Origin of the sequence: Roseobacter cerasinus, from assembly GCF_009811755.1 — a bacterium.
Taxonomy (GTDB): domain Bacteria; phylum Pseudomonadota; class Alphaproteobacteria; order Rhodobacterales; family Rhodobacteraceae; genus Roseobacter; species Roseobacter cerasinus.
Map to the genome: position 1 here is coordinate 112,465 of NZ_BLIV01000006.1, position 109,360 is coordinate 221,824.

Genomic DNA, 109,360 nt, shown 5'->3' on the forward strand with positions numbered 1-109,360 from the left:
CCGGCACCTTTGTGATCGGTGGCCCGGATGGCGACGCAGGCCTGACGGGACGCAAGATCATCGTCGACACATATGGCGGTGCGGCCCCCCATGGTGGCGGCGCGTTCTCGGGCAAGGACCCAACCAAGGTGGACCGCTCTGCGGCTTACGCGGCGCGCTATCTGGCCAAGAATGTTGTGGCCTCGGGCATGGCGTCGAAATGCACGATCCAGCTCAGCTACGCCATTGGGGTCAGCAAACCGCTGTCGATCTACTGTGACACCTTCGGCACCGGTGAGGTGGATGACGCGGCCATTGAGGCGGCGATCGGCAAGACCATGGATCTGACGCCACGCGGCATTCGTGAGCATCTGCAGCTGAACCGCCCGATCTACCAGCGCACAGCGGCTTATGGCCATTTCGGGCGCGCGCCCGAGGCGGATGGCGGCTTCAGCTGGGAAAAGACCGATCTGGTTGACGCGCTCAAGGGCGCTGTCTGACCGGCTGCCGTTGCACAGCCCGCGCGCGCGGGCTAAAGCGCCGCGCATGGAACGCCCCCGCAGAAACTTCTATGGCCGCCTCAAGGGCAAATCGCTGAAAGCCTCGCAAAAGGGCTATCTGGACGAGGACCTTGAGGCGCTTTCACCCGGTGCGGTCTCCTGGGAGGCCAACCCGGAGCGGACGCCGCTGGATCTGGATACCTTGTTTGATGGCAAGCCGGTCTGGCTGGAGATCGGTTTTGGCGGGGGCGAGCATCTAGTGCATCAGGCCGCCCACAACCCCGGCATCGGCATCATCGGGGCGGAGCCCTACATCAACGGTGTGGCGATGCTGCTGGGCAAGATCCGCCGCGCCGGGGTCAACAACCTTGCGGTGCATCCGGGCGATGCGCGCGATCTCTTTGATGTGCTGCCCGACGGGTCCATCAACCGGGCTTTCCTGCTCTATCCCGACCCCTGGCCCAAGATGCGCCACCACCGCCGCCGCTTTGTCACGCCGGAACATCTGGAGCCTCTGGCGCGCGTGTTGAAACCCGGCGCGATCTTCCGGGTCGCCACGGATATCGAGGATTATGTGCGCCAGACGCTGGAGCAGGTGCCGCGCCACGGGTTCGACTGGCTGGCCGAGCGCCCGGCGGACTGGCGGCAGCCGTGGGACGATTGGCTCTCCACCCGCTATGAGCAGAAGGCGCTGCGCGAAGGGCGAACACCGCACTACCTCACGTTCCGCAAGCGCTAACGGCCGGGTCCGCTTGGGGCTGGACCCCAACCCACACAGCCGCTAAGCCTGCGCCGACTTTGACCGATCCGAGAGCGCCCATGTCCAGCCACGGCACCCCCATCCCGATGACCTCCCGCCCCTGTGGCCCGCTCACAGGTGAGGCGCGGGTACCCGGCGACAAGTCGATCTCGCACCGCTCCCTGATCCTCGGCGCGCTCTGCGTCGGTGAGACCCAGATCGCCGGGCTGCTCGAAGGGCAGGACGTTCTGGACACGGCCAAGGCCATGCGCGCCTTCGGGGCCGAGGTGACGGATCACGGCGGTGGCAATTGGTCCGTGCACGGCGTGGGTGTGGGCGGCTTTGCCGAGCCAGACCAGGTGATCGACTGCGGCAACTCGGGCACCGGCGTGCGGCTGATCATGGGGGCGATGGCAACCTCGCCGATCACCGCGACCTTCACAGGTGATGCCTCATTGAATGGTCGCCCGATGGCGCGGGTGACCGACCCTCTGGCGCTCTTTGGGACGCAAGCGGTTGGGCGCGCGGGTGGACGGCTGCCCATGACACTGGTGGGCGCGGCGGACCCTGTGCCTGTTGAGTACACCGTGCCGGTGCCCTCGGCGCAGGTGAAATCCGCTGTGCTGTTCGCCGGCCTCAATGCGCCGGGCAAGACCGTGGTCATTGAGGCTGAAGCCACGCGCGACCACACAGAACGCATGCTGGAAGGCTTCGGCGCCGAAATCACTGTTGAAGAAACCGACAAGGGCCGGGTCATAACCCTGACCGGCCAGCCCGAGCTGACACCGCAAAAGATCGACGTGCCGCGTGACCCGTCCTCCGCCGCCTTCCCGGTCTGTGCCGCGCTGATCGTGCCAGGCTCGGACGTATTGGTGCCGGGTATCGGGCTGAACCCGACACGTGCCGGGCTTTATACCACGCTGCGCGAGATGGGGGCCGACCTCACCTATGAAAACGAGCGCACCGAAGGCGGCGAGCCCGTCGCAGATCTGCGGGCGCGCTTCTCGCCCGACCTTAAGGGCATCGAGGTGCCGCCCGAACGCGCGGCCAGCATGATCGATGAATACCCGGTCCTGTCCGTCGTGGCGAGCTTTGCCGACGGGCAGACCGTCATGCGCGGCGTGAAAGAGCTGCGCGTGAAGGAAAGCGACCGGATCGATGCGATGGCCGTGGGGTTGCGGGCCAATGGCCTCACCGTCGATGAAGGGCCGGATTGGTGGACGGTCACCGGCCTGGGCCATGGCAACGTGCCGGGCGGGGCGACCTGTGCCAGCCATCTGGATCACCGCATTGCCATGTCGTTCCTGATCCTCGGGATGGCGGCACAAAAGCCCGTGAGCGTGGATGACGGTGGCCCCATCGCCACCTCCTTCCCGATCTTTGAGCCGCTGATGAGCAATCTTGGCGCGCATCTGGTGCGTGCCAACGCATGAGCACACCCTTCACCATCGCCATCGATGGCCCGGCCGCTGCAGGCAAGGGCACGATTTCCAAGGCGGTGGCGGCGCATTTCGGTTTTGCACATCTGGATACCGGGCTGCTCTACCGCGCGGTGGGGGCCAAACTGCTCCTCGGGATGGAGCCGATTGAGGCGGCGCAGCGTCTCACGGCGGAGGATCTGCAGACCTATGGGTTGCGCAGCCCAGAAGTAGCCCAGGCCGCCAGCAAGGTCGCCGTGATCGCTGAGGTGCGTGCCGCATTGCTCGACTTTCAGCGCAGCTTTGCCCGCCGGGCGGGAGGCGCGGTGCTGGACGGGCGCGATATCGGCACGGTTATCTGCCCGGAGGCAGAGGCAAAGCTTTTTGTCACTGCTAGCGCCGAGGTGCGCGCCGACCGCCGCTTTGCCGAGCTGAGCGCGCAAGGGGCTGCGATCAGCCGTGCTCAAGTGCTCGCAGACGTGAAAGAGCGTGATGCGCGCGACCGCAACCGGGCCGAGGCACCGCTTTTGCCAGCTGATGATGCAGTGGAAATTGACACCTCCGATATGAGCATCGAGGCCGCAATCGCTGCGGCCATTGCCGCCATCGAAGCCCGCCGGGCCTGATTGTTGCAACGCTTCACCAAAGGGTGCTTGGCGTTTGAAGGCCCCTGCGGCTAGCCTGATGTCATAGTTTGGACGAAAGGGCATTCCCATGGCACGACTTATTCTGGCGTTGGCACTGATCTTTTTTGGCACATTGGGCGCCGCTCAGGACAGCGAGACACCCGCGCCCGAAACACAGACCGAGCCGCCGATGACCTTCGAGCGCCTGGCCAGCATTGTTCAGGTGATCGACGAGGACGCGCAACTGCGCGGGGCCACGATCCAGTTCACCGTTCAGGATATTCCGGTCATGGTTGTGGCTGACCCACGCGCCGACAGAATGCGCGCCATGGTCCCGATCCGCTCGGCCGATAGTCTGGAGCCTGAGGAATTGATGCGCCTGATGCAGGCCAATTTCGACTCCGCGCTTGATGCACGCTATGCGGTGGCGCAGGGTCGGCTGTGGGGCGTGTTCATTCACCCGCTCTCGCCGCTGGAGCAGGATCAGTTCCTTTCCGGTGTTGCACAGACAGTCAATGTCGCACGCACCTACGGACAGACCTATTCGGGCGGCGCGCAGGTCTTTGGTGGCGGCGACAGCAATGGCATCTATCAGGATCTGTTGGATGAGTTGCGCAAGGGGCAGGCGCTCTGATCAGTTGCGCTTATACCGCGGCCCTGTCGTTTTATTGGTAACCGGCCCCTAACCCGATCAAGATTGTGAGGCAGCGCAGGGTTTGTCCGGCTGTCGTCACATATCGGGACACGCCGGGTTTGCTCCCCAAGCCAGCCCGGCGGTGGACCTGCACACCCATCGGGCCGCCGCCTTTTTTTCTGTTTTTCGGCAGCGGATCCGGTCTTATGCATGGCTATTGGCCTGCGGTGGATACTTCGGTGGTGATGACGGGGCAGGTGCCTGCGCTGCGTTTTTGTCATTGATCAGCGTGGTTCTCCAAATGAAATATCTTATTACTTCAGCCCTCCTTTCAGCAGCCCTTTTCACCGGGGCCGCACCACTCACCGCGAAGTCCATCGACTTCAGTGGCGAGATTGAGCTTTACAACTACTTAGGCCCAGACTTGCCGTTTGGGGCTGAACCCGCCTTCATCGATGTCTCCATCGAGTTTGACGATGAGGAACCCCCTGCGATTCTTGAGGATGGTGGCGTGGCCCAGCTGGCGGTTTTCCAAAACGCTGTGCAGTCGCTTTCCTACGAAGTCTTTGACGAATTCGGTGCGGCATTGGGTCTTTGGTCGGCCTCAGACGTTCAGATCCAGATGCTCGATTTTATCCTGGGTGACGGTGTCCAGTTTTTCTCGACCGACATCGAAGGGCCGGACCCGTTCAATCGGATGCAATTGCTCTTTGAAGGGGCGCCGGGGGTGTGGTCTACCCTGACGCTTGACGAGATCACGGAGGATGTGTTGCGCAACATGACAACCGCCTGGATGGACATCAACTTCTTCATTGGCGAGGGGCCGTTTGGCGCGCGCTTCGCCATCGATACCGACAGTATTGTCGTGACCGATCCCAGCGGACCGCGCGTCTCACCGGTGCCTTTGCCGGCGGGCCTTCCCCTGCTGCTGGCCGGACTTGGTGCCTTTGGTGTGATAGGTCGTCTGCGCAAGGCCAACCCTTGCAACAGCGCTGACACCTGAGGCCATTTCGGTTGTCCACGAGGATCTGCGCCCTGTCGTTGCGAGACAACCCACGACGGGCGTGGATCATCCGGCGCGGGCGGGTTTCGACCCGTCCTGCCCCACTCTGGACTGCGGGTTTGAGAACCAGACCCCCGGGGTGGGGTGCTTAGTGGCGGTGCCGCAGACCGTCTGCGTTGGCCGCCAGAAAGACCACCAGATCGAAGGGGTCTACCGTTTTCAACTCCAGCCGATCTTCGGAGGTCTCCAGCAACTCGGCCAGAGACAGCTGGCCGTTGTCCACAAATCCCATCTGCCAGTCGGGCAGGGTCCGGTTGTCGCGCTGACCTTCTGCGAGGATCCGCATTCCGGAATGACGTTTATCTTGCCGTATCCTGTTGATGGTCTCATGCAAGGACGCTTTGGGGCCTTCAATGTACTGCAGGAAGAAACGGCCCTCGCGATGCAGAAAACCGGTCAGCCCCGCCGCACGGTTGTTTTCCTGAGAGCGCTGCAGAATGTCGTTGTGAACTGCCGGATCAACCGGCCCTTTGGCCTTGCTCTGATAGATCACGTAGTGCAGCATTTGCTCCTCCGGATGGTCTTCCATCACCGTCCTCTCGAAACCTAGGGGTGGTGAATTGAGAGTTCGTTAAAGCGCGCCGGTCCCGCCGCCCCTTCGATGCTTGCGTCCAGGGGGCAACTTGGGTATAGACGCGGCGTCGAAGCAGCGGTGACGGCTGTATGGCAAATGGCGAGCAGGGTCGGGTCCTTCACCGGCCCTTCGTTTTTTGTCTGGTCTCACCACAATGACCAACCCGAAAGACCGGCGGAGACAACCGCACGGCCAGACACATCAACGTTAGGAAACACGCGCCATATGGCAAACATGATGGAAGAGTTTGAAGCACTCCTTGAAGAAAGCTTCGAAATGGACACGCCCGAGGAAGGGTCTGTTGTCAAAGGCAAGGTGATCGCGATTGAAGCGGGCCAGGCCATTATCGACGTCGGCTACAAGATGGAAGGCCGTGTCGAGCTGAAAGAATTTGCAGATCCCGGTGAAGCACCCAAGATCGACGTCGGTGACGAGGTCGAGGTCTTCTTGCGCCAGGTGGAAAACACCCGTGGCGAAGCGGTCATCTCCCGCGAGATGGCGCGCCGCGAGGAGGCCTGGGATCGCCTCGAAAAAGCCTATGCGGATGAAGAGCGTGTCGAAGGCGCCATCTTCGGTCGCGTCAAAGGTGGCTTTACGGTTGATCTCGGCGGTGCCGTGGCCTTCCTGCCCGGCTCTCAAGTTGACGTGCGCCCCGTACGTGACGCGGGCCCCCTGATGGGTCTCAAGCAGCCGTTCCAGATCCTGAAGATGGACCGCCGCCGGGGCAACATCGTGGTGTCGCGTCGTGCGATCCTCGAAGAGAGCCGCGCCGAGCAGCGCGCCGAGGTCATCGGCAACCTCTCCGAAGGTCAGACCGTGGACGGCGTGGTCAAGAACATCACCGAATACGGCGCGTTCGTGGACCTTGGCGGTGTCGACGGCCTGCTGCACGTGACCGACATGGCATGGCGCCGGGTCAACCACCCGTCGGAAATCCTGTCGATCGGCGAGACCATCAAGGTGCAGGTCATCAAGATCAACAAAGAGACGCACCGCATCAGCCTCGGCATGAAGCAGCTGCAGGAAGATCCCTGGGATCTGGTGGCCGCGAAATACCCGCTCGATTCCGTGCACACCGGCCGCGTGACCAACATCACCGACTACGGTGCCTTTGTTGAGCTGGAAGCCGGTGTCGAAGGTCTTGTGCACGTCTCCGAGATGTCCTGGACCAAGAAGAACGTGCACCCCGGGAAGATCGTTTCCACAAGCCAAGAAGTCGAAGTCATGGTGCTGGAAATCGACGGTGCCAAGCGCCGCGTGTCTCTGGGCCTGAAACAGACCATGCGCAACCCCTGGGAAGTCTTTGCCGAGACACACCCCGAGGGCACAGAGGTCGAAGGCGAAGTCAAGAACATCACCGAGTTTGGCCTGTTCGTGGGCCTCGACGGCGACATCGACGGCATGGTGCACCTCTCCGACCTCAGCTGGGACCAGCGTGGCGAAGAGGCGATCCAGGACTACCGCAAGGGCGATGTTGTCCAGGCCGTGGTCTCCGAAGTGGACGTCGAGAAAGAGCGCATCTCGCTCTCGATCAAGGCCGTGGGTGGCGACAAGTTCGCCGAAGCGGTGGGCGGCGTGAAGCGCGGCTCCATCGTGACCGTGAATGTGACCGCCATCGAAGACGGTGGTGTCGAAGTGGAATACGAAGGCATGAAGTCCTTCATCCGCCGCTCCGACCTGTCGCGTGACCGTGCCGAGCAGCGCCCCGAGCGGTTCTCCGTTGGCGACAAGGTCGACGTGCGCATCACCAATATCGACAGCAAGTCGCGCCGTCTGGGTGTGTCGATCAAAGCACGCGAGATTGCCGAGGAGAAAGAGGCCGTCGAGCAGTATGGCTCGTCCGACTCCGGTGCTTCGCTGGGCGATATTCTGGGTGCCGCGCTCAACAAGGGCGACGACTGAGCCCGGCCCTTAAGATAATTCAGAAAAGCCCCGCAGCGTCATCTGCGGGGCTTTTTTTGACTTTGGCGTGCAGATCCTCGCACCGCGCGAGCGGGACGGGGCTAACGCCCGAATCATCGCCCCCACGCTGCGTCGCGGCACCGGCGCTGAGGCTGGCATGAAACAGCATCATTTCCGGGATCGCGCGAAAAAGCGCCAGAATACAGGGCCTTCGGCGGCAAAAAAGTTCACCCGCAGCCACAGGCTCACTTTCCGTGAGGGCGGTTTGTTTCTATAGTTCCTGAAATAGACGCAGCAAATGCGCCAAACACCAACAAGGGATGCTGTCATGATCCGGTCCGAGCTGATCCAGAAGATCGCCGATGAGAACCCCCATCTATATCAGCGCGACGTTGAGCGGATTGTGAACACGATTTTCGAAGAGGTCACGGGAGCCATGGCGCGCGGCGACCGGGTGGAGCTGCGCGGCTTTGGCGCGTTTTCGGTCAAAAAACGTGACGCCCGAGTGGGCCGCAATCCCCGCACCGGTGAGACGGTGCATGTGGAGGAAAAGCACGTGCCTTTCTTCAAGACCGGCAAACTGCTCCGTGATCGGCTGAACGGAAAGGCCTGATGCGCTATATTCGATACGCTTGTATTGCCCTGTTTGGCATTGCCCTGATCGCGGTGGCCATTGCCAATCGCGGCCTTGTGTCGCTGCAGCTGATCCCGTCGGAAGTGGCGGGCTGGTTCTCGGTGAACCCGCAGATTGAGCTGCCGCTGTTTCTGGTGATCTTCGGCGGCATTGTCGTGGGTCTTCTGGTGGGCTTTGTCTGGGAATGGGTGCGCGAGCATGGCCAGCGCGCCGACGCCGCGCGGCAAGCGCGCGAGATGCGCCGATTGGAGCGCGAGATCGCCAAGCTCAAGGACGAAAAGCACGCGGGCAAAGACGAAGTGCTTGCCCTGCTGGACGAGGCCAGTTGAGCCGTCTTGTGTCTGACTGCGTTGCGTGATCAAACGCGGCCATGGCTGAGAAGACTTCCGTAAAAATATGCGGGCTGAGGACCGTTGAAGAGGTCGCCGCAGTGGCGGCGGCGGGCGCGTCCTACTGCGGCTTCACCTTCTTTGAAAAATCTCCGCGCGCGGTTGATCTGACCACGGCGCGCGATTTGGCACTTGGGGCGCCTGTGGGCCTGGCCAAGGTGGCGCTGACGGTGAATGCGGATGACGCGTTTCTCGATGCGCTGACCGCACAGGTGCCGCTGGACATGCTGCAATTGCACGGGGCGGAAAGCCCGGCGCGTGTGGCCGAGGTCAAGGCGCGCTATGGCTTGCCGGTGATGAAAGCGGTCGGTGTGGCGGAGGCGTCTGATCTCGCAGCGCTAGAGAGCTATTTCCCGGTGGCCGATCAAATCCTCGTCGATGCTAAACCGCCAAAAGGCGGGGAGCTGCCCGGTGGCAACGGGCTGACCTTCGACTGGCGTCTGATCGCGGGTCGCCGTTGGCCGGTGCCGTGGATGCTGGCGGGCGGGCTCACACCCGACAATGTGGCCGAGGCCATTGCCATGACTGGTGCAAGGCAGGTCGACGTGGCCTCTGGTGTCGAGCGCGCACCCGGCGTCAAAGACCTGGCACGTGTGCAGAGCTTCGTGACATCCGCGCAAGGATGAGCGTTACGTTCCGCCCCGCGACCCGCGACGACGTGGCTGACGTTGTTGCGCTGCTGCAAGATGATGCGCTGGGAGCCACGCGGGAAGGGCTGGACCTGGCGGACTACCAACTCGCCTTTGACCGGATGTGCGCCGAAGCGGGCAATCACCTGCTGGTTGGTGTGCTGGCAGGTCGGATCATCGCAACCTACCAGATCAGCTTTATCTCTGGTCTGTCCTTGCGTGCGGCGCGGCGCGCCCAGATCGAAAGCGTGCGCGTGGCGAGAGATCTGCGCGGGCACGGGATCGGGCGCTTGATGATCGAGGATGCGGTCGCCCGGGCCAAAGCCGCCGGCTGCAGCCTTATCCAGCTGACCATGAACAAAAGTCGCACCGACAGTGCCCGTTTCTATCAGGCGCTTGGCTTTACCCCTTCGCACATCGGGTATAAACGCAGTCTGATCTGACAGGAGTGCGCGGGATGGCAAACGATCTTTTCAATTCCTTCATGACCGGCCCGGATGAAAACGGCAGGTTTGGTGATTTTGGCGGGCGCTTTGTCTCCGAGACCCTGATGCCACTCATCCTTGAGCTGGAAGCGCAATATGAGAAAGCCAAGACTGACGACAGCTTCTGGGCCGAGATGAACCATCTCTGGACCCATTATGTCGGCCGCCCCAGCCCGCTATATCTGGCCGAGCGGCTGACCGAGCATCTGGGCGGCGCCAAGGTCTACATGAAGCGCGACGAACTGAACCACACTGGCGCGCATAAGATCAACAATGTGTTGGGCCAGATCATCCTCGCCCGCCGCATGGGTAAGACCCGGATCATCGCCGAGACCGGTGCAGGCCAGCACGGCGTGGCCACCGCCACTGTCTGCGCCAAGTTCGGGCTGAAATGCGTGGTCTACATGGGCGCGCATGACGTGCAGCGTCAGGCCCCCAACGTGTTCCGCATGCGCCTCTTGGGCGCCGAGGTGGTGCCGGTGACCTCCGGGCGCGGCACGCTGAAGGACGCGATGAACGACGCGCTGCGCGATTGGGTCACCAACGTGCGCGACACCTTCTACTGCATCGGCACGGTCGCAGGCCCGCACCCGTATCCGGCCATGGTGCGTGATTTCCAGTCAATCATCGGCAAGGAAGTCCGCGAGCAGATGACAGCCGCCGAAGGCCGTTTGCCGGATACGGTCATTGCCGCGATTGGCGGTGGGTCGAACGCCATGGGCCTCTTCTACCCGTTCCTTGACGACAAGGAGGTCGGCATCATTGGCGTCGAAGCGGGTGGCAAGGGTGTGAATGCCAAGATGGAGCATTGCGCTTCGCTCACCGGCGGGCGCCCCGGGGTGCTGCACGGCAACCGCACGTATCTGTTGCAGGATGACGACGGGCAGATCCTCGAAGGCTTCTCGATCTCGGCTGGTCTCGACTATCCAGGGATCGGGCCGGAACACGCCTGGCTGCATGACATCGGACGCGCGGAGTATGTGGCAATCACCGACAAAGAGGCGCTGGAGGCCTTCCAGCTCTGCTGCGAGCTCGAAGGTATCATTCCAGCGCTGGAGCCTTCCCACGCGCTGGCCCATGTGATGAAGATCGCGCCGGATCTGCCATCCGATCACATCCTCTGCATGAACATGTGCGGGCGGGGCGACAAGGACATCTTCACTGTCGCCAAAGCGCTTGGCTTCGAGATGGGTGAGTTCGCCTGACGGCATCCTCGACCTCATGAAAGACGCCCGTCTGCTGAGCGCCTGATGGCAGCGTCAGACAAAAGGCGATCCTTTGCCAAGCGGCGTGCGCGTCAACAGGAAGAGGTGTTCAAACGCCCCGGACCCCTCTACGGTCAGACAACATTCGGCTGAGAAGGGTTTTGATGTGGCGGATTCCGTGATCGAAGAAGACTTGACCATCGAGGGCAATGTTGTCTCCAAGAAAGGCAACGTCGAGGTCAAGGGCAAGGTGGTGGGCGATGTCTCTGCTGACCGCCTGACCGTGCAACAAAGCGGGTCCATCGATGGGTCGCTGACAGCCAAGACGATCTCTATCGAAGGGCGCCACAAAGGCAGCCTGAAGTGCGATGATCTGAAGTTTGCTGCGTCCTCGCATGTTCAGGCGGATGTCACGGCGCAGACAATGACAACCGAAAGCGGCGCCAAGGTGATCGGCAAGGTAAATATCACCGGCGGCGCTTAAGACATCCGGCTTTCAACCCGAGACATCGGACAGCAATGCAAAAGTGCCGGTACGAGGGGGCGGCGCGACAATGTGCCTGCTGCGCGGGGTGGGTGTGTCTCAGGGCCTATTTACGACACACCCCGCATGTCGACGTTGTCCAAAGAACAGCTTCTGATTTCGGCCCGGCAAGGCAGAACCACCCTGTTTCGTGACATCGGCAAATGCGCGTGGTGACATTTCGCCGACAGTTTCATCACGCGCGGATGACGACATGCGCCGCCGGTCGGGCAGGGGGGTGTGCCTGGCCGTCAGGCTGGCAAGGCGTGTTCGGTCAGCACTTCTAGTGGGACGATATCAAGCGCGCGCTTGTGGGTCGCGGCCAGATGCACCTTGGGCGCGCAGCCCTCGTCATGAGCCTGCAGAAACCGGCCCGCACAGAGGCACCAGCTGTCTCCGGCTTTCAGGCCCTGAAATCCGAATTCAGGGCGCGGTGTGCTAAGATCGTTGCCTACGTATTTGGAATAGGCTAGGAACTCATCCGTCATCACGGCGCAGACCGTATGACTGCCCTGATCGGCGGCGCAGGTGTTGCACTGCCCGTCGCGGAAGAACCCGGTAATTGGATCAGTGCCGCAGACCGCCAGCGGCTCATTCAAAACATTGACGCTTTTGTCTTTCTCCATGCCGCCCTCCTTACGTTGCTCGCCAATTCATGATCTAGCGGGTTTGGCCTGATTTGCCACGTGGTCGATGCAGGCTCACGCCGCTTGCGCGCCGGACCAGCGGATCCAGCGACCGTGGAAGTCGGCCCGGCCGAGGGGCAGGGTCAGATCACCCGGCCAGAGGCGCAGTGTCAGGGCTGCGCCGATGCCGCCGGTGGTGTCGCCGTCGCTTTCCATGGACATCCAGGCGAGCGGGCGGTCAGGGGTGGTTCGCGCGCCCGCCGTCTCGATCAATTCCTTGCCCCGCGCCTGCACCTCCGCTGGAAAATATTGCCAGGCCACCGAGTGTTGAATGAGGTGCAGATGCCCTGCGGGGGCCGCCCCCAGCCGGTCGGCCAGCCAGTCAATCGCATCACCGCGATGCAAGGGCGCATCCATGACCGCCGCCGCCGCACGGGTCAGGGCCATCCGTTCCGGCTGGTCCGGCCAAAGATAGGCGGTCATGCGCAGCAGATCCTGAGGGTCGGCCGGGTCAAGCGGGTTCAGATCAGCGCCCGCGCGGTCCGTCACATGTGGCAGATGGCGCGGCGGCATTGGCCCTTCCCACGTGGGCGTCAGCATCAGTACAGGGGCGTCTGCTGTCAGTGCTCCCCCCGGCAACGACAGCGCGTAGCGGTCCCACATCAGGTTTAACCCACCGCTGGCGCCCAATTCTGACAGAAAGATCGGCAGATCAAAGTGTTCGGTCGCCACGGCGGCTCCGGCCATGAGCGCGGCAGAGCGGCGGACCTCGTTGGTCTGCGGCGGGCTCTCGATCCAGTCAAGCAGGAAGCTCTCGTGAACTACGAAGGCCGCGAGCGCGCCCGCCAACAGATCCGCGTCGGTGCGCTTTTCCGGAGGGTAGAGCGCTGCAAGCGCTGGAGCGCGCTCACTCAGCACCAGCGCGTGCAGCCCCCCCGCCACGCGCAGCGGCAGCGAATGCCCCGCTGGGCCGACGTCCCCCTCGAACTGTGCCAGCCGATGCGCCAGTGCGCCGTCTTCCGGCCAGTGGTCGGCCAGCAACCCCAGCAATTGCCCCATGAAATGCGAGCCCATGGTGGCGCAGCTGATGGATTGGTGGCGAAAGGCCTCCTGCAGCGTCATTTGAATTTCTCCATCAGCCGCTGCAGGGGAGAGCGTGTGTCAGGTTCCGGTTCCGGCACAGGGGCCGCTTGTGTCTTGGGCCCCTTCTTCCCGGTGCCCGAGCGCGGTGGGTTTACGCGCAAAGCCACCGCATTCGCGAATTTCGCCGCATCACCTGCCGCCAGATAGGGCGCGCCGTCGCTGACCCCGCGCAGCACATCATCAAGCCAATCCTCATCCGCTTTGGGGAAATCGCGCAGCACATAGCCCGGCACCGCGTCCTTATGGCCGGGGTGGCCAACCCCCAGACGCACCCGCGCATAGTCCGGCCCGATGTGGGCATGTACCGACCGCAACCCGTTGTGGCCCGCGTGGCCACCGCCCATCTTATGTTTCACCTTGCCGGGCGCGAGGTCGATCTCGTCATGCAGCACAACCACGTCAGCAGGCTCCAGCTTGTAAAACCGCATCGCTGCCTGCACCGACTGGCCGGAGTTGTTCATGAAGGTCTCGGGCTTCAGCAAGACCGCCCGGTCCGATCCGAAGCGTCCCTCGCTCAGGCTGCCCTGGTGCTTGCCTTTCCACGGGGCGAACCCGTGGTCCGCAGCGATCTGGTCGAGCGCCATAAAGCCGATGTTGTGCCGGTTCTTGGCGTATTTCGCGCCGGGATTGCCCAAGCCCACAATCAGTTTCATGGCGATGCTCCTTGATATTGCACTGCAGCATATCAAAGCGGTGCCCCAAACGAAATACGGGGCCGCAAAGGGCCCCGCATCGCACATCCTGAAAGGGATATCTCTTAGTCTTCAGTGGCCTCTGCGTCTGCCTCTGGTGTCTCTTCGGCATCAGCGCCATCTTCATCCTCATCATCAGAGGAGGCGAGACCCGCCGGGGCAGAGATCTGAGCGATCACGAAGTCACGGTCGATGGTCGGCTTGGCGCCCTCGGGCAGTTTGACCGAGGAGATGGTCACATTGTCGCCAATCTCCAGCTCCGACACGTCGATGGTGATGTGATCGGGGATATCGCCCGCCGTCACGATCAGTTCCACCTCGGGGCGGATCAGCGTCAGCACGCCGCCCTTCTTCAGGCCGGGCGAGACGTCTTCGCCGTCCACTTCCACAGCGATGAAGAGGTTGATCTTGGTGGTCCGGCGCAGGCGCATGAAGTCGATATGCGTGGGCAGGTCCTTGACCACGTGGCGCTGCACATCGCGGCAGATCACGCGCACATCGTCGTGGCCCTCCACCTTCATGTTGAAGAGGGTTGACTTGAACCGCCCTTCCTTCAGCTTCTTGAACAGCACGTTGAACGGAATGTTGATCGGCAGCGGGTCAACGTCGCCACCAAAAACGATCCCAGGAACCATGCCGTCGCGGCGGGCCTGACGAGCGGCGCCCTTGCCTGTCCCCGTCCGTTCCTGAGCCACAAGATCCGGAATTTCTCCAGCCATCTTAAGTCTCCAATATGTCTAAGGCGGGGCTCCTCCAAGGCTGTAGCCCCACGTGAAGCCGCGCGTATAGACCGGTTTGGCGAGCATGAAAAGAGGTTTTTCGCAGATACGGTCTTGCGCGCCTGCATGGCCCGTGTCACCGCTGGCGCAAGCGTTTGATGAGGCTTACCCATGCGTCTGATAAGTGACCTCTGGCTTTCCCGAAAATCCCTTGCAGGCTTCGTCATCGTTGGCGTGGCCTGGTCGAGCTATTTTGCCCAGATGCCAGCGATCAAGGCGGCAATTGGGGCCTCCGACGGGGTTTACGGTGCGGTCATGCTGCTTGCCTCATTGGGCGCTTTGGCGGCCATTTGGCTGGCTCCCTTGACCCACCGGCTTGCGGGGCGTTGGGCTTTGCCCTTCGGTGGGGTTGTCATGTCGCTCGGCATGTTGGGGGCAGGGCTGTCGGCAGAAATCATTGCCTTTGGCATCGCGATGACCGTGGCGTCGATAGGGGCAGGAGTGACGGATGTGCTGGCCAATGTGCGCGTGTCGGAGATTGAGTCGCGCAGCGGACGGCACCTGATGAACCTCAACCACGCCATGTTTTCCTTCACCTATGCGGGCTGCGCGCTGGCGACTGGCTTCATGCGCGAGGCGGGCTGGTCGCCCGCTCAGGTCTTTGCCGTCTTGGTCGTGCTCTCGTTGGTTGCAGGCTGGGTCATGCTGGAAAGCAGGACGCGGGCCCTGCCGGAAGAGGACACAACCCCCGACGCGCCGTTGCCGCACTTGCTGGTCTGGGGGATTGGGGTTCTGGTTCTGATTGCCTTCCTGACCGAAGCGGCGGCTGAAGGCTGGTCTGCGCTGCATCTGGAGCGTACGCTGGGCGGTGGCCCGGCCGAAGGCGCGCTGGGGCCAGCGCTGCTGGGGCTCAGCATGGGGATCGGGCGGCTGTCGGGACACTTTTTGTCAGACCGGTTGCCGACGCTGCCCTTCATCACTGTGGCGTCCGTTGTCGCGGCTGGCGGGCTGCTGCTTGTGGGCGCGGCGCCCACGCTGATGATGGCGTATCTGGGCTTCGCGCTCACCGGGCTGGGTATCTCTGTTGTGGCGCCCTTGGCGCTGGCGCTGATCGGGCGGATCGTGCCGCCAAAGGCGCGTTTGGCTGCGATCAGCCGCGCCTCTGCCCTGGGGTATGGCGCGTTTTTCATCAGCCCGCCGCTGATGGGTTTCACGTCCGAAGCTTTGGGTTTGCGGGCAGGGTTCTGGGTGGTGAGCGTGCTGCTGGTGCTCTGCGTTGCTGCTCTCGTGCCGGTGCTGGCTGCCCGCATAGCTGCGCGGCCTCAGACGTTTTGAAGCAACGTCCTTCTTTGTTCTGAAAGTCACGACATTCACGCAGCAGCGCCATTCCGAGCAGGCGGAACGGCGCGGCGCAACAGTGACTGTTGCGCGGGGGCTATGATCGAAGTGGGCGTGAGCCGAGCGGGAACGTGACCTACGCCTGCCAACGCCCCTCAAAATCCTGGGGGATCAGCAGGTTGTGCCGCCCCAGGTCACCCACTTTGGTCTCACCGCACAGCGCCATGGTCGTGTCCAGCTCCTTGTGGATCACCTCCAGGGCGCGGGTCACGCCCTGCTGGCCCATCGCGCCCAGACCATAGATGAAGGCGCGCCCGATGTAGGTGCCTTTGGCCCCCATCGCGAGCGCCTTCAGCACGTCCTGACCGGAGCGGATGCCGCCATCCATATGCACCTCGATCTGATCACCGACCGCCTCCAGAATAGACGGCAGCGCGCGGATCGAGCTGAGCGCGCCATCCAGCTGCCGCCCGCCATGGTTGCTCACGACGATCGCATCGGCCCCCACCTTCAGCGCCATCTTGGCGTCTTCAGCGTCAAGAATGCCCTTCAGGATCACCTTGCCGCCCCATTCCTCCTTGATCTGGGCAATCTTGGCCCAATCCAGCGTCGGATCGAAACTCTCTGCGGCCCAGACGCTCAGCGAGCTGGGGTCCGAGATGCCCTGCACATGCCCCACGATGTTCCCGAACTCGCGGCGCTTGGCGCTCATCATCTCGATGCCCCAGGCCCATTTCGTTGCCAGATTGGCCATGGTCTTCAGCGTCAGCTTTGGCGGTGTCGACAGCCCGTTCTTGATGTCCTTGTGCCGCTGCCCGAGGATCTGGAGATCCAGCGTGATCACCAGCGCGGAACACTTCGCATCCTTCGCGCGCTGGATCAGACGGCTGATGTAGTCGGTGTCCTTCATCATGTAGAGCTGGAACCAGAAGGGTTTCGACGTGAAACCCGCCACGTCCTCGATGGAGTTGATGGACATGGTGGAGAGCGTAAAGGGCACGCCGAACTTCTCTGCGGCCCGCGCGGCCTTCATCTCGCCATCGGCGTGCTGCATGCCTGTGATGCCGACGGGGGCGAGAGCCACGGGCATGGAGACATCCTCACCGATCATCTGACCTGCCGTGCTGCGCCCGGTCATATCCACCGCCACGCGCTGCCGCAGGCGGATCTTTTCGAAATCAGAGGTGTTCTCGCGGAAAGTCTGCTCTGTCCAGCTGCCGGATTCCGCGTAGTCAAAGAACATCCGGGGCACGCGCCGTTCGTGCAGGCGCTTGAGGTCCTGAATATTGGTGATGATTGGCATGGCTCCCCCAGTATTGGTCAGTTTTGGTTACCAATTCCCAGGGCGGAGATCAATTGCAGAAACGGTCGGAGTATGCTCCGGCTGACTGCGCAATAGGGAGGCTCGGGGCGTTCAGGCCTGATGCGCCCCGTCCGAAAGGGTTTTCACGAAGGCCAGCACATCCGCAACCGGCTCGCCCGCGCCGATCTTGCTCACGATGGCGGAGCCGATGACCACGCCGTCTGCCACCTCGGCAATCGCGCGGGATTTCTCAGGGGTGTTCACGCCGAAGCCCACGATGACCGGCAGATCGGTGGCCGCCTTGATCCGCGCGACCTCGGGGCCCACGTCGCTTGCCTGCGCTTCGGCGGCACCCGTGATGCCGGTGATCGAGACATAGTAGACAAAGCCGGAGGTGTTTTGCAGCACGCGGGGCAGACGCTTGTCATCGGTCGTGGGCGTGGCCAACCGGATGAAGTTCAGCCCGGCGGCCTGGGCGGGGATGCACAGCTCGCTGTCTTCCTCAGGGGGCAGGTCCACCACGATCAACCCGTCGATGCCAGCCGCCTTGGCATCCTGCAAGAACCGGTCCACACCCCGGCTGTAGATGGGATTGTAATAGCCCATCATAACAATCGGCGTGCTCTGATCGTCCTCGCGGAAGCGGCGCGCCAGTTCCAGCGTGCGTTCCAGCGTCATGCCGCCTTCCAGCGCGCGTTGCCCGGCAAGCTGGATTGTGGGGCCATCGGCCATCGGGTCGGTGAAGGGTAGGCCCAGCTCGATCACGTCCACACCCGCGCCGGGCAGGCCCTTGACCACCTCCAGCGAGGTGTCGAAATCCGGGTCACCCGCCATCACATAGGCCACAAAGGCTTTCTTCCCGGCCTGCGCCAGTTCTGCGAATTTTGCGTCGATGCGGCTCATACCCCGGCCCCTTGTTGTCCTTGCCCGCCCCGCAATGCCGAAAAGAGCGGCGGAAATCAATGCGGCAATGACCGGTGCGCAAGGGGGAAAGAAAGTTTTCCCTTCCCTCTCAATCCGCGCGTGTGGCCTCCTATATCGAAAGGCATGAATTATCTTCTCGCCATCCTGCTTCCGCCCTTGTCGATTCTGCTGACCGGCCGCCCGATCATCGCCATTCTGGTGTTTCTCATCTGGATCCCGGCGTTGATCTTTTCGGGCGGGCTGACGCATCCGATGTTCATCCTGCTGGCCTGGGCGCTGATCTTCCACGCGCGCGAAGACCGCCGCCAGCGCGGGGACTTGTCTTGACCCGTGAGAGGCCCTAGGACAGCGTCAATTCAGGAAAGGACGCTGACATGGGTTTCAAGATGGGCATCGTGGGTCTGCCGAATGTGGGCAAATCCACCCTTTTCAACGCGCTGACCCGCACGGCGGCGGCACAGGCGGCGAATTTTCCTTTCTGCACCATTGAGCCCAATGTGGGTGAGGTCGCTGTACCCGATGCGCGGCTGGACAAGCTGGCGGGCATTGCGAACTCCAAGCAGATCATCCCGACCCGCATGACTTTTGTGGACATTGCCGGGCTGGTGAAGGGCGCATCGAAGGGCGAGGGCTTGGGCAACCAGTTCCTCGCCAATATCCGTGAGGTCGATGCCATCGCCCATGTGCTGCGGTGTTTCGAGGATGGGGATGTGACCCATGTGGAAGGTCGTGTGGACCCGGTGGCCGATGCCGAGACCATTGAGACCGAGTTGATGCTGGCTGATATTGAGAGCATCGAGAAGCGTTTGCAGAACATCGTCCGCAAGGTGCGTGGCGGTGACAAGGAAGCGGTGCAGCAGGAGCGGCTGATGAAGGCGGCGCTGGCGGCCCTGGAAGAGGGCAAGCCTGCCCGTGTCGTCGAGGTGGACGAGGAAGACGCCAAGGCCTGGACCATGTTGCAACTGCTCACCACCAAGCCGGTGCTTTATGTCTGCAACGTCGGCGAGGCTGAGGCAGCAGAGGGCAATGCGCACTCCGCCAAGGTGGCCGAGATGGCCGCGGCGCAGGGCAACGCACATGTGATTATCTCCGCCCAGATCGAAGAAGAGATCAGCCAGCTGGAAGATGACGAAGCGGCAATGTTCCTTGAGGAAATGGGCTTGGCTGAGGCCGGGCTCGACCGGTTGATCCGCGCAGGTTATGACTTGCTACATCTTGAGACCTATTTCACCGTTGGCCCAAAAGAGGCGCGTGCTTGGACCATTCGTACGGGGACCTCTGCGCCCAAGGCTGCTGGCGTGATCCACGGGGATTTTGAGAAAGGCTTCATCCGCGCGGAGACCATCGCTTATGATGATTTCGTGGCTCTGGGTGGCGAGCAGGCGGCCAAGGAAGCGGGCAAGATGCGCGCCGAAGGCAAATCCTACGTCGTCAAGGATGGCGACGTGTTGCACTTTCTCTTCAACACCTGAGCGGTCCGGAGAGGGAAGGCCGGCCCAAGGCCCGGCCAACCGGCGTCCCCAAGATAAACTAATCGCCGTCGGGTTGGAGACGATCCGCCTTTTTGCGCACCAGCACTGCGCGCAGGTCGTGCATGGCCAGAAGCAGCGTGTCGGTGATCTCGTCCAACTGCTCCGGCGTTGCCTTTGATTGCGCCCATTGGGTTGTGAGGTTCAGGTGATCCACAGCGCGGTGGATGTCATCCATACTGCGGGCGGCGAGCAGGGCCTGCCGCTTTGCCATCCAGTCGTCGATGGCTGCACGGTCCTCCGCTGATAGCACGTGGTCGCCTTGCGGTTTCACCTCGCCATTGCGGATGTTCAGCACCGCGATCTGCTCCATCTCGATCCGGCGTTGGCGGTTTTCGGTGTCCACCCGAAAGACCGTCGCGCCGTTCTCGCGGATGCGGAAATAGTAGTCCGGCAGCGCGGTGCTCATGGCCTGCTCCTTGCCTAGGTCAACCCGGCGCAGAAGGTCTGGATGCGGGTGCAGGCCTCCGTCAAGGCCTCATCCGACGTCGCGTAGCTGACCCGGAAGTTCGGCGAGAGGCCAAAGGCCGCGCCAAAGACCACGGCCACCCCGGTCTCTTCCAGCAGGGCAGTGGCAAAAGTCTCGTCATCCACGATCTTGGTGCCAGCGGCGGAGGTCTTGCCGATGCACCCCGCAATTGACGGGTAGACATAGAAGGCCCCGTCGGGCACCGGGCAGCGGATGCCCTCGGCGGCGTTCAGCATGTCGACCACCAGATCGCGGCGGCGCATGAACATCTCGTTGTTAGGCGTGATGAAGTCTTGCGTGCCGTTGAGCGCCTCGACCGCTGCCCATTGGCTGACCGAGCAGGGGTTGGACGTCGACTGCGACTGCACCTTGCGCATCGCCTTGATCAGCTCTTCCGGCCCCGCCGCATAGCCGATGCGCCAGCCGGTCATCGCATAGGCCTTGCTGACCCCGTTCACGGTGAGTGTGCGGTCATAGAGGCGCGGCTCCACTTGTGCCGGTGTGCAGAACTTGAAATCGCCATAGACGAGATGTTCGTACATATCATCGGTCATCACCCAGACATGAGGGTGCCGCATCAGCACATCGGTGAGCTGTTTCAGTTCCTCCCAAGTGTATCCCGCACCCGTGGGGTTCGACGGTGAATTGAAGATCAGCCATTTGGTCTTGTCGGTGATCGCCGCCTCCAGTTGATCGGCGGTCAGCTTGAACCCGGTCTGCAGCGAGGCTTCGGCGATCACAGGCGTACCGCCCGCCAACAGCACCATATCCGGGTAGCTCACCCAGTAGGGCGCGGGGATCACCACCTCATCGCCCTCGTTCAGCGTCGCCATCAGCGCGTTGTAAAGGATTTGTTTACCACCCGTGCCCACACTGACCTGCGATGGTTCATAGCTCAGATCGTTGTCACGCTTCAGTTTATCGCAAATCGCGCGCTTCAGCTCTGGAATGCCGTCCACGGCGGTGTATTTGGTCTTTCCACCGGCGATGGCGGCCACGGCGGCGTCCTTGATGTTTTGTGGCGTGTCGAAATCCGGCTCACCTGCACCAAGGCCGATCACATCGCGGCCTGCGGCCTTGAGCTCGGCGGCCTTGGTGGTCACCGCGATGGTGGGGGACGGTTTGACGCGGGCAAGAGTCGCAGACAGGAATTCCATTTCGGCCTCGGTTTGATATGACGTGGGCCGAGTAGTAGGGGGCAGGTTGCCTCCGTTCAAGCGCGATCATCGCAAAGGAGATCACGATATGACCGACACGACAGACTGGTACGGCCCCGAAACTGCAACATTCGGTGATCGCGTGGCTGCGGCCCGCGAGATGGCCGAGATGACACAGGCCCAGCTTGCGCGGCGTCTGGGCGTGCGGGTGTCTACCTTGCGTGCGTGGGAAAACGATCTGTCTGAACCACGTGCCAACCGGCTGTCGATGATGGCGGGGCTGTTGAACGTCTCGATGATGTGGTTGATCAACGGGCAGGGGGAAGGGCTTGATGCCCCAACGGAAGAGGCAGGCCTTCCCGCGTCGGCGCAGGACATGCTGAACGAGATGCGCGATCTGCGTCTGGATATGATGGCCCGGGCGGAGCAGATGGCGCGGCTGGAGAAGAAACTGCGCACGGCGCTGAAAGAAGATCTGCATGAGCGAGCTGCGTGAACACCGCATCAAGCGGCTGAAAATGCGCTCCATGCGGCGCGGCATCAAGGAAATGGACGTGATCCTGCAACCTTTTGCAGAGGCCAACCTTGACGCTATGGAGGAGGCGGATCTGACCCTCTACGATACTCTGCTGAGCGAGAACGATCACGACCTTTATCAATGGGTTAGCGGCCAGATCGCGCCACCGCAGGCCTATGTAAAACTGATCGACCGCATCATCGGTGGACTGCCGCGGACAACGGGCTGAGCAGAACCGAACGCTTCGTTTTTGCGCTTTTAACGAATTATTGGCGTTTCTCGCGCAAATTCCGACTAAATTAGATAAGTCGGAGCGTGTAGATGAGTATTCAGGATCAGATTCCGTCAGAGACCTCGGCCTTGACTCGTAGCCAGGGTTTCATGGCGAGTTATCTTGAAGCGCTGTCTTTGGTAGAGCGGTTGCACCGGCTGTTGCTGGATGTCATCAAGGATGAATTCGAACGGGTTGGGGTGCTGGAGATCAATGCGGTCCAGGCACTGCTTCTGTTCAACATTGGTGACAATGAGGTCACTGCGGGCGAATTGAAAAGCCGTGGCTACTATCAGGGCAGCAACGTCAGCTACAATCTCAAGAAACTCGTGGATATGGGCTATATGCACCACAATCGTTGTGAGATTGACCGCCGCTCCGTCCGCGTCAGGCTGACTGAAAAGGGCCAAAAGATCCGCCATGTGGTGTCCGACCTGTTTTCGCGCCATGCGGACGGTCTGGAACACAAGGGCGTGCTTGGCCCGGACGGGATCGACGATATCACGCGGTCTCTCAAGCGGATGGAGCGCTACTGGTCGGATCAGATCCGCTACATCTATTGAGCGAAGCTGACCTCAAAGCCGTCGATCTCGCGCTTTAGTTTTGCCGTCATCGCAGCTGCGTAGTCTTCAAATCCTAGGGCCGTTTGCACAAATGCATCCGGCCCTGTGATCACATTGGCCCGGTAGTAAGACGACAGTTCGGCGATCTCGCTTTGACGCTGATCACCGCCCGCGGGGCTGTCTGCGCCAATCACCAAAGCGTTGATGGTTATGCCGCGCGCGCCAATGGCCTCTTTCACGTCGCGTGGGTGTGGCCCAAGGTTCGAAGGTCCGTCGCCCGAGATGTCCAATGTGCGTTTCCAGCAGTCCCGTTTCTGATCGAGATAGCGCGCCCCCGTCTCCATCGCGATGCCGAGGGCTGTGCCCGGTGTCGCGACACGGCGCTTTGTCCCTGCCAGGATCTTGCTGATATCATCGAGGGCCTGGCGGTCTGTCATCATTGTCCACGGCACAAGGACCACCTGATCTTCGCGGCCACTCCACTCAAACACCATCAGCGCAATCGGCGCATGCGGTACCGCGAGAAGGGCCTCGGCCACATCCGGATCATTTAGGGCTGAAATCAACCCGTCGAGCTGCAACCGATATTCTCTGAGATCAACAGATCCCGAGACATCAAGCCCCAAGGCCAAGGCTTGACGGCAAGCCGCATCGGCCAAATTGGTCATGGCAACGGTGAAGACACCAGCAAGACACAGGCTGCCAAAGCGGGTCATCCTTTTGGCCCCGCCGTGACCGCTCCGGGCAGCGCGCCAATGACGGGCGGCAACAACTCCCGTTCCAGCTTTCGCCGCATGGCGCGCTCGTAATCGTCAAAACCTTGCGCGACCTCCAGAAAAGCCCCGGGTCCACGCAGCACCTGACTTTGATAGAAAGCGATCAGGCCGGTTTCGGCCTCATAGTCTGCGCCGTTGACGACCAGCCCATTGACCGTCACGCCGTCAAAAGGGAACTCCGCATAGGCCAGAGCCGGGCCAAACCCTTCATTGTTCTGCCCATCCCCAGCCATGTCCAGAGTCTGATCGTGACAGTCCGGCGCGCGCTGCAAAAGCCGTGCGCCAAAGCCCAGTGCATAGCCCATTGCGGTCGGAAAATCATTGTGGCTGCGCGTGCTGCGGGCCAGCGTGTCGGCCGCCTGCAACAGCGCCGCCTGGTTGTCGATCAGTGTCCAGTCCAGCAGTAGCTCCTGGTTGTAGCGCCCGGACCATTCGTAGACGGCCAGCGCCACCGGGTCATCGCTGGCAAAGAATGCGGCCTGCACCTCCGGCGCAGTCAGGGCGGCCACCAGACCGCCCCGCTGCAAGGCATCCTCTGCCGCGTCGACCGAGCTTGACACGTCCAGCGCCAGGACCAGCGCCAAGCGACACTCTGCGACCGCTGGCCCTGCCAGCAGTCCAAACGCGCAGAGGGCGGCGCGGATCACCAGTGCCCTGTGTTTTCCATGCTCGCCCAAGGCTCCGCCGGGGCCAGATTGTCGCCTTCCTGCAATAGCTCGATTGAGATATTGTCGGGCGAGCGCACAAAGGCCATGTGGCCGTCCCGAGGTGGCCGGTTGATCGTGACCCCATTGTCCATCAGATGCCGGCAAACCTCGTAGATATTGCCCACCCGGTAAGCCAGATGCCCGAAGTGCCGGCTGTCACTCGGCAGCCCCTCATCACCATCCCAGTTATAGGTCAGCTCGACCGGGCACTCTTCCTGACCGGGCGGCGCCATGAACGCCAGCGTGAAGCGCCCGCCCTCACTGTCCATCCGCCTTGTTTCCTTGAGCCCCAACAGCTCATAGAACGCGATCGACTTTTCCAGATCCTTCACCCGAACCATTGTGTGCAAATACTTAAGGCTCATATTACCCCTCCATGACTGCTCTGGTTGCGCCAACACTAGCACGCGGACGCCGGGATGCCAGTCACATCACGCTGATAGGTGCCTGCTAAATCCATCGCGAAATTACAGCATATAGCTATTCCGTGACGCCTTGCGCCCAGATATAGTCGTGCTCGACTCACGCCCCCGAAAGGATGCCTCCATGCCGCTCTCCTCCGAGCACCAAGCCGAAATCGATGATCAACGCAGCCATCCCACGCCCACCCTGCGCGCCACCGCCCCTGGCATGGAAAAGCATCTCTACACAGCGCAGCCGGTGCTCGACCACGGGTTCGTGCGCGTCATCGACTACATGGGCGACGACGCGGCCATTTGCCAGGCGGCCCGTGTGTCTTATGGTCGTGGCACCAAATCCGTGCAGAATGACGAAGGGCTGATCCGCTATCTGATGCGCCACTGGCACTCGACCCCCTTCGAGATGTGCGAAGTCAAACTGCACGTGAAACTGCCCGTCTTCGTCGCACGCCAGTGGATCCGCCACCGCACCGCGAATGTGAACGAATACTCCGCCCGCTACTCGATCCTCGACCGTGAGTTCTACATTCCAGCGCCCGACGATCTCGCGGCCCAGTCGGTTGTGAACAATCAGGGCAGGGGCGCGGCGCTGACGGGAGAGGAGGCGCAGCGGGTTCTGCGCTACCTGCAGGATGACGCCATGCGCTGCTATGATCACTATGAAGAGATGATCAGCCAGGATGGCCAGCAGGGCCTCGCGCGCGAGCTGGCCCGCATGAACTTGCCCGCCAATATCTACACCCAATGGTACTGGAAGGTCGATTTGCACAACCTCTTCCACTTCCTGCGCCTGCGTGCTGATGCCCACGCGCAATACGAGATCCGTGTCTACGCAGACGCCATCTGCGCGATGGTCAAGGACTGGGTGCCCGCCGCTTACGGTGCCTTCGAGGACTATCGGTTGGGTGGGGCAACACTGTCGGGGCGCGCGCTGGAGTGCATCAAGAAGATGCTCGCCGGGGAAGAGGTCACACAGGAGACCTCCGGCATGTCCAAGGGCGAGTGGCGAGAGTTTCAGGGCGTGATCGGCTAAACGCCGTTGGCGGTTAGGTCAGTCCGGCTCCGGCTGTCGCCCTCTCCGAATTGTTCAAATCGGGCCCTTTTCGTGTATCACGCACCGGGGCGCTCTGCGCGTACTCTGCAGTTGGTGTTGTCTGAACCTACATAGGTGTTTGTACCGGGCTGACGCTGCAGTAGCACTGTGGTGGTGTTGCCATTGCTCCAGTTGATTTCGGCGGAGAGGCGGTCGCCGTCGAGGTTGGCCTTAACGTTGCCTGCGTGTCTGAAGTTGTTGAAATACCGCCCAACGAACACATTGGGTTGTACCTCGTCCAGTTCCGCGATGCCGCGAAAAAGAACTTCTTCACCCGGAGTTTCTGACAGGCATAGCGTCGAGACCTCCCAGTCTCCGGCGTTATTGCCGGGGCCCTGATTAGCGCAGGCGGAGACGAGAGCCGCGGCCGCGATGAGAGCTATTTTGCGCATAGGTCGCCTTTCAGAACCAGATGGTGCCCAGGGCGTTCATCGGGTGAATTTTTTGAATTTCATGCGCTTGGGTTCGATGTCTCCTAGCCTCCGTTTCTTGTCTTCCTCGTAGTCCTCGAAGTTGCCTTCGAACCATTCCACGTGGGCTTCACCTTCGAAGGCGAGGATGTGGGTGCAGATGCGGTCTAGGAAAAAGCGGTCGTGGCTGATGACCACGGCGCAGCCTGCGAAGTCGACGAGGGCGTCTTCCAAAGCTCGGAGGGTTTCGACGTCGAGGTCGTTGGTGGGCTCATCAAGCAGCAGCACGTTGCCACCCGATTTCAGCAGGCGCGCCATGTGCACGCGGTTGCGCTCGCCGCCTGAGAGGAGCCCGACCTTCTTCTGCTGGTCGCCACCCTTGAAGTTGAAGGACGAGCAATAGGCCCGTGAATTGACTTCGGCGTCGCCGAGCTGGATGAGTTCGGCGCCGCCTGAGATGGCCTCCCACACGGTCTCGTCGGCGCTGAGGTCGTCGCGGGATTGGTCGACGTAGGCGAGATCGACGGTGTCGCCGATCTCGATGGCGCCCGCGTCGGGCGCCTCCTGCCCGGTGAGCATCTTGAACAGCGTGGATTTACCCGCGCCGTTTGGGCCGATCACGCCGACGATGCCGCCGGGCGGCAGGGAAAAGTCCAGCCCTTCGACCAGCAGCTTGTCACCCATGGCTTTTTGCAGACTAGAGACGTCGATCACCTTGCTGCCCAGACGCTGGCCGGTGGGGATGACGATCTGCGCGCGGGAGAGCTTTTCGCGCTCGGACTGGTCGGCGAGCTCGTTATAGGCGTTGATCCGGGCCTTGGACTTGGCCTGCCGGGCCTTGGCCCCCTGGCGCATCCAGTCCAGCTCGCGTTCGAGGGTCTTCTGGCGGGATTTGTCCTCGCGCGCTTCCTGTTCGAGGCGTTTGGCTTTCTGTTCGAGCCAGGCGGAGTAGTTGCCCTCGTAGGGGATGCCGCGACCACGATCCAACTCCAGAATCCAGCCGGTGATGTCATCGAGGAAGTAGCGGTCGTGGGTAACGATCAGGATCGTGCCCTTGTAGTCGATGAGGTGCTGTTGCAGCCAGGCGATGGTCTCGGCATCCAGATGGTTGGTGGGCTCGTCGAGCAGCAGCATATCGGGCGCTTCGAGCAGCAGTTTGCACAGTGCCACGCGGCGCGCCTCACCGCCCGAGAGTTTCGTCACATCGGCGTCGTCGGGCGGGCAGCGCAGGGCCTCCATGGAGACGTCGATCTGGCTGTCCAGATCCCAGAGGTTCTGGGCGTCGATGTCATCCTGCAGCTTGGCCATCTCATCCGCCGTCTCGTCGGAGTAGTTCATGGCGAGTTCGTTGTAGCGGTCGAGGATGGCCTTCTTGTCGGCCACGGCGAGCATGACGTTTTCGCGGACTGACAGCGACGGATCAAGCTGCGGCTCCTGCGGCAGGTAGCCCACAGTGGCGCCTTCGGCTGACCACGCTTCACCGGAGAATTCCGTGTCGAGCCCCGCCATGATCTTCATCAGCGTGGATTTACCCGCGCCGTTTACGCCCACGACGCCGATCTTCACGCCGGGCAGGAAGTTCAGGTGGATGTTCTCGAAACACTTCTTGCCGCCCGGATAGGTCTTGGAGACGCCGGACATATGATAGACGTATTGATAGGCGGCCATGGGATGCTCCGAATATTTGCTGTGGAGAGGTATTCGGGGAGTGATAGCGAAGCCGCCGGTCAGGGGCAATGCGGGATACGGGCTGGCGACGTTTGCAAAGGGTGTAGACGGTCTTGGGGGACAAGAACACCAAATATACTTCAAAGGCAAAATATTTATACTTGAAACGAATATGGGAGGCGGTTAGCCTTGCTTTAGTTGACTGCGTCACAAACGGAGATCGCAATGCGCATCGCCTGTCTGGGCGGCGGACCTGCCGGCCTCTATTTTGCCATTTCCATGAAGCTGCGCGCGCCCGAGACCGAGGTTGTCGTGTTCGAGCGAAACCGGCCTGATGACACCTTCGGCTGGGGTGTTGTTTTATCCGATGAGACGCTCGACAACCTACAGGCCAATGATCCGGTTAGCGCTGACGAAATTCGCGCGAACTTCGCATATTGGGATGACATCGCGCTGCATCACAAGGGGCAGCGGCTGGTGTCCTCCGGCCATGGGTTTTGCGGCATCGGGCGCAAGAAGCTGTTGTTGATCCTGCAGGCGCGCGCACGCGAGCTGGGTGTCGACTTGCGCTTTCAGACCGAGGTGGGTGCTGCATCCGAGTATATGGGTGACTATGATCTTGTGGTGGCCAGTGACGGGCTGAATTCCAAGACCCGACTAGAGTTCAAAGACACGTTCGAGCCCGACATCGACCTGCGCAAATGCCAGTTTGTCTGGCTTGGCACCCATCAGAAATTCGACGATGCCTTCACCTTTATCTTCGAGAAGACGGACAAGGGCTGGCTCTGGGTGCATGCCTATCAATTCGATGCGGACACGGCGACCTTCATTGTCGAATGCAGTCAAGATACCTTTGACAACTACGGCTTTGGCGAGATGAGCCAGCAGGAGACCATCGCCATCTGCGAGGAGGTCTTCAAGGATCATCTGGGCGGTCACAGCCTGATGACCAACGCAAACCACATTCGTGGATCGGCCTGGCTGCGCTTCCCGCGGGTGCTGTGCAAGCGCTGGAGCCATGAGAATGTGGTGCTGATGGGCGACGCGGCGGCCACGGCGCATTTTTCCATCGGTTCGGGCAGCAAGCTTGCCATGGAAAGCGCGATTGCGCTGGCGGATGAGGTCATGGCCGCGCCGAATTTGCCGACTGCCTTTCAGAGTTATGAGGACAAGCGCCGCCTCGAAGTGCTGCGCCTGCAGTCGGCCGCGCGCAACTCGCTGGAATGGTTCGAGGATGTGGAGCGCTATATCGATCTCGACCCGGTGCAGCTGAATTACTCCATGTTGACCCGCTCGCAACGTATCAGCCACGAGAACCTGCGCGAGCGTGATGGCGGCTGGCTGCAATCGGCGGAGGCCTGGTTCATGGAGCAGGCCGGGGCCGGATCAAACGGCCCGGCGCGCCCGCCCATGTTTGCGCCGTTTCAGTTGCGCGATATGACCCTGACCAACCGCGTCGTGGTCTCGCCCATGGCGCAGTACAAGGCGGTTGATGGTTGCCCGACTGATTGGCACCTGATCCACTATGGCGAGCGGGCAAAGGGCGGCGCCGGGCTGGTCTATACCGAGATGACCTGTGTGTCGGCGGAGGGCCGGATCACGCCGGGGTGCCCGGGCCTTTATGCGCCCGAGCATGAAGCCGCCTGGACGCGGCTGAACCACTTCATCCATACGGAGACAGAGGCGAAGACCTGCTGCCAGATCGGCCATTCGGGGCGAAAGGGCTCGACCAATCTGGGGTGGGAGGGCATGGATATGCCGCTTGAAAACGGCAACTGGCCGCTGCTCTCCGCCTCCGCCATCCCGTGGTCTGAGGCCAACGCCACCCCCAAGGCCATGGACCGCGCTGATATGGACCAAGTCACGGCAGAGTTTGTGGCCGCGACGCAGATGGCGGATCGCGCAGGCTTCGATATGATCGAGCTGCATGCCGCGCATGGGTATCTGATCTCCTCCTTCATCTCGCCGCTCTCCAATATTCGTACGGATGAGTATGGTGGCAGTCTCGACAACCGCATGCGCTATCCTCTGGAAGTGTTTGCGGCGATGCGCGCCGCCTGGCCCGAAGGCAAGCCCATGTCCGTGCGCATTTCCGCCAGCGATTGGGCGGGCGATGATGGCGTGACGCCCGAGAAGGCGGTTGAGATTGCCGCGATGTTCGAGGCGGCCGGCGCCGATATCATCGACGTCTCGGCGGGTCAGACCTCGACACAGGCCAAGCCCGTCTATGGCCGCATGTTCCAGACGCCTTTCTCCGACCGCATCCGCAATGAGCGCCGTATCAAGACCATGGCCGTGGGCAATATCTACGAGGCTGATCACGTGAACTCGATCCTGATGGCGGGGCGGGCGGATCTCGTATGCCTCGCGCGCCCGCATCTGGCGGACCCGTATTGGACGTTGCACCGCGCGACGGAGCTTGGCGACCGGCACGCGCGCTGGCCTCTTCCTTACGAGGCGGGCCGCGATCAGGCCTGGCGGCTGGCGGATCGTGAGGCGCAGGCATGAGGCGCGTGTTGGTCACCGGTGGCGGCTCCGGCATCGGGCGGGCCATTGCGCGCGCCTTTGCCGCTGAGCGGGAGGAGGTGACCATCACAGGCCGACGCCTTGAGCCCCTGCAGGAGACCGACAGCGGGCGCGGCATAACCTGCGCGCAAGTGGATGTGACCGATGAGGCGGCTGTGGAAGCGCTTTTTGCGCAGCCCTTCGATGTGGTCATTGCCAATGCGGGCATGGGGCGCGCCGCGCCGCTGACGGAGGTGTCGCTGGAGGAGTGGACCCAGACCCTGACTGTCAACCTGACGGGTACTTTCCTGACCTTTCGGGCGGCGATGCGGAATATGCCAAAGGGCGGGCGCCTGATCGCCATCGCTTCGACCCAGGCGCTCAAGGGTGGTGGTCGGATCGCGGCTTATGCCGCCTCCAAACACGGCGTGCTGGGTCTTGTCCGCTCCGTCGCGCATGAGGTGGCGCGCAGGGAGATCACGTGCAACGCGATTTGCCCCGGTTTTGTCGAGACGCCCATGGCGGAGGCGGCGGTCAAAAGCGTGATGGCGAGCCGGGGGCTGGATGAAGCGGCGGCGCGCGACATGGTCGTCTCCAACAACCCGGTGGGCCGCATGATCCAACCGGATGAGGTGGCGGCGGCGGCGCTCTATCTGGCGTCACCGGGGGCGGCCATGGTGAACGGACACGCGCTCAGCGTGTCAGGAGGTGAGATTTGAAACAGGTCAGCCCAGACACCACGCCCAAAACAGGGCCTGCGTCAAAGGAACGGCTGCGGCTCTGGCTGCGCCTTCTGGGCGCCGCGCGCCAGGTCGAGGCGGAGCTGCGCGAGCGGTTGCGCACCGAGTTTGACACCACGCTGCCCCGGTTCGACGTGATGGCGGCCCTGTCGCGGCATGAACAGGGGCTGAAGATGAGCGAGCTTTCCGGTGTGCTGCGCGTGTCCAACGGCAACGTCACCGGCATCGTCGATCGTTTGACAGAAGACGGCTTGATGCTACGCATTGCGGTGCCCGGCGACCGGCGCGCCTCGCGCGTGCGGCTGACCCAGAAGGGGCAGGAGGAGTTCGCGCGGCAGGCTCAGGCCCATGAGGGATGGGTGAACGAGCTGCTTGGTGGGTTCTCGGTCGAAGAGGCCGTGGCCCTCAGCGCCCGGTTTGATGACTTGAAGAACGGCCCTGAGACATGAGCACCCGCACTGACACCACGCATTTCAACTGTCGCATCGAAGGCCGCATCGCGACGGTGCAGCTGGACCGGCCCGAGCGCAAGAACCCGCTGACCTTCGACAGCTATGCCGAGCTGCGCGACTGGTTTCGTGATCTGGTCTACGCGGATGATGTGGATGTGGTCGTCTTTGCGTCGAACGGTGGCAACTTCAGCTCCGGCGGCGATGTGCATGACATCATCGGCCCGCTGACCGAGACGAACATGAAAGACCTGCTGGCCTTCACGCGGATGACCGGCGATCTGGTCAAGGCCATGGTCAACTGCGGCAAACCGATCATCGCCGCTGTCGATGGCATTTGCGTCGGCGCAGGCGCCATCATCGCCATGGCGTCTGACATGCGGATCGCCACACCGCGGGCCAAATGCGCCTTCCTCTTCACCCGCGTCGGGCTGGCGGGCTGCGACATGGGTGCCTGTGCGATCCTGCCGCGGATTATCGGCCAGGGCCGCGCGGCGGAGCTGCTCTATACCGGGCGGTCGATGTCCGCCGAAGAAGGCGCCGCTTGGGGCTTCTACAACCAGATCGTCGATGACGTTGAGGCCGAGGCGCAGGCCCTGGCGCAGCGCATCGCCGCAGGCCCGAATTTTGCGCATATGATGACAAAGACCATGCTGGCGCAGGAGTGGTCCATGTCGATCGAACAGGCGATCGAGGCCGAGGCGCAGGCGCAGGCGATCTGCATGCAGACGGGGGATTTCGAGCGTGCCTACAAGGCGTTTGTCGCGAAGGAAAACCCCGTGTTCGAGGGCAACTGATGGCGGATCGCTCCTTTCTCACCTGGCCGTTCTTTGAGGATCATCACCGCGCGCTGGCCGAGGCGTTGGAGGAGTTTACCGCGCAGCTGTCAGTTGATCATTCTGATACGGATCAGGCCTGCCGTGATCTGGTCCAGCAGCTGGGGGCGGCGGGCTGGTTGCAGCATGCGGCGGTGGCGCCCGGCACGGATGATGCTTTGGATGTGCGCACCCTTTGCCTGATCCGCGAGACGCTGGCGCGGCATGACGGGTTGGCTGATTTTGCCTTTGCCATGCAGGGGTTGGGCAGCGGGGCGATATCGCTCTTTGGCACGGCAGACCAGCAGGAGGACTGGCTGCCCAAGGTGCGCAGTGGCGCGGCCATCGCAGGGTTTGCCCTGACGGAGCCGGCCTCCGGGTCCGACGTGGCCAATGCAACCATGACGGCGGTGCGCGACGGCGATAGCTATGTGCTGAACGGCGCAAAAACATGGATTTCCAACGGCGGGATTGCGGATCTCTATACCGTCTTTGCCCGCACGGGCGACGCGCCGGGGGCCAAGGGCCTGTCGGCCTTCATGGTGCCCGCCAGCACCCCGGGGCTGAGCGTTGCCGAGCGGCTGGAGACCATCGCGCCGCACCCCTTGGCGACGCTGTCCTTTGAGGGCTGCCGCATCCCTGCAAGCGCCCGGCTGGGTGACAGCGGCGCGGGCTTCAAGATCGCCATGTCGGTGCTCGATGTGTTCCGCCCCACTGTGGCGGCGGCGGCTCTGGGCTTTGCGCGCCGGGCGTTGGAGGAGGCGGTTGCCCGGGTCACCACGCGGCAGGTGCAGGGCGCACCACTCTTTGATTTGCAGATGGTCCAGGGGCATATCGCCGATATGGCGCTCGACGTGGATGCCAGCGCGCTGCTGATCTATCGCGCGGCCTGGGCCAAGGATTCCGGCGCGCCGCGTGTCACGCGCGAGGCGGCGATGGCCAAGCTCTTCTCCACCGATCAGGCACAGCAGGTCATCGACAAGGCCGTACAGTTGCATGGTGGGGATGGGGTGCGCGGCGGCACGGTGGTCGAACGGCTCTACCGCGAGATCCGGGCGCTGCGGATTTACGAGGGCGCCTCGGACGTGCAGCGCGTGATCATCGCCCGGCAAACTTTGGGAGGGTCCTGAGATGCTTGGCCCCACAGCCCACACCGACAGTTTCACGCGGGACAACCTGCCGCCGCCGGATCAATGGCCTGACTTCCGGCTGGAGGGCTTTGACTACCCAGACCGGCTGAATGTGGGCGTCGAGCTGACCGACCGGATGGTGACCGATGGCTTTGGCGACCACACGGCGCTGATCGGCAACGGGCGCATGCGCACCTACAAGGAGCTCAGCGACTGGACCAATCGCCTCGCCCATGCGCTGGTCGAGGATCTGGGCGTGAAGCCTGGCAACCGGGTGCTGATCCGCTCCGCCAACAACCCGGCGATGGTCGCCTGCTGGCTCGCCGCGACCAAGGCGGGAGCCGTGGTGGTCAACACCATGCCCATGCTGCGCGCAGGCGAGCTGGCGGCCATCGTCGACAAGGCCGAGATCAGCCATGCGCTGTGCGATACGCGCCTGATGGATGAGATGACCGCCTGCGCCAAAGACAGCGCGTTTCTGAAAACCGTGGTGGGCTTTGACGGCACGTCAAATCATGATGCGGAACTTGATCGGCTGGCGCTTGAGAAACCCGTGCAGTTCGACGCCGTCGAGACCGGGCGCGATGACGTGGCGCTGCTGGGCTTCACGTCAGGAACCACCGGCGCGCCCAAGGCCACGATGCACTTCCACCGTGATCTGCTGATCATCGCGGATGGTTATGCCCGCGAGGTGCTGGGCGTGGTGCCTGACGATGTCTTTGTGGGGTCGCCGCCGCTGGCCTTCACCTTCGGGCTTGGGGGGCTTGCAATCTTCCCCCTGCGTTTCGGGGCGACCGCCACGCTGCTGGAGACAGCCTCACCGCCCAATATGGTCGAGATCATCGAGCGGTACAAAGCCACCGTCTGCTTCACCGCCCCCACCGCCTATCGCGCCATGCTGGCGGCCATGGACGAGGGCGCGGATCTGTCGTCGCTGCGAGCGGCTGTTTCGGCTGGGGAGACCTTACCCGCTCCGGTTTATGAAGAGTGGATGGCGCGCACCGGCAAGCCAATGCTCGACGGCATTGGCGCGACGGAGCTTTTGCATATCTTCATCTCCAACCGGTTCGACGATCACCGGCCTGCCTGCACCGGGCGCCCGGTGACGGGCTATGAGGCGCGGGTGATTGGCCCGGACGGCACTGAGCTGCCGCGCGGAGAGGTCGGCCGTCTGGCGGTGCGAGGGCCAACCGGCTGCCGCTATCTCGCGGATGAGCGCCAGCGCGGTTATGTCCACGATGGCTGGAACATCACGGGCGACGCCTTCTCAATGGATGCGGATGGCTATTTGCATTTCGCCGCACGCAATGACGATATGATCGTGTCCTCGGGCTACAATATCGCGGGGCCTGAGGTGGAGGCCGCATTGTTGGCGCACCCAGAGGTCGCGGAGTGTGCCGTGGTTGGCGCGCCGGATGATGCGCGCGGCATGATTGTCGAGGCGCATGTGGTCTTGGCAGGCGGCGCGCCGGATGACGCCACAGCGGAGCGGCTACAGGATCATGTGAAAGCCACCATCGCCCCTTATAAATACCCGCGTCGCGTGGTTTTTGCGGACAGCTTGCCCAAGACCGCTACAGGAAAAATCCAACGCTTCCTGCTGAAGCACTAACGTCGGAGCATGCTCATGCCTGCAAACACCATACACCCGCCCGGTTGGGCGCCTGCCAAGGGCTACGCCAACGGGATGCTGGCGCGTGATGGCACGCTCTATGTGGGCGGGCAGATCGGCTGGACGGCGGATCAGACCTTTGAAAGCCATGACTTCATTGGCCAGATGGAACAGGCGTTGCGCAACATCGTGGCGGTGGTCGAAGAGGCGGGCGGGCAGGTGACCGACATCACGCGCCTGACGTGGTTTGTGCTCGACAAAAGCGAATATCTCGCCCGCCAGCGGGAGGTGGGCGAGGCTTACCGCCGCGTACTGGGCCGCCACTTTCCCGCCATGTCCGTGCTGGTTGTGGCGGGGCTGATTGAGAATGAGGCCCTGCTTGAGATCGAGGCGACCGCCTATCTTGGCCCGCGCGATTGAGAGCGTTTGCCCACTACCGGAACCGCGCGTTCCAGAGGACAGCCCGCTTCGCATCTCGTGCGTTGTAAGCTGCGACGGCGTCGGGCAAGCATTCCGGTCCAGACAGGGCGCGCCCTTCGGCCAATTCTGTAAGGCGCATGCTGTACCACGCGGTCACACCGCCCTCCGGCGGATTGGCAAACCTGGGAAAGGTCGGGGCGGCGGTGTCGCCCGAAAGCCAGGCCTTTGGAAGATCGGGCTGCAGCACCAGCGCGCGTGCCAGCCCGATCATATCCACACCGCGCGAAAGCGCGTCTTGCACCTGATCAAAACTCTTGAACCCGCCGGTCAGCATCAGAGGCCTGTCGGTCAAGGCTCGCGCTGATTGCGCGAACTCAAGAAAATACGGGCCCTTACCCGCCGCGTCCGAGGCGGATGGTGCCCCCGGGAAATAGGTGCCCCCGCTGATGTCGATCAAATCAATGCTGGTGCCATCAAGCGCCTCAACCACGGCCAATGCGTCCTCCTGCGACAGACCGCCTTCGAGCTGGTCTGTGGCGTTCAGCTTGATCCCGACGGGAAAGGCCGGACCCACCGCATCGCGAACGGCCTTCACCGCCTCAAGCGTCAGGCGCATGCGGTTTTCGATAGAGCCGCCGTAGTTGTCTGTCCGGGTGTTGAAAAGGGGAGACAGAAACTGGCTGAGCAGGAACCCGTGGGCCGCGTGCAACTCGACCCCGCCAAAGCCCAGGTCTTTGGCCAGCCGCGCTGTCTCGGCAAATTGCGACGGCAGTTGCAGGATTTCGGCCTGAGTCAGCGCCTCACAGGTCAGCCCCGGCAGATCAAGCGTGCTGGGGCCTTTGGGCACGCCAATCGGCGGATGTGTCATGGCGCCCGCATGGCCCAGTTGCAGCCACAGATGCGCCCCCCGGGCCGCCCCCGCCGCGGCGAGGTCACGGAACCCGTCGCCCACTGTGTCCTGCCATAGTACAAGATTGCCGGGTTTCTCGGCGGCCATGGGGTCGCCCTGAACCTCGCCAATGATGGACAACGCCAGCCCGCCTCTGGCCCAGGTTTCATAGAGGGTGATCTGGGCTTCCGTGGGGGCCCCTGTACCGTCGCCAAGTGAATCCGACATCGCGGATTTGGCGATGCGGTTTTTGAGGACCACGCCGCAGGGCAGGGTCAGCGGGTCGGTCAATTGTGTTGTGTGATTTTGGGTCATCTCTTCCCACTTAACATCATCAGAGCATTTGTCCTCTTCGAACTGCCGTGCTGTCTGAAAAAAAACACGCCGCTAAGATAGATGCGCCTTATGCCTGTTCACGGCCGGTACAAAGGCGACTTGGATAGCCAAGTGATCCCCCCTTGCGTCGCTGCGTTCAAGGCGGTTCTTTGGGACACACCGGTTGGGGCACAGGGAAGGGACGCGCATGTCAAAGCGGGATTGGGACGACGCATTTGCCAATATGGCCCATGTGGACGGGTCGGAGAAGCTGCCGGGCCTCTGGTCAGAGCGCGCCGCCGCGTACCGGCAGGGAAGCGTCCGCATCGATGAAAGCCTGGCCTATGGCACAGATGCCCGAGAGACCTTTGACTTGGTCTGGCCGGATGGCCCCCCGAAGGGACTCGCCGTGTTTGTGCATGGAGGCTACTGGATCCGGCTGGACAAATCCTATTGGACAGATCTGGCTGAGGGCGCGCGCCAGAATGGCTGGGCGGTGGCGCTGCCGCAGTATACACTGGCCCCGGCAGCGCGTTTGACGCAGATGACGCAGCAGATCGGTGCGGCGATTGCGCAGGCGGCGTCGATGGTTGCGGGGCCGATCCGGCTTGCCGGGCATTCGGCGGGCGGGCATCTGGTGTCGCGCATGGTCTGCGAAGACAGCCCTTTACCTGCCGAGGTACTGGCGCGGGTGGCGCAGTGTCTGTCAATCAGCGGCCTGCATGACCTGCGCCCGTTGATGTGGACCCAGATGAACGCAGACCTGCAGATCGACGAGGCGGAAGCCTTGCGCGAAAGCCCGGCGCTGCTGCGGCCCATAGCCGGGGCGAAGGTCACCGCCTGGGTTGGCCGTGCCGAGCGCCCCGAGTTCATTCGCCAGGCGCGCCTGCTTGCTTTGATCTGGGAGGGGCTGGAGGCGGACACAAAGCTGATGATTGAAGACGGGCATGATCATTTCTCGATCATTGAGGCGCTGAAACAGGCAGACAGCCCGATCACAGAGGCTTTTGCAAAATAATATATGATTTTTTATATCATGTGCTATAGTAGAGATAGCATGTGATTTAGGATCGACCTATGCCCCCCGCACAATCCAAGCCGGATCAGTTGCACAGGCACGTACGCGACGACATTCTGGCTCTGGCGTTTGAACCCGGACAGGCGCTGAGGCTGCCCAGCCTGTCGGAGGCCTATGGCGTTGGCTTGACCCCGCTGCGTGAGTGCCTCACCCGCCTCAAAGCGGAGCGGCTGGTGCAGGTGGAGCACAACAAAGGCTTTCGCGTCGCACCGCTGACGGCCGAAGACCTGCTGGACCTGGAGCACAGCCGAAACGCCATTGAAGGCTCGCTTTTTGTCCGGTCCGTCGCCCAAGGCGATGATATCTGGGAAAGCGGGGTCATCGGCACGTATCACCAGCTGGCCCGCACGCAGGTGCCGTCTGTCTTGCAATCACAAGACACGTTGGCGCTGTGGACAGATCGCCACGCGCGGTTCCATACGGCGCTCATTGCCGGTGCGCCTTCCACGTGGTTGCACAGCTTTCGCGATCAGGTGAACGACCAGCTCAGCCGCTATCAGCGCTACATTCAGCGCGGTCTGCGGCGGATGGCCAAAAGCCAGCCGGATGTGGCCGGGCGGGCGGCGGAGATCTTCGCGCGCGCCATGGCGCTGGAGCCACATACGGCGCTCTACGATGCCGCCCTGGCGCGAGATCCTGACGCGGCGCAGCGCTGCTTTGAGGCGCATGGTCAATTGTCGGTGTGCGCTTTTGAGGAGCTGGTGACCATGGTGCCAGTGGATGGCTCCGGTGCCAGTGCAACAGAGGAGACAGTATCATGAGCGCTTACGATCCAACCGCAGAGGGCGCCAAGATGTCCTTCGCCAAGGACATGTCCTACATCGACTATCTGGCGCTTGACCCCATTCTTGGGGCGCAAAACCGGCAGTCCGAAGCGCATGACGAGATGCTGTTTATCATTCAGCATCAAACCTCGGAGTTGTGGATGTGCCTTGCGCTGCACGAGCTGTCTGTCGCGCGCGAGAGGCTCACGAACGGCCAGTTCCCTCCGACCTTCAAGATGCTGACCCGCGTGGCGCGGATCTTTGAGCAGTTGAACGGTGCCTGGGATGTGCTGCGCACCATGACGCCAAGCGAATACACGGAATTTCGCGCTGATCTGGGGTCGTCCTCCGGGTTTCAATCGCATCAATACCGGCTGATCGAATTCATGCTTGGCAACCGCAATCGCGCCATGTTGAAGGTGCATGAGCACCGGCCCGAGCTGCATCACATGCTCACGCAAGAGCTCGGCACCAAGTCGCTCTATCATGTGGCGCTGGATCAGCTGTCCGAGCAGCTTGGCACGGGTTTTTCGGCGAAGGTCTACCGGATGGATGCGCCGCATGTCTCCGATCAGGCGGTCATGGAGGCCTGGGCAAAGGTCTATGATGATCCGGAGCGGTTCTGGTCGCTCTACGAGCTAGCGGAAAAGCTTGTGGATCTCGAAGACTATTTTCGGCGGTGGCGGTTCAACCACGTCACAACCGTCGAACGCATCATCGGCTTCAAACGCGGCACGGGCGGTACATCAGGCGTGAAATACCTGCGCCGCATGCTGGAAGTGGAGCTTTTTCCCGAACTTTGGCACGTCAGAGGGCAGCTATGAAAGACATCAGCGTAACACTTCCGATCAAGGACCGGTTCGAACTGCCGGAAGGTGTGATCTATCTCGATGGCAACTCGCTTGGTCCATTGCCCAAGGGGGTGCGGACGCGGGTTGCCGAGATGATGACACAGGAGTGGGGGCGGCACCTCATTCGCGGCTGGAATGCGGATGACTGGATGGGGCAGCCTTTGCGGGTGGGCAGTCGGGTCGGGCAGCTGATCGGTGCCCCCGAGGGCACGGTCGTGATGGGAGACACGCTGTCGATTAAGGTCTATCAGGCGTTGTCGGCGGCCCTGAAGCTGCGCCCGGGACGCAAAGTGATCCTGTCGGACAGCGGTAACTTCCCGTCAGACCTTTACATGGCGCAAGGGCTGATCGCACAGCTGGATCAGGGATATCAGCTGCGCGTTGTCGCGCCGGACGACGTGGCCCAAGCGCTGAATGACGAGGTCGCTGTCGCGATGCTGACACAGGTGGACTATCGCACCGGGCGGATGCACGACATGCAGATGATCACGGCCCAGGTGCAGGCGGCGGGGGCCGTCATGCTGTGGGACCTCGCCCACAGCGCCGGTGCCGTGCCAGTTGATGTTGCCGGTTGCGGGTGCGAATTCGCGGTGGGCTGTACCTATAAATACCTGAACGGTGGGCCGGGCGCCCCTGCGTTCATCTATGTGCGGCCCGACATCACGGAGCAGGTGCAGCCCGCACTTGCGGGATGGCTCGGCCATGATGCCCCCTTTGCCTTTGAGGCAACCTATCGTCCGGCGCAGGATATCGAGCGGATGCGGGTTGGCACGCCGCCGGTCATCCAGATGACCGCGCTGGAAGAGGCGCTGAAGGTCTGGGATGGCATCGACATGTCTGCTGTGCGGGCCAGAAGCATCGCGCTGTGTGAGTTGTTCATCGAGGAGGTTGAACGCCGGTGCCCCGACCTGCATCTCGCCAGCCCGCGCGATGCCTCGATGCGCGGCTCGCAGGTGTCCTTTGCTTTCGAGCATGGGTATGCGGCCATGCAGGCTCTGATCTCGCGAGGGGTGATCGGGGATTTTCGTGCACCCGACATCATGCGGTTTGGATTTACCCCTCTCTATGTGGATGAGCAGGATGTCCGCCGTGCTGTCGATATTTTGCACGAGGTGCTGGTCGGGCAGCTCTGGGACGCGCCCGAATTTAAGGCGACGGGCCGGGTCACCTGACCTCAAACCACCTGGTCGGAAATAAACATTGCAATGTAAATAATTTTAAGCCTAAAATTTCAGGGGTAAAATAGTTTGTTGGTGGGTTTGTCGCGGGCCGATCAAAGCTTTGGGGCGTTGCCGGGTATTGGGGCGCGTGCTTTGGTCATGTGGTCTGACGCAGCGGAGATCTGACGGGGAGAACAACATGGACGCAATGACACCGGGCATCGTGCGCTCAGGCAGCGGGTTTGAAGGGATCACCTGGAACATTCTTGGGCAGACCTATGTGCCCAAGGCCGTGACTGAGGATTGCTTTAGCTGGCATGCCACCTTGCCTCCCGGCACCTTCGTCCCACCCCATATTCACCCGGATCAGGACGAGTTTCTTTACATCCTCGAAGGCCGCTTTGATTTCCTGCTCGACGGGCAGGAGACGTTTGCCGAACCGGGTGATCTGGTCAAACTGCCCAAAGGCATCCCTCATGGGATCTTCAACAAATCCGATCAGACAATCAAAACCATGTTTTGGGTCACGCCGACCCAACGGCTCTATGATCTCTTCTGGGTGTTGCACAATCTGGGACCAGAGGCGGACCCGGCTGAGGTTGTGTCGATCTCAGCCGCCCATGCGATTGATTTCCTGCCACCGCCGGACGCCGAGAGCGATTGATGCGTAAGGTTGTCATAGCTGGCGCGGGCATTGGTGGGCTGACCACCGCGCTGATGCTGCATCAGCGTGGCATCGACGCGGTGATTGTCGAGCAGGCCTCAGACGTGCGGGAAGTGGGTGTGGGCATCAACACCCTGCCGCATGCGATTGCCGAATTGGTCGAGCTGGGCTTGTTGGAGCGTTTGGACGCGGTGGGCCTGCGCACGCGCGAGCTGCGCTATTTGACCCGAACCGGGCAGGAAATCTGGCGCGAACTGCGCGGCCTGCACGCCGGCCATGACCACCCGCAGTTTTCGATCCACCGCGGGCGGTTGCAGAAGCTGCTCTATGACGCCGTGATCGAGCGACTTGGGCCGGAGGCGGTGATCACCGGGTTCAGCCTCGGCGGCTTTGTTCAGGATGAGGGCGCGGTGACGTCTCATTTCCTTGATGCACGGGACGGGTCCGGTTCCATGTCGCTGCGCAGTGAGGTCCTGATCTGTGCGGATGGCATCCACAGCGTCGGGCGGCGGCGGTTTTACCCCAAGGAAGGACCACCCAGTTGGGCCGGTGTGGTCATGTGGCGTGGTGCCGTCGATTGGCCGGTCTGGGAAGACGGCGAGACCATGGCGATTGCAGGCGGGCTGGCGGGCAAGCTGGTGCTTTACCCCATAGCCCCCGCCAAAGACGGCAAGCAACTGATGAACTGGGTTGTAAACGTGCGCATCGCTGATGGCAGCGTCACACCACCCCCGCGCGACAGCTGGTCGAAACGCGCATCCCTGGCGCGTGTTCTGCCCTATGCCAAGCGGTTCTCGGTGCCAGGCATCGACATCGAGGCACTGGTCCGCGCCAGCGGCGACATCTTTGAATATCCGATGGCGGATCGCGATCCGCTGCCGCGCTGGACGAACGGGCGGGTGACCTTGCTGGGTGATGCGGCGCATCCGATGTATCCCGTCGGCTCGAACGGAGCGGCGCAGGCGATCCTGGATGCGCGCTGCCTTGCGGACCAGCTCGCGCAGGCCGCTCATCCGCGCGAGGCGCTGTACCGCTATGAGCAGGCGCGTCTGCCCAAGACAGCGGAGATCGTGCGCACCAACCGCATCGGCGGGCCGGAGCGGGTCATCGACGAGGTGGAAAAGCGCAGCCCCGCAGGCTTTGACGACATCAACGCGGTGATGAGCCTGGCGGAGCGGGAAGCCATCGTGCGCGGCTATGCCAAGATGGCCGGGTTCGCGGCCAAACTCGAGCGCAAGAGCCTCGCCTCGTGACGAACCCGGCAAAATGTGAAATGCAATAAAGGTATAAAACCAAATCAAAAGACGACAGGGAGTACCAATATGAAGACGACACTGACATCCACCGCGGGGGCGGCGCTGTTCTCGGCAATGATGAGCACAACGGCCATGGCCGAAGATCTCAAGATCGGGATGGTCGTGACACTGTCCGGCCCGCCCGCAGCCCTTGGCCAGCAGATCGTGGATGGGTTCCAGCTTGCCCTTGATCACAAGGATGGGCAGCTTGGCGGGCAGGCCGTTGAGCTGATCATTGAGGATGATGAACTCAAGCCCGATGTCGCCCTGCTCAAGGCCACATCGCTGGTGGAGCGTGAAGAGGTCGATTTTGTTGTCGGCACCGTATTTTCCAATATGCTTCAGGCGGTTTTTAAACCCATCGTCCAGTCCGAGACCTTTCTGATCAGCCCCAACGCGGGCCCGTCGACCTTTGCCGGACGCAACTGCAACCCATTCTTCTTTGCGACCTCCTACCAGAACAATCAGAACGCCGAGGTGAGCGGGATGATCGCGACCGAGGAAGGCTTTGAGAACGTCTTTGTCATGGCGCCGAACTACCAGGCCGGGCGCGACAATGTGGAAGGCTTCCGCCAGACGTTCAAAGGGTCGGTCACGGATGAGGTCTTTACGCCGCTGGGGCATCAGGACTTCTCAGCCGAGCTGGCGCGGGTCTCGACCTCCGGCTCTGACGCGATCTTCACATTCATGCCGGGGGGCATGGGTGTCCGGCTGGTCAATCAGTTCGAAGGGGCAGGGCTGTCGGACAGCATGAAATTCATGTCGGTTTTCACCACCGACGAGACCACTTTGCCGGGCCAGAAAGACGCGGCTGTGGGCTTCCTTGCGGCGGGCAGCTGGGCGCCAGACCTGCCGAATGACGACAACCTCGCCTTTGTGGCCGCCTTTGAGGAGAAGTACGGCTATATCCCCGGCTCCTACGCGATGCAGGCCTATGATACGGCAAACCTGATCGACAGTGCGGTGGCCGAAGTGGGTGGCGACTTGAGCGACAAGGACGCGGTGCGCGCAGCCCTGCGCAAGGCGGATTTCACCTCGCTGCGCGGGGATTTCTCGTTCAACAACAATCACTATCCGGTGCAGGACTTTCACGCGCTACAGGTGGTGAAGCGCGAGGACGGCAAATTCCACACGTCATTTGTGCGCACCGTGGCCGAGGACTATGCCGACAGCTTCCACGCTGACTGCAAGATGTAAGGTGGGAAGCCCCTCGGCTCTTGGGCCGAGGGGACCTGTCGCGAAACGGCTCGGTTTCTCATGTCATTGACCCTTTTTCTGATCCTGTGCCTGAATGGGTTGCAGTATGGTCTGTTGCTGTTTCTGATCGCGGCTGGCCTGACGCTGGTGTTTGGGGTGATGGGGTTCATCAATCTGGCCCATGGCGTGCAGTACATGGTGGGCGCCTATCTGATCTTTGCTTTCACCGGGCTGACCGGCCATTTTGGTTTGGCACTGGTACTGTCGCTGGTCACCGCCCTGCTGATCGGGCTTTTGCTGGAATATGTGGTCTTTCGGCATCTTTATGACCGCACGCACCTCGATCAGGTGCTGGCGACCTTCGGGATCATCATTTTCCTCAATGAGCTGGCCAAGGTGCTCTTTGGCCCCACAACCTTGTCGATTGCCACACCGGAGTTCCTGTCAGGCTCGATCCAACTGACGGAGCAGCTGCGCTATCCGGTCTACCGGCTGGTCACCATCGGGGTTGGTCTGGTTGTGGCGGCGGGGCTGTTTCTGACGATCAGCTACACGCGCACGGGCATGCTGATCCGCGCAGGCTCCACCACGCCCGAGATGGTTGCCGCGCTGGGTGTGAACATCAAACAGCTGTTTCGCATTGTCTTTGGTGTGGGCGCGATGCTCGCCGGGTTCGCCGGAGTGATCGCAGCCCCGATCTTTGCGATTGAGCCGGGCATGGGCGATAACATTCTGATCGTCGCTTTTGTCGTCATCATCATCGGAGGCGTCGGCTCCATCGGCGGAGCCTTTGTCGCGGCAATCCTGGTGGGGCTGATCGACACGCTGGGGCGCAGCTTGGCGACTGAGTTGCTGTCGTTTGTCTTCAACCCGTCGATGGCCAATCAGATCGGCCCCGCGCTGGCCTCTATGCTGATTTACATTCTCATGGCGGCGATCCTGGTGATCCGACCCAAAGGCCTGTTGCCCGCCAAGGGGGTGCATTGATGGACCGTAGTCTGGTGATCGGAGCACTGATCTTCGCGTGCCTCCTTGCGATGCCCGTGCTGTTGCCGCTGGTCGGTGCGGAGTATCTGACGGGTCTGTTGATCAAGGCCATGCTGTTGGCCATTGCCGCCATTTCGCTGGATCTGATCATCGGCCATGGCGGGATGGTTAGCCTCGGCCACGCAGCGTTTATCGGCGTGGGGGCCTATGCAGCGGCAATCGGGCTGGAAAGCGGGATCGAGAATATTCTGGTTCTGCTGCTGCTGACACTGGTGGTCACCGGCGGCATCGCCCTGATCACCGGTGCGCTGGCCCTGCGCACGACGGGCGTCTATTTCCTGATGATCACGCTGGCTTTCGGGCAGATGATCTATTTCACCCTGACCTCACTGGCAGCTTATGGCGGGGATGATGGCCTGACGCTTTGGTCACTGGCGACCTTTTTTGGCAGTGACATCGTGCAGAACCGCGGGGGCCTCTACTTTGTCATTCTGGCTGTGCTCTTTCTCAGCTGGTTCGGTGTTTACCGCATCAGCCAGTCGCGCTTTGGCCGCGTTCTGCGAGCGGCGCGCGACAACCCGCAACGGGCTGAGGTCATGGGCTACCCCATCGCGCGCTATCAACTGATCGCCTATGTGATCGCTGCGCTGATCGCAGGCATATCCGGGTTGCTGCTGGTGCAGCACGCCGAATTTGTCAGCCCCTCCATCGCAGCCTGGCAACGCTCCGGTGATCTGATCGTGGCCGTGGTGCTGGGCGGTCTGGGCACGCGCAACGGGGCGCTGCTGGGGGCGTTCTTCATCGTGATCGTGGAAGAGCTGCTCAGCTCGGTGATCCACGAATGGCGGCTGATCTACGGGCCGCTTCTTGTTCTGCTGGTGCTCTACGCCAAGGGCGGGCTGAACGATCTGCTGACGCCCGCCGCGCAGAAGGGGCGGTGACCATGCTTGAGATCGAGAACCTGCATAAGAGTTTCGGCGCGCTGACAGTCAGCCATGACATCTCGCTCAGCGTCGGGGCAGGCCAGTGTCATGCGGTGATCGGCCCAAACGGGGCGGGCAAGACCACGCTGATCCATCAAATCTCTGGCGTGCTCAGGCAGGACAAGGGGCGCGTCGCGCTCGATGGCAAGGATGTCTCAGCGCTGTCGGTTTGGGAGCGGGTGCAGGCCGGCTTGGGGCGCACGTTTCAGATCACGTCTGTGCTGCCGTCGTTTTCGGTTCTGGAAAATGTCGCTACTGCGGTGCAGGCAAAAAACGGGTCGAGCCTGCGGTTCCTGGCAGCGGCGGCCCGCGAAGCGGCGCTGAACGACATTGCGCAGGACATTCTGACCCGCGTGGGCCTTGGCGCGAGGTCCGGGCAACAGGCCGCAGATCTATCACATGGAGAGCTGCGCCTGCTGGAGCTGGCCATCGCCCTGGCCGGAGAACCCAAGTGCCTGCTGCTGGATGAGCCCATGGCGGGACTGGGCCGCACGGAAAGCGTCGCGCTCATCGACCTGTTGAGAACCCTGCGCGAGGAGCTCCCGATGTTGTTGGTGGAACATGACATGGATGCGGTGTTCCAGCTCGCCGATGACCTGTCGGTTCTGGTCGATGGTCAGATCGTTGCCCGGGGCACGCCGGATGAGGTGCGTCAGAACCCCAAGGCGCGCGCCGCCTACCTGGGGGAGGGCAGCGGATGACCCATCTGGCCCAGATCAAGGACCTGCACGCCGGATATGGGCGCGCCGAGGTGTTGTTTGGCCTTGATCTGGATGTGGTCGAAGGGGCCGTGACCACGCTGATCGGGCGTAATGGCATGGGCAAGACCACGACGATCCGCAGTCTGATGGGGCTATTGACCCCGCGCAGCGGATCTATCCACATCAAAGGGGCCGATCTGACCGGCGCACCCTCGTACCGCGTCGCACAAGCCGGAGTGGGGCTTGTGCCCGAGGGGCGACAGGTCTTTCCCTCCTTGAGTGTTGTAGAAAACCTCCGCGCCACGGCGCGGCCGCGCCCAGATGGTTGGTCCGAAGCGCGCATCTTCGAGGCTTTCCCTCGCCTGGCTGAACGGCGTGGCCATTTTGGCTTTCAGCTCTCTGGCGGCGAGCAGCAGATGCTGGCCATCGGACGCGCGCTCATGACCAACCCGGATCTGTTGGTTCTGGACGAGGCCACCGAGGGCCTCGCACCGCTGATCCGCGAAGAGATCTGGAGCATGCTGGATCGGTTGAAGCGCTCTGGCTTGTCGATCTTGCTGGTGGACAAGAATCTTGATGAGCTGTCGCGCATTTCCGACCACTACTATGTGATCGAGAAGGGCAGGATTGTGTGGCGTGGCAATGCCGCTGACTTTGGCGCCAACCGCAGTGAGGTTGAGCAATTCCTGCACATCTAAGGCCGTGCTGCCGTCACCTCAGAAAGTCGAGCAATGCGTCCATGGTTCCGCGCTCCATGTCCAGCGAGATGCCCTCATCCTCCAAGCGCCTGGCCACTCGGCCCCCTGCGTTTTCACCGGCACGTTGCCCGGCAACCTGACCGGTCTGGGCCAAGGTCAACATCAATTCCGGGGTCCGCTCGACCAAGGACTGCCCTGCCGGCGTGGCGTAGAACTCCGCGATTGTTGACAACTCATCGGGGGAGAACTCCGCCAGATAGAGTTTGCGGATCTCACCCCGCATCGTATCCGTGAACTCACCAACAAATTCGGCAAAGAAGATGTCCATAAATCGATCCATATCGCTGATCACGATGCCACGTTGACCAAATTGCTGGGTCAGCGCATCACGCACCAGCGGCCGCTGCGCCGTAAGCGCACCCAGAAACAGCTCGTCGGTCACGGTCTGCGCAACGATATAGTCGGCGTCTTTTTCTGGGTCGGCTGCGACAGGTGCGGCGAGGCTGAGCGCCAGAGCGGCAGTCATCAGAAAGGTCTTCATATGGGCAGGTCCTTTTCAAAGGTGTCGTTGGAGAGCCTAGTCCAAAAGCCAGACGATGCAACTCTGCGTCACTTTTGGCTGTCTCTCCCTACATTCCATCTCGTGATTTGATTTTCTCTCCGCGCATGTTAGCGCTCTGAGGAAGATGGGCAGAGGTGGGTGAGATATGTGGCGGATCATCACCGGAGCGGCGGTTCTGATGCTGCTGCTTGCCGGATGTGCGGTGCGCGACGTGGCGCTGGCGCCGCCGCCAAACCTCTATCTCGAAGGCCGGAACTACCCGGTGGAGCGTGTGCCACCTGTCCTGCGAAACGTGACGCCGCGGATGTTTTATGTGACGGATCGCGCACCAGAGGCGGTCGGCTCAGGGACGCTGGTCTATGGCACGGGGCGGTCGAACTCCATGGCGCTTGGGGTCGTTCAGGTCAGGTTCGGGGCAGAGGACTGGGACGATCTGGTGACCCGCACATCGGTGGACAGCGGACGACGCATGTCGCGGCTGGACGTGCAGCAGGCCGCTGAACTGGTACGTTTCGCCCCCGTGCCGCTGCCAACGCGCCGCACCGATGGCGCCCTGTCATTTGAACCGGAGGCCTTGCGCAGCTATGCCGCTGGCGGGCGCGCCTTTCAGGAGGTGATCCGTTCGGAGATCAGCCGCACGGGCAACCGCCGGGTGCTGATCTTCACTCATGGTGTGCGCAATGACTTTGATCGCGCCGTGGCGACGCTGGCAAACCTGTGGCACTTCGAGGGGCGCGACAGCATTCCCATTGCCTTCACCTGGCCCGCTGGCAACAGCGGCGTCTTGAGCTACTTTCGCGACCGTGAGGCCGGTGATTTCAGCGTCTATCATGCCAAGGAATTTCTGCGCCTGCTTGCCGAGATCCCCGAACTTGAGGACATCGACATCGTCGCCCACTCGCGAGGAACAGACGTGATGTCTACCGCCCTGCGGGAGAGCATCATCTATCACCGGGGTCGCGGTGTGCATCCGAAAACGGCGATGAAGACCGGCACGCTGATTCTGGCCGCCGCCGATCTCGATATTGGCGTGGTCGAGCAACGCCTGCAGGCCGAGCGTGTGTCGGAGGCGTTTGAGCAGATCAACGTCTACGTCAATCCGAGTGATGGTGCGCTGCGGCTCTCCTCCATTCTGGCGAACGCGCCGCGCCTGGGCTCGGTCACGCCTGATCAGGTATTCCGCGAGGATATCGAGCGACTGAAAAAATCCGAATTGGTGCATTTCATCCGGGTGGAGCAGGTGCGCGGGCGCGGCCATTCCTATTTCCGGGACAATCCTGCGGTGCTGTCCGATATCGTGTTGGCATTGCGCACGCGGGCGTTTCCGGGCGGCACGTTGCGCCCACTGGATCTGGCAGAAGACGGGTTCTGGCAATTGCACCCGAATTACCCGTTGGAGCGCCTGCCGGATCTCAGAGGGTTTGATCGTGAAGAACGCTGAGAGCGGGTTGAAGGCCCTGATCGCGCGCTATGCGCAGCCCGGGCGCTTGCAGGCGATTGCTCTGCGTCCGGCCAGACGCGCCGCTGTGACGATGGTGCCGGTGGCTCAGGTGGGCCTGCGTGGGATCGAAGGAGATCGCGGGTCATCGGACAAGCGCGCTGTCACGCTGGTGCAGGCCGAACACCTGGCTGTGATCGGCGCGATGCTGGGGCGCGGCCCGGTCTCAGCGAGGGATTTACGGCGCAACCTCCTCGTCGGGGGGCTGAACCTTGCCGCCCTCAAAGGGCGGCAGCTGGCCATTGGTGCCGCTGTTTTGGAGATCACGGGCCTCTGCGCTCCCTGCAGCCGTATGGAAGAGATGCTTGGCCCTGGTGGGTATTCCGCCGTGCGCGGCCATGGTGGTTGGTGCGCGCGCGTCATCGTTCCGGGCCGGATTGCGCAGGGAGATGCGGTTACCCCGCTCCCTGACCATTGACAAGCGCAGGCCCGCGCCGTTCAAGGAAGCGATGATGTCGAGCAGGGCAAAGCACTGATGCAACAGGGGTTTCCCATGGCGCGCGCCGGTGAGGTGATCGGCTTGCTGGGCGGATCTTTCGATCCAGCTCATGCAGGCCACGTGCATATCACTCATGAGGCGCTAAAGCGCTTTGGACTGGCGCGGATCTGGTGGCTGGTCAGCCCCGGCAACCCGATCAAGACACGCGGACCCGCACCGCTGGCCGATCGCATGCGCCGTGCCTGTGCGCTGATGCAACACAGCCGTGTCGAAGTCACCGATATCGAAGCGCGCCTCGGCACGCGGTATACTGCCCAGACACTGGCGCGGTTGCAGCAGCGTTATCCCGCCGTGCGGTTCGTTTGGCTGATGGGCGCGGACAATCTCGCGCAGTTTCATCGCTGGCAGGACTGGCGGCAGATCATGAAGTCCGTTCCCCTGGGGGTCTTGGCGCGCCCGGGTGATCGGATTTCCGCCCGCACAAGCCCGGCTGCGCGGGTCTTTGCCAGCGCACGGATTGCTGGCCCGGCGTCTGCGCTTCTTGGCCGGTCCGAGGCCCCCGCCTGGTGTTTCGTCAACGTGCCAATGGTCGCGCAGTCCTCCAGCGCGATCCGGGCTGCGGGTGGCTGGCAAAGCTGACTGCGATGGATCACAGAATTTTAAACTCTGAATTCTAACCTGCCGGTTGTTTCAATCTGCGGGCTGGGGTTTAGTCGCACCATGGTCAAACCATCTTCATCTCTCTTGTCGCGCCGCGGCTTCCTTGGTGCCGCGGTTGCGAGCCTCGCCCTGCCTGCGGTGGCCGAAGTACCCGCCGTGTCGATGCGGCCACGTCTGCGCAATGCGCAGAGGGTGCAAGCGAGCGCAGTGGACCGTTTGCTGGAGCGCTCCGGCGTCAGCGGGCAGGTGGTCTTTGCGGTGGCAGACGCAGACACCGGCGAGATGTTGGAAGGACGGCGCACACGTGTGGGCCTTGCCCCGGCAAGTGTGACCAAGGCCATCACAGCGCTTTACGCGCTGGATGTTCTGGGGCCTTCGCATCGTTTTGTGACCGAGGTGGTCGCCGCAGGCGAGATCAAGGATGGTATCCTGACCGGGGATCTGATCCTTGTGGGCGGGTGTGATCCGACGCTCGACACTCGCGCGCTGGCGGACCTTGCCGCACAGCTGAAAGCCGCGGGTTTGCGTGAGGTGCGTGGGCGTTTTCTGGTGTTTGAAAACGCGCTGCGCCCCCTGCATACGATTGACCCGGGGCAGCCGGACCATCTGGGCTATAGTCCGGCGATTTCGGGGTTGGCACTGAACTACAACCGGGTTCATTTTGAATGGAAACGCGGGGCCTCCGACACATACAACGTGACAATGGATGCACGCACGGCAGGCTATCGGCCCGAGGTCGACATGGCCCGCATGACGGTCGTGCAGCGCTCTCTGCCAGTCTATACGTATGAGGATGCGGGCACGCATGATAAATGGACAGTCGCGCGCGGTGCTTTGGGTCAGGAAGGCGCGCGCTGGTTGCCTGTGCGCCGCCCCGGGCTTTATGCAGGGGATGTATTTGCAACACTGGCGCGGGCCAACGGCATTGTGCTGAAGACCCCGCAGATGGTGGAGGCCTTACCGCAAAGCACGCGGCTCGCCTCGGTCAGCAGCGCACCGCTGCGGGATATTCTGCAGGGCATGTTGAAATACTCGAACAATCTGACAGCAGAGATGGTGGGGCAGGCGGCGAGCCTGCGGCGGGCCGGGCGCCCGCACACACTCGCGGCCTCCGCCCGGCAGATGAACCTCTGGGCGATTGAGACGCTGGGCATGCAGAACCCGGCCTTCGTGGATCATTCGGGCCTCGGCGGGCAGAGCCGCGTGAGCGCGCAGGATATGGTTCAGGCGCTTGTGGCCGCGCAGAAAAATGACACTCTGCGCCCGATCCTGAAGCCCGTGAAAATGCGGGATGCGCAAGGCCGCCCAACCAACGACCATCCGGTCAAGGCGGATGCCAAGACGGGTACACTCAATTTCGTCTCGGGGCTCGCGGGCTATGTGACTGCGCCCGGGGGGCGCGAGATGGCCTTTGCGATTTTCTCCGCCGATGAAGACATCCGCGCAACGATCACCCGCGAGAACCGTGAACGCCCTCCGGGCGCGCGGACCTGGGCCACGCGTGCCCGGCGTTTGCAAAGCAACCTGCTCGCGCGTTGGGGCACGGTCTTTGATGCGCAAGACACCGCCGCGCTTAAAAACTGACACCCGACTTCAGGGTACGCCAGCCATCCAGGTTTAGGCGTTGCGCTGCCAGCCGACGAGAGCCCGACGGCATGTCCATCCGGAGAGCCAATGGCAACAGGTGCGCAGGACACCCGGTTCAATCGCGAGGCTAAAGCGTCATGCGAAAAACCTGACTCACATAACGCTGCCTGAAATCATAGATTTCAACGCGTTACGTGATATGCGGCGTTTCAGGTATTTCGTCAGACGCTCTAGCCAATCGGTGCAGGGGCGGTGTGATACCGCCCTTTCGACTTGGGGCTGCCGCCATTTGGTGAGACGTGAACGTTGCTGGTATGGCCGTTGATTTCCGCGATGAAGTTGCGGGTGCACTCCCATTGCGACCCCCGGTCTTTCCACTTGATCGCGCTCTCTAGGTTGCCGGGGTTCTGAAACGAACCAAACACCACCATCCGCGCCTTTGTGCCGGTGTAAAGCCGCCACCAGATCGTGTGCGCTTGCATGATGTCGGCGGCGGGGTACTTCTTGTCCACAGTGGCGTCATTGCCGCTGCCCAATGTATGCGCGGCCAGTACCGCTTGCAGCACCTGCGCCACGCCGCCGCTGGTGTTGCGCGCAACCCAGTCAGTCAGCACGTCCTTGTCCTGATCGAAGCGCTGTCGAAGCTGGGTTGCCCGCTGTTGCTTGCGCTGGTCTTCTGCCTCCTGCTCCAGCCGGGTTTTCACGGCCCTGATGGTCGTCTCATAGCTGTTTTGAGCCCGGTTGCGCGCCTTTGTCTGAACCTCTTTCTGCCTTTTCGAGATCGAGCCTTTGGCCAGCTGATCCTTTGCGCCCTCAATGGTCCGCAGCAGTTTGATCAGCGTGTCGCGTTCGTCATCCGTCAGGTTTTGTTCCGCGATTCCCGCAACCTGCAGATCCTGACCAAGCTTGAGTTTGACCTCATGATCCTTGTCGACCGGGGCGGGTGGCGCTTTGGTCCTGGTGCCGAGCTCTTCAAGCGGCATCTCGCCTCGACCCACCATGCCGAGCTCGGTCATGGCCGCAATCCATTCGTCCAGCCAGTCGATCCCCTGCTGCAGATCGCCAACCTCAACCGCTGTGTCGAGGATCTCGTTGCGCTCTTCCTCTGTCATGCCCAGATGCTCACTTGCGCCAAGCAGATGTTTGTGCAGGGCAGGTCGGTCCGTAGGAGCGCGTTGCAGGACAGGTTGCATCCGGGCTGTCGCCATCTGCTGCCATGCGCGCAGTTGCATCACGGTTGGGCTGGTGTGCGCTGCGTCGCTGAGCCGATGCAAAGGCGCGGACCCCTCATGTGCGACGCCTTGGCGTGGGGCGGTCGCCTTGGGGGATGGGCTTTGTAGCTGCACGCTGCGCATCATCGGGGTATTTTTCGTTTGAGCACACGTATAGAGTGCACAAGCGATTTCTATCCTGCAACAGAAATCGCGCAGGCCCGCTGCCCAAAGCCAGCGGTCACCTCTTGCCAGCAGGTCTCAACCAGATCAAAAACTGATCCCGATCGACTGCTCAAGCGATGTATCTGATCACAGCAGGCCTCGGGCGCCACCTTCGGCGCCCAACAAGCCTGCGGACGCTCAGCTCAGGTGTCGCGCGCGCGCGCCGCGCTCGATGGCCGCGGCGTGCAGCCGGTCGATGTTGAGCTCATAGCGGATCTCTTCCAGCAGGCGCAGCTCGGCCTCTTCCAACGTGCCATCAGCGGCAGCGACGTCGCAGGCCAGGGCATAGCCCGTCTCGAACAACCGCTCCGGCAGGCCTTCACGGATGAGGCCAAAGAGCGCATCAAGCCCGTCTTCCTGCTCAAAGAGGTCAAAGACCGTCTGGCTCACGATTTTCAGGCGGTCTTCGTCGTAACCCGCAAAAATCGGAAGCATTTGCACGGCGGATTGGATTTTGACCAGTTCGGCGGTGCGGATGTCCTCATCGGAGGCGGAAACCGCCATCATCAAGGCCACAAGGCAATCCTGAGGGGAAAAGGAATGGGGGGCGTCGTCTTGCAAGGGGTGCTGCTCTTTCATGACAGGTGTTCGCGGGCCAGATTATTGACGCCAATGCTGCAACGCAATAGGGACGGGCGGACCCGGCGCATGGGGCGCGGGGATCAAGCATCTGGTGAGATATGTCCGAGATACGCGACGCGGCAATGACAAGCAAAGCCTGGCCCTTTGAAGAGGCGCGCCGCATTCTCAAACGCTATGAGAAAGCACCGCCCGAGAAGGGTTATGTTCTGTTTTCAACCGGCTATGGCCCCAGCGGGCTGCCGCATATCGGCACCTTTGGCGAGGTGCTGCGCACGACGATGGTGCGCCGCGCGTTTGAGCAGCTGTCGGACATTCCGACAAAGCTCATCTGTTTTTCGGATGATCTGGATGGCATGCGCAAGGTGCCCAGCAATGTGCCCCAGCAGGATATGCTGGCCGCGCATATGCACAAGCCGCTCACCGACGTGCCGGACCCGTTCGGCACGCATGAGAGCTTTGGGCATCACAACAACGCGATGCTGCGTCGGTTTCTGGACACCTTCGGGTTCGACTATGAATTCTATTCCGCACGCGCGTTCTATCGCTCGGGGCAGTTCGATGAGGTCCTGCGCCGCGCGGTCGAGCGCTATGACGATGTGATGAAGGTCATGCTGAAAAGCTTGCGCGAGGAGCGGCAGCAGACCTATTCGATTTTTTTGCCGATTCACCCCGAGACGGGGCGCGTGCTCTATGTGCCGATGAAGCATGTGGATGCAACGGAGCACACCGTCACGTTTGATGACGAGGACGGGCGCGAGTGGACGCTGCCCGTGACGGGCGGGAACGTGAAGCTGCAATGGAAGCCGGATTTTGGCGCGCGGTGGGCGGCGCTGGGCGTCGATTTCGAGATGTACGGCAAGGAGCACGCCACCAACACCGCCATCTACGACCGGATTTGCGAGATTCTGGGGGGCCGCAAGCCTGAGCATTTCAGCTATGAGCTGTTTCTTGATGAGAATGGTAAGAAGATCTCGAAGTCCTCCGGCAATGGCATCTCAATCGACGAATGGCTGAGCTATGCCAGCACCGAGAGCCTGTCGTATTTCATGTACCAAAAGCCCAAAACGGCCAAGCGGATGCATTTCGACGTGATCCCGAAGGCGGTGGATGAGTACCACCAGCAGCTGCGCGCCTATCAGACGCAAGATATAGTTCAACGGTTGAACAATCCGGTGTGGCACATCCATTCGGGTGATGTGCCGACCTCAAACCTTTTGGTGCCCTTCTCGATGCTGCTCAATCTGGCGAGCGTGTCGGCGGCGGAAGAAAAGGCGCAGCTTTGGGGATTCATCCAGCGTTATGCGCCGGAGACCTCGGCAGAAACGCACCCCGATATGGATGCGGCGGCGGGCTTTGCGGTGCGGTACTATAATGACTTCGTGAAGCCCAAGAAGGTGTACCGCCTGCCTTCCGATCTGGAGCGCGAGGCGCTGACGGATCTGCGTGATCAGCTCAAAGCTTACAACGGGCCGGTTGAGGACGAGGCGCTGCAATCCATCGTCTATGCCTGCGGGCGTGAGCGGTTCGAGCCGTTGCGGGCCTGGTTCACAGCGCTCTACGAGGTGCTGCTGGGTGCGAGCCAGGGGCCACGCTTTGGCGGGTTCATCGCGCTTTATGGTGTGCAGGAGACCGTTGCACTGATCGACAAGGCGCTCGGCGGAGAATTGGTCGGCAACGGCTGACGCCTTGCCCTCTGCCCGGCGCGCCTTACCCTTCTGAATGAGAGAAGAGGGAGGCGCGCCATGCGCAATATGATTTTTGGGCTGACATTCGCGCTGGGGGTGGCCACACACCTGCCCGCGCAGGAGGCCGATATTCAGGCGACGATCACCAGCCAGCTGGATGCCTTTCAGGCCGATGATTTTGTGGGCGCGTTCCAATTTGCCAGCCCGAACATCCAACGTCTCTTCGGCACGGCCGAGAATTTCGAACGTATGGTCACCCAAGGCTATCCGATGGTCTGGCGCCCCGGCCAGGTGCGGTATCTTGAGCTTGAGCAGCAAGGCGGCACCTATGCGCAGCGGGTCATGATCACCGACCAGCAGGGCCGCGTGCATGTTTTGGAGTACCGGATGCTGGAGACCGGGGCAGGCTGGCGCATTAACGGCGTGCAGATCCTCGACAGCTCAGAGCTTAACGCCTGATGGCTGGCACCGTCACGGTCGTCTGAGCCCTTCTTAACGCTTGATCGTTAGATCTGCCCCTCCCGCGATCCGCGCGAATGAGGTCAGATCATGAACAAGGCGATTACCGATGGGGCGCAGCTGATGCCGCCTTCTTTTGCCGATGCACCGGGCGCATTTGCAGACGGCAGTGGGCCACCCGATTGGCAGAGCGTCGGGGCCAGCGCAAAGCTCATCACGGATGATCCGGATTTCGGGGTCTGTCTGGAGTTCGATACCGCTGATCTGCAGCGGTTGCGGTACATGGGGGAGACGCCGCTTTTGCCGGGCTGCTATCTGCGCGTGTCGGCGCGCCTCAAGCTGATGCGGGGGCCTGCCCCCTCTGCGCGCATCGCCGGATTTGCGGGTGGTCCGGGGGGTCAACCCGTGGCGGATGCGCAGACGCTCGGACCAAAGATGCAGCTTGGCGCAGATGGTCAGATTACCGAAATATCTGCCATCGTCGGGCCGGGGACACGGCTGGGCGTGGATATGGTCTGGGGGCCCGATGCGCTCTTTGGGCATTTCGGCGTTGATCTGACCGGCTCTGACGCAGCGCGCGTCCGCCTTGATGGGCTGCGCATCGAAGATGTCAGCGCGACCTATGTTTCGCAGCAGATCGCTCAGGTCGATGTGCGCGATTTCGGCGCTTCCGGTGACGGCAAAAGTGACGACAGCGATGCCTTTGAGGCGGCGGATCAGGCTGCGCAGGGGCGGTCCGTGCTGGTGCCCGAAGGGCGATATCTTTTGGGGCGTGATCTGCGCCTGACCGCCCCGTTCCGGTTTGTCGGCTGTGTCGTCATGCCGGAGGACGCCAGCCTTGTCCTGACCCGGCAGTTTCACTTGCCGGGGTATTGCGACGCCTTCGGGGAGCCGGTTCTGGCCCTCACGAAAGCGCTGCAGGCGCTGATGCTGCCAGATGCGCCCACGACGCTGGACATGAAGGGCATGACAGTGCGCTTGTCTGAACCCCTCCGGCTCCGCGCACCTCAGGGGCGCGATGTAACGCGCGCGGCCAGAACACTTTGCAACGGGCGGATTCAGGCGGTGCCGGGAGCGGGCTGGCGGCATGACGAAGCCAGCTTGCAGGTGGATTGGGACAGTGGCGCACCCCTTGTCTTGAACCCTGCAGGGTCGGCGGAACGGGTCCGTGTGGGCGCGCGGGTCAGCGGCCCGGGTGTGGCTCCCGAAACCTACGTCAGAGCAAAGCATGCGCCTGATCGCGTGGTCACACTGAACAGGCCTCTGGGTGGCGGCAGCGGCGCGCGCGACCTGACTTTCACCCGGTTTCGCTATCTTCTGGATTTCAGCGATCTCCCGGAGCTGTGGCATTTCACCCTCTCCTCTCTGGAGATTTGCGGTGAGACGGTGGCCAGTGGCGTGATGCTGCCTGCCACGGGGGGGTACTTTCGTCTGCGGAACTGTACGATCCGAGACCCGCGAGACAGGGGTTTGACCTCCTGCGGTGAGGGTTGCAACGCGCTGCAGCTAAGCAATTGCAGTTTTCTCAGTGAGCGTCGGACGGCGCTGCCTCATCTGGCACTCAACGCGAACGCTCCGGGCGTTCGGATTGCCGATTGCCGATCAGAGGGGCCGCATGAATTTGGCCATATAACGGGTGGAAGTCTGCTGATGACTGGGTGCCATGTGACCAATACGACCGGCCACTCGCAGACCGGGCTGACGCTGGCAGGGCACGCCGCCTATCTGGTGACCGGCAATCATTTTGAGAACTGCACTATGGCTCTTGGCCCGGATTGGGGCACGATCGAGCCGGATACCAACCTCTTTTCGATCTGAGCCGAAGGCAGAAATCGCCTAGAACGTCCGCCAGATGCCGAGCTTGAACTGTGTCTCCCCGCCCCCGGCGACGGGTATCTCTGCGCTCAGCTGCAGGGTGGTTTGGCCTTTGCCGGGGATGACAAGCAGTGAAGGGGCGACTTTCACAAAGACGTCACCACCCTGATGCGTGGTGAACAGCTGCGCCATGCCCTTGACGTGATCAGTGAAGCCAAGCCCGATGGTTCCGTCGAGCTTGATCCGCGTTTCCAGATCCGAGCCGGGGATATTGACGCTGCTGTCGATCACCGCCCAGCCAAAGCGGTCGCCGATCTGGATGCCACGGCCCCAGGACAACCCGGCTTCAACCGCCGGTGTGATCACCATATTGCGTGACCGGGCCCCAAGCCCCGCGTGCCAGGCCCATTTATGGGTGGCATCGGGTTGGCTGAGCGGAAAGCGCAAGAACAGGATGCCTGATCCCGATTGTTGCAACGTCCGGTCGATCCCATAGAAGATATCCGCGCCCAAGGTGAGCCGGTCACGGAGCCCGTACTCGGCATATAGCGTGCCGGAGACGTCGTTTTCGGCGGTGATGCTGCCGGATGTGGCGACAAACCCGGTTCCCTTTTCGCGCAGCCATGGGCCCGCGCCCGCGATATGCGCGCTTGCCAGTAGAAGTGTCAGGGCCAGCGCGAGGTGACGCATCATCATACCAGTCTCCCGGCCCGGATCATGGTTAATGGTGCTTAAGAATTGGTAAACCTGGACCCTGGGGGTGTCAGGCTCCTGCACGCGCCTCGCACCTGCGGAACTGCTCCACCGGATCGGCGGCGCCTTCCAGCGGGATCTCCACATGCTGATCACCCAAGCTGGCGACAGCGGTGTCGTTCAAGGCCAGTCCGCGCAGCACGTTGCCAAACCCGCGATCCGTTACCGTGAGGGCGGTGCCGTCACCGCTCAGCTCATGCCGGTCTGTCGCGATGCCGAGCGGGGCCCCGCCCTGAAACTCCATCGAAAACACCGGTGCCCACGCCCAGGGGGTCGGGCGTGTAAGCGTGATGGAATAGAGCGGTTGCTTGGGATCATGGGTCAACTCCACCACGACCTCCGCCGTCTCATGGGTGAGTTGGCAGGGCAGGCCGGGTGTGAATTCCCAGGCATGCGATGTGGTGGCTGCGCAGATCAGCGCAGGGAGGCTCAGTTTCATGCAGGAGAGACTAGGCTGGCCACAGGACTTGACCACCCCCGGTCGATTTTCAGACCCGGCACCTGAAATTCGCGGCCTGCGCTCCTACATACCTCTCAACCGATCGGAACAAGAGGAGACCGCCCGATGAAATGCCCCGTGGATGGAACAACGCTGGTGATCACGGATCGCAGCGGGGTCGAAATCGACTACTGCCCAAGCTGCCGTGGGGTCTGGTTGGATCGGGGCGAGCTTGACAAGATCATCGACCGCAGCGCTGCCGCAGCCCCACCCCCGCCGCCGCAACAGCGCGGATATGACGACCGGGGCGGGTATCGCAAGAAAAAGCGCGGCGGCTTTCTGGACGAACTGTTTGATTTTTAGGCCAATCGGCTCATCAGGAGCATCGACAGCAGCGCACAGCCCAGGCCTGCATATTCCCGAGCCTGCAGGCTTTCCCCAAACCACACGGCACCAATGAGCGCGAGAGCGACGAGCGTGAGCATGGAATAGGCGACGCCTGCCTGCGCAAGCGTCACGTGCTGCATGGCGTAGAACCAGAAGAGCGCCGAGACCGCATAGAGCATGACGCCGATGGCGACATAGGCAGATGTGATCGCGTGGCCCGCGTCGGCCGCGGTCTTGATCGCGAAGTCGCCGAGGATGACGAGGAGCGCGGTGAAAAACGCAAAGGCATAGCCAAAAGCAAAATGGGTCATAAGAACTCGCATATCTAAAAGACTTGGTCCGAAACAGTGCGAGTATAACACAAGGGCTGCTCCGGCGCATCTGCGATGACGTGTTGCCGGAGTGCTCATCAAGCTGTGAACTATACGGGCTCTCCCGCTTCTCAGGGATCAACCGCGCGGCAACCACCCTGCACCTTGGAGCAGTGCAGGCTGATGTCTGCTGTGGTTCGCGGCCCACAGGCGCATCGCTTCAAGCCAACTGCGCAAAGCGATGCGGACCTGCCAAGATGAGAGGACGCCTTGCCGCAAGCCGCCATCGGTCTTTGACTTTTGGGTGGTTTGGGGGAGCGTAGCGCTCAGGCCCTGATGCGTCGAGAGACCATTTTTGATCCAATGGACACACACGTCATCCGAAGTTCGAAAACGGCCGACCATCGGATCGCCCGCTCTACCTCATATGCGACATTGCGATGCTAGAGCAGTTTCAGGTCGCTGGCCATTTGGCGACCATCGCGTCCTTCTGCCAGCTCGAAGCTGACCTTCTGGTCATCGGCCAGACCGGTCAAACCCGACCTTTCAACCGCCGAGATGTGCACAAAAACATCAGATCCGCCCCCTTCCGGAGCGATAAAGCCGTAGCCTTTTGTGGTGTTGAACCACTTCACGGTGCCAGTTGGCATGCCTTCCGTGCCTCCTTTTGCCTTTCCAGACCGCACCGGAACGCCCGGTGCGGGTATTGCGTGACGTTGATCGCGGCAAACCGCACCAACGTCTCTTTAAAAGATTGGCCTTCCTCTGTAAAAATCAAGAAAAACGGGAAGAAACCTGCTGATTTCGCCCCCGAATTTTAGCAATTGTGAGGAAATCATGCGACTGTATGGATTGAAGACCTGCGACACCTGCAGAAAGGCTTTGAAAGCTCTGCCGCAGGCCTCACTGGTGGACGTGCGGGCAGACGGCGTGCCGGATGAGCTTCTGGCGAAAGCGCTTGCCACATTTGGCGATGCTCTGATCAATACGCGCTCCACCACGTGGCGGGGGCTGGATGAGGTGGCACGTCAGGCGCCGCCTCTGGAGCTGTTGAAAGCGCATCCCAGCCTGATGAAACGCCCGCTCATCGTTACAGAGAACGAGCTGTTTCTGGGCTGGGGCAAAGAGACGCAAGCGGCCCTTGGTTCTGGCTGAGCGGGTTCAAGCCTCCGGCACGCGCCGTTTCAGAGCAGCATCAAAAGACAGGGGGCCTGCGCCCTTGATGACCAGTACCAGCAGAACAAAGATCCAGAAGGCGCGTTGGTCGAGGATCGCGCTGTCGGGAAAGCGGTCGAACCAGGCGCCAAAGGTCTCTTTGTGCTCCAGCCCACCGTGGCCGATCAGGTCGGTCAACGACTGCACGATCACGAATCCGATCATGCCAAGCGCCGAAAGACGTGTCAGCAGGCCGACGACAATGAGAGCGGGCAAGATGAACTCCGCCCAGGTTCCGGCCACCACAACGGCCCAATGAAAGATCGACAGCTGCGTGACGTCATAGGTCACGGCTTCCATCGCTTTGGGGAAGATCTGTGCGTAGGCGCCGACCGAGGGTTGGAACAGGCCCAACACACCCTCTCCCAATTTGGTCAGGCCGGAAACCCAGAAATACATCAGCAGCGTGGCCGCAAAGACAAAACGCGCCAGCGTGGCAAGCAGCCAGTCCGCCCGCGACAGGCGGTCCGTGAGCGAAGCGTAGAGAGAGATCATTTATGTGTCCTTTGTCGTGTCGGTCAACGCGCCGGTTTGCAGTGCAAGCGTCAGGGCCTGCGCCAGGTCGAAATCGGGGATGGCGGCGCGTGTGGCCTCGTGGGCCGCGCCGAAAGTCTTGCCTGTTGAGAGGTGTTCGAGCCACGTTGCAGCCCCGTCTGGCAGCAGGTGGGGATGGGGGTCAAATGCGGGCCGAGTGATCAGCACGTCCTGCGCCACAGCGCGGGGTTTTGGCGCGTCCGCCTCGAAATTCAGCCGCCAGATGTCATGCAGCGGCCATTGCGAGCGCAAAACGCGCGTTGCCGGGGCCAACGCAAAATTCATCTGCACAAGCCTTTCAGGGTCGGCTTGCAGCCGCTCTGGTGCGAGCGCGGGCGCATCGGTCGCGTGATAGGACGCGCGCAGAGCGAGATCGAGGCGGGCGCAGTCGGGCAGATAGCCGATATGCGCCAACGGTTCGAATTGCTCCAGAAACGCGGGCAGAGCTGCGCCGTAGTGCATCATCAAAGGCGAAGGTGGCGGATGTTGCCGCACGTAGATGGCCGCGAGCCGCGAGAAGGTTTCGCCGCCCAGCAGCTTGTAGACAAGCGGGAAGGCAACTTGCAGCGCTTCGGTCAAGGAGACGACCACGTTATTGCGGTAGACGGAAAATCGCTTGCCCGCAGGGGCGTTCGCGCCGTCGCGCAGCCCCTCCGGTACCGCCTGTGTCGGGTCCAGAATGGCCTTCCGGAATATGCTTTGGCTGACAGTCATGCCGCGGGCGCGAGCGCGCGCGCGGCCCGTTCGGCCTCACTGCGCAGGGTGGGCCAATCTGGCACATCCGTGTCCCATTCGACCAACACAGGCCGTGGGCCACATTTGGCCAGCGTGATGTCTAACAGGGCCCAAACGGGGTCCACGACGGGTTTGCCGTGGCTGTCGATAAGCAGGGGCGCGCCGTGGTCGTCTGCGTCTTCGTCATGACCGCCGACGTGAATCTCGCCAACGGCGTGCAGCGGAAAGGCGTCGATGTAGCCTTGGGCCGAGAGACCGAGGTTGGTGGCGGAGATGAAGACGTTGTTCACATCCAGCAGCAGGCCGCAGCCGGTGCGCTTGACCAGTTCGGCCAGAAAATCGGTTTCCGCCCAGGTGCTTTCCGCAAAGGCGAGGTAGCTGGAGGGGTTTTCCAGCAGCATCTGACAGCCCAGCGTGGATTGCACCTGATCAATGTGATCAGCCACGCGGGTCAGCGTGGCAGTCGTGTAGGGCAGGGGCAGCAGATCGTTCAAAAACTCCGCACCATGGGTCGACCAGGCCAGATGCTCCGAAAAGCTCGCAGGCCGTGCCCAGCCGACCAGTTTTTTCAGCCGCGCCAGATGATCGGCGTCCAGCGCGCCTTCGCCGCCTATGCTGAGGCCCACACCATGCACAGAGAGGGCAAACTGCTCGGACAATGCGCGCAGTTGCGCCAGCGGGCGACCGCCGTCTCCCATGTAGTTCTCCGCATGCACCTCGATCCAGGCAACGGGACCGGGCTCCGCACGCAGCTCTGTGAAGTGCTGCGGCTTGTAGCCCACACCGGGCGCGGCGGGCAGGTGATCGAAACGGGGGGCGTTATCCAGCATCTTGGACCTCCGACAGAATTGGGTCTCGGGCAGCGTCAGATGAGAGGTGTCCGGCGACACGAGGCCGCCGGACGCAATGTCTTTGAAGTCCGGCCTTATGCAGGCAGGTCGCGGTCCAGCTCTTCCAGCGAGCCCTGGCGCGGTGTGCCATCTGCCATCGCGGGCAGGTCAATCTCGGCGCAGGTGCCTGCATCGACCAGCGTCCAGGCGTTGCCCTGGTAGTCAACGGTCGATGTGCCGGCGCAAGTTGTGCCGGGGCCGGCGGCGCAATCATTGGCGCCTGCCAGCGACACGCCGTAGCATTTCTCTTTCGAAGCGGCTTCGACGGTGGTCATCTGAGCGGTCATCGCCGCGGCCACAGCACCGGCAAGTGCGACTGTTTTCATTGTGTTCGACATGGTGTCATTCCCTTGTTGAGAGCCATCCTGGCCAATGATGTCACATTATCTACGCGCTCAATCGTTGATAATCTACTCACGAGCCCGTGTCTCACGGAGCCGTCAGCAGATGTTGGCCGGGCGCAGGGGATTCCTGTCGAAGATTACAAAATGTTACAGAATTTCTGCCTCGCGCGTGCATTTTTACGGCGCGAGGCATAGAATTGTTACAGCAGATCAGGTGGGGTCGCGTCGTGACCAAGCGCCTCTGTTACAGCGCTCAGCGCTTCGACCTTGGTCTGCTTTTCGCCAAGCCGCCGGAGGGTCACGGTGCGCTCTTCCACTTCGCGCGCGCCGACGGCCAGGATCACGGGCACTTTGGCAACGGAATGTTCGCGCACCTTGTAGTTGATCTTTTCGTTGCGCACATCCGCTTCGGCGCGCACGTCTGCCGCTTGAAGTGCGGCCACGACCTCTTCCACATAGTCATTGGCGTCTGAAATGATCGAGGCCACAACCACCTGACGCGGTGCCAGCCAGAAGGGTAGTTTCCCGGCAGAGTTCTCGATGAGAATGCCGATGAACCGTTCGAAAGAACCCAGACAAGCCCGGTGCAGCATATAAGGCCGGTGCTTGGCCCCGTCTTCGCCGATGTAAGTGGCCCCCAGACGGTCTGGCAGGTTCGGGTCCACCTGAAAGGTGCCGCACTGCCAGACCCGTCCGATGGCATCGGTGAGGTAGAAGTCGAGCTTGGGGCCGTAAAACGCGCCATCACCCGGCTCCAGGGTGAACTCGCGCCCGGTCGCCTTGATCGCCGCTTCCAGCGCGCCTTCGACGTGATCCCAGCTCTCGTCGCTGCCCACACGCTTTTCAGGCCGGGTGGCGAATTTGATCTCGAAGGTCTCGAAGCCCAGATCGGCGTAGATATCGGCGAGGAAGTTGATGAACTTCGCGCATTCCGCCTCGATCTGATCCTCGGTGCAGAAAATATGCGCGTCGTCCTGGGTGAATCCACGCACGCGCATGATGCCGTGCAGCGCGCCCGAGGGCTCATAGCGGGTGCAGGCGCCAAATTCAGCCAGCCGCAAGGGCAGGTCGCGGTAGGATTTGAGGCCCTGGTTGAACACCTGCACGTGGCAGGGGCAGTTCATCGGCTTGAGGGCATTCACGGCCTTCTCTGCCGCGTGCTCTTCCTCCACCTCGACGATGAACATGTGCTCTTGGTACTTCTCCCAGTGGCCGGAGGCCTCCCAGAGTTTGCGGTTCACCACCTGCGGGGTGTTGATCTCCTGATATCCGCCCGCGCGTTGCTTGCGGCGCATGTAGTCCTGCAAGGTGGTGTAGATCGACCAGCCGTTGGGGTGCCAGAAGACCTGGCCGGGCGCTTCCTCCTGCATGTGATACAGATCCATCTCGCGGCCCAGCTTGCGGTGGTCGCGCTTGGCGGCCTCCTCCAGCATGTTGAGATGCGCGCGCAGCTTTTCCTTGCCAGTGAAGGCCACGCCGTAGATGCGTTGCAGCATCGCGCGGTCACTGTCGCCCCGCCAATAGGCGCCCGCGATGGACATCAGCTTGAAGGCGTCGCCTGGCACCTGACCGGTGTGTTGAAGGTGCGGTCCACGGCAGAGGTCCTGCCAGTCGCCGTGCCAGTACATGCGCAGCGGCTCGTCACCGGGGATGGCCTCGATCAGCTCGACTTTGTAGGGCTCGCCGTTGTCCTCGTAGTGCTTGATCGCGCGCGCACGGTCCCAGACTTCGGTGCGAACGGGGTCACGCTTGTTGATGATCTCCTTCATCTTTTTCTCGATGAGGCCGAGGTCTTCCGGGGTGAAGGGCTCTGCGCGATCAAAGTCATAGTACCAGCCGTTCTCGATCACCGGGCCGATGGTGACTTTTGTGTCAGGCCAGATGTCCTGCACCGCACGCGCCATGATGTGCGCAAGGTCATGGCGCACCAGCTCATTGGCCTGCGCTTCATCCGCCATGGTGTGGATTGCGATGGAGGCGTCCTGCTCGATTGGCCAGGCCAGATCGTAGTGCGCGCCGTTCACAGTCGCGGAGATGGCCTTCTTGCGCAGCGAGGTGGAGATACTGGCCGCCACATCGCCAGCGGTTACGCCAGCCTCATACTCGCGTGCATTGCCATCGGGAAAGGTGAGAGAAATCTGGGCCATCTTGGGCGCTCCTCGTCGGTTTGGCGCCTACGAGACGCCCGGTTGCGGGTTGTGTGCGGCGCTCTTGCGCCGTGCCTGCGGCGAAGTCAAGCCACCCTGCCAAAAGTATACTGAGGAATACGTTGACTGCGACGTCCCATGTGTTAAATCCGACATGTTTCCAATCGGAAACCAAGCGCCACTATGGGGGTCTTATGCCACGCTATAACAAGAGCTTTGAGTTGAGCATTCACGACGTCGATCTGATCGAGGAAGCGCTGCGCGCCCGTGGGCGCGAGCTCTGCAAGATGCGCCGCGCCTTGTCGGATGAAAACCCGGCAGATCTGCAGTCAATCACCGTGATTGAGGCGGACCAGCGCGAGACCGAAGAGCTGCTTGGCCGGTTGCACAATCAGAAAGTCTTTTATCGCCCCGGCGCGACCCCCTACGTCAGCGGGTAATCGCGCCAGAGCGGTGGGCTTAGGCGGTAAATGCGGCGTAGGCCATCAGCAGGCAACAGATCCAGCCACCGGTAAAGATCACGGGTCGCAGCGGGGACCGCGCACGACCTGAGATCATCCCGACGGCATGCGCAATGCGCAGCCAGAAAAACGTGATCGTCGTCCAATAGGTCAGGTCTGAATAACCTCCGAGCCGATCCACAATCAAGGTCAGGATGGCGAAAGGCAACAGCTGCTCCAGCAGGTTCAGATGCGCCCGATGTGCGCGGTGGACCCATTCTGGAAAGCCCGTCAACGCCGGGGGACGCGCGAAGTCATCCACCCCCTGCTGCGGATGCATATTCACCCCGACGATATAGGGAATCCATAGGGACGCCGCGAAAACCGAGAGCATGATAACAATGCCCAACTCGGTTGAAAGCATGGTCTCTGTCATCGCTCACCCCGCCATCTCGCCGTGCGCAAAGCGGACGCTCTGACCCGTTTCCAGCCATGTCTTCAGCCCGGCAATGGTGCGGTGCCAGCCCTCGGCCACACCTTCCTGACCTGCCGGGATGTCATAGTGTTCGACCGTGAGCATGCAGTTCTCGCCCTGCGGTTCGATCAAATAGATGAAGCGCGAGTGCTCCAGCGGCACATTCGGCCCGGCCCAATGCGGCTCAAACGTGCTTTCGATCCGGGTTTTGGGAGTCAGTTTCGTCTCCGTCAGGATCAGCATGGGTGAACCGTCTTCAAACTTCAGAATGAGTTTGTTGCCCTCGCGCACGCAACTGCCCGCCACAAAGTTATAGGCGGCATTGGCCTCCGGGTCGGTCAGCGCACGCCACAGCGCGTCCTGGGTGCAGTGAATATAGGTCTGCATCATGAAATCGGGTTTTGACATTTTCGATGTCCCTTCAAGTTGAGTTTTGAGATTGATCACCGCTCGCGCCGCCGGTTGTTCGAGCAGGGGCTCGACCCAGCGATCTATCGCTTCCTGCAAGGGCAGGGCGTTGAGGTAGTGGTATTTGAACCGGCCTTTCTTGTGCGTGACGATCAGCTTGGCTTCTTCCAGCACGCCAAGGTGTTTCATCACGCCAAACCGCGACATCTCCAGCTGACCTTGCAGCTCAGAGAGGCTTTGGCCCGGTTTGGCGCGCAGGCTGTCGAGCAATGCGCGCCGGGTCGGGTCGGCCAGGGCTTTGAAAAGCGAATCCATGAGGTCTCTTATAGGTTACTTATTAGTCACGTGACAATATGGTAACGTAATAAATTCATTCCAGCAGGTCTTGCGGCGCTGAACCGCTTGCGCGCATGATCGGCGCAAAAGGGATCCCTCAATGACGCAACCTGAATTTCTGGACGGCCCGGGCGGGCGTCGGTTGGCCTATCACCGCAGCCCAGGGCGGGGGCCATGGGTCGTGTTTCTTGGCGGTTTGAAATCAGACATGGAGGGCACCAAGGCGCTGCATCTGGAGGCTTGGTCGAAGGACCAAGGCCGCGCGTTTCTGCGGTTTGACTATTCCGGGCATGGGCAGTCCTCGGAGCGGTTTGAAGACGGGTGCATCGGCGATTGGGCTGCAGACACGCGGGCTGTTGTCGAGGCGTTGACAGACGGACCGATTCTGCCAGTCGGCTCCTCCATGGGCGGCTGGCAAGCGCTGCTGTTGGCGCGGGCTGTGCCCGACCGTCTGGCAGGGCTGGTGACCATCGCCGCCGCGCCTGACTTCACCGAAGACAGCTATTGGGCCGGGTTCTCCGAGGCGCAGCGCACGCAGATCATGCAAGAGGGCCGGGTCGAGCTGCCGTCCGACTATATGGAACCCTATGTAATCACCCGCCAGATGATCGAGGATGGACGCAAGAACCTCGTGCTGCGCGATCCGCTTGATCTGCCCTGCCCGGTGCGCTGCCTGCAGGGCACGGCAGATACGGCGGTCAGCACCGACACCGCGCTGCGCTTGCTGGATCACGCGACCTGCCCGAACATGCAGCTCACACTAGTGAAGGACGCTGACCACCGGTTTTCCGATGGGCCGTGCCTTGGTTTGATCGAAACGGCCGTGACCGAGGTACTGGCCTTGGCGGAGGAGACCTAATGGAGCACCGCATCAGCCTGATCACCCTCGGCGCGCGTGATGTCGATGCGCTCGCGGCCTTCTACGATGCGCTTGGCTGGGTGCGCACGCCATCGCCAGACGGGGTCATCGCCTATGATCTCATTGGTCAGACGCTGGGGCTTTATCCACTGGACAAGCTGGCGGAGGATATGGGGCTGTCGGTTTCGGATCTCGGCTATGGTGCCTGCACCTTTGGGTACAACGTACGAGACAAATCCGAGGTTGCACCGCTTTTGCAGCGGGCCGAGGCGGCGGGCGGGCGCATCCTCAAACCGGCGCAGGATGTCTTTTGGGGCGGGCACCACGGCTATTTCGCCGACCCAGAGGGCCACATCTGGGAGATTGCGCATAATCCGTTTTCCCCTCTGCGCGAGGAGGATGGCGCCTTTCGCTGGCTGGGCTACGGCGGCGACTGATGCGCAGCCCCAAATCCATGTGGAGCCTTGAGACGCTGGGCCGTGTGCGCCTGTCGAAACACTTCTACATGCGCGACTTTCTCTATTCCGAGATCGGCAACATGCACCGCGTCCGCAACGTGCCGCCTGACCCGGAGCTGACCATCGCCAACGGCCGCATGCTGTGTACGCAACTGCTCGACCCGCTGGAGGAGACATTCGGGCGGCTGGCGATCCGGTCGGGCTATCGCTCGCCCGAGCTGAATGGCTATGGCAATCGCAACAAGCTGAACTGCGCGGCTAACGACAATCCCATCGAATGCCACATCTGGGATATTGGGTGCGGCGACAAAGCGGTGGCGGGCACCTCACTCGCCATCCCCTGGTTCACCGATCGCTATGAGGCGGGGCGCGACTGGCGCGATCTGGCGTGGTGGATCCACGACCATTTGCCCTATTCCGAGATGTGGTTTTTTCCCAAGCTCGCCGCGTTCAATCTGGTCTGGCGTCCAAAGCCGCTGCGCACGATCTCCAGCTATATCGCACCTCGGGGCATGCTGCTGCGCGCAGGTGCAGAGCCGCAGGAACCTCTGGCCGCGCGGCGTGCGCGCTACGCCGATTTTCCATCCTTTCGCGGCATCAATCTGCCGTGATGGTGGAGACACCGGATGGCCCTTGCGATTGAGGCAGGCGGGGATAGTGTGGCGCGCAGGAATGGGTATCTGGGGCCTTCACATGATCGAACGGCGGTGGAAAAACGGGGGTCGGCATGGCTGAACCATTGGTGTTTCTGCCCGGGCTGATGTGTGACGCGCGGCTCTTTGGCCCGCAGATTGCCGAGATGTCGGCGGATATGGCCGTTACGGTGGCGCCCATCACCCGGGGTGAACGCGTCGAGGAAATCGCGTCCGGGCTGCTGGATCAACTGCCCAGGCGCTTTGCTCTGGCGGGGCTGAGCATGGGGGGCATTGTCGCGATGGAGATTCTGCGCCGCGCGCCGGATCGCATCACCCGCATTGCGCTGATGGACACGAACCCACTGGCCGAGACGCCGCAGGTCGCCGCCGCGCGCGAACCGCAGATCGTTGCGGCGCGCACGGGCCGCATGCTCGATGTGATGCGGGAAGAGATGAAACCCAACTACCTTGCCCCCGGCCCACAGCGGCAGGATGTGCTTGATCTGGTCATGGATATGGCGGGGACGCTGGGGCCGGAGGTCTTTGTGCGCCAGTCGCGGGCGCTGCAGCGCAGGCGTGATCAGCAGGAGGTGTTGCGCAGATGCAAGGTGCCCGCGCTGGTTTTGTGCGGGCGGCATGACGCGCTCTGCCCGGTCAAACGGCATGAGGCGATGGCCGAACTGATCCCCAATGCGCAACTGCGTATTCTGGAGGGGTCAGGGCATCTGCCAACGCTGGAGCAGCCGGCGGAAACCACTCAAGCCTTGCGAGCCTGGATGGCGCAGACCTAGCAAAGGTCAGGCAGCGGCGTTCTTGTTCGCCGCTTTGCGCTTCTTGTCAGGGGTACTGCTGTTGGCGTCGATGAAGTCCAGCACCAGCGGGCGGATATTGCGCCGCCAGCTTTTGCCCGCAAAAATCCCGTAGTGTCCGGCGCCGTCCTCAACATGGCTGGCCTTCTTATCATCGGGCAGGCCGGTGCAGAGATCCAGTGCCGCCACACATTGGCCGGGGGCAGAGATGTCATCCTTGGAGCCTTCGACGGTCTTGACGGCCACTGTGGTGATCTTGCCGATGTCGACCTGCTTGCCCGCGACTGTGAAGATGTTCTTGGCGATTTCACCGTTTTTGAAAATGCGTTCCACCGTGCTGAGGTAGAACTCGGCGGTCATATCCATCACCGCAAGATATTCGTCGTAGAACTTGTTGTGCTTGTCGTGATCCGCCGCTTCGCCACGGGCCACGCGCGCGATCTGGTCAGTGAAGGCTTTGGTGTGCGTCTCGGCATTCATCGAAATGAACGAGCTCAACTGCAGCAGCCCAGGGTAAACCAGCCGCCCGACCCCGGGATATTTGAAGCCCACACGCTGGATCATCAGCTCTTCGAGCTGACCCATCGTCATGCGGTGGCCAAAATCAGTCACGTCGGTGGGCGTCGCGTCCGGATCAATCGGCCCACCGATCAGGGTCAGGCTGCACGGCTGCGCCTTGGGGTCTTCCTCAGCCAGATAGGCAGTGGCGGCCAGCGTCAGCGGTGCAGGCTGACATACGGCGATCACATGCGTATCGGGGCCGAGCTCTTTCATGAAATCGACAAGATAGAGGGTATAATCCTCAACATCGAACTTGCCAGCACTGACAGGGATATCACGCGCGTTATGCCAATCGGTGATATAGAGATCCGCGTCCGGCAGCAGGCTGATCACGGTCGAGCGCAAAAGGGTCGCATAGTGGCCCGACATGGGCGCCACAAGCAGCACCTTTCGCGACTGGGCCTCGCGCCCCAGTACCTCGAAATGCACCAGATCGCCAAAGTCGCGTTCGACAATGATTTCGGTTGTCACGGGGTGGTCGCGCCCGTCATGGGTGGAGACCGGCGGGATGTTCCAATCGGGCTTCACAACCATGCGCTGAAACGTCCGCTCCGTCACCTCGCCCCACGCCCTCATCCAGGTAAAGCCCGGGTTTGGCATCATGGAAAAAGCGGGATAAGCTGCCATTGCGTGGGCGGTTGCACCCAACCATTGATTGGTGTTGCGCAGGGTCTCCATCAGGTCGTATGTCGCCATATAGCGCATAAGGGCTCTCCTTGTTACACTCCGGTCGCACCGGCACCTGCAGTCGCTTCGCCCCCTGAAAGCATACGACGTGATGCTGCAGGTGCGAACATACGAGGGAAAGATTAACATGACAACTTTTTCTGACGGCGATCTCGTTCCCTCGGGTGAAACCCTTGAGAAAATGACTGAAAACTTAAAGAAAGTTGAAGAGCTTTCCGAGCGGTTGCAGCGGGTTCTGACCCACCGGCAAACCCACAACCCCGCGCTCGATGGTCCGAATCAAGAGCTTTTTGGCCGTGCGGCACAGGCCTATTGGGCTGAGGCCGTGAACAATCCGGCCAAGGTGTTCGAACATCAGATGAGCTATTGGGCGGACACCATGAAACAGTTCGTTGCAGCGCAGCATGAACTGACCAAGGGCAAGCTGACCGCGCCGCCTGACCCCGGACCATCCGACCGCCGGTTCGCCAACCCGCTGTGGGACACGCACCCCTATTTCAACTACATCAAGAAGCAGTATCTCATCAACGCCGAGGCGCTGACCACGGCGGTTCAGGATGTGACCGATCTCGAGCCTGTGGAGAAGAGCCGCCTGCAGTATTTTGCGCGCCAGATTGTCGATATGATGTCGCCCACGAATTTCCTCGCCACCAACCCTGACGCGCTGGAAAAGGCGCTGGAGACGGAAGGGCAGAGCCTGGTGCAGGGGCTGGAAAACCTGATCAGCGATCTGGAGGCCAACAAGGGTGAGTTGGTCGTAAAACTCGCCGATGAGGGCGCGTTTGAGCTGGGCCGCAACATCGCCACGACCCCGGGCAAGGTCGTCTTCCGCAACCGGATGATGGAGCTGATCCAATACACCCCGACAACGGATGAGGTGCATAAAGTCCCGCTGATCATCTTCCCACCCTGGATCAACAAATACTATATTCTCGACCTCAAGGCGCAGAACAGCCTGGTGAAGTGGCTGGTCGATCAGGGCCACACGGTCTTTGTTGTCTCCTGGGTGAATCCGGACCCGTCTTACAGCGATGTCGGAATGGAAGACTATGTCGAAGGCGGATATCTGACGGCCATCGATGTGGTGAAATCCATCACCAAGGAGCGGCAGGTCAATGTGATCGGCTATTGTATTGCAGGCACGACGCTGGCGCTCACACTGTCGCTCTTGAAACAGCGGGGCGAGCGCTCGATCAAATCCGCGACCTTTTTTACTGCGCTGACCGATTTCTCCGATCAGGGAGAGTTCACGCCGTTTCTCACCGATGATTTTATCGATGGGATTGAGGAGGAAGTGGCCGACAAGGGCGTGCTGCCCTCGGTGATCATGGCGCGGACCTTCTCGTTCCTGCGGTCGAATGACCTGATCTATGGTCCCGCGATCAAGAGCTACATGATGGGTGAGACACCTCCGGCGTTTGACCTGCTCTATTGGAATGGCGATGGGGCCAACTTGCCTGCGAAGATGGCTATGCAGTATCTGCGTGGATTGTGCCAGCGGGACGAGCTGGCGAAGGGTGGGTTCGAGTTACTAGGCCACAAGTTGACTTTGGATGAGGTTGACGTGCCACTCTGCGCGATTGCCTGCGAGACCGACCACATCGCCGCCTGGAAGGACAGCTATCGCGGCATCCAGCAGATGGGATCGAAGGACAAGACCTTCATCATGACCCAGTCGGGGCATATCGCCGGCATCGTGAACCCGCCCACGCGCAACAAATACGGCCACTATACGAACCCGGATCTGACGCTGTCGCATCAAGACTGGCTGGCGCAGGCTGAGTTCCACGAAGGGTCGTGGTGGCCGCGTTGGGAAACCTGGCTGCAAAAGCGCGCAGGCAAGATGATTCCTGCACGTATTCCGGGAGACTCCAGCCACTCAGCGCTCTGCGATGCGCCCGGAACCTATGTGGCCAAGAAGGCAACGCTCTGATTTCGCATGTGCTTTTCCTAGCGTCAAGAAATATGCTGCGGTGCAGAAAAAATACTTGAAATGCCGCACTGCAGCATGTATATCCTTTTGCAGATGCAGAAAGCGGGGGCTGGCCCCGACAGCGACAAAAGGATTTGAAAGATGACCAAGACACCTGACCTGACCGCCATGCTCAAAGACGTCATGGGCGCTTTCCCGGTTGACACAGCCGCCATGGAAGACGCGTTCAAGACAACTGCTTCCCTGAACGAGAAACTGTCCGGCGTGGCGCTGACAGCTGCTGAGAAATCCACCGAGATCTCCAGCAAGTGGACACAAGACACGCTGGCCAAACTGGCCGAGATGTCGAAAGCCAAAGCAGAGCCCGTCGACTATGCAAAAGCGATGACCGATTTCGCCTCCGCATACTCCGAAACAGCGGCCGAGCACATGGCAGCCTTCGCCGAAGTTGCGAAGAAAGCACAAATGGACACAGTTGAGCTGATGATGGCTGCTGGCAAAGACATGAGCGAAGACGCTTCTGCCGCTGTCAAGAAAGCCACCAAAGAGGCAACTGCTGCGGTCAAGAAAGCAGCAACTGCAAAGTAACCAGTTGATCGTTCGCGCCTGTTTCCTCCCTGAATGGCGCACAATTGGAGAGCGGGCTTTTTAAAGCCCGCTCTTTCTTTTTGAAAAACCCTGTCCTAAGCTGCAGTGCAGCACTGGATCCGGGAGACGTGTCATGGCTGAAAAAGACAAACCACTGTTGATCAAGCGCTATGCCAGCCGACGCCTCTACAACACCGAGACCAGCGACTATGTGACCCTGGAGGATATCGCGACCCTCATCCGCGAAGGGCGTGAGGTTCAGATCGTTGATCTGAAGTCGGGCGATGACCTCACCCGGCAGTATCTTCTGCAGATCATCGCGGAGCATGAGAGCCGGGGCGAGAGCGTGCTGCCGGTGGACGTTCTGAACGATCTGGTGCGCAGCTACATGACCCCGGGCGCCAGCGTCGTGCCGCAGTTTCTGCAGGCGTCGTTCGAGATGCTGCGCGACGGTCAGAGCCAGATGATGGATAAGATGACTGCGATGAACCCGATGGCGAAGATGCCGGGGTTCGAACTGATGCAAGCGCAGCAAGAGGCGTTTATGAAGGCCATGACCGGCGGGCTGGCTGGCGGCAGCGGTTGGAGCGCGCCTGATGGCGACGAGGACGAGCCCGAAAAGGGCGAAGACCTCGACGCCATAAAGCAGCAGCTCGCAGATTTGCAGGACAAGCTGTCCAAGCTGAAATAGGCGTCAGGCGACGGCGGGCCGGGCCTCTTCGGTCACGCTGTCGATGGCGGTCAGTAGCACATCCACAACTGCATCCAGCTCTTCCATGCTAAGCCGTACGGGAAGCCGCACATCACAGGCGCGCATCAGCATCGCACGGGTGCGCGGCAACTCGGGCAGGTCTTCGATGAACTGCCAGTTCCAGAAGGCGCGTGCGTTGTCCGAGCTTTGACCAAAGACCTGAACCTTCACGCCCGCAGCATCCGCTGCCCGCGCGAAGGCTGCAACCGTGGCCTCATCCACATTGACGATATTGAACTGAATACTGTCAGGCGCGCGCTCTTCCCCGTCGAGCGGTGCAGGCACGTCGATGAAAGGCGAGTTATTCAACCGCTCAGCCACATAGTCGTGGTTCCGCCGCCCATCGCGGACCCGCTGTGGCAAAGCCTCCAACTGCGGGCGGATCAGCGCCGCTGAGAGGTTGTTCAGCCGCAGATTGTACAACGGCAGCCGGTTCTGATGACGCGCAAAGGCGTCGAGCAGCACGGGGTGTTTCTTCCAGTTGTGCTCATAGGCGCCCGACATGATGATCGCGCGGGCCACCAGATCGGCGTCATCTGTGATCAGAATGCCACCTTCGCCTGCGTTCACCATCTTGTAGGACTGGAAGGAGAAACAGCCGATCCTGCCCATCGTCCCAATCTTCTGGCCGCGCCACAGGGTGCCCAGCGAATGCGCCGCATCCTCGATCACGGGCACATCCGCTGCCTCACAGAGCGCCATGATCGCATCCATGTCCGAGGTATGCCCGCGCATATGGCTGATGATCACCGCCTGCGCCTGAGGCAGCTTGGCCGCGAAATCCGCGATATCGATGCGGTAGTTCTCACCCACTTCACAGAGCAGCGGCACACAATCCGCATGGATCACCGAAGACGGCACAGCCGCAAAGGTGAACCCGGGGATTAACACCCCTGCGCCGCGCGGCAGGTTCAGCGCTTTCAGCGAGAGAAACAGCGCCGCCGAACAGGATGACACCGCCAGCGCATATTTGCTGCCCATCATCGCCGCGAACTCCGCCTCCAACAAGGCAACCGGCGCGTCCGATGGGGCCGTATAGCGGAACAGATCGCCACTCTGCAGCAGCCGGTCAATCTCGGCCCGCGCGGCCTCGGGGATCGGCTCTGCCGCATGCATATCGGGCAATGTCATATTCGGATTTCCTTAATGTGACTTTCCGAAATACTAAAACAATCGCTGAGTGTGGCCAAGTGAATAGTTTGTGACGCCGCGTGCCGCTCAGACACCCAGCCGGTCGCGCAGCGCATACCAGCTCATCGCCAGCACCAGCAGCGGCGTGCGCAACGCCCCGCCACCGGGGAACGCGGGCGTCGGCACGCAGCCCATGGTGTCGAACCCATCGGTTTGCCCGGCGATGGCATCCGCCATCAGCTTGCCCGCATGGGTCGCTGTGCCCAACCCATGGCCGGAGTAGCCCGAGGCCGACAGCACAGTGGGCGCCACCCGCGCCAGATAGGGAAAGCGCTTCATTGTGATGCCCAGGGTCCCGCCCCAGGCATAGTCGATCCGGACGTCTTTCAAATGCGGGAAGACGATTTCCATCGGCTTGCGCACCGTGGCGGCGATGTTGCGGGGGAACCTGTAGCCATAGCTCTCGCCCCCGCCAAAGAGCAGCCGCCCATCGTGGCTCAGCCGGAAGTAGTTCACCACAAACCGGCTGTCCGCCACGGCCACATCGCGCGTCAGCACCCTGCGTGTGTCTTCCCCCAGCGGCTCGGTCGCCACGATGAAATTGTTGATCGGCATCACGCGCGCCGACACCTTCGGCGCCAGCGACGACAGATACCCGTTGCACGCCAGAATTACATGATCCGCGATGACCCGGCCCGTATCTGTGTGCACGACCGCAGGCGTGCCATGCTCTAGCCGCTGCACATGTGATCGCTCATAAATCTCAGCGCCCGCGTCTCGCGCGGCGCGCGCCAGCCCCAAAGCAAAAGCCAACGGGTGTAAATGCGCCGCCCCCATATCCAAAACCCCCCCCTTATAGTCTGGCGAGGGGCAGAGCGCATGACAGGCCTCCGCATCCAGCGTTTCAAGCTGCGAATATCCATAGGCGTCAGACAGGTGCCCGGCATAGTCGTGTAACGCATCGACGTCCGACGCATGGGATGCCGCATAGGCAACGCCCGGCTTCAGATGACAGTCAATGCCGTGCTCGCGAACCAGCGATTTCACCAACCCCTTAGCGTCCTCGGCCAGATCCCACAGGGCACGTGCCTGGGTCTCCCCGACCATACGCTCCAGTGTGTCCTGCTCGACGCGTTGGCCGCTGCCCAGTTGCCCGCCATTGCGCCCCGAGGCACCAAAACCGACCCGATGCGCCTCCAGAACCACCACGCGCCGCCCAGCCTGTGCCAGATGCAGCGCGGCGGAAAGCCCTGTGTATCCGGCACCAACCACACAGACATCGGCCCGCACGTCCCCTTGAAGACTGTCAAACGGCGGCAAGGCCGGGGTGCTCGCCGCATACCAGCTGCTCGGATACGCCCCGACCTGATCATTGGCATAAAGCAGGTTCAAAGGACCCCCTTCATTGTTCCCAAAATATGCAATCCCAAGCCAGCAACCTGCCTAGACATTGAGCAGCAAGTGCTCCCGCTCCCAAGGCGAGATCACCTGCAGGAACTCATCGTATTCCGCCCGTTTCACAATGGAATAGACGCGCGCAAACTCCGGGCCCAGCACCTCATGCAGCGCTGTTGCCTCTTCGAAAAGATCGAGGGCAGAGCCCAGAACCCGCGGAATATCCCCCTCCCCATGATAGGCATCGCCTTTGAACTCCGGGGCAGGATCTTTCTGCTCAACCAGCCCAAGATACCCGCAGGCAAGGCTCGTCGCGATGCCCAGATAAGGGTTGCAATCCATCCCGGTCAGACGGTTCTCCACGCGCCGGGCCTCGGGGCTCGAAAGTGGAATCCGAATGCCGGTGGTGCGATTGTCCCGCCCCCATTGCAGGTTGATCGGTGCTGCCTGATCCTTCACATACCGCCGGTAGCTGTTCACGTAAGGCGCAATGACCGCCATGGCCGCTGGCATATGTGTCTGCAGACCGGCGATCATATGCTGGAACGCGGGCGTCTCCTCCCCATCCGGGCCGGAAAAGATGTTGGCGCCACTCTCCGCATCCAGAACCGAGTGATGGATATGCATCGCACTGCCTGGTTCGTCAGCAATCGGTTTCGCCATGAAGGTGGCAAAGCAGTCATGCCGCAGCGCCGCCTCCCGGATCAGCCGTTTGAAATAAAACACTTCATCCGCCAGCTTGACCGGATCGCCATGACGCAGATTGATCTCCAACTGCCCCGCGCCCCCCTCTTGCGTGATCCCGTCGATCTCGAACCCCTGCGCCTCGGCGAAATCATAGATGTCGTCGATCACCGGGCCAAATTCGTCCACCGCTGTCATTGAATAGGCCTGCCGCGCTGCGGCCGGCCGGCCCGAGCGGCCCATCATCGGTTCGATCTCATGGGCGGGGTCGATGTTGCGCGCGACCAGAAAGAACTCCATCTCCGGTGCCACCACCGGTTTCCACCCCTTGTCGCGATAAAGCTGGCAGACCCGTTTCAACACATTGCGCGGACTGAAGGGCACCGGCAGGTCCGCCCGGTCATAGGCGTCGTGAATCACCTGCAGGGTCCAGTCACCCGTCCAGGGCGCCGCTGTTGCCGTACTCATGTCCGGTTTAAGGATCATGTCTTTCTCGATGAACCCATCCTCGCCTGCGGCTTCACCCCAGTCGCCCGTAATCGTCTGGTAGAAAATGCTGTCAGGCAGATGAAAATAGTCCTGCCGCGCGAATTTCGACGCGGGCACCGCCTTGCCGCGCGCAATGCCCGGCAGGTCAGAGATGATGCATTCCACCTCATCCAACCGGCGGCCTTCCAGATAGACCTGAGCCGCCGCAGGCAGGGTGTTTGTCCAGTCAGCCATCAGGCCCTCTCTTTCCTGTAAAACGCAGCCATCATGTCGGCCACCTGCATGCGGTCAGTTGGCTTATCCAGACGCGCGTTGGCCGCCTCCAGCAGCGCGTCGGGCACAACGCCCTTGCCCCGCGTGCGGATCAACCCGTTGATGAAATCCGAGCCGTATTCTGGATGCGGCTGAATGGTCCAGATCAGGTCTCCATAAAGCAACCCGGCGTTTTCGCAAAAGGCGTTGCTGGCAAAAACCTCTGCAGCCTCCGGTTTCTCCACCACCTGATCCTGGTGCCAGGCATTCACCGCCACGCGCCGCCCGCCCATGTCATATTCTGTCCGCCCCACAGCCCAGCCTCCGCTGAACTTCTCAACCCGGCCGCCCATCGCCTGCGCGATGATCTGATGGCCAAAACAGACACCGATCATCGGGCGCCTCGCCGCATGCGCTGCGCGGATGAACGCCTCCAGCGGCGGGATCCAGTCGTGCTCCTCATAGGCCCCGTGTTTCGAGCCGGTGATCAGCCAGCCGTCGGCCTCCCCAACGCTCTCCGGAAAATCGCCATCGCAGACCGACCACCCCTGGAACGTAAAGCTGTGACCCTCCAGCAACCGCGCGAAGTACTGATCATAGAGCCCTCCGTCCCGCATCGTGTCGGGTGGGTGTCCCGTGATCAGAATACCGATTTTCATAACTGCCTCACACCGTGTCCAGATAGATGGCAACCTGTTCTTCCGGAGAAAGCTCTTGCATGTAGTGCAACTCCTGCCGCTTTGTCAGAACAAGATTGCGGATCAGGTCCGGGGCGAAGATACGCGCAATCTCGGGGCTGCTATCAAACGCGTCAATGGCGCTGGCCCAGTCGCCGGGGATCTGCGGCAGATCTGCGGCATATGCATTCCCGGTGATCGGCGCAGGCGGCTCAGCTGCGTCCTCGATCCCCGACATGGCGGCGCCCAAAACGGCGGCCAACATGAGATACGGGTTGACGTCGCCACCGGCGGTCCGGTGCTCGATGCGCCGGGCCGCCGGCGCCCCCGACGGAATGCGGATGGCCGAGGTGCGGTTCTCATAGGCCCAGCTGATGCCCGTCGGCGCATGTGACCCGGGCACCATCCGATCAAAACTGTTGGCATGCGGCGCGAAAATCAGCGCAGAGCCCGGCATCGCCACAAGGCATCCCGCCACCGCGTGGCGCAGCGCGGCCGTGCCCTCCGGCCCACCGTTGTCGAAGATGTTGCAACCTTCCGCGTCCAGCACAGAGAAATGCACATGCAGGCCGGAGCCCGAGTAGTCCGGGTAAGGCTTCGCCATAAAGCTTGCCGCAAACCCGTGTTTGCGCGCCATGCCCTTGACCAGCATCTTGAACAGCCAGGCGTCATCCGCCGCACGCAGGGCATCCTCCCCATGCATCAGGTTGATCTCGAATTGTCCCAGCCCCGCCTCGGAAATGGCGGTGTCTGCGGGAATGTCCATCTCCTCGCATGCATCATAGAGATCGGTGAAAAACCCGTCGAACTGATCCAGCGCGCGCAAACTCAGGATCTCTCCCGCCACCCGGCGCTTGCCCGAGCGGGGGGAGGGCGGCACCTGGAGGTTGCGCCCGGAATCGTCGATCAGGAAGAACTCCAACTCAACCGCGCAGACCGGCGTAAGCCCGCGTTCGGTGTATCGATCTAGCACCGCGCGCAGCGCATGGCGCGGATCGCCGTCATAGGGTCGCCCATCTTCGTGAAACATCCAGATTGGCAACAGCGCCGTGGGGGCGTCCAGCCAGGGCATGGGCACAAAGCCGCGTTCAGTGGGCTTCAACACACCGTCCCGATCACCGCTCTCAAAGACCAGGGGGCTGTCGTCAATGTCTTCGCCCCAGATGTCGAGATTGAGCACCGACATGGGAAAGCGCGTCCCGCCCTCAATGGCCTTGTCGGCAAAACGGGCCGGAATGCGTTTGCCCCGCGCCTGCCCGTTGAGATCAGAGGCCGCCACGCGGATCGCGCGGACATGCGGGTTCTTGCGGAGCCAGTTCTTCATGTCTCACCGGTGGGTGGGCTGCCGCGCGGCCCAGGCCAGTGCCCGCCCCACGGATAATTTGATCAAATTCAGGGATACTATCGGATCAGGTTTGGGCGCAACCTTATTTTGCGTCGCATGGTCTGCGGCAAGTGCCGGTTCAACCGTTTGTTCACGAAACCGAAAACACCAATGACAACCAGCGTCAGAAGGATGAAGTAGAACGCCAGAATGGGGTAGGGCACGAAGGGGTTGAAGGTCTTGTCGGCGAAGTATTGTGCATAGTAGAGCGCGTCGCCCCGCTGCTGCCAGGCGGGAAACCCCGAGAAGAACACAAGAGCCGTGGCGTGGAACAGAAAGATCGCCTCATTGGTATAGGCGGGCCAGGCCAGCCGCAGCATCGTGGGCCAGATGATCCGCCGGAACCGGGCCCAGCCGGACAGCCCATAGGCATCCGCCGCCTCGGTGTCGCCCTTTGGGATCGATTGCAGCGCGCCATAGAAAATCTCGCCCGAATAGGCTGCCGTGTTAAAAAACAGCACAATCAGCGCGCCAAGCCAGGCAGCTGTGAACGGGTCGAAAATCGGTGAGACCGACTTGAGGTTGAGGAAGAGGAAATAGGCGAAAAAGAACTGAACAAAGAGCGGTGAGCCGCGGAACAGAAAGATGAACCACTCTGCCGGTTTGCGCAGCAGCGGGCGCGGCGAGGCCTTGCCCATCGCAAGGGCCGTGGCCAGAAAGAACCCCATCAACAGTGCGACAATCCCGAAATACACATTCCACAGCATGCCGGAGCCGATCAGCGTGAACTGCTGACAGAGCGTGAAATCTTCCCGTGGCAGCAGTCGCTCGCCGATGCCGATGGCCCGCAAGCCGTAGTCCTGAATGGTTTGCAGGCAGCTCACGCTGTGGCTGCCTTGCGCTGCGCTTCGCCCGCTGCCGTGGCCTGGCCCTTCGTCAGCCGCGCCATGATCCGGCTCAGCACAATCTCGGACAGCCGGGTGAAGAGCAGGTAGAACACCAGGAGCGCCAGAAAGTACCACATGCGCCAGTCCCCATGTGGATAATCGGTGAAACGGGGGGTCTTGGTGCCACCCAACTCACGCGCCCAATAGACGATATCTTCGATGCCCAGCAGAAAGAGCAGCGGCGTCGCCTTGATCAGCACCATCCACAGGTTGCTGAGCCCGGGCAGCGCGTAGACCCACATTTGCGGCACAAGTACGCGCCAGAACGTCTGGCGTTGCGACATGCCATAGGCTTCGGCGGTCTCCAGCTGCGCCCGCGGCACCGCGCGCATCGCGCCAAACAGAACATTGGCCGCAAAAGCGCCAAAGACGATGGCAAAGGTCAGCACCGCAAGTGCAAACCCATAGGTCTCATGCATCCATTGCGGCGCGCTGCCCAGCGGCATCTTCGCCGCCTGACAGACCACAAAGTCATTGCCCTGCCGGATGGGTTCAGACCATTCCGGGCACAGCGTCTTATGGCGTAGATATTCGATACCCTGATCCAGCGCGATCACGAAGAACAGGAAAAAGGCCACGTCAGGCACGCCCCGGACAATCGCAATGTAGCCTTTGCCGAACCACTGGAGCGGCAGGATATGAGAGCGTGATGCCAAAGCCCCGCCAAACCCGAAGGCCAAGGCAAGCGGCGCCGTGATGGCCAGCAGGATCAGCACGGTGAAGACCGAGTAGTAGATCGCCATGTGCTTACCGGTGGTCAGATAGCACGCCATCCATTGCCAATCGGGTAATACGCTGGGATCGACACAAAAATTGAACATAAAATGGCAGCCTGGCTTCGCCTGGGCGCGACACTCCTCCGCGCCCAGGCCTGATCTATGATATTGTGATCAGTAGGTTTGCGCGTCTTCGCCGAACCATTTGATAAGAAGTTCGTTGATCGAACCGTCTTCTTTCATAGAGGTGATCGCCGCGTCGAATGTGGCTTTCAGTTCACCATCCGACTCCCGGACGCCCAAACCAACACCGCCCCCGAGAAGGACGGGTTCGTCGACCCAGACAAGGTCGGGGTCTTCGGTCACGAGCGGCTCAAGGAAGGAGCCCTGGAAGAAGACCGCATCCGCTTCACCGTTTTTCACCGCGGCAACCAGCTCATCCGCTGTGGCGAACTCCAGCAAGGTGGCGTCGCTCTCGGCGATATAGCCCGCCTGGATTGTGTTTGTCTGCGTGGCGATCACGCCGTTGATATCGGCATCCTCAGACAGAGCCGCGTATCGCGATGCCTCTGGCGGAATGTAGTTTTGGGTAAAGTCGATGACCTCGTCACGTTCTGCTGTGATCGACATGCCGGCGATGATGGTGTCGTAGTTGCCGGATACGAGGTTGGGAATGATGCTGTCCCATTCGTTGGTGACCCATTCACAGGTCAATTCAGCGCGCGCGCAGAGTGCGTCACCCAATTCGCGCTCAAAGCCGTCCACTTCGCCCGCGTCATTGATGAAGTTGTAGGGGGGGTAGGCGCCCTCTGTGCCCATGCGGATGGTCTTGCCGTGGCCGTCGGCCATGGCCATGCCAGCGCAGAGCGCGAGGCTTGCAGTTGTCAGGATGAGATTTTTCATGATGGTTACTCCCTTGTTTTTATTTAGGTTACGCCGCGTGAGTCGCCGATAGAAACCCACGCAATCGTTCGGATTTGGGCGCGCCGAACAGCGTCTCGGGCGGCCCCTGTTCTTCGATCAGCCCCTGATGCAGGAAGACCACGTGGTCCGACACATCATGGGCCAGTTTCATGTCATGGGTCACGATGATCATCGTGCGCCCTTCGGCCGCCAGATCCTTGATGACCTTTACCACCTCCTGTTCCAGCTCGGGGTCAAGCGCGGAGGTCGGCTCGTCAAACAAAAGCGCTTCGGGCTCCATGCAGAGCCCCCGCGCGATGGCGGCGCGCTGTTGCTGTCCACCCGAGAGCTGTGCGGGGTAGACATCACATTTGTCGCCGATGCCCACCTTGTCGAGATAGGCGCGGGCGGCCTGTTCCACCTCGGCCCGGTCCCGTCGCAGAACCGTCAGCGGCGCTTCCATGACGTTTTGCAGGATCGTCATATGGGCCCACAGGTTGAACTGCTGGAACACCATGGACAGGTTGGTGCGGATGCGCAGCACCTGCGCAGGGTCCGCCGGGCGGCGGTTGTGGCCCTGGCCCTTCCACAGAACCGGCTCGCCCTTGAACCTGATGTCGCCCTGCTGGCTGTCTTCCAGTAGGTTGCAGCACCGCAGCAGTGTGGATTTGCCCGAGCCAGACGAGCCAATCAGCGAGATCACGTGACCTTTGGGGGCGGTGATGCTGACACCCTTGAGCACCTCAAGCGCGCCATAGGCCTTGTGCAGATTGGCGATTTCGATAACCGGTGGCGCGGCAGTCAAGACAAGGCCTCTCAATGATTCAAGGCGGTATAAGGGGTCAAAATCGCGCCTTTTGCAATGTGCAAAGCGGCAAAGACCGGGTTTCGCCAGGTCAGGGTGTGCATTTTTTGGCGGTGCACGGTGTTTCAGGCGGCGGCAGAGGCTCGTCCAGATAGGCGGCGGCGGGGATCTGCACGATGTCTTTCAGCAGAAGTGTGGCGCGATCAGCGGGCGCCAGCGCTGCAATTGCCGTCTTTATCGCTGTAAAGAGCGGTGTTGGGTCACGCCCAAGGGCGGTGATAAATGGCAAGCCCGGTGTGGGCCGCGTCGAGACCAGAACGCGCAGGTCAAGTGCTGCGGCCTCATTGTGCTGGATCAACCGCCAGGTGACCGCATCAATCGCGGCCAGGTCCGCGGCCCCTTCGCTGACGGCACGTGCCGCGTTCAGATGGCTTCCGGTGTCGCGGGTCCGACCGGCAAAGCTGAAGCCAAAGCCGCCCTCGGCCAGATGCGCTTCGATCGCCGCCCAGCCGGATTGCGAGCGTCGATCGTTGCGGGCCAGCTGCGCCCCGTCGAATTCGGCGAGGCTTTGGCGCGGGTCGGTTGCGCGCACAACAATGTGAGATCTGTAGTAGCCCGGCGGGCAGCCTTCGACGCCATAGTCCGGCGTCCCCACCAGGTGGACGCGACTGTGCAGGCCCGTACGAAAGGGCAACCCGCAGGTTTGCGACAGCACCAACCCAGGGTCCTCCCAGGTGACATGCGGGTCACTGTGCCGGTCCAGTGCCTCCGGCCCGGCACCATATCCGTTTCTGATCAATTGCCAAAGCCGATCATTGGCGGCACCTGTGCGCGCCGTGTCATACATCGGCAGGCTGGCCGTCACGCGCGCCCGTCAACCGCCTGTCGGGCCAGCGCGGAATCCCGGTCGCTGATGCCCAGGAAGTTCGCCGCCATGCGCACCAGGGCATCTTCCTCCTGCGCGCGGGCGCCATCGGCCAGCACCACCTGCCACAGCGCCTGAACCACACCGCAGCGCGCCTCGTAAGGAACGGCATCCTTGATCGCGCGGGTAAAGCGCACCGTATCCGGGGCTTCGGCCTCCAGCGCTTCGGCTTCTGTGCGCAGCGCCGAGGTGGCGCCTGGCCCAAGCTCATATCGCTGCGCAATGATCTGATCGATCCGAGCCTTTTCGCGCTCACTATAGTCGTTGTCGGATCGGGCGATGCGGACCAGCAATGCCGTCAGAGCCAGCCGCGCATCTTCGTCGGGCAAAGGCTCTGTGTCGGGTTGGGTCAACCGTTTTATGAAATCAGCAAACATCCGCGTCATATAGTCGGGAAGCTGCGCCGTGCCAATGTTAATGGCCCGCAAGCGCCTTTTGACGTGCGGCGGCAATGTCGGCATCTGTCAACCCAAGCGCGGTTTCGATGGCCAGCAGCTGAATCTCTTCGCCCGGGTCACGGTCACCATCCGCAAGGGCGACTGACCACATGGCATCCGCCAGGGCACGCCGCTGTGCGTAGTCAACCTCTTCGCGCAGGATATCCGCAAACTCCGGTGTACCCGGAGCATGCCGTTCCAGCGCCTCGCAGGTGGCGCGCAGCTTGGCCGCCTCCAGCGGTTTGAGGTCGAAGGTATCTGCCAGAATCCGGTCGATCTGGCCAACCTCTGCGGCTTGGTAGTTGCGATCGGCAAGCGCCACGCGCACCAGCAGAGCGCCGAGCGCCAGCTGCGGGTTGGGCTGAGGCGGCTGGTCTGGGCGGGCCTTGCGGCGGGGAAAGAGGCGTTCGAACATGTCTTGCTTTTGTGTCGTGGGCGGTCTGGTTCGCTGCGTCCTGCACAGCGATGTGCGGCAGTGTGGCACGCAAAACAGCCAATGCCCAGAGGGCACAGATCAGGGGTGTGCAAGCTGCTCGAACTGCTTGGCCAGTTGTGCTGCCGCTTCCTCAAGACCAAACGGAGGCCGGATCACGAATAGCCCTGAGCCGACCATGCCATGCCCCGGGCGGGTCGGCGGGAAGTGGACTTCGTGCCGGAACGCGCCCTCATGCGCGCTTTGCAATTGCTCCAGCATGGCCTGATGACTGCGGGAGGTCAGGATCGGATACCAAAGGCAGATGATACCAACGTTCCAAGCGCGGGTGATGCAGCGCATATGTCCGGGAATGTCCGCGTAGTCCGATTTCACCTCGTAGCTTGGATCAATCAGCATGAGGCCACGCCGCGGGGAGGGTGGCGTCAGCGCATGGGCCAGCGCAAAGCCGTCCTGGTGGTGGCAACGCGCGCCCGTCCCGACCATGGCTGCTTGCAGGGCGGCATGTTCCTGCGGGTGCATCTCAGCCAGATGCAGCGTGTCGGTTGCCCTCAACAGGGTGGCGGCAATCAGGGGGGAGCCGGGATAAGCCTGCGGCCCGTGACTGTGACGGATCTTGTCAATGGCGCGGGCCAGAGGATGTGTGGCGTCAAACCAAGGCTGCACACGTGTGATCCCTGACGCGGCCTCACCGGTCTTGAGCGCCGCCGGATCAGACAGGTCGTAAAGCCCACGACCCGCGTGGGTTTCGATGTAGCTGAGCGGTTTGTCTTTGCGCGTCAGATACGCCAGCATCCACGCCAGCAGCGCGTGTTTGTGGACGTCGGCAAGGTTTCCGGCGTGATAGCTATGCTGGTAGCTGAGCATGGGGTGAGGTGTACCTGAACTGAGACGCTGCGCAACACACGGGCGCCGATTGTTGGCATTTTGACCGGACGATGGGCCAATGCTTTTGGTCTGGGAGACGTGCAGATCTGTGGTCATGTTGATGCATGGAGAGGGAAAGATGAAAAGCACACCGTTTGGGGCAAGCTTGGCTGAGACGCCGCTGCCTCCAGTTTGTGGAGATAGTGTTGAAGACCTGGGCCTTTGAGGCTGGCCGGCCCTTTTTCCCCAAATCGTCTGACGGTTGGGCCTCCCCTTTCCGCGGCCGGACTTGTCCTGCGGGCTCTGTGACAGGTTTGCCAGGCGCGGCGTCGCGGTTCAGGACCTGCCGTTTGGCGACCTGGCGATTGACGTCGCGAACCATGAGGGATTGGCCGAGCCGCTTGAGACAGTTCATCTGGCTCTCGACACGGCTGCGGCAGTGGCAGTGGTATCCGCTCCATCGCTGCCAGATGGCACGCCGCAAATACTTCGAGGTGCGCAGTGTCGCGTCACGCACGAGGGCGTCTGGGGCTCGTCGGCGTCCGGGGCTTGGCGTTCTTCCATGGCGGGATGACAGCGTCAGCATTTTTGTGCAGCAATGGCCGCGTGGCACGTCCGGATGTCGTAAGCCCCGGCCGCGGTGACCGATGCGATGTCCTGATCCGTTCCGATGTGATCCAGCCGCTCCGGCGTCTGGGCGCGTCATCGATATTGCTGCCGGTGATCTCGACGGCTCTGACCTTCAGCGTTTTCTCGTCAACTCCGATGTGTCTCTTGCGCCAGACGCGCCGCTTGGAGATCGTGGGAATGACGCCGAATGGTTCCGAGACGCGTTGAAAGACAAAAGGGGTACGCGCCGTTCAGGGCTAATTTGATCCACTGGATCAAATCTGATCGCCCCTCACCCCCGGCCGGAAACAGCGCAAGAAACCTGTGAAGCCCGCCTCTTGTGACATTGCTGCGCAATGCACTGCCGGGCAATGGACAAGCGCCGGTACAAACGCCGCAACCGCATCGAGAGCATGTGCGGCAGGTTGAAGGACTGGCGGTGTGTGGCAATCCGATACGACAGATGTCCAAAGGTCTTCCTTTCAGCCATCGTCCTCGCGGCAGCCGCCATCTCTGGGCTATGAGGCCTGAGCCCAGGATCGCCGGGGGCATTGTTCGATTTATAGGCACTCCGCCAGCGTTTGGGCCATATTGCGAATGAGCTTCGGATAGAGCGGGGCACCGGGGTCGAGTGACGCCCCAAGCGGGTCTATGACCCCTGTTTTGGCTTCTGTCCCATCCAGGATCGCGGTGACAATGCCCAGGTTGAACTGCGGTTCTGCCAGAACGCAATCGATGCCTTCAGCACGGATAAGCCCTTGTATTTCCGCGATCCGCGCCGGGCTTGGGTCGGATGCATCGCCAAGCGAAATCGCTCCCGCAGCGGGGAAGTCGAAATCCTTTTCAAAATATTGATACGCGTCATGGAATACGATGAAACTGCCACCGCGCACAGGGTCCAGCATCGCGCCGACGTCGGCGGCAAGGGCTTCGATATCTGCGCGCGCGGCGGAAGCGTTGGCGAAATAGGTGCCCGCGTTGTCCGGATCCGCTGCCGACAGCTGTGCTGCGATCACATTCAACCAGGCGCTGGCGTTTCGTGGCGACAACCAGGCGTGGGGGTCATGCGCGCCATGGGCATGCCCATCATGGTTGTCGTGGTCCGCGTGGTCGTCGTGCTCATGCTCCTCGTGATCGGAGTGTTTGTCCTCATCGTGATCCTCATGCGCATGCGCGTCATGGCCATGGTCTTTGTCGTCCGTATGCTCTGCGCCGTGGTGATCGTCATGGTCATCATGATCGTCATGCGCCGCGCCGTGATCATGCGCTTCGAACAAGGCACCTTCTCGGACGTCGAGCAGAAGGGTGTCGTCTGTCTCCAGCAATGTGGTCACGGTCGCATCCGTTGCCAGCGTCTCCACCGCGTCTTCCATCCAGGGGGCCAGATCCTCGCCAATCCAGAAGACCAGATCGGCCTCTTGCAGGGCAGAGGCCTCCGAGGGCCGCAGGCTGTATTCATGCGGCGATGCCCCCGGCTGGACAATAAGCTTGGGTACACCAATCCCTTGCATGACCTGTGCGACAAGAGAATGCACCGGCGCAATATCGACGGCGACTTTGGGCGCATCGGCCAGCGCGGTGCCGCCCATGAGAAGAGTTGAAATGGAGAGAGAAAGAAGCGTTCTGGACATAGGATCGTTCATGTGATTTTATAACGTTACTTTCGCCATAGCCGATACGGACCCCTATGACAAGCGATCTCAAAGTCGAGCCTGCTCAGAGCCAAACGCTTGGTTTCCAAAAGCATGACCATCACCTCTGCGTGGGTCAGGCGCTTGAGGCGGCGGAAGCAAAATGTGCACAGAACGGCCTGCGTTTGACCCCGGTGCGGCGCAAAGTGCTGGAATTGCTGTTGCAGGAGCACCGGGCGCTTGGGGCTTATGCCATTCTGGACATGCTGCGCGAGGCGGGGTTTGGATCGCAACCGCCCGTCGCCTATCGCGCTCTCGATTTTTTGTCGGAGCACGGGTTTGTTCACAAGATCGAGCGCTTGAACGCCTTTGTCGCCTGCGCGCATCCCGGTGAAAACCATTCACCAGCCTTCATGATCTGCCGCTTGTGCGATGCCGTGGCCGAGGCGGACGCAGCAGCTTCTGGCGGCGCTTTGGGGCAGGCAGCGCGCTCTGCGGGGTTTCAAATAGAGAAGACCGTCGTGGAAGCTGAAGGCGTCTGCCCCGACTGTCTGGACAACGCTGACATATGAGCCTGATTACAGTGAAGAACCTCGCCGTGACCTACGGCGCCAACACCGTTCTCAGCAATGTGTCATTGACGCTGAACCCGGGCGAGATCGTGACCATTGTGGGCCCAAACGGGTCGGGCAAGACCAGCCTGTTTCGCGCGATCATCGGGGCCACAGATATCACCAAGGGTGAGATTTCACTAAAGCCGGGCTTGAAGATCGGCTATGTCCCGCAACGGCTGCATATTGACCAGACTTTGCCGATCACGGTCGCGCGCTTCATGCGGTTGACCAACCGGGTGCCACTGGCGCGGTGCAAGACCGCGCTGGAGGCGGCGGGCGTGCCTGACCTTCTCAAACGGCAGATGACTCAGCTTTCCGGCGGGCAGTTTCAACGCGTGTTGTTGGCGCGGGCGCTGATCAACCAGCCGGACGTCTTGCTGCTGGATGAGGCGACGCAGGGGCTGGACCAGCCCGGCTCTGCCGCGTTTTATCAGGAGATCGAGACCGTGTGCCGCAAAACCGGTTGCGCCGTTCTGATGATCAGCCACGAGTTGCATGTGGTGATGAGCGCGTCGGATCGGGTGATCTGCCTCAATGGGCATGTGTGTTGCGAGGGAACGCCTGCCGTCGTGGCCTCAGCGCCGGAGTACCGTGCGCTCTTTGGGTCGGGCACCGGCGGTGCGCTGGCGCTTTACCGTCATGACCACGATCATGATCACGACCATTGCCACGAGGCGGCTGAATAATGCTGGATGATTTCATGACCCGCGCGACCCTGGCCGGGGTCGGAACAGCCGTGGCCGCAGCCCCTTTGGGGTGTTTTGTGGTCTGGCGACGGATGGCCTATTTTGGGGATGCCACGGCCCACGCGGCGATTCTCGGGGTCGCGCTGTCACTGGCGTTTCAGATCTCGATCTTTCCGGGCGTTCTCGCTGTGGCGCTGATCATGGCGCTGACCGTCACAGTCTTGGCCGGACGCGGCTATGAGATGGACACGCTGCTGGGTGTGCTGGCCCATTCCGCTCTGGCCTTTGGGCTGGTCGCGGTCTCTTTCCTGTCGGGCATCCGGATTGACCTGATGGCCTATCTGTTTGGCGATATTCTCGCCGTGTCGCGGCTGGATCTGCTGGTGATCTGGGGTGGCGCGGTCCTTGTGGTGGCGCTGATCGCCTGGAGGTGGTCCGCCCTGCTGACCTCCACGCTCAACGCGGAGCTGGCCTATGCCAGTGGTCTGAACCCGAAACGGGAGCAATTGATCCTGACCCTGTCGCTGGCCATCACCGTGGCTGTGGCGATCAAGGTTGTTGGCGTGCTTCTGATCGCGGCGCTTCTGATCATACCAGCGGCGGCGGCGCGGGGGCTCGCACGCACGCCTGAGGCCATGGCCGTGACTGCGGCCGGGATCGGAGCGGTGTCAGCCGTGGCCGGATTGCAGGGCGCCTATGTGTTCGACACGCCTGCGGGTCCGTCCATCGTCTGCGTCGCGGCCATCCTTTTTGCCGGGTTGAACCTAGTGGGGTGGCGCAACAAAGCTGGCGCTTGATTGCCTCAACCCAAAGCAGCGAGCCGTGTCATCCAGCCCAGCGGCGGCTCTGGCGTTTCCGATTTGAACTCCGCGCCCAGAGGGGTCTGCCAGCCAAGCGATGCGACATGCGCAAAAATCGCGGCATAGTTCAGCTCGCCCTGATCCGGTGGCCCCCGGTCGGGGACCGATGCAAACTGGATGTGGCCGATGATCGGCAGCAGATCGGTCAGCCTTGTGATCACGTCACCCTCAGTTCGGCCCACATGATAGCAATCGAACATCAGCTTCAGGTTTGGCGCGCCCACGCTTTCGATGATCTCTCGCGCCTGATCGGTGGTGGTGAGGAAGTAGCCGGGCGCGTCGTGGCGGTTCAAAGGCTCAATCAGGATCGTGCGGTCGGTTTGTGACGCCGCGTGGCCTAGATTGCGCTCAAAGGCCTGTCGGGCTGCGGGGCCGGAGGCAAACCCGGCCATGACATGCACCGCGCCCGCATCCACAACATCGGCATAGGCAATCGCCTGATCGATGGCTGCGCGCGCCTCCGCCTCGCGGCCTTCAAGCGCGGCGAGGCCGTTCTCGCCGGGTTGGCCCCGCAAGGTGTTCAGGCCCAGCATCGGCAAACCGGTCGCATCGAGCGCCGTGCGCACGTCGGCGGCGGGGGTGTCATAGGGCCAATGGCATTCCACGGCGGCAAACCCTGCCGCATGCGCCGCGTGAATGGCGTCGGGCAGGGGGCGATCTGTCCAGAGAAAGCCGAGATTGGCTGAAAAGCGGATCATGTCTCCCACTCCACATCGAATTTGGTGACAACGGCGTTGATCTGGCCCGCGTCCAGCGCCTGCAGGGGCTGGCTGCGGAGCATCAGCGCCAGCCGCGCGGTGGCCTCAAGCTCTTCAATCGCATTGCAGGCGGCTTCGACGGTCTTGCCCGCAACCACGGGGCCATGATTGGCCAGCATGACTGCGGTGCGTTTCCCGGCCAGCCCGCGCACAGCCTCGCCCATGGCCGGATCGCCCGGCACGAAGAAGGGTAGCAGCTTGACCTTGCCCAGCTGCATGACGGCGTAGGGCGTCAGCGGCGGAAGAAAGCACTCCGTGTCGTTGTCAGGCAGCAGCGACAGGGCCACCGAATGGCACGAATGCAGATGCACCACGGCGCCTGCCGTGCTGCGTGTCTCGTAGAACGCGGCGTGCAACGGCATCTCCTTGGTGGGCGGGTCGCCGTCAATCATGCGACCGTCGGCGTCGAACCGGCTCAGGCGCGCAGGATCGAGACGGCCAAAGCTGGTGCCAGTGGGCGAGACCAGCAGACCCCCATCCTCCGTCCGCGACGAGATATTGCCGGTTGACCCATGCGTCAGACCCCGCTCAAAGAGCGATTGCGCCAGCAGGCACATCTGCTCACGCAGCTTGGTGTCACTCATGGGCCCAGCACTCCGGCCGCTTTTTCAAAGAAATCTTCCGCGCCAAAATTGCCGGATTTCAGCGCCAGCACGAGGTCCGGCTTGGCGCGCAGCGCGGGCACGCCGGGGTCGATCTCCGGGCCGATCTCAAGCGTGGTGAGGTCGAGCGCCTCGACGACAGCACCCGAGGTCTCGCCACCTGCTGTGATGATCCGGGTGACGCCTCTTGCCACAGCCAGACGCGCCAGATCGGCAAAGAAGGTCTCGATGGCCGAGGCGGCGCGCTCGCGTCCAAACTGGTCCTGCACGGCCTTGACCACCTCGGGATCCGCCGAGCTGTAGATCAGGGGCAGATCACCGGTAATCATCGCCCAGTCCAACACCGCGTCAGGTGTTTCACGACCATCAATGATGTCTTCGGCGCGCAGCTCCCGCGCGGGGTGGCGGGCCGCGTGGCGTGCCACCTGCGCGCGGGTCGCGGTGGAGCAGGAGCCGGAGAGGGCAAGGACGGGGCCGGACTGGCCTTCCCAGTCCGGCTTACCGGGTGTGCAACCGAAATTGCGCGGCAGCCCCAAGGCCACACCGGAGCCGCCTGTCACCAATTTGAGGTCTGCAGCCGCGCGCCCGATTTCCATCAGGTCTTCATCCCGGATGGCGTCGACCACGATGTGCCGTTTGCCCGCCGCATCTTCGCCGTTGAGACCCGCCAGGATGGCGTCCGCGCCGGCAAAGACGGTCTGTGCCGCCACATGCCCGATGTCATATTTGCTCTGCGGGGTCATCCACCGGCGCAGGTCGGCATCTGTCATCGGGGTCAAGGGGTGGTTTTCCATGCCCGATTGGTTCAGCAGCGCATCGTTGACAAAGAGATGCCCCTGATAGACCGAGCGCCCGGTGCCAGGGAAGGCGGGGCAGACGATGACCCGATCCGCCGCAAGCGCATCGGCCAGGGCATCCGCCACCGGCCCGATGTTGCCGTCGGGCGTCGAATCGAAGGTGGAGCAGTATTTGAAGAAAATCTGCGTGCAGCCCTGCGCGATCAGCCAATCGAGTGCGGCCAGCGATTGTGCCACTGCGTCCGCCGGCGCGATGGAGCGGGATTTGAGCGACACCACCCCCGCCTCGACGTCCTCAGAGGCCGGTTCGGATGGGATGCCCGAATACTGCACCACCCGCATGCCCTGTTTGGCCAATGTATTGGCCAGATCGCTTGAGCCGGTGAAATCATCCCCGATGCAGCCAAGTTTCATGAGTGTTTCTCCGGCAGGGTCAGGCCTGCATCCTTGGCATAGACCTTGGCGACCGCTGCGTCATCCTCGTGGCCCAGCCCCATGTCAACGGCGGCCCTGTATTGCGCCAGCGCAGTTTCGGTGATTGGCGCGTGAAAGCCCGAGGCTTTGGCGGCTTCCAGAACGATGCCCAGATCCTTCGGCCAGATGTTGACCTGGCTGTGCGGGGTGTAGTCACCTGCGACCACATGCGGTGCGCGGTTCTCAAGCATCCAGGAGCTGCCCGCGCATTTGCTGATCACCTCGACGAAGGTCTCCGGCGCGATCCCTTGGGTCATCCCGAAGGTCAGCGCTTCGGCCATGGTGGCAATATGCACTCCCGCAAGCAGCTGGTTCACGGCCTTCATGGCCGACCCGGCCCCTGCGGCATCACCCAGGCGGAAGACCGTCTCAGCTGTGGCCTCCAGAACGGGGCCTGCTGCCGAAAACGCAGCTTCCGTGCCTGACGCCATGATGCCAAGTCTGCCCTGCGCCGCCTTGACCGAGCCACCCGAGATGGGTGCGTCGAGGTAGTGCACGCCGGTGGCTATGCAGCGCTGCTCCATCTCCTTTGCAAACTCCGGCGGCACCGTGGCGCACGCCAGCACAACCGCACCGGCGCGCAGCTGGGCCACAACGCCAGCCTCACCAAACAGCACGCTTTCCAATTGGGCGGCGTTCAGGACCACCACCACAACGGCATCCAGGTCTGGCGCCACCTCCGCCACGGGTCCTGCCGCACCCCCGTCGGCGAGGAACCGCGCGACCTGCGCCTCCACCACATCAAAGCCATGCACCCTCATCCCGGCGCGCAGACAGGACTGCGCCATGCCATAGCCCATGGAGCCCAGGCCAAAGATGGCAACGTTCAAACTCATGACAGGGTCCTTTCCTGGTCTCTCAAAACATGGGCGGCATCACGACGCGTGCTCTCCACCCGGTATACTTTGTCGGAGGAGGTGATGAACATGGTCTGGCCCGACGCCCCTCCAAAGCAGATATTCGAGGTTTGTTGCGGCAGCCAGATCTTCCCGATCAGCGCGCCCTCGGGCGACAGGCAGTGGATGCCATCGAGCGCCGACGTCCAGATGTACCCCTCGTGGTCCACGCGGAACCCATCCGGCACGCCGGGGGCCACAACCGCAAAGACGCGGGGGTTGCAGAGCGTGACACCCTCCACGTCGAAGACCCGGATGTGGTGGGGCAGCTCATAGTCGATGCCGGGAAAGCTCGCCCCCCGGATCGCACCTGAATCGGCCACATAAAGGCGGCGCTCGTCGGGGGAGAACGCAAGCCCATTGGGCTTGTCGAAGTCGGTGGCCACCGCATGCAGCACACCATCGGTGTCTGCGCAAAAGACATAGCAGCCGCCAATCTCGCTGTCGGCGGGGTAGCCTTCGATGTCCGAATTGATCCCGTAGGGCGGGTCAGTGAACCACACGGAGCCATCGGAGCGCACGACCACATCGTTGGGGGAGTTCAGCCGCTTGCCCTCGAAACTGTCGGCGATGACCTCCACGGCTGATGCGTCCAACGGATCATGCCGCCGGATCACCCGGCGCCCGCCGTGTTCGCAAGAGATCATATGGCCCCCTAGGTCGCGCGTATTGCCATTTGCAAACTCGCTGTTGGCCAGCGCGACTTGTGCGCCTGTGCTCTCTCTCCACCGCATCATGCGCTTGTTCGGGATATCGTTGAAAAACAGCTGGTCGTCGTGCCAGACGGGGCCTTCCGTCCAGATACAGCCGTCTGCAATCTGCTCCGGCGGGCGGGAGGTGTCCACAAACGTCTCAAATCGCGGATCAACGGGGATGAAGCGGGGTTGGGTCACGCCACGGCTCCTTTTCTCAAGGTCTGGAACAGGAGCATCGCAAGGATGATGACCCCAAAGATAATATTGCGCCAGGCGTCGTCGATTTGCATCACCGAAAGGATCGAGGTCAGCAGGGTGATGAACAGCGCGCCGCCGATGGTGCCGAAGAGCCCACCGCGCCCCCCAAGGATCGAGGTGCCGCCGATGACCACTGCGGCGATGGTGGGCAACAGGAACGGGTCGCCCATGCTCTGGTAGGCCTGATTGGCATATCCCGCCAGCATGACCCCGCCAAGTGCTGAACACATGCCCGCAATCGCAAAGGCGACAAAGAGCACCGAGGGCGTTGAGACGCCTGACAGGAAGGTCGCTTTTTCATTGAAGCCGATGGAGCGCAGGTATCGCCCGAACGGTGTGCGGGTCAGGACATAGCCCAGGATCAGCGAAATCGCGATCCAGACCAGAAAGCTGATGGGCAGGCCCAGAATGTCACCCGAGGCCATGGCCACCATCAGCGGGCTGGACTGGCCCTTTGGGTTGAACCCGCCCGTATTCAGCACCGCAAGGCCCAGCAGCATGGAATTCACCGCCAGCGTCCAGACCATCGAGGGGATGCGCAGAATGGCCACACCCATGGCGTTGATCACCCCGATCAGAGCACCGAAAGCGAGCGCTGCGGGCACGGCAATCGCGCTCAGCACTGGGTTGCCAGTGCCGACCAGCGCGGTCGACAGGATCGCAGCTCCCGTCAAGACCCAAGGTACCGACAAATCGATATGCCCCAGCAGGATTACAATGGTGGCGCCGGTGGCCAGCAAGCCGAGAAAGGCCGCGATCTGAAGTTGCTGGGTCAGATAGCCTGCACTGAGCACCTGCGGGAAGAAGACGCTGCCCGCGAGGATCAGGACCACAACACCGAAAAACGGCATCAGACTGTCGAGTGTGATTGCGCTCCGCATCAGGAGTAGACCTCCAGCTTGTTGCGCGCGCGCAAGACGTCGGCGCCGCCGATGGCGATGGCCCCCGCGAGGATCAGCCCTTCGAAGAGGGGCTGCGCAAGTGACGGGATGCCAGAAAAGAACATGAGCGACGCTATCGTTTTCAGGATGAAGGCACCCGCCAGCGCGCCCACAAGCGAGCCGACCCCGCCGCGCAGCAGCACCCCGCCCAGAACCACCGCTGCAATGGAGTTCAGCGTGAACCCTGCCGCGATCCCCGCATCGCCTGTGGTGGTCACGAAGCTGTAAAACAGCCCCGCCAACCCGCCAAAAAGCCCGGCCAGCGTGAAGGCCGCCAGGCGGATGAACCGCGTGTCGATCCCCGATTGGAATGCCGCCTGTTCCGAGGACCCAAGCGCATAGAGGCCCAAGCCAAGGCCGGTGCGCCGGAACGGCAGCCAGAACCCGACGACGGCCACCGCCGTAATCACCAAAGCGGTGGGAATGCCAAGAAAGTCGAGTGTCATCGCGTCGGCCAGATCATAGTTCACCGCGCCACCGGGGGTGGGGCGCAGCAACAACGCGATGCCGATGAAGACCGAGGCAGTCGCCAGCGTCACCACGATCGGTTGGATGCGGCCAAAGACGATGATGACCCCGTTGAGCAGCCCACAGAGCGCGCCTGCCGCAACGACAGCCACCATCCCAAAGGCAATGCCGCTGGCGGACCCGTCCAGCAGATAAGAGGCGATGCAATTCGTCAGCGCCATGACCGCACCAACCGACAGGTCGATCCCGCGCACCACAACGGCGAAGAACTGGGCACAGGCGGCCAGACCAAGGATCAGGCACTGGTTCGCCCAGATCGTCATCACATAGGTCGAGGCCCCGCGCGGGTGGGTGCCCAGATAAGTCGCCAGGAGTGCGATCAGCACAAGGCCCGCGATCACCTCGCGCCGGTTCGATCTCATGTAGTCAAGCATGACGCGCAGCCTCGTTTGTCGCCACATTCAGGGTGGCTGCGATGATGTTCTGCGGGGTCAGCTCCGCGCCTTTGAGCGAGGCCACGATTGCCCCATCAAAGAAGACATGCGTCTCGTCGCAGAGCTGGATCAGCTCTTCGTAATCCGTGCTGAGAAGCAGGATCGCCGTGCCCTGATCTGCCAGTTGGCGCAGGATCGCATAGATCTGCGTCTTTGTTTTCACGTCGATGCCGCGCGTTGGGTCCGCCAGAAGCAGGCAGCGCGGCTTGAGCGCAAGCCATTTCGCCAGAACCACCTTTTGTTGATTGCCGCCCGACAGCGATGAGACAGGCAGGTCCAACCCGCCATGTTTCAAGGCCAACTGGTCGAGCGATCCGGAATAAAGCGCTGCGTCTCCCGCATCCAGATCGGTTCGGCCAAGCGCGGCCAGTTCGAGGTTTTCCTGAATGCTCTGATCGAGGATCAACCCTTCGGTTTTGCGGTCCTCAGGGACGTAGGCGAGTGCGATATCTTGGTGTTTGGCGACTTTTGGGCTCGTGATGTCGCTGGTCTGCCCGGCAATCGCTGTGGTGCCGTCCGCCTTGCGAAGCAAACCGAAGAGGCCCATGAGAAACGCGCCTTGTCCCTGACCATCGAGCCCGCCGAGGCCCACGATCTGACCACGGCGCACCGACAGGCTCACGTCTTTGACGCGGTCTTCCCAACTGAAACTGCGCACATCCAAAACGACCTCGGCGTTGCTCAGACCGGCTGGCTTTTGCGGGAACAGCTCTTCGATCTTTTGGCCCACCATCATGTCGATGATCTCGCCATAGTCATGCGCGCCTTTTAGGAAGGTCTCGACACGCTGGCCGTTGCGAAAGACCGAGACCCGGTCCGCCAAAGCTTCGACCTCGTGAAACCGGTGAGAGATGAAAAGCACGGCGGTGCCGCCATCCCGAGCTTCGCGGACAAGCTCGAACACCCGATCAACAACCGACGCGCTAAGCGCCGATGTGGCTTCATCGAGGATCAGAAGGCGCGGCTTTTTCATGATCGCCTTGGCAATTTCCACCTGCTGGCGTTGCGGCAATGTCAGGTCCGCGACACGCGCGCCCATCTTGATCTGGTCGCCGCCGATGCGGTTCAAAACATCCTGCGCGTCACTCAGCCCGGTTCCGCGCAACCAGCCAAGCCCGGCGCCCGGTGCGCCGAGCAGCAGGTTCTCCCGCACGGTCAGGTCCGGCACCAGAGACAGCTCCTGAAACATGCAGACCAGCCCGTGGCGCAGCGCATCCTGGGGTGTGTTCAGCGCCACATCCTGGCCGTCCACGCGCAATTGACCATGGGTGGGCTGCAGCACGCCCGCGATGAGCTTCATCAGCGTTGATTTGCCCGCGCCGTTTTCGCCGAGCACGGCATGCACCTCACCCGCCCGGCAGGCAAAGTCGACACCGTCGAGCGCTTTTGTGGCGCCGAAGTGTTTGGAGATGTTCTTCATCTCCAGAAGAGGAGGGCGGATGTCGGTCATAGCGGTCATTCCATGGCATGGGGTGGCGCGTGTAGGCCCGCGCCACCGCATAAGAGAAGCCGTCAGGCTCAGGTATTGTCAGGTGATTGACCCAACAGCTCTTCGGGTGTGAAGGGCGCGAAGCACTCGGCATAGCCCGTGCCTGTATTGAAGGACTTGGGCAAGTCGGGGAAATAGTTCACCCCAGCCTCCAGCGCCTCCGCCTGCACCTGCGGAATGGGCAGGAAGATCGTCTGTGGCAGCGTGTTGCCCTCCAAAAGCGCCACGGCCGCTTCCAGCGCCACGGCTGACATGGCCGGCGCCTGGCTGGCCGAGACGCCCGGAATGTCGAGTTCATCCATCAACATGCGCACGCCGTTTTCGCCATCGACGCCCATGGGCACAATCGGGTGCCCTGCGGCCTGCATCGCGTTGATCGACCCGGCTGAACCGTGCTGCGACACAACGGCGTCAAATTCGCCATGGGTGGCCAGCGCATCGGCCACAACCTTCTGGCTGGTGCCGGTGTCCCAATTGCCGACCACCTCGACGATCTCCAGCCCCTCGACCTGCTCCAGCACGCTCATCATCCCGAGGCGGCGGTCGCGATCCGTGGCGTTGCCGGGCAGGCCGTTGACCATCAGGATCTTGTCCGCCTCACCGCCCAGCGTGTCCATGACGGTCTGTGCCTTCAGCGCGCCCAGAGCCTTTTGGCTTTCGTTCACTTGGACAACCTTGTCGGTGTCCAGAACATTGTCGAAGGGCACCAGGATCGTGCCTGCGCGCTCGGCCCGGCGAATGACCGGTTCGAACGCTGTGGGGTTCACGGCGATGAAGGTGATGGCGTCATAGCCCGCCGCGATGAAGTTATCGATGGCGGCGATCTGTGCGGCGCTGTCATTGCCCACCGACACCACGGTGAACTCGTCGATCTTGCCCGCATTCTCGGGGCGGGCCGCCCAGGCTTTGGCGGATTGAATTGCCTGAATGCGCCAGTCGTTTCCGGCAAATCCGTTCACGAAGGCCAGCTTGTAGGGCCCGTCCTTCGCGTCATAGGAAATCTCTGATGTGCCCGGTGCCGGGGCAAAGCACTCCGGCCGGTATGTGTCGGCGAAGGCGGCGCCTGTGGCTGCCACGGCCAAGGCCGAGCTCAAAAGAAAATGTTTCATATATCCTCCCATGGCGGTCGCCCGCCTGCAGTGTGTTCCTTATCCTGTGGCACGTATGTTTACGTAAACACATTGCGCTTACAGTAGATGTTTACGTAAACATACGTCAAGCACACATGAGAGAGACACCCGGTAAAATGGCCCAACGCCGAGCTTCAAATTCGGGGAGATCGCAGCCCACAATGCATGATGTGGCACGAGTGGCGGGGGTCAGCCAGATGACGGTGTCGCGGGTCATGCGCGGCACAGGCTATATCTCGAAAGACGTGAGAAAACAGGTTGTTGGTGCAGCGCGTGAGATTGGTTACGTGCACAACAGGCTGGCAGGCGGCAACGCCACCTACGACAATCCGATTGTCGGCGTCGTGGTGCCGACGATGCAAAACCGGGTCTTCACGGAAGTCTTGTCGGGCATCAACACGGCGCTGGATGAAAGTGGGTTGAGGCCGGTGTTTGGCGTGTCGGAGTATTCGCTTGAGACCGAAGAAGACCTGGTCTTTGACCTGCTGTCCTGGCGCCCGAGGGGGTTGATTCTCCCCGGTCTTGAACACACGGACGCTCTGCGAAAGATCGTCACGCAGACCGGGGTGCGCGTGGCCGAGATCATGGACACCGATGGTGATCCGATCTCAGCCTGCTTCGGGGTGTCGCACATCAAGGCGGGTGAAGACATGGCCAGACATCTGATCGAGCGCGGTTACAGGACCTTTGCCTATGTGGGCAGCCTGGACGGTCTCGATCTGCGGGCCACAAAGCGGTTCGAGGCCTTTGCCCGAACGGTGCGGGCCGCCGGGGCGCAGATCGTCGATGTGGAAAGCGCCCATGGCGCCTCGTCGATGGAGGCGGGGCGGGCTGCCACGGCCAGGCTGATGCAAGAACGATCTCCGGCTCAGGCGATCTACTATGCAAATGATGATCTGGCCGCTGGCGGGCTCATGCATTGCCTGGCCGAAGGCCTTGCGCTGCCCGAGCAAGTCGCACTTGCGGGCTTCAACGGGCTTGGATTTCTCTCAGCTCTGCCGAAGCTGATCACCACGACGGTGACGCCGAGGTTCGAGATTGGCAAGGCCGCTGCGACCTGGCTGATGCAGCCTGACACAGACGCGGATGCCCATGCCGTGGAGCTGTCAGCCTATCTGCGGATTGGCGAGACGACCTAGCGCGGCAGATCGCGCGCGGCTGTGCCCCACGGGGTGGCAGGTTGGCAGCCTGCATACGACCGTCCTCCCGGATGGCCCCGACACGGGCGCACGATCATGGCCGGAATTGTGTCAAATTGTATGTCCAGACTGACGGTGCACTTATCGCCAAATTAACAAACTCCCTGCAAAACCATGCTCTGTGTGAGTATTGGTATCAATTGAGCCGTTCTATGCGTATCTGTTCCATCGACGATGACGAGATCATCCTTGGTGTCATCACTGCGGTTCTGGGAAAGCTGAGCAACTGCGAGGTGGAGGGCTACTCCGATCCCAGGGCGGCGCTGCGGCGGTGTGAAGAGGTCACATTCGATCTGGTTCTGCTCGACTACCGGATGGGCGATGTCGATGGGATAGAGTGCCTGCGCCTGCTGCGAGCGTCCCCCGAATACAGACATGTGCCCATTGTGATGCTGACCGCCGATCAGGAGCGGGATCTGCGGATCAAGGCGGTCAAGTTTGGGGCTACGGATTTTCTCAACAAGCCCTTTGATCCGGAAGAACTGCGCCTGCGGGCTGGAAATCTGGTGTCTCTGCGAGAGGCGCAGCTGGCGCTCGAAGACCGTGCAAGACATCTCGACCAGGAAATCAAGACGGCAACGCGCGCTCTTGTCAGACAGGAGGAAGAACTGATCTGGCGGCTGGCCCGCGCGATCGAGGTGCGGGATGGCAACACCGGCGAACACATCTCAAGGGTTGCCGAGGTCTCTGAAATCATCGCTCGTCACATGGGAATGGACAGCGACTATTGCCGGACCCTGTACCTCGCGGCTCCGCTGCATGACACCGGCAAGATCGGCATCCCGGATGCCATTCTGAACAAACCCGACCGTCTGACGGATCATGAGCGGGTCATCGTCGAAAAGCACACCGATATTGGCGGCCGCATTCTGGAAGATGGCGAGAGCGATCTCATCCGCATGGCAGAGGAGATCGCGCTGACCCATCATGAGAAATGGGATGGCACCGGCTATGGCCGTCGCCTGGCAGGTGACGACATACCGTTGTCTGGACGCATCGTTGCAATAGCAGATGTGCTGGACGCCCTGTGCACCCAACGCCCCTATAAAGACGCCTGGCCCTTCGAGGCCGCACGCGACGAGATCCACCGTCTCTCCGGTTCTCATTTCGATCCCGATGCGGTGTTTGCCTTCGAGGCCGGGATCGCAGAGATCGAACAGGTCTACCTCAGAACTCAGCCGTCCATGCAGACAGCTTAGCATCAATCGCAAAAGGAAATAGCAATGAAGGCCATCCTGACCCTGTGCCTGATCTTTCTCGCAAGTTTGCTTCACGCTGAGGCGTTGCCAGATCCGCAAGGCGATGTGATTCTGTCCGTCAGTGGCGATATCGCTGTGACCAACGGCGAGGGTGTCGCGCGGTTTGACCGCGCCATGCTGGAGGCGCTGGCACAACGGACGACCACAACAATGACGCCCTGGTACGAAACCAGCCGTGCCTTCTCCGGCCCGCTGGGTCAGGCGTTGCTGGAGGCGGTCGGCGCGCAGGGCCAGACCGTGCGTATTTTTGCCCTCAACGACTACAGCGCCGATGTCCCGGTAGAGGATTTCCAGTCCCATCCGGTTATCCTCGCCACGCATGCAGATGGCCAGCCGCTCAGCATTCGCGACAAGGGGCCGTTGTTCCTGATTTACCCCTTCGATGAAGCACCTGAGCTCTTCAACGAGGTCTATTTCGGCCGCTCGGTCTGGCAGATCGCACGTATCGAGGTGCTCGATTGACGTGAGGCGCTTCTTCTCACCGCTGATCAGAACGGGAAGCATTGGCAAGGTGACAATGCTGCTTGTCGTCTTGGGCGCGTTTCTGATCGCGGGAACGGCGTTTCTGTTTCTCAACCTGTACGAGCGGCAGCGTTCGATTGCTGAAAGCGTACGGGAAGATGCGATGTGGGCGGTGTTCCAGACCGACCGCGAGGCCTCTCGCCTGATTGAGGCCCTCTATGCCGCACAAGCGGACCCGCGCCCTGATATGTTGCAAAACGTCAGCTTGCGGTTCGATCTTGTCTATAGCCGCGCCAAACTCCTGAGCGAGGGTCGGTTTGCTGAGACGTTTTCCACCGCGCCCGATGTTCAGGCTGCAGCCCGGTCCGCGAAAAATGCCATTTTGGGCATGGCCGAGCGAATTGATCCCATGCTTGGCAATCAGATGCGGTTGCGCGCGGCTTTGCCGGATTTTCTGGAGCGTGCGAAGGGCATTCGGGCGGAAACAACGCAGCTTGTGATTTCCACCAACCGGGCCCTCGACGAGTTGCGTGTGTCGGAGCGCGCCCTGACATCCCGGAGCTACAGCCGTCTGGCCCTGGGTGTGGGCTTCACCGCTTTGGTGTTTGTGTCGATCATTGCTTTGCAGTTTGCGCAACTGGCGTTCATTTCAAAGACCAAGAGGAAGCATCGTCATTTGAGCCTGCGCAACGCCCGCAGCGCCAAGGCCGCGCGCGCGGCCAGTGATGCAAAGACCAGATTTCTGGCGACGATGAGTCATGAGATCCGGACGCCGCTGAACGGTATTATCGGTGCGGCGGATCTGTTGAAAGATACCGCCCTGTCGCCGGAGCAGAAGGGCCGGGTTGCGACCATAAGGAACTCGGGCAATTTGCTGCTGGATGTCATCACCGACATCCTCGACTATTCGAAACTCGAAGCAGACGTGATCACCTACAACTATGCGCCTGTGTCCCTTACGGATATTGCGACACTGCTGGACACGACCTTGCGCCCTCGTGCCGAAGAGGCCGGGCTGGGGTTCGAGATCAGATGCCCGCCCTGCGAGGTTGTAACGGACGCGGTGCGTTTGCGGCAGGTCATGGTCAATCTGATTGGAAATGCGATCAAATTCACCGAGCAGGGCCGGATCAGCATTTTAGCAGAGATCAAAGGCGGAGACACCCTGCGCCTCAGCGTGTCCGACACTGGAATCGGCATTTCTGCGGAGGATCAGGGCAAACTTTTTAAGGACTTCAGCCAGATTGACGGCTCCCTGTCCCGGCAATTTTCAGGCAGCGGGCTTGGGCTTGCCATTTCAAAGCGTATTGTCGTCGACATGGGGGGGCAGATCGGCGTGTCGAGCGCGGTGGGAGAGGGCAGCCTGTTCTGGATCGAGCTCCCCGTCCGCGCCGTCAGCTGGTGCCGGGATGCGCGCCCGGTCGAGGTGGCGACACCGTCGTTGATGCCCGCTCGCTTTGATGCGGAGGTGCTGCTGGTGGAAGACAATGAGGTCAACCGACGGGTGGCCTCGGCAATCCTGCAGCGGTTCGGCGTCGTGGTCGAGAGTGCGGAGAACGGGCAGGAGGCGCTCGATAAGCTGGCCGAGCGGAGCTTTGATCTGGTCTTCATGGACCTGCAGATGCCGGTTTTGGACGGGGTGGCAGCAACGACAGAGATCAGAAAGAGAGGGCTGACCCTGCCGATTGTGGGGGTGTCCGCCAACGCCTTTGAGGAAGATCGCAAAAAATGCCTGAAGGCTGGAATGAATGACTATGTCACCAAGCCGATCACGGCAGACCGGCTTCAGGTGGTGTTGGCCCGATTTGCGAAAGCGGTGGCGACGGACCCCGTGGCGCCGTCAGACAGGATGGATCTGGTCGACCCCGGGCAAATCTCCTCCATAGTGGATCACACCGGCAAGGACACGTTCCTGAAGATGCTCGCAAAGCTGCGCGCTGATGTAGAGAGGGCCGCCGAGGCGCTCTCAGATAAGGGAAGCGGATGGGCCAGCCAGGAGCGGGACGCTGCCTTTCACGCGATCAAAGGTGCAGCATTCACGCTTGGCCTCAAGTCACTGGGCGAGCTTGCCCAGGACATGCGCACCGGCCATCAGGCCATCCCGGACCCCGCAGCACAGCTCGTGTCGGTCGCGCGTGCAAGCATCGAGGCCGCGCGCGCGGTTGACTGACATGGACGGGTTGGCCGCGCGGTCCTTTGGCCCTCGGGCTCAGCCTGTCCGCAACAGCGTGATTTCGAACACACTGTGATCGACGCCATCTGATTTTTCAGCCACTTGCCGCACGTCGATGCTCTCTCCGGTCTCTTCTGCGAGGCCATGCAGCATGCCGATGACCATCGCATCGAGTCCGCTGCGTTGAGAGACATAATGCAGGTGGTAGATGTCCTCCGACTGGTGCTCCAGCGTGAAGGAGGGGGGCCGCAGGTCGGGCATCGCGTGTTTCACCTGCGCGTGCATGTCATCAAGCCCGCGCAGCTGGTCGAGAAAGCCCGGGCCCGCACGGGTCATCAACGGACCAAAGCGCGATCCACCGGCATAGTCGATCCAGTAGGATCCGAAAGCCGTCATCGCCTCGGTGTCCGACAGCTCCATCCGGTCAGAGATGGCGCCCACCAGCTCATAGGTGACGCTGTCGTCATACCGCTGCATATCTTGAAACTCTTTGTCGGGCAGAGCGGCGATCTGACAAATGTCGTCCCAGGTTTGCGCGCCGTGATGCGTCAGGACAAAGCTGCGGATGCCCTCGTTGACCATACCATACATACCGTTCACCTCTTGAATGCGTTACGCATGTGGCTCGCCAAGCCCGTCCGGCCGTGAGTTCGGCGGGCACTGCTTGACCTCACATGCATTTTTAAGGGCGCGGGATATGTGGGGGAAGCCGAAGGCGTGCAGGAGGTTTATGCGTGAATGCAGGCAAGGTGGGGCTGCGCTTGAGCCCGATCAAAGGGTGCCAGAGTTGCCCCGGATGAGGAGTAACAAAGAGTGTTTGAAACGGCTAAGCAAGAACGACTCCGCAGATGCTGCGCATCCGCTCTTTCGTCCGACGCAGGCGCAGTGCGCCTACTGGGCTGCGCCCGACCTCGGGCCGGAGGCTGTCTTGCAAAAGGTCCGGGGGACCTTTTGAAGCCGGAGGGGGGCGTGAGCCCCGGGGTGCACGTATGTGCGCCCTCCCCGTGGGGGCGGTCGGGCGCGGCCCGAGGCGGGGCCTCGGGCACGGAGAAATTATAAATGACGGCAGTTAGCTCTGCTTTTAGGTGCCGAGGCGATCATACTCAGTTGGGTCGGCCAATGGCAGTTTGGCAAAGAATTTCTTTTCTAGGCCGATGTTCGATAGGCCCAGATCTTTTCGCATAGCTCTTTGTATCTCCTCCAATGTATCGAAAAGCCCTCTGAGCGAATGGTCTGGCTGACCAAGCTTGGCCAGCGGTCTCAAAACGGCAGGCGAAGCCCAGAGTACCGCTTTGGTTCGGATTGATACCAATTCCTTCGCAATCTGATTGTGATCTATCTCACCTGTAGCTAGGTCTGGTTTTCCAGATAGAATTAACTTTTCAATCAACTGCATAAATTGAAGATAGATTTCCAGCTTTCTTTCACGATGAGCTGCTTCGATCTCCCGCCTTCGAGATACGCTTTGAGTATACAGAGTTGCCGTCAGACCCAAGACGGCAGTTAGAACTGTTACTGCCAGGGGAACGTATATCTCTGGCTCCAACTCACCCGCGCCTTCGACTATGTAGTCAAAGAGAGTAAGGGAATTCCACAAGATGTAGCCGGTAACTGCAGTGGCACCACAGATGATAACAAAGGCAAATAGGTTCGCGATCAGCTTCATTTGGGATGCACTAGCTCAAACATCCAACTCCTCCACGAACTTGGCGTTCTCCTGAATATACTGGAACCGCAGTTCGGGCTTTTTGCCCATGAGGCGCTCGACCAGATCGCCCGTTTCTCCCGGCATGTCTTCGTCGATGCTCACGCGGATGAGCTTGCGGGTTTTGGGGTCCATGGTGGTCTCTTTGAGGTCCTTGGCGTCCATCTCGCCGAGGCCCTTGAAGCGGCTGACGTCGATCTTGCCTTTGCCGCCCAAGCCCTTTTCGAGCCACATGTCCTTTTCGCCCTCGTCGAGGCAGTAGACGCGCCGCGCGCCTTGGGTCAGGCGGAAGAGGGGCGGGCAGGCGAGGTACAGATGCCCGGCGTCGATCAGCGGGCGCATCTGGGTGAAGAAGAAGGTCATCAGCAGCGAGGCGATATGGGCGCCGTCCACATCCGCGTCGGTCATGATGATGATCTTGTCATAGCGCAGATCGTCGAGGTTGAAACGGGTGCCCATACCGACGCCGAGGGCCTCGCAGAGATCGCTGATCTCGGCGTTGGAGCCGAGCTTGCTGGACGCGGCCCCCAGCACGTTCAGGATCTTGCCCTTGAGCGGCAGCAGGGCTTGCGTTTCGCGGTTGCGCGCGCCCTTGCCGGAGCCGCCCGCGCTGTCGCCCTCGACGATGAAAAGCTCGGTGCCTGCGCGGTCTTTCGAGGTGCAATCGGTCAGCTTGCCAGGCAGGCGGAGCTTCTTGGTCGCGGATTTGCGGGCCGTTTCCTTTTCCTGGCGGCGGCGCAGGCGCTCTTCGGCGCGCAGCACGAGGAAGTCGAGAATGGCACCTGCGGATTTCGTGTCGGCAGCGAGCCAGTTGTCGAAGTGGTCGCGCACGGCACCTTCGGTCATCTTTTGCGCGGCTTCGGTGGAGAGGCGGTCCTTGGTCTGGCCGACGAAGGCCGGATCGGCGATGAAGCAGCTCACCAGCGCGCAACCGCCGGAGATGAGGTCTTCGCGGGTGATCTGCGACGCCTTGCGGTTGTTCGCGAGCTCGCCATAGGCCTTGATGCCCTTGAGGATCGCGGCCCAGAAACCCGCCACATGGGTGCCGCCTTCGGGCGTGGGCACGGTGTTGCAGTAGGACTGGATGAAGCCGTCGCGGGACGGGGTCCAGTTGATCGCCCATTCGACCTTGCCCGCCTGGCCGAACTTTTCCTTGAAATCGACGGTGCCGGCGAAGGGTTTTTCGGCGTAGGTGGTGGATGCGCCTAGGGTTTCGCCGAGGTAGTCGGAGAGGCCACCGGGGAAGTGGAAGGTGGCCTCAGCGGGCGTTTCACCGTCGTCGATGGCGGATTTCCAGCGGATCTCGACGCCGGAGAAGAGGTAGGCCTTGGAGCGGATCGACTTGAAGAGGCGGCCGGGCTTGAAGCGGTGGGAGCCGAAGATCTCGGCGTCGGCATGGAAGGTGACGGTGGTGCCGCGGCGGTTGGGGGCGGCGCCCACCTGTTCGACGGGGCCAAGCGGCAGGCCGCGGGAGAAGCGCTGCTCGTAAAGCTGGCGGTCGCGGGCGACCTGCACGACCATCGAATCCGACAGCGCGTTGACAACCGAGGCGCCGACGCCGTGCAGACCACCGCTCGTCTCATAGGCCTTGCCGGAAAATTTACCGCCCGCGTGCAGGGTGCAGAGGATCACCTCCAGAGCGCTCTTGTCAGGGAACTTGGGGTGCGGGTCGATCGGGATGCCGCGGCCGTTGTCGCGGATGGTCACGGCGTAGTCGTCGCGCAGCTCGACCTCGATGCGGTTGGCGTGGCCTGCCACGGCCTCGTCCATCGAGTTGTCGAGCACCTCGGCCACGAGGTGGTGCAACGCCCGCTCGTCGGTGCCGCCGATATACATGCCGGGACGCTTGCGCACGGGCTCCAGCCCTTCGAGCACCTCGATGGAGGAGGCGTCATAGGCGGGCGCCGCAGTATTGGACAACAGATCGTTGGGCATCGGGCTCGAACCTCGTTTTATGATTGGCGGCAAGTATGGCAGAGCGGGCACGGTGGGGAAAGGGCGCATGGTGGTGTGACGCGGTTGTGGGCGGTGCAGCCCGAGGACCAGTTGCCGCTATTGCAGGCAATGCGAAGGCGATGCGCCCTGCCGCGTCATTGTCGGCTTGGCGGCGCGGATGTGGTGTGCAAATAGGGGATCAGATGAAGGAATGTCACAGCTATGACAGATATGCCCAAGCCCACCGAAGCCACACTGCGGGACCTGCCGGACTGGCGATATCTGCTGCAGGAGTTCTATGAGCTTTACCGGTTTCTGCCGTCGGGCGGCAGTGATCGCATCCGCAGCCACCAGCGCAACGTGCGCGAGGCGATCAGCCGGGTCTTGAAGGCAAAACCGGCGATTCGGCTGCAACCTCCTGCCTCCAAACCCGTGACGGCGCATCTCAAACGGGCGCTCGACGAAGGGCGGGCTGACCGCATGGGCAAGATGATACGGGCGCTGGAATCGGTGCAGTCGGACCTGTCTTGGCAGTACGGCTATGAGAAGGTGCCAAAGCCGCTGTTGGGCAGCTACGCCTATGCAGAAGTCACCGGGCCGCAAGGTCCCGTTGTCACCACCGATATCATTTTGGGCGTTGTGCTTTTTGCACCCGGGTGCACCTATCCGGCACATGCCCACAAAGGGATCACGGAAAGCTATGTCTGCCTCTCTGGCGCGGTTTCGGAAAACCATCAGGGCGTCTATGTGCCGGGGTCGCTCATTTTCAATCCGCCCGAGCATCTGCACCGGATCACCGTGGGGATCAATGAACCTGCGCTTTTGGCCTATGCCTGGATCGGCGCGCCTGCGGATTTGCAGGATCAGAAGATGGTCTTCAGCCGCAGCCGCCGGGCCGGTCAGGAGGGGCGTTGAGCGCTCATGGAGGGTACGAGATGAGCTGGA

The 109,360-nt window shown here is 61.7% G+C and carries 120 protein-coding genes and 2 pseudogenes (2 of these 122 running past the window's edge); 65 read left to right on the forward strand and 57 right to left on the reverse strand.

All coding sequences use genetic code 11. From position 1 onward, the window contains the following. From metK to So717_RS22345, 6 genes are all read left to right on the forward strand, one after another. Window positions 1-479: the final stretch of a methionine adenosyltransferase gene (gene metK / locus So717_RS15590; RefSeq protein WP_159978967.1), read on the forward strand. The gene continues 703 nt to the left of window position 1, outside the view; only the last 479 of its 1,182 coding nucleotides appear in the window; the start codon falls outside the window, past its left edge; it ends in the stop codon at window positions 477-479. Window positions 480-525: 46 nt separating this feature from the next. Continuing rightward, entirely contained in the window at window positions 526-1,218 is a 693-nt protein-coding gene (trmB, locus tag So717_RS15595; protein WP_174239054.1) for a tRNA (guanosine(46)-N7)-methyltransferase TrmB, read from the forward strand. Between the two features lie 80 nt (window positions 1,219-1,298). After that, a complete protein-coding gene (gene aroA, locus So717_RS15600) occupies window positions 1,299-2,651 on the forward strand; it encodes a 3-phosphoshikimate 1-carboxyvinyltransferase (protein WP_159978971.1) in 1,353 nt (450 codons plus the stop codon). After that, window positions 2,648-3,262, forward strand: coding sequence for a (d)CMP kinase (locus So717_RS15605; protein ID WP_159978973.1), 615 nt, complete (start codon window positions 2,648-2,650; stop codon window positions 3,260-3,262). Before aroA ends, So717_RS15605 begins: the two co-directional genes overlap by 4 nt. A gap of 88 nt (window positions 3,263-3,350) precedes the next feature. Beyond that, the gene (locus So717_RS15610) at window positions 3,351-3,896 is read left to right on the forward strand and encodes a polysaccharide deacetylase family protein (protein WP_159978975.1); all 546 of its coding nucleotides are present in this window, start codon (window positions 3,351-3,353) and stop codon (window positions 3,894-3,896) included. Between the two features lie 301 nt (window positions 3,897-4,197). Continuing rightward, window positions 4,198-4,899, forward strand: a complete 702-nt coding sequence (locus So717_RS22345) for a VPLPA-CTERM sorting domain-containing protein (RefSeq protein WP_238840984.1) — start codon at window positions 4,198-4,200, stop codon at window positions 4,897-4,899. 148 nt (window positions 4,900-5,047) lie between these two features. Here So717_RS22345 and So717_RS15620 read toward each other — a convergent pair whose 3' ends face one another. After that, window positions 5,048-5,488: a BLUF domain-containing protein gene (locus So717_RS15620; protein ID WP_238840986.1), complete on the reverse strand. Its 441-nt coding sequence runs from the start codon at window positions 5,486-5,488 to the stop codon at window positions 5,048-5,050. A 270-nt stretch (window positions 5,489-5,758) separates the two neighbouring features. Here So717_RS15620 and rpsA point away from each other — a divergent pair, with 270 nt between their 5' ends. From rpsA to So717_RS15655, 7 genes are all read left to right on the forward strand, one after another. Beyond that, window positions 5,759-7,435: a 30S ribosomal protein S1 gene (rpsA, locus tag So717_RS15625; protein WP_159978977.1), complete on the forward strand. Its 1,677-nt coding sequence runs from the start codon at window positions 5,759-5,761 to the stop codon at window positions 7,433-7,435. A gap of 328 nt (window positions 7,436-7,763) precedes the next feature. Continuing rightward, entirely contained in the window at window positions 7,764-8,048 is a 285-nt protein-coding gene (gene ihfB, locus So717_RS15630; protein WP_159978979.1) for an integration host factor subunit beta, read from the forward strand. After that, entirely contained in the window at window positions 8,048-8,398 is a 351-nt protein-coding gene (locus So717_RS15635; protein ID WP_159978981.1) for a lipopolysaccharide assembly protein LapA domain-containing protein, read from the forward strand. The genes ihfB and So717_RS15635 overlap by 1 nt, the downstream gene beginning before the upstream one ends. Before the next feature lie 41 nt (window positions 8,399-8,439). Then, a complete protein-coding gene (locus tag So717_RS15640) occupies window positions 8,440-9,084 on the forward strand; it encodes a phosphoribosylanthranilate isomerase (RefSeq protein WP_159978983.1) in 645 nt (214 codons plus the stop codon). Further along, on the forward strand, window positions 9,081-9,530 hold the full coding sequence (locus So717_RS15645) for a GNAT family N-acetyltransferase (RefSeq protein WP_159978985.1): 450 nt from the start codon (window positions 9,081-9,083) through the stop codon (window positions 9,528-9,530). Before So717_RS15640 ends, So717_RS15645 begins: the two co-directional genes overlap by 4 nt. 14 nt (window positions 9,531-9,544) lie before the next feature. Beyond that, entirely contained in the window at window positions 9,545-10,777 is a 1,233-nt protein-coding gene (gene trpB, locus So717_RS15650; protein WP_159978987.1) for a tryptophan synthase subunit beta, read from the forward strand. 166 nt (window positions 10,778-10,943) lie between these two features. Continuing rightward, window positions 10,944-11,261, forward strand: coding sequence for a bactofilin family protein (locus So717_RS15655; RefSeq protein WP_159978989.1), 318 nt, complete (start codon window positions 10,944-10,946; stop codon window positions 11,259-11,261). A gap of 290 nt (window positions 11,262-11,551) precedes the next feature. On the opposite strand, the gene So717_RS15660 is transcribed toward So717_RS15655, so the two are convergent. The 4 genes from So717_RS15660 to So717_RS15675 form a co-directional block, all read right to left on the reverse strand. After that, on the reverse strand, window positions 11,552-11,926 hold the full coding sequence (locus So717_RS15660; RefSeq protein ID WP_159978991.1) for a DUF2237 family protein: 375 nt from the start codon (window positions 11,924-11,926) through the stop codon (window positions 11,552-11,554). 75 nt (window positions 11,927-12,001) lie between these two features. Next, window positions 12,002-13,048: a DUF2332 domain-containing protein gene (locus tag So717_RS15665; protein ID WP_159978993.1), complete on the reverse strand. Its 1,047-nt coding sequence runs from the start codon at window positions 13,046-13,048 to the stop codon at window positions 12,002-12,004. Continuing rightward, window positions 13,045-13,722: an aminoacyl-tRNA hydrolase gene (pth, locus tag So717_RS15670; protein ID WP_159978995.1), complete on the reverse strand. Its 678-nt coding sequence runs from the start codon at window positions 13,720-13,722 to the stop codon at window positions 13,045-13,047. Before pth ends, So717_RS15665 begins: the two co-directional genes overlap by 4 nt. Before the next feature lie 104 nt (window positions 13,723-13,826). Next, on the reverse strand, window positions 13,827-14,480 hold the full coding sequence (locus So717_RS15675) for a 50S ribosomal protein L25/general stress protein Ctc (RefSeq protein WP_159978997.1): 654 nt from the start codon (window positions 14,478-14,480) through the stop codon (window positions 13,827-13,829). Window positions 14,481-14,651: 171 nt separating this feature from the next. Between So717_RS15675 and So717_RS15680 the strand changes: the two genes are divergently transcribed. Next, window positions 14,652-15,815 (forward strand): MFS transporter, encoded by a 1,164-nt coding sequence (locus So717_RS15680; protein ID WP_159978999.1) that lies wholly within the window; start codon window positions 14,652-14,654, stop codon window positions 15,813-15,815. Window positions 15,816-15,954: 139 nt separating this feature from the next. Here the strand turns inward: So717_RS15680 and So717_RS15685 are convergent, their stop codons facing one another. Together So717_RS15685 and trpA are read right to left on the reverse strand one after the other, a co-directional pair. Next, window positions 15,955-17,121 carry an alpha-hydroxy acid oxidase gene (locus So717_RS15685; protein WP_159979001.1) on the reverse strand — a complete coding sequence of 389 codons (1,167 nt, stop codon included), beginning with the start codon at window positions 17,119-17,121 and terminating at the stop codon, window positions 15,955-15,957. Between the two features lie 111 nt (window positions 17,122-17,232). Beyond that, window positions 17,233-18,024 (reverse strand): tryptophan synthase subunit alpha, encoded by a 792-nt coding sequence (gene trpA / locus So717_RS15690; protein ID WP_159979003.1) that lies wholly within the window; start codon window positions 18,022-18,024, stop codon window positions 17,233-17,235. Window positions 18,025-18,168: 144 nt separating this feature from the next. Here trpA and So717_RS15695 point away from each other — a divergent pair, with 144 nt between their 5' ends. Together So717_RS15695 and ychF are read left to right on the forward strand one after the other, a co-directional pair. Next, window positions 18,169-18,372: a hypothetical protein gene (locus tag So717_RS15695; protein WP_159979005.1), complete on the forward strand. Its 204-nt coding sequence runs from the start codon at window positions 18,169-18,171 to the stop codon at window positions 18,370-18,372. Window positions 18,373-18,419: 47 nt separating this feature from the next. Beyond that, complete coding sequence (ychF, locus tag So717_RS15700; RefSeq protein ID WP_159979007.1) at window positions 18,420-19,517, forward strand: redox-regulated ATPase YchF; 1,098 nt, start codon at window positions 18,420-18,422, stop codon at window positions 19,515-19,517. Window positions 19,518-19,575: 58 nt separating this feature from the next. Here ychF and So717_RS15705 read toward each other — a convergent pair whose 3' ends face one another. Together So717_RS15705 and So717_RS15710 are read right to left on the reverse strand one after the other, a co-directional pair. Then, complete coding sequence (locus tag So717_RS15705) at window positions 19,576-19,983, reverse strand: hypothetical protein (protein WP_159979009.1); 408 nt, start codon at window positions 19,981-19,983, stop codon at window positions 19,576-19,578. A gap of 14 nt (window positions 19,984-19,997) precedes the next feature. Next, window positions 19,998-21,200 (reverse strand): pyridoxal phosphate-dependent aminotransferase, encoded by a 1,203-nt coding sequence (locus So717_RS15710; protein WP_159979011.1) that lies wholly within the window; start codon window positions 21,198-21,200, stop codon window positions 19,998-20,000. A gap of 88 nt (window positions 21,201-21,288) precedes the next feature. Between So717_RS15710 and So717_RS15715 the strand changes: the two genes are divergently transcribed. From So717_RS15715 to So717_RS15725, 3 genes are all read left to right on the forward strand, one after another. Continuing rightward, window positions 21,289-21,696, forward strand: coding sequence for a helix-turn-helix domain-containing protein (locus tag So717_RS15715; RefSeq protein WP_159979013.1), 408 nt, complete (start codon window positions 21,289-21,291; stop codon window positions 21,694-21,696). Next, window positions 21,680-21,946 carry an FAD assembly factor SdhE gene (locus tag So717_RS15720; RefSeq protein WP_159979015.1) on the forward strand — a complete coding sequence of 89 codons (267 nt, stop codon included), beginning with the start codon at window positions 21,680-21,682 and terminating at the stop codon, window positions 21,944-21,946. The genes So717_RS15715 and So717_RS15720 overlap by 17 nt, the downstream gene beginning before the upstream one ends. Before the next feature lie 92 nt (window positions 21,947-22,038). Then, window positions 22,039-22,551: a MarR family winged helix-turn-helix transcriptional regulator gene (locus tag So717_RS15725; RefSeq protein WP_159979017.1), complete on the forward strand. Its 513-nt coding sequence runs from the start codon at window positions 22,039-22,041 to the stop codon at window positions 22,549-22,551. On the opposite strand, the gene So717_RS15730 is transcribed toward So717_RS15725, so the two are convergent. Genes So717_RS15730 through So717_RS15740 form a run of 3 tightly spaced genes read right to left on the reverse strand, consistent with a single transcriptional unit; the run spans window position 22,545 to window position 24,399 of the window. Then, window positions 22,545-23,267, reverse strand: a complete 723-nt coding sequence (locus So717_RS15730; RefSeq protein WP_159979019.1) for a DUF1194 domain-containing protein — start codon at window positions 23,265-23,267, stop codon at window positions 22,545-22,547. The genes So717_RS15725 and So717_RS15730 overlap by 7 nt on opposite strands. After that, a complete protein-coding gene (locus So717_RS15735) occupies window positions 23,264-23,974 on the reverse strand; it encodes a DUF1194 domain-containing protein (protein WP_238840988.1) in 711 nt (236 codons plus the stop codon). The genes So717_RS15730 and So717_RS15735 overlap by 4 nt, the downstream gene beginning before the upstream one ends. Further along, the gene (locus tag So717_RS15740; RefSeq protein WP_159979021.1) at window positions 23,971-24,399 is read right to left on the reverse strand and encodes a VOC family protein; all 429 of its coding nucleotides are present in this window, start codon (window positions 24,397-24,399) and stop codon (window positions 23,971-23,973) included. Before So717_RS15740 ends, So717_RS15735 begins: the two co-directional genes overlap by 4 nt. A 181-nt stretch (window positions 24,400-24,580) precedes the next feature. On the opposite strand from So717_RS15740, the gene thyX reads away from it, so the two are divergent. Next, window positions 24,581-25,486, forward strand: a complete 906-nt coding sequence (gene thyX, locus So717_RS15745; protein ID WP_159979023.1) for an FAD-dependent thymidylate synthase — start codon at window positions 24,581-24,583, stop codon at window positions 25,484-25,486. Window positions 25,487-25,563: 77 nt separating this feature from the next. Here the strand turns inward: thyX and So717_RS15750 are convergent, their stop codons facing one another. Together So717_RS15750 and ettA are read right to left on the reverse strand one after the other, a co-directional pair. Further along, on the reverse strand, window positions 25,564-25,938 hold the full coding sequence (locus tag So717_RS15750) for a hypothetical protein (protein ID WP_159979025.1): 375 nt from the start codon (window positions 25,936-25,938) through the stop codon (window positions 25,564-25,566). Between the two features lie 36 nt (window positions 25,939-25,974). Then, the gene (gene ettA, locus So717_RS15755; RefSeq protein ID WP_159979027.1) at window positions 25,975-27,624 is read right to left on the reverse strand and encodes an energy-dependent translational throttle protein EttA; all 1,650 of its coding nucleotides are present in this window, start codon (window positions 27,622-27,624) and stop codon (window positions 25,975-25,977) included. Between the two features lie 225 nt (window positions 27,625-27,849). Between ettA and So717_RS15760 the strand changes: the two genes are divergently transcribed. Genes So717_RS15760 through So717_RS15790 form a run of 7 tightly spaced genes read left to right on the forward strand, consistent with a single transcriptional unit; the run spans window position 27,850 to window position 35,295 of the window. Next, window positions 27,850-30,132: a bifunctional salicylyl-CoA 5-hydroxylase/oxidoreductase gene (locus tag So717_RS15760; protein WP_159979029.1), complete on the forward strand. Its 2,283-nt coding sequence runs from the start codon at window positions 27,850-27,852 to the stop codon at window positions 30,130-30,132. After that, window positions 30,129-30,848: an SDR family NAD(P)-dependent oxidoreductase gene (locus So717_RS15765; protein ID WP_159979031.1), complete on the forward strand. Its 720-nt coding sequence runs from the start codon at window positions 30,129-30,131 to the stop codon at window positions 30,846-30,848. Before So717_RS15760 ends, So717_RS15765 begins: the two co-directional genes overlap by 4 nt. Beyond that, complete coding sequence (locus So717_RS15770) at window positions 30,845-31,318, forward strand: MarR family winged helix-turn-helix transcriptional regulator (protein WP_238840991.1); 474 nt, start codon at window positions 30,845-30,847, stop codon at window positions 31,316-31,318. Before So717_RS15765 ends, So717_RS15770 begins: the two co-directional genes overlap by 4 nt. Continuing rightward, window positions 31,315-32,115, forward strand: coding sequence for an enoyl-CoA hydratase family protein (locus So717_RS15775; protein WP_159979033.1), 801 nt, complete (start codon window positions 31,315-31,317; stop codon window positions 32,113-32,115). The genes So717_RS15770 and So717_RS15775 overlap by 4 nt, the downstream gene beginning before the upstream one ends. Continuing rightward, the gene (locus tag So717_RS15780; RefSeq protein WP_159979035.1) at window positions 32,115-33,263 is read left to right on the forward strand and encodes an acyl-CoA dehydrogenase family protein; all 1,149 of its coding nucleotides are present in this window, start codon (window positions 32,115-32,117) and stop codon (window positions 33,261-33,263) included. The genes So717_RS15775 and So717_RS15780 overlap by 1 nt, the downstream gene beginning before the upstream one ends. A 1-nt stretch (window position 33,264) precedes the next feature. Next, window positions 33,265-34,875: an AMP-binding protein gene (locus So717_RS15785; protein ID WP_159979037.1), complete on the forward strand. Its 1,611-nt coding sequence runs from the start codon at window positions 33,265-33,267 to the stop codon at window positions 34,873-34,875. A gap of 15 nt (window positions 34,876-34,890) precedes the next feature. After that, a complete protein-coding gene (locus So717_RS15790) occupies window positions 34,891-35,295 on the forward strand; it encodes a RidA family protein (RefSeq protein WP_159979039.1) in 405 nt (134 codons plus the stop codon). Window positions 35,296-35,308: 13 nt separating this feature from the next. On the opposite strand, the gene So717_RS15795 is transcribed toward So717_RS15790, so the two are convergent. Beyond that, window positions 35,309-36,499, reverse strand: coding sequence for an NADH:flavin oxidoreductase/NADH oxidase family protein (locus tag So717_RS15795; RefSeq protein ID WP_159979041.1), 1,191 nt, complete (start codon window positions 36,497-36,499; stop codon window positions 35,309-35,311). Between the two features lie 208 nt (window positions 36,500-36,707). Between So717_RS15795 and So717_RS15800 the strand changes: the two genes are divergently transcribed. The 11 genes from So717_RS15800 to So717_RS15850 all read left to right on the forward strand — a co-directional run bounded on the left by So717_RS15800 (window position 36,708) and on the right by So717_RS15850 (window position 46,877). Beyond that, window positions 36,708-37,517 carry a hormone-sensitive lipase gene (locus tag So717_RS15800; protein WP_159979043.1) on the forward strand — a complete coding sequence of 270 codons (810 nt, stop codon included), beginning with the start codon at window positions 36,708-36,710 and terminating at the stop codon, window positions 37,515-37,517. Window positions 37,518-37,576: 59 nt separating this feature from the next. Beyond that, window positions 37,577-38,338, forward strand: a complete 762-nt coding sequence (locus So717_RS15805; RefSeq protein ID WP_159979045.1) for a GntR family transcriptional regulator — start codon at window positions 37,577-37,579, stop codon at window positions 38,336-38,338. Further along, window positions 38,335-39,165 carry a tryptophan 2,3-dioxygenase gene (locus So717_RS15810; RefSeq protein WP_159979047.1) on the forward strand — a complete coding sequence of 277 codons (831 nt, stop codon included), beginning with the start codon at window positions 38,335-38,337 and terminating at the stop codon, window positions 39,163-39,165. Before So717_RS15805 ends, So717_RS15810 begins: the two co-directional genes overlap by 4 nt. Continuing rightward, window positions 39,162-40,364 carry a kynureninase gene (kynU, locus tag So717_RS15815; RefSeq protein ID WP_174239055.1) on the forward strand — a complete coding sequence of 401 codons (1,203 nt, stop codon included), beginning with the start codon at window positions 39,162-39,164 and terminating at the stop codon, window positions 40,362-40,364. The genes So717_RS15810 and kynU overlap by 4 nt, the downstream gene beginning before the upstream one ends. 187 nt (window positions 40,365-40,551) lie before the next feature. Continuing rightward, on the forward strand, window positions 40,552-41,016 hold the full coding sequence (locus So717_RS15820; RefSeq protein ID WP_159979049.1) for a cupin domain-containing protein: 465 nt from the start codon (window positions 40,552-40,554) through the stop codon (window positions 41,014-41,016). Then, the gene (locus So717_RS15825; protein ID WP_159979051.1) at window positions 41,016-42,269 is read left to right on the forward strand and encodes a flavin-dependent oxidoreductase; all 1,254 of its coding nucleotides are present in this window, start codon (window positions 41,016-41,018) and stop codon (window positions 42,267-42,269) included. Before So717_RS15820 ends, So717_RS15825 begins: the two co-directional genes overlap by 1 nt. Before the next feature lie 69 nt (window positions 42,270-42,338). Next, window positions 42,339-43,508, forward strand: a complete 1,170-nt coding sequence (locus So717_RS15830; protein WP_159979053.1) for an ABC transporter substrate-binding protein — start codon at window positions 42,339-42,341, stop codon at window positions 43,506-43,508. 60 nt (window positions 43,509-43,568) lie between these two features. After that, complete coding sequence (locus So717_RS15835) at window positions 43,569-44,495, forward strand: branched-chain amino acid ABC transporter permease (RefSeq protein ID WP_159979055.1); 927 nt, start codon at window positions 43,569-43,571, stop codon at window positions 44,493-44,495. Then, on the forward strand, window positions 44,495-45,436 hold the full coding sequence (locus So717_RS15840) for a branched-chain amino acid ABC transporter permease (protein WP_238840994.1): 942 nt from the start codon (window positions 44,495-44,497) through the stop codon (window positions 45,434-45,436). Before So717_RS15835 ends, So717_RS15840 begins: the two co-directional genes overlap by 1 nt. A gap of 2 nt (window positions 45,437-45,438) precedes the next feature. Then, complete coding sequence (locus So717_RS15845; RefSeq protein ID WP_174239056.1) at window positions 45,439-46,179, forward strand: ABC transporter ATP-binding protein; 741 nt, start codon at window positions 45,439-45,441, stop codon at window positions 46,177-46,179. Next, window positions 46,176-46,877: an ABC transporter ATP-binding protein gene (locus So717_RS15850; RefSeq protein WP_159979059.1), complete on the forward strand. Its 702-nt coding sequence runs from the start codon at window positions 46,176-46,178 to the stop codon at window positions 46,875-46,877. Before So717_RS15845 ends, So717_RS15850 begins: the two co-directional genes overlap by 4 nt. A gap of 13 nt (window positions 46,878-46,890) precedes the next feature. On the opposite strand, the gene So717_RS15855 is transcribed toward So717_RS15850, so the two are convergent. Continuing rightward, complete coding sequence (locus tag So717_RS15855; protein WP_159979061.1) at window positions 46,891-47,418, reverse strand: DUF2059 domain-containing protein; 528 nt, start codon at window positions 47,416-47,418, stop codon at window positions 46,891-46,893. Window positions 47,419-47,584: 166 nt separating this feature from the next. Between So717_RS15855 and So717_RS15860 the strand changes: the two genes are divergently transcribed. The 4 genes from So717_RS15860 to dacB all read left to right on the forward strand — a co-directional run bounded on the left by So717_RS15860 (window position 47,585) and on the right by dacB (window position 51,620). Further along, window positions 47,585-48,880, forward strand: a complete 1,296-nt coding sequence (locus So717_RS15860) for an alpha/beta hydrolase (protein ID WP_238840996.1) — start codon at window positions 47,585-47,587, stop codon at window positions 48,878-48,880. Continuing rightward, window positions 48,867-49,355, forward strand: a complete 489-nt coding sequence (locus So717_RS15865; protein ID WP_238840998.1) for an MOSC domain-containing protein — start codon at window positions 48,867-48,869, stop codon at window positions 49,353-49,355. Before So717_RS15860 ends, So717_RS15865 begins: the two co-directional genes overlap by 14 nt. A gap of 57 nt (window positions 49,356-49,412) precedes the next feature. Beyond that, entirely contained in the window at window positions 49,413-50,015 is a 603-nt protein-coding gene (locus So717_RS15870; protein ID WP_159979063.1) for a nicotinate-nucleotide adenylyltransferase, read from the forward strand. An 81-nt stretch (window positions 50,016-50,096) separates the two neighbouring features. Further along, on the forward strand, window positions 50,097-51,620 hold the full coding sequence (gene dacB, locus So717_RS15875) for a D-alanyl-D-alanine carboxypeptidase/D-alanyl-D-alanine endopeptidase (protein ID WP_159979065.1): 1,524 nt from the start codon (window positions 50,097-50,099) through the stop codon (window positions 51,618-51,620). 233 nt (window positions 51,621-51,853) lie between these two features. On the opposite strand, the gene So717_RS15880 is transcribed toward dacB, so the two are convergent. Beyond that, window positions 51,854-52,981 (reverse strand): hypothetical protein, encoded by a 1,128-nt coding sequence (locus So717_RS15880; protein ID WP_159979067.1) that lies wholly within the window; start codon window positions 52,979-52,981, stop codon window positions 51,854-51,856. A gap of 216 nt (window positions 52,982-53,197) precedes the next feature. Continuing rightward, on the reverse strand, window positions 53,198-53,638 hold the full coding sequence (locus So717_RS15885) for a tellurite resistance TerB family protein (RefSeq protein ID WP_159979069.1): 441 nt from the start codon (window positions 53,636-53,638) through the stop codon (window positions 53,198-53,200). 101 nt (window positions 53,639-53,739) lie between these two features. On the opposite strand from So717_RS15885, the gene So717_RS15890 reads away from it, so the two are divergent. The 3 genes from So717_RS15890 to So717_RS15900 all read left to right on the forward strand — a co-directional run bounded on the left by So717_RS15890 (window position 53,740) and on the right by So717_RS15900 (window position 57,603). Continuing rightward, window positions 53,740-55,323: a lysine--tRNA ligase gene (locus So717_RS15890; RefSeq protein WP_159979071.1), complete on the forward strand. Its 1,584-nt coding sequence runs from the start codon at window positions 53,740-53,742 to the stop codon at window positions 55,321-55,323. Between the two features lie 60 nt (window positions 55,324-55,383). Then, window positions 55,384-55,785, forward strand: coding sequence for a DUF4864 domain-containing protein (locus So717_RS15895; protein WP_159979073.1), 402 nt, complete (start codon window positions 55,384-55,386; stop codon window positions 55,783-55,785). Window positions 55,786-55,875: 90 nt separating this feature from the next. Further along, window positions 55,876-57,603, forward strand: a complete 1,728-nt coding sequence (locus tag So717_RS15900; RefSeq protein WP_159979075.1) for a glycosyl hydrolase family 28-related protein — start codon at window positions 55,876-55,878, stop codon at window positions 57,601-57,603. A gap of 18 nt (window positions 57,604-57,621) precedes the next feature. Here So717_RS15900 and So717_RS15905 read toward each other — a convergent pair whose 3' ends face one another. Then, on the reverse strand, window positions 57,622-58,296 hold the full coding sequence (locus So717_RS15905; RefSeq protein ID WP_238841000.1) for a hypothetical protein: 675 nt from the start codon (window positions 58,294-58,296) through the stop codon (window positions 57,622-57,624). A gap of 67 nt (window positions 58,297-58,363) precedes the next feature. Beyond that, window positions 58,364-58,792 (reverse strand): hypothetical protein, encoded by a 429-nt coding sequence (locus So717_RS15910; RefSeq protein WP_159979077.1) that lies wholly within the window; start codon window positions 58,790-58,792, stop codon window positions 58,364-58,366. A 126-nt stretch (window positions 58,793-58,918) separates the two neighbouring features. Here So717_RS15910 and So717_RS15915 point away from each other — a divergent pair, with 126 nt between their 5' ends. Continuing rightward, complete coding sequence (locus So717_RS15915) at window positions 58,919-59,155, forward strand: TFIIB-type zinc ribbon-containing protein (RefSeq protein ID WP_159979079.1); 237 nt, start codon at window positions 58,919-58,921, stop codon at window positions 59,153-59,155. On the opposite strand, the gene So717_RS15920 is transcribed toward So717_RS15915, so the two are convergent. Both So717_RS15920 and So717_RS15925 read right to left on the reverse strand, forming a co-directional pair. Next, a complete protein-coding gene (locus So717_RS15920) occupies window positions 59,152-59,490 on the reverse strand; it encodes an EamA family transporter (protein ID WP_159979081.1) in 339 nt (112 codons plus the stop codon). The two genes, So717_RS15915 and So717_RS15920, sit on opposite strands and share 4 nt — an antisense overlap. Window positions 59,491-59,933: 443 nt before the next feature. Next, entirely contained in the window at window positions 59,934-60,140 is a 207-nt protein-coding gene (locus So717_RS15925; RefSeq protein ID WP_159979083.1) for a cold-shock protein, read from the reverse strand. 187 nt (window positions 60,141-60,327) lie between these two features. Between So717_RS15925 and So717_RS15930 the strand changes: the two genes are divergently transcribed. After that, entirely contained in the window at window positions 60,328-60,645 is a 318-nt protein-coding gene (locus So717_RS15930) for an ArsC/Spx/MgsR family protein (RefSeq protein ID WP_159979086.1), read from the forward strand. A gap of 6 nt (window positions 60,646-60,651) precedes the next feature. Here So717_RS15930 and So717_RS15935 read toward each other — a convergent pair whose 3' ends face one another. The 5 genes from So717_RS15935 to thrS all read right to left on the reverse strand — a co-directional run bounded on the left by So717_RS15935 (window position 60,652) and on the right by thrS (window position 65,355). Further along, window positions 60,652-61,200, reverse strand: a complete 549-nt coding sequence (locus tag So717_RS15935; protein ID WP_159979088.1) for a DoxX family protein — start codon at window positions 61,198-61,200, stop codon at window positions 60,652-60,654. Then, window positions 61,201-61,953 (reverse strand): HvfC/BufC N-terminal domain-containing protein, encoded by a 753-nt coding sequence (locus tag So717_RS15940; RefSeq protein WP_159979090.1) that lies wholly within the window; start codon window positions 61,951-61,953, stop codon window positions 61,201-61,203. Continuing rightward, window positions 61,950-62,804 carry an MNIO family bufferin maturase gene (gene bufB / locus So717_RS15945; protein ID WP_159979092.1) on the reverse strand — a complete coding sequence of 285 codons (855 nt, stop codon included), beginning with the start codon at window positions 62,802-62,804 and terminating at the stop codon, window positions 61,950-61,952. The genes So717_RS15940 and bufB overlap by 4 nt, the downstream gene beginning before the upstream one ends. A 95-nt stretch (window positions 62,805-62,899) precedes the next feature. Beyond that, the gene (locus tag So717_RS15950) at window positions 62,900-63,202 is read right to left on the reverse strand and encodes a BufA1 family periplasmic bufferin-type metallophore (RefSeq protein ID WP_159979094.1); all 303 of its coding nucleotides are present in this window, start codon (window positions 63,200-63,202) and stop codon (window positions 62,900-62,902) included. Window positions 63,203-63,408: 206 nt separating this feature from the next. Continuing rightward, window positions 63,409-65,355, reverse strand: a complete 1,947-nt coding sequence (gene thrS, locus So717_RS15955) for a threonine--tRNA ligase (RefSeq protein ID WP_159979096.1) — start codon at window positions 65,353-65,355, stop codon at window positions 63,409-63,411. 194 nt (window positions 65,356-65,549) lie between these two features. Here thrS and So717_RS15960 point away from each other — a divergent pair, with 194 nt between their 5' ends. Continuing rightward, window positions 65,550-65,795, forward strand: a complete 246-nt coding sequence (locus So717_RS15960) for a hypothetical protein (RefSeq protein ID WP_159979098.1) — start codon at window positions 65,550-65,552, stop codon at window positions 65,793-65,795. 19 nt (window positions 65,796-65,814) lie between these two features. On the opposite strand, the gene So717_RS15965 is transcribed toward So717_RS15960, so the two are convergent. Then, complete coding sequence (locus tag So717_RS15965; RefSeq protein ID WP_159979100.1) at window positions 65,815-66,231, reverse strand: MAPEG family protein; 417 nt, start codon at window positions 66,229-66,231, stop codon at window positions 65,815-65,817. Window positions 66,232-66,234: 3 nt separating this feature from the next. Continuing rightward, on the reverse strand, window positions 66,235-66,993 hold the full coding sequence (locus So717_RS15970) for an ArsR/SmtB family transcription factor (protein WP_159979102.1): 759 nt from the start codon (window positions 66,991-66,993) through the stop codon (window positions 66,235-66,237). Window positions 66,994-67,114: 121 nt separating this feature from the next. Here So717_RS15970 and So717_RS15975 point away from each other — a divergent pair, with 121 nt between their 5' ends. From So717_RS15975 to So717_RS15990, 4 genes are all read left to right on the forward strand, one after another. Next, entirely contained in the window at window positions 67,115-67,873 is a 759-nt protein-coding gene (locus tag So717_RS15975; RefSeq protein ID WP_159979104.1) for an alpha/beta fold hydrolase, read from the forward strand. After that, window positions 67,873-68,310 carry a VOC family protein gene (locus So717_RS15980; protein ID WP_159979106.1) on the forward strand — a complete coding sequence of 146 codons (438 nt, stop codon included), beginning with the start codon at window positions 67,873-67,875 and terminating at the stop codon, window positions 68,308-68,310. Before So717_RS15975 ends, So717_RS15980 begins: the two co-directional genes overlap by 1 nt. A 17-nt stretch (window positions 68,311-68,327) precedes the next feature. Beyond that, window positions 68,328-68,942, forward strand: coding sequence for a hypothetical protein (locus tag So717_RS15985; RefSeq protein WP_159979432.1), 615 nt, complete (start codon window positions 68,328-68,330; stop codon window positions 68,940-68,942). A 116-nt stretch (window positions 68,943-69,058) separates the two neighbouring features. Beyond that, entirely contained in the window at window positions 69,059-69,757 is a 699-nt protein-coding gene (locus So717_RS15990; protein WP_159979108.1) for an alpha/beta fold hydrolase, read from the forward strand. Window positions 69,758-69,763: 6 nt separating this feature from the next. Here So717_RS15990 and phaZ read toward each other — a convergent pair whose 3' ends face one another. Then, window positions 69,764-71,041, reverse strand: coding sequence for a polyhydroxyalkanoate depolymerase (gene phaZ, locus So717_RS15995; protein ID WP_159979110.1), 1,278 nt, complete (start codon window positions 71,039-71,041; stop codon window positions 69,764-69,766). 109 nt (window positions 71,042-71,150) lie between these two features. Here phaZ and So717_RS16000 point away from each other — a divergent pair, with 109 nt between their 5' ends. The 3 genes from So717_RS16000 to phaR all read left to right on the forward strand — a co-directional run bounded on the left by So717_RS16000 (window position 71,151) and on the right by phaR (window position 74,235). Beyond that, window positions 71,151-72,956, forward strand: coding sequence for a PHA/PHB synthase family protein (locus So717_RS16000; RefSeq protein ID WP_159979112.1), 1,806 nt, complete (start codon window positions 71,151-71,153; stop codon window positions 72,954-72,956). Between the two features lie 141 nt (window positions 72,957-73,097). Continuing rightward, on the forward strand, window positions 73,098-73,544 hold the full coding sequence (locus So717_RS16005; protein WP_159979114.1) for a phasin family protein: 447 nt from the start codon (window positions 73,098-73,100) through the stop codon (window positions 73,542-73,544). A gap of 133 nt (window positions 73,545-73,677) precedes the next feature. Further along, window positions 73,678-74,235: a polyhydroxyalkanoate synthesis repressor PhaR gene (phaR, locus tag So717_RS16010; RefSeq protein WP_159979116.1), complete on the forward strand. Its 558-nt coding sequence runs from the start codon at window positions 73,678-73,680 to the stop codon at window positions 74,233-74,235. A gap of 3 nt (window positions 74,236-74,238) precedes the next feature. Here the strand turns inward: phaR and So717_RS16015 are convergent, their stop codons facing one another. From So717_RS16015 to So717_RS22350, 14 genes and pseudogenes are all read right to left on the reverse strand, one after another. Then, a complete protein-coding gene (locus So717_RS16015; RefSeq protein ID WP_159979119.1) occupies window positions 74,239-75,426 on the reverse strand; it encodes a DegT/DnrJ/EryC1/StrS family aminotransferase in 1,188 nt (395 codons plus the stop codon). Between the two features lie 87 nt (window positions 75,427-75,513). After that, window positions 75,514-76,818 (reverse strand): NAD(P)/FAD-dependent oxidoreductase, encoded by a 1,305-nt coding sequence (locus So717_RS16020; RefSeq protein WP_159979121.1) that lies wholly within the window; start codon window positions 76,816-76,818, stop codon window positions 75,514-75,516. Between the two features lie 51 nt (window positions 76,819-76,869). After that, entirely contained in the window at window positions 76,870-78,228 is a 1,359-nt protein-coding gene (locus So717_RS16025; RefSeq protein WP_159979123.1) for a glutamine synthetase family protein, read from the reverse strand. Continuing rightward, entirely contained in the window at window positions 78,228-78,905 is a 678-nt protein-coding gene (locus So717_RS16030) for a type 1 glutamine amidotransferase (RefSeq protein ID WP_159979125.1), read from the reverse strand. Before So717_RS16030 ends, So717_RS16025 begins: the two co-directional genes overlap by 1 nt. A 7-nt stretch (window positions 78,906-78,912) precedes the next feature. After that, the gene (locus So717_RS16035; RefSeq protein WP_159979127.1) at window positions 78,913-80,247 is read right to left on the reverse strand and encodes a glutamine synthetase family protein; all 1,335 of its coding nucleotides are present in this window, start codon (window positions 80,245-80,247) and stop codon (window positions 78,913-78,915) included. 77 nt (window positions 80,248-80,324) lie between these two features. Then, on the reverse strand, window positions 80,325-81,131 hold the full coding sequence (locus So717_RS16040) for an ABC transporter permease (protein ID WP_159979129.1): 807 nt from the start codon (window positions 81,129-81,131) through the stop codon (window positions 80,325-80,327). Continuing rightward, complete coding sequence (locus tag So717_RS16045; protein WP_174239057.1) at window positions 81,128-82,015, reverse strand: ABC transporter permease; 888 nt, start codon at window positions 82,013-82,015, stop codon at window positions 81,128-81,130. Before So717_RS16045 ends, So717_RS16040 begins: the two co-directional genes overlap by 4 nt. Window positions 82,016-82,084: 69 nt before the next feature. Then, the gene (locus So717_RS16050; RefSeq protein WP_159979131.1) at window positions 82,085-82,813 is read right to left on the reverse strand and encodes a transporter substrate-binding domain-containing protein; all 729 of its coding nucleotides are present in this window, start codon (window positions 82,811-82,813) and stop codon (window positions 82,085-82,087) included. A 28-nt stretch (window positions 82,814-82,841) separates the two neighbouring features. Then, entirely contained in the window at window positions 82,842-83,618 is a 777-nt protein-coding gene (locus tag So717_RS16055) for an ABC transporter ATP-binding protein (RefSeq protein ID WP_159979134.1), read from the reverse strand. Window positions 83,619-83,709: 91 nt separating this feature from the next. Then, a complete protein-coding gene (locus So717_RS16060) occupies window positions 83,710-84,483 on the reverse strand; it encodes a phosphate/phosphite/phosphonate ABC transporter substrate-binding protein (RefSeq protein WP_159979136.1) in 774 nt (257 codons plus the stop codon). Next, on the reverse strand, window positions 84,480-84,920 hold the full coding sequence (locus So717_RS16065) for a tellurite resistance TerB family protein (RefSeq protein ID WP_159979436.1): 441 nt from the start codon (window positions 84,918-84,920) through the stop codon (window positions 84,480-84,482). Before So717_RS16065 ends, So717_RS16060 begins: the two co-directional genes overlap by 4 nt. Before the next feature lie 37 nt (window positions 84,921-84,957). Beyond that, window positions 84,958-85,395 carry a tellurite resistance TerB family protein gene (locus tag So717_RS16070; protein WP_159979138.1) on the reverse strand — a complete coding sequence of 146 codons (438 nt, stop codon included), beginning with the start codon at window positions 85,393-85,395 and terminating at the stop codon, window positions 84,958-84,960. A gap of 99 nt (window positions 85,396-85,494) precedes the next feature. Further along, window positions 85,495-86,280, reverse strand: a complete 786-nt coding sequence (locus tag So717_RS16075; protein ID WP_159979140.1) for a 23S rRNA (adenine(2030)-N(6))-methyltransferase RlmJ — start codon at window positions 86,278-86,280, stop codon at window positions 85,495-85,497. Between the two features lie 292 nt (window positions 86,281-86,572). After that, window positions 86,573-87,077, reverse strand: a pseudogene (locus So717_RS22350) (transposase); the annotation flags it as partial. Here So717_RS22350 and So717_RS22755 point away from each other — a divergent pair. Continuing rightward, window positions 87,072-87,413, forward strand: a pseudogene (locus So717_RS22755) (hypothetical protein); the annotation flags it as partial. The pseudogenes So717_RS22350 and So717_RS22755 sit on opposite strands and share 6 nt — an antisense overlap. 36 nt (window positions 87,414-87,449) lie before the next feature. Here the strand turns inward: So717_RS22755 and So717_RS16085 are convergent. Then, window positions 87,450-88,520: a zinc ABC transporter substrate-binding protein gene (locus So717_RS16085; RefSeq protein WP_159979438.1), complete on the reverse strand. Its 1,071-nt coding sequence runs from the start codon at window positions 88,518-88,520 to the stop codon at window positions 87,450-87,452. Window positions 88,521-88,576: 56 nt separating this feature from the next. Between So717_RS16085 and So717_RS16090 the strand changes: the two genes are divergently transcribed. Genes So717_RS16090 through So717_RS16100 form a run of 3 tightly spaced genes read left to right on the forward strand, consistent with a single transcriptional unit; the run spans window position 88,577 to window position 90,617 of the window. Continuing rightward, a complete protein-coding gene (locus So717_RS16090; protein ID WP_159979142.1) occupies window positions 88,577-89,092 on the forward strand; it encodes a transcriptional repressor in 516 nt (171 codons plus the stop codon). Continuing rightward, window positions 89,089-89,820 carry an ATP-binding cassette domain-containing protein gene (locus tag So717_RS16095; RefSeq protein WP_159979144.1) on the forward strand — a complete coding sequence of 244 codons (732 nt, stop codon included), beginning with the start codon at window positions 89,089-89,091 and terminating at the stop codon, window positions 89,818-89,820. The genes So717_RS16090 and So717_RS16095 overlap by 4 nt, the downstream gene beginning before the upstream one ends. Further along, window positions 89,820-90,617: a metal ABC transporter permease gene (locus So717_RS16100; RefSeq protein WP_159979146.1), complete on the forward strand. Its 798-nt coding sequence runs from the start codon at window positions 89,820-89,822 to the stop codon at window positions 90,615-90,617. Before So717_RS16095 ends, So717_RS16100 begins: the two co-directional genes overlap by 1 nt. 5 nt (window positions 90,618-90,622) lie before the next feature. Here So717_RS16100 and So717_RS16105 read toward each other — a convergent pair whose 3' ends face one another. From So717_RS16105 to So717_RS16145, 9 genes are all read right to left on the reverse strand, one after another. Further along, window positions 90,623-91,378: a hydroxypyruvate isomerase family protein gene (locus So717_RS16105; protein WP_159979148.1), complete on the reverse strand. Its 756-nt coding sequence runs from the start codon at window positions 91,376-91,378 to the stop codon at window positions 90,623-90,625. Beyond that, window positions 91,375-92,022, reverse strand: coding sequence for a 3-oxo-tetronate 4-phosphate decarboxylase (otnC, locus tag So717_RS16110; protein WP_159979150.1), 648 nt, complete (start codon window positions 92,020-92,022; stop codon window positions 91,375-91,377). Before otnC ends, So717_RS16105 begins: the two co-directional genes overlap by 4 nt. Then, a complete protein-coding gene (gene otnK, locus So717_RS16115; protein ID WP_159979152.1) occupies window positions 92,019-93,251 on the reverse strand; it encodes a 3-oxo-tetronate kinase in 1,233 nt (410 codons plus the stop codon). Before otnK ends, otnC begins: the two co-directional genes overlap by 4 nt. Next, complete coding sequence (ltnD, locus tag So717_RS16120; protein WP_159979154.1) at window positions 93,248-94,147, reverse strand: L-threonate dehydrogenase; 900 nt, start codon at window positions 94,145-94,147, stop codon at window positions 93,248-93,250. Before ltnD ends, otnK begins: the two co-directional genes overlap by 4 nt. After that, a complete protein-coding gene (locus So717_RS16125) occupies window positions 94,144-95,100 on the reverse strand; it encodes an SMP-30/gluconolactonase/LRE family protein (RefSeq protein ID WP_159979156.1) in 957 nt (318 codons plus the stop codon). The genes ltnD and So717_RS16125 overlap by 4 nt, the downstream gene beginning before the upstream one ends. Further along, complete coding sequence (locus So717_RS16130) at window positions 95,097-96,041, reverse strand: ABC transporter permease (RefSeq protein WP_159979158.1); 945 nt, start codon at window positions 96,039-96,041, stop codon at window positions 95,097-95,099. Before So717_RS16130 ends, So717_RS16125 begins: the two co-directional genes overlap by 4 nt. Continuing rightward, window positions 96,041-97,003, reverse strand: a complete 963-nt coding sequence (locus So717_RS16135; RefSeq protein WP_159979160.1) for an ABC transporter permease — start codon at window positions 97,001-97,003, stop codon at window positions 96,041-96,043. The genes So717_RS16130 and So717_RS16135 overlap by 1 nt, the downstream gene beginning before the upstream one ends. Next, complete coding sequence (locus So717_RS16140) at window positions 96,996-98,513, reverse strand: sugar ABC transporter ATP-binding protein (RefSeq protein WP_174239058.1); 1,518 nt, start codon at window positions 98,511-98,513, stop codon at window positions 96,996-96,998. Before So717_RS16140 ends, So717_RS16135 begins: the two co-directional genes overlap by 8 nt. A 68-nt stretch (window positions 98,514-98,581) precedes the next feature. Continuing rightward, window positions 98,582-99,661, reverse strand: coding sequence for a sugar ABC transporter substrate-binding protein (locus tag So717_RS16145; protein ID WP_159979164.1), 1,080 nt, complete (start codon window positions 99,659-99,661; stop codon window positions 98,582-98,584). Between the two features lie 182 nt (window positions 99,662-99,843). Here So717_RS16145 and So717_RS16150 point away from each other — a divergent pair, with 182 nt between their 5' ends. The 4 genes from So717_RS16150 to So717_RS16165 all read left to right on the forward strand — a co-directional run bounded on the left by So717_RS16150 (window position 99,844) and on the right by So717_RS16165 (window position 104,772). After that, window positions 99,844-100,821 carry a LacI family DNA-binding transcriptional regulator gene (locus So717_RS16150; protein ID WP_159979166.1) on the forward strand — a complete coding sequence of 326 codons (978 nt, stop codon included), beginning with the start codon at window positions 99,844-99,846 and terminating at the stop codon, window positions 100,819-100,821. Between the two features lie 212 nt (window positions 100,822-101,033). Continuing rightward, window positions 101,034-102,080 carry an HD-GYP domain-containing protein gene (locus tag So717_RS16155; RefSeq protein WP_159979168.1) on the forward strand — a complete coding sequence of 349 codons (1,047 nt, stop codon included), beginning with the start codon at window positions 101,034-101,036 and terminating at the stop codon, window positions 102,078-102,080. Window positions 102,081-102,104: 24 nt separating this feature from the next. After that, the gene (locus So717_RS16160) at window positions 102,105-102,602 is read left to right on the forward strand and encodes a putative pterin-binding protein (RefSeq protein ID WP_159979170.1); all 498 of its coding nucleotides are present in this window, start codon (window positions 102,105-102,107) and stop codon (window positions 102,600-102,602) included. Between the two features lie 55 nt (window positions 102,603-102,657). Beyond that, a complete protein-coding gene (locus So717_RS16165; RefSeq protein ID WP_159979172.1) occupies window positions 102,658-104,772 on the forward strand; it encodes a hybrid sensor histidine kinase/response regulator in 2,115 nt (704 codons plus the stop codon). 39 nt (window positions 104,773-104,811) lie between these two features. Here the strand turns inward: So717_RS16165 and So717_RS16170 are convergent, their stop codons facing one another. The 3 genes from So717_RS16170 to parE form a co-directional block, all read right to left on the reverse strand. Next, window positions 104,812-105,366, reverse strand: a complete 555-nt coding sequence (locus tag So717_RS16170) for a heme NO-binding domain-containing protein (RefSeq protein WP_159979174.1) — start codon at window positions 105,364-105,366, stop codon at window positions 104,812-104,814. A gap of 490 nt (window positions 105,367-105,856) precedes the next feature. Then, complete coding sequence (locus So717_RS16175; protein ID WP_159979176.1) at window positions 105,857-106,441, reverse strand: hypothetical protein; 585 nt, start codon at window positions 106,439-106,441, stop codon at window positions 105,857-105,859. A 15-nt stretch (window positions 106,442-106,456) separates the two neighbouring features. Further along, a complete protein-coding gene (gene parE, locus So717_RS16180; RefSeq protein WP_159979178.1) occupies window positions 106,457-108,415 on the reverse strand; it encodes a DNA topoisomerase IV subunit B in 1,959 nt (652 codons plus the stop codon). A 222-nt stretch (window positions 108,416-108,637) separates the two neighbouring features. On the opposite strand from parE, the gene So717_RS16185 reads away from it, so the two are divergent. Together So717_RS16185 and So717_RS16190 are read left to right on the forward strand one after the other, a co-directional pair. Next, window positions 108,638-109,330 (forward strand): dimethylsulfonioproprionate lyase family protein, encoded by a 693-nt coding sequence (locus tag So717_RS16185; protein ID WP_159979180.1) that lies wholly within the window; start codon window positions 108,638-108,640, stop codon window positions 109,328-109,330. 20 nt (window positions 109,331-109,350) lie between these two features. Beyond that, window positions 109,351-109,360, forward strand: the 5' end (the start) of a protein-coding gene (locus tag So717_RS16190; RefSeq protein WP_159979182.1) for a carboxymuconolactone decarboxylase family protein. It continues 599 nt past the right edge of the window; the window shows 10 of its 609 coding nt (coding positions 1-10); it begins with the start codon at window positions 109,351-109,353; its stop codon lies beyond the right edge, outside the window.

Excerpts from the sequence above, each read along its gene's own strand:
- pth (WP_159978995.1), bottom strand. The coding sequence starts at position 13,722 with ATGAAACTGATTGTGGGCTTGGGCAATCCCGGCGCGAAATACGCCAAG.
- So717_RS16005 (WP_159979114.1), top strand. The coding sequence starts at position 73,098 with ATGACCAAGACACCTGACCTGACCGCCATGCTCAAAGACGTCATGGGC.
- So717_RS16095 (WP_159979144.1), top strand. The coding sequence starts at position 89,089 with ATGAGCCTGATTACAGTGAAGAACCTCGCCGTGACCTACGGCGCCAAC.
- So717_RS16075 (WP_159979140.1), bottom strand. The coding sequence starts at position 86,280 with ATGCTCAGCTACCAGCATAGCTATCACGCCGGAAACCTTGCCGACGTC.
- So717_RS15975 (WP_159979104.1), top strand. The coding sequence starts at position 67,115 with ATGACGCAACCTGAATTTCTGGACGGCCCGGGCGGGCGTCGGTTGGCC.
- So717_RS15785 (WP_159979037.1), top strand. The coding sequence starts at position 33,265 with ATGCTTGGCCCCACAGCCCACACCGACAGTTTCACGCGGGACAACCTG.
- So717_RS15915 (WP_159979079.1), top strand. The coding sequence starts at position 58,919 with ATGAAATGCCCCGTGGATGGAACAACGCTGGTGATCACGGATCGCAGC.
- So717_RS15840 (WP_238840994.1), top strand. The coding sequence starts at position 44,495 with ATGGACCGTAGTCTGGTGATCGGAGCACTGATCTTCGCGTGCCTCCTT.
- So717_RS16105 (WP_159979148.1), bottom strand. The coding sequence starts at position 91,378 with ATGATCCGCTTTTCAGCCAATCTCGGCTTTCTCTGGACAGATCGCCCC.
- trmB (WP_174239054.1), top strand. The coding sequence starts at position 526 with ATGGAACGCCCCCGCAGAAACTTCTATGGCCGCCTCAAGGGCAAATCG.
- trpB (WP_159978987.1), top strand. The coding sequence starts at position 9,545 with ATGGCAAACGATCTTTTCAATTCCTTCATGACCGGCCCGGATGAAAAC.
- So717_RS16150 (WP_159979166.1), top strand. The coding sequence starts at position 99,844 with ATGCATGATGTGGCACGAGTGGCGGGGGTCAGCCAGATGACGGTGTCG.
- So717_RS15795 (WP_159979041.1), bottom strand. The coding sequence starts at position 36,499 with ATGACCCAAAATCACACAACACAATTGACCGACCCGCTGACCCTGCCC.
- thyX (WP_159979023.1), top strand. The coding sequence starts at position 24,581 with ATGCCGCTCTCCTCCGAGCACCAAGCCGAAATCGATGATCAACGCAGC.
- So717_RS15710 (WP_159979011.1), bottom strand. The coding sequence starts at position 21,200 with ATGGAATTCCTGTCTGCGACTCTTGCCCGCGTCAAACCGTCCCCCACC.
- So717_RS15720 (WP_159979015.1), top strand. The coding sequence starts at position 21,680 with ATGAGCGAGCTGCGTGAACACCGCATCAAGCGGCTGAAAATGCGCTCC.
- So717_RS16030 (WP_159979125.1), bottom strand. The coding sequence starts at position 78,905 with ATGAAAATCGGTATTCTGATCACGGGACACCCACCCGACACGATGCGG.
- So717_RS15750 (WP_159979025.1), bottom strand. The coding sequence starts at position 25,938 with ATGCGCAAAATAGCTCTCATCGCGGCCGCGGCTCTCGTCTCCGCCTGC.
- So717_RS16160 (WP_159979170.1), top strand. The coding sequence starts at position 102,105 with ATGAAGGCCATCCTGACCCTGTGCCTGATCTTTCTCGCAAGTTTGCTT.
- So717_RS15685 (WP_159979001.1), bottom strand. The coding sequence starts at position 17,121 with ATGCCAATCATCACCAATATTCAGGACCTCAAGCGCCTGCACGAACGG.
- So717_RS15855 (WP_159979061.1), bottom strand. The coding sequence starts at position 47,418 with ATGAAGACCTTTCTGATGACTGCCGCTCTGGCGCTCAGCCTCGCCGCA.
- otnC (WP_159979150.1), bottom strand. The coding sequence starts at position 92,022 with ATGAGTGACACCAAGCTGCGTGAGCAGATGTGCCTGCTGGCGCAATCG.
- So717_RS15775 (WP_159979033.1), top strand. The coding sequence starts at position 31,315 with ATGAGCACCCGCACTGACACCACGCATTTCAACTGTCGCATCGAAGGC.
- So717_RS15850 (WP_159979059.1), top strand. The coding sequence starts at position 46,176 with ATGACCCATCTGGCCCAGATCAAGGACCTGCACGCCGGATATGGGCGC.
- So717_RS15935 (WP_159979088.1), bottom strand. The coding sequence starts at position 61,200 with ATGATCTCTCTCTACGCTTCGCTCACGGACCGCCTGTCGCGGGCGGAC.
- So717_RS15620 (WP_238840986.1), bottom strand. The coding sequence starts at position 5,488 with ATGGAAGACCATCCGGAGGAGCAAATGCTGCACTACGTGATCTATCAG.
- So717_RS15845 (WP_174239056.1), top strand. The coding sequence starts at position 45,439 with ATGCTTGAGATCGAGAACCTGCATAAGAGTTTCGGCGCGCTGACAGTC.
- So717_RS16135 (WP_159979160.1), bottom strand. The coding sequence starts at position 97,003 with ATGCTTGACTACATGAGATCGAACCGGCGCGAGGTGATCGCGGGCCTT.
- So717_RS16175 (WP_159979176.1), bottom strand. The coding sequence starts at position 106,441 with ATGAAGCTGATCGCGAACCTATTTGCCTTTGTTATCATCTGTGGTGCC.
- So717_RS15680 (WP_159978999.1), top strand. The coding sequence starts at position 14,652 with ATGCGTCTGATAAGTGACCTCTGGCTTTCCCGAAAATCCCTTGCAGGC.
- So717_RS15780 (WP_159979035.1), top strand. The coding sequence starts at position 32,115 with ATGGCGGATCGCTCCTTTCTCACCTGGCCGTTCTTTGAGGATCATCAC.
- So717_RS16140 (WP_174239058.1), bottom strand. The coding sequence starts at position 98,513 with ATGACCGACATCCGCCCTCCTCTTCTGGAGATGAAGAACATCTCCAAA.
- So717_RS15835 (WP_159979055.1), top strand. The coding sequence starts at position 43,569 with ATGTCATTGACCCTTTTTCTGATCCTGTGCCTGAATGGGTTGCAGTAT.
- So717_RS15985 (WP_159979432.1), top strand. The coding sequence starts at position 68,328 with ATGTGGAGCCTTGAGACGCTGGGCCGTGTGCGCCTGTCGAAACACTTC.
- So717_RS16000 (WP_159979112.1), top strand. The coding sequence starts at position 71,151 with ATGACAACTTTTTCTGACGGCGATCTCGTTCCCTCGGGTGAAACCCTT.
- So717_RS15860 (WP_238840996.1), top strand. The coding sequence starts at position 47,585 with ATGTGGCGGATCATCACCGGAGCGGCGGTTCTGATGCTGCTGCTTGCC.
- phaR (WP_159979116.1), top strand. The coding sequence starts at position 73,678 with ATGGCTGAAAAAGACAAACCACTGTTGATCAAGCGCTATGCCAGCCGA.
- So717_RS16015 (WP_159979119.1), bottom strand. The coding sequence starts at position 75,426 with ATGACATTGCCCGATATGCATGCGGCAGAGCCGATCCCCGAGGCCGCG.
- So717_RS15725 (WP_159979017.1), top strand. The coding sequence starts at position 22,039 with ATGAGTATTCAGGATCAGATTCCGTCAGAGACCTCGGCCTTGACTCGT.
- parE (WP_159979178.1), bottom strand. The coding sequence starts at position 108,415 with ATGCCCAACGATCTGTTGTCCAATACTGCGGCGCCCGCCTATGACGCC.
- So717_RS15730 (WP_159979019.1), bottom strand. The coding sequence starts at position 23,267 with ATGACCCGCTTTGGCAGCCTGTGTCTTGCTGGTGTCTTCACCGTTGCC.
- So717_RS16100 (WP_159979146.1), top strand. The coding sequence starts at position 89,820 with ATGCTGGATGATTTCATGACCCGCGCGACCCTGGCCGGGGTCGGAACA.
- So717_RS15880 (WP_159979067.1), bottom strand. The coding sequence starts at position 52,981 with ATGATGCGCAGCGTGCAGCTACAAAGCCCATCCCCCAAGGCGACCGCC.
- So717_RS16130 (WP_159979158.1), bottom strand. The coding sequence starts at position 96,041 with ATGCGGAGCGCAATCACACTCGACAGTCTGATGCCGTTTTTCGGTGTT.
- So717_RS22345 (WP_238840984.1), top strand. The coding sequence starts at position 4,198 with ATGAAATATCTTATTACTTCAGCCCTCCTTTCAGCAGCCCTTTTCACC.
- So717_RS15640 (WP_159978983.1), top strand. The coding sequence starts at position 8,440 with ATGGCTGAGAAGACTTCCGTAAAAATATGCGGGCTGAGGACCGTTGAA.
- phaZ (WP_159979110.1), bottom strand. The coding sequence starts at position 71,041 with ATGCGCTATATGGCGACATACGACCTGATGGAGACCCTGCGCAACACC.
- So717_RS15925 (WP_159979083.1), bottom strand. The coding sequence starts at position 60,140 with ATGCCAACTGGCACCGTGAAGTGGTTCAACACCACAAAAGGCTACGGC.
- So717_RS15920 (WP_159979081.1), bottom strand. The coding sequence starts at position 59,490 with ATGACCCATTTTGCTTTTGGCTATGCCTTTGCGTTTTTCACCGCGCTC.
- So717_RS16035 (WP_159979127.1), bottom strand. The coding sequence starts at position 80,247 with ATGAAGAACTGGCTCCGCAAGAACCCGCATGTCCGCGCGATCCGCGTG.
- dacB (WP_159979065.1), top strand. The coding sequence starts at position 50,097 with ATGGTCAAACCATCTTCATCTCTCTTGTCGCGCCGCGGCTTCCTTGGT.
- So717_RS15665 (WP_159978993.1), bottom strand. The coding sequence starts at position 13,048 with ATGACGCTGCAGGAGGCCTTTCGCCACCAATCCATCAGCTGCGCCACC.
- So717_RS16145 (WP_159979164.1), bottom strand. The coding sequence starts at position 99,661 with ATGAAACATTTTCTTTTGAGCTCGGCCTTGGCCGTGGCAGCCACAGGC.
- So717_RS15790 (WP_159979039.1), top strand. The coding sequence starts at position 34,891 with ATGCCTGCAAACACCATACACCCGCCCGGTTGGGCGCCTGCCAAGGGC.
- So717_RS15825 (WP_159979051.1), top strand. The coding sequence starts at position 41,016 with ATGCGTAAGGTTGTCATAGCTGGCGCGGGCATTGGTGGGCTGACCACC.
- So717_RS16065 (WP_159979436.1), bottom strand. The coding sequence starts at position 84,920 with ATGTTTGCTGATTTCATAAAACGGTTGACCCAACCCGACACAGAGCCT.
- So717_RS15760 (WP_159979029.1), top strand. The coding sequence starts at position 27,850 with ATGCGCATCGCCTGTCTGGGCGGCGGACCTGCCGGCCTCTATTTTGCC.
- ychF (WP_159979007.1), top strand. The coding sequence starts at position 18,420 with ATGGGTTTCAAGATGGGCATCGTGGGTCTGCCGAATGTGGGCAAATCC.
- So717_RS15940 (WP_159979090.1), bottom strand. The coding sequence starts at position 61,953 with ATGACTGTCAGCCAAAGCATATTCCGGAAGGCCATTCTGGACCCGACA.
- So717_RS16155 (WP_159979168.1), top strand. The coding sequence starts at position 101,034 with ATGCGTATCTGTTCCATCGACGATGACGAGATCATCCTTGGTGTCATC.
- ettA (WP_159979027.1), bottom strand. The coding sequence starts at position 27,624 with ATGGCCGCCTATCAATACGTCTATCATATGTCCGGCGTCTCCAAGACC.
- bufB (WP_159979092.1), bottom strand. The coding sequence starts at position 62,804 with ATGCTGGATAACGCCCCCCGTTTCGATCACCTGCCCGCCGCGCCCGGT.
- So717_RS16090 (WP_159979142.1), top strand. The coding sequence starts at position 88,577 with ATGACAAGCGATCTCAAAGTCGAGCCTGCTCAGAGCCAAACGCTTGGT.
- So717_RS15635 (WP_159978981.1), top strand. The coding sequence starts at position 8,048 with ATGCGCTATATTCGATACGCTTGTATTGCCCTGTTTGGCATTGCCCTG.
- So717_RS15990 (WP_159979108.1), top strand. The coding sequence starts at position 69,059 with ATGGCTGAACCATTGGTGTTTCTGCCCGGGCTGATGTGTGACGCGCGG.
- So717_RS15645 (WP_159978985.1), top strand. The coding sequence starts at position 9,081 with ATGAGCGTTACGTTCCGCCCCGCGACCCGCGACGACGTGGCTGACGTT.
- otnK (WP_159979152.1), bottom strand. The coding sequence starts at position 93,251 with ATGAAACTTGGCTGCATCGGGGATGATTTCACCGGCTCAAGCGATCTG.
- So717_RS15885 (WP_159979069.1), bottom strand. The coding sequence starts at position 53,638 with ATGAAAGAGCAGCACCCCTTGCAAGACGACGCCCCCCATTCCTTTTCC.
- So717_RS15980 (WP_159979106.1), top strand. The coding sequence starts at position 67,873 with ATGGAGCACCGCATCAGCCTGATCACCCTCGGCGCGCGTGATGTCGAT.
- kynU (WP_174239055.1), top strand. The coding sequence starts at position 39,162 with ATGAAAGACATCAGCGTAACACTTCCGATCAAGGACCGGTTCGAACTG.
- So717_RS15950 (WP_159979094.1), bottom strand. The coding sequence starts at position 63,202 with ATGTCGAACACAATGAAAACAGTCGCACTTGCCGGTGCTGTGGCCGCG.
- So717_RS15705 (WP_159979009.1), bottom strand. The coding sequence starts at position 19,983 with ATGAGCACCGCGCTGCCGGACTACTATTTCCGCATCCGCGAGAACGGC.
- So717_RS15800 (WP_159979043.1), top strand. The coding sequence starts at position 36,708 with ATGTCAAAGCGGGATTGGGACGACGCATTTGCCAATATGGCCCATGTG.
- So717_RS16070 (WP_159979138.1), bottom strand. The coding sequence starts at position 85,395 with ATGTTCGAACGCCTCTTTCCCCGCCGCAAGGCCCGCCCAGACCAGCCG.
- So717_RS15965 (WP_159979100.1), bottom strand. The coding sequence starts at position 66,231 with ATGACAGAGACCATGCTTTCAACCGAGTTGGGCATTGTTATCATGCTC.
- So717_RS15765 (WP_159979031.1), top strand. The coding sequence starts at position 30,129 with ATGAGGCGCGTGTTGGTCACCGGTGGCGGCTCCGGCATCGGGCGGGCC.
- So717_RS15805 (WP_159979045.1), top strand. The coding sequence starts at position 37,577 with ATGCCCCCCGCACAATCCAAGCCGGATCAGTTGCACAGGCACGTACGC.
- So717_RS16185 (WP_159979180.1), top strand. The coding sequence starts at position 108,638 with ATGACAGATATGCCCAAGCCCACCGAAGCCACACTGCGGGACCTGCCG.
- So717_RS15890 (WP_159979071.1), top strand. The coding sequence starts at position 53,740 with ATGTCCGAGATACGCGACGCGGCAATGACAAGCAAAGCCTGGCCCTTT.
- So717_RS15970 (WP_159979102.1), bottom strand. The coding sequence starts at position 66,993 with ATGGATTCGCTTTTCAAAGCCCTGGCCGACCCGACCCGGCGCGCATTG.
- So717_RS15810 (WP_159979047.1), top strand. The coding sequence starts at position 38,335 with ATGAGCGCTTACGATCCAACCGCAGAGGGCGCCAAGATGTCCTTCGCC.
- So717_RS15930 (WP_159979086.1), top strand. The coding sequence starts at position 60,328 with ATGCGACTGTATGGATTGAAGACCTGCGACACCTGCAGAAAGGCTTTG.
- thrS (WP_159979096.1), bottom strand. The coding sequence starts at position 65,355 with ATGGCCCAGATTTCTCTCACCTTTCCCGATGGCAATGCACGCGAGTAT.
- So717_RS16165 (WP_159979172.1), top strand. The coding sequence starts at position 102,658 with ATGCTGCTTGTCGTCTTGGGCGCGTTTCTGATCGCGGGAACGGCGTTT.
- So717_RS15870 (WP_159979063.1), top strand. The coding sequence starts at position 49,413 with ATGCAACAGGGGTTTCCCATGGCGCGCGCCGGTGAGGTGATCGGCTTG.
- trpA (WP_159979003.1), bottom strand. The coding sequence starts at position 18,024 with ATGAGCCGCATCGACGCAAAATTCGCAGAACTGGCGCAGGCCGGGAAG.
- So717_RS16170 (WP_159979174.1), bottom strand. The coding sequence starts at position 105,366 with ATGTATGGTATGGTCAACGAGGGCATCCGCAGCTTTGTCCTGACGCAT.
- ihfB (WP_159978979.1), top strand. The coding sequence starts at position 7,764 with ATGATCCGGTCCGAGCTGATCCAGAAGATCGCCGATGAGAACCCCCAT.
- So717_RS15660 (WP_159978991.1), bottom strand. The coding sequence starts at position 11,926 with ATGGAGAAAGACAAAAGCGTCAATGTTTTGAATGAGCCGCTGGCGGTC.
- So717_RS15695 (WP_159979005.1), top strand. The coding sequence starts at position 18,169 with ATGAATTATCTTCTCGCCATCCTGCTTCCGCCCTTGTCGATTCTGCTG.
- So717_RS15910 (WP_159979077.1), bottom strand. The coding sequence starts at position 58,792 with ATGAAACTGAGCCTCCCTGCGCTGATCTGCGCAGCCACCACATCGCAT.
- So717_RS15740 (WP_159979021.1), bottom strand. The coding sequence starts at position 24,399 with ATGAGCCTTAAGTATTTGCACACAATGGTTCGGGTGAAGGATCTGGAA.
- aroA (WP_159978971.1), top strand. The coding sequence starts at position 1,299 with ATGTCCAGCCACGGCACCCCCATCCCGATGACCTCCCGCCCCTGTGGC.
- So717_RS15960 (WP_159979098.1), top strand. The coding sequence starts at position 65,550 with ATGCCACGCTATAACAAGAGCTTTGAGTTGAGCATTCACGACGTCGAT.
- So717_RS15895 (WP_159979073.1), top strand. The coding sequence starts at position 55,384 with ATGCGCAATATGATTTTTGGGCTGACATTCGCGCTGGGGGTGGCCACA.
- So717_RS15715 (WP_159979013.1), top strand. The coding sequence starts at position 21,289 with ATGACCGACACGACAGACTGGTACGGCCCCGAAACTGCAACATTCGGT.
- rpsA (WP_159978977.1), top strand. The coding sequence starts at position 5,759 with ATGGCAAACATGATGGAAGAGTTTGAAGCACTCCTTGAAGAAAGCTTC.
- So717_RS16025 (WP_159979123.1), bottom strand. The coding sequence starts at position 78,228 with ATGGCTGACTGGACAAACACCCTGCCTGCGGCGGCTCAGGTCTATCTG.
- So717_RS16045 (WP_174239057.1), bottom strand. The coding sequence starts at position 82,015 with ATGTTCAATTTTTGTGTCGATCCCAGCGTATTACCCGATTGGCAATGG.
- So717_RS15905 (WP_238841000.1), bottom strand. The coding sequence starts at position 58,296 with ATGATGATGCGTCACCTCGCGCTGGCCCTGACACTTCTACTGGCAAGC.
- So717_RS15830 (WP_159979053.1), top strand. The coding sequence starts at position 42,339 with ATGAAGACGACACTGACATCCACCGCGGGGGCGGCGCTGTTCTCGGCA.
- So717_RS16085 (WP_159979438.1), bottom strand. The coding sequence starts at position 88,520 with ATGTCCAGAACGCTTCTTTCTCTCTCCATTTCAACTCTTCTCATGGGC.
- So717_RS15610 (WP_159978975.1), top strand. The coding sequence starts at position 3,351 with ATGGCACGACTTATTCTGGCGTTGGCACTGATCTTTTTTGGCACATTG.
- ltnD (WP_159979154.1), bottom strand. The coding sequence starts at position 94,147 with ATGAGTTTGAACGTTGCCATCTTTGGCCTGGGCTCCATGGGCTATGGC.
- So717_RS16050 (WP_159979131.1), bottom strand. The coding sequence starts at position 82,813 with ATGAAAAATCTCATCCTGACAACTGCAAGCCTCGCGCTCTGCGCTGGC.
- So717_RS15900 (WP_159979075.1), top strand. The coding sequence starts at position 55,876 with ATGAACAAGGCGATTACCGATGGGGCGCAGCTGATGCCGCCTTCTTTT.
- So717_RS15675 (WP_159978997.1), bottom strand. The coding sequence starts at position 14,480 with ATGGCTGGAGAAATTCCGGATCTTGTGGCTCAGGAACGGACGGGGACA.
- So717_RS15605 (WP_159978973.1), top strand. The coding sequence starts at position 2,648 with ATGAGCACACCCTTCACCATCGCCATCGATGGCCCGGCCGCTGCAGGC.
- So717_RS15820 (WP_159979049.1), top strand. The coding sequence starts at position 40,552 with ATGGACGCAATGACACCGGGCATCGTGCGCTCAGGCAGCGGGTTTGAA.